Source organism: Tardiphaga sp. OK246 (genome assembly GCF_900188215.1).
Classification (GTDB): Bacteria; Pseudomonadota; Alphaproteobacteria; order Rhizobiales; family Xanthobacteraceae; genus Tardiphaga; species Tardiphaga robiniae.
This window is the reverse complement of sequence record NZ_FZOX01000004.1, coordinates 7,501-122,100: the sequence shown is the minus strand read 5'-3', so window position 1 is coordinate 122,100 and position 114,600 is coordinate 7,501. Positions and strand designations below refer to the sequence as shown.

Annotated in this window: 103 protein-coding genes and 2 tRNA genes; 46 read left to right on the top strand and 59 right to left on the bottom strand. The window is 61.7% G+C overall.

Annotated elements, in window-relative coordinates:
* Positions 1–184: 184 nt before the first annotated feature.
* From CHC01_RS18960 to CHC01_RS18945, 4 genes are all read right to left on the bottom strand, one after another.
* Positions 185–916 carry an amino acid ABC transporter ATP-binding protein gene (locus CHC01_RS18960; RefSeq protein ID WP_089265828.1) on the bottom strand — a complete coding sequence of 244 codons (732 nt, stop codon included), beginning with the start codon at positions 914–916 and terminating at the stop codon, positions 185–187.
* Positions 917–967: 51 nt separating this feature from the next.
* Positions 968–1,660 (bottom strand): amino acid ABC transporter permease, encoded by a 693-nt coding sequence (locus CHC01_RS18955; protein ID WP_068728918.1) that lies wholly within the window; start codon positions 1,658–1,660, stop codon positions 968–970.
* Between the two features lie 3 nt (positions 1,661–1,663).
* On the bottom strand, positions 1,664–2,395 hold the full coding sequence (locus CHC01_RS18950) for an amino acid ABC transporter permease (RefSeq protein WP_089265827.1): 732 nt from the start codon (positions 2,393–2,395) through the stop codon (positions 1,664–1,666).
* Between the two features lie 248 nt (positions 2,396–2,643).
* Positions 2,644–3,561, bottom strand: coding sequence for an amino acid ABC transporter substrate-binding protein (locus CHC01_RS18945; RefSeq protein WP_089265826.1), 918 nt, complete (start codon positions 3,559–3,561; stop codon positions 2,644–2,646).
* A 161-nt stretch (positions 3,562–3,722) separates the two neighbouring features.
* Here CHC01_RS18945 and CHC01_RS18940 point away from each other — a divergent pair, with 161 nt between their 5' ends.
* Positions 3,723–5,141, top strand: coding sequence for an MFS transporter (locus tag CHC01_RS18940; RefSeq protein WP_089265825.1), 1,419 nt, complete (start codon positions 3,723–3,725; stop codon positions 5,139–5,141).
* Here the strand turns inward: CHC01_RS18940 and CHC01_RS18935 are convergent.
* Entirely contained in the window at positions 5,101–5,922 is an 822-nt protein-coding gene (locus CHC01_RS18935) for a gamma-glutamyl-gamma-aminobutyrate hydrolase family protein (protein ID WP_089265824.1), read from the bottom strand. The two genes, CHC01_RS18940 and CHC01_RS18935, sit on opposite strands and share 41 nt — an antisense overlap.
* 403 nt (positions 5,923–6,325) lie before the next feature.
* On the opposite strand from CHC01_RS18935, the gene CHC01_RS18930 reads away from it, so the two are divergent.
* From CHC01_RS18930 to CHC01_RS18895, 8 genes are all read left to right on the top strand, one after another.
* Complete coding sequence (locus CHC01_RS18930; protein WP_089265823.1) at positions 6,326–7,588, top strand: tyrosine-type recombinase/integrase; 1,263 nt, start codon at positions 6,326–6,328, stop codon at positions 7,586–7,588.
* A 341-nt stretch (positions 7,589–7,929) separates the two neighbouring features.
* Positions 7,930–8,145, top strand: coding sequence for a helix-turn-helix domain-containing protein (locus tag CHC01_RS33520; RefSeq protein ID WP_141137128.1), 216 nt, complete (start codon positions 7,930–7,932; stop codon positions 8,143–8,145).
* A 2-nt stretch (positions 8,146–8,147) separates the two neighbouring features.
* The gene (locus CHC01_RS18920) at positions 8,148–8,627 is read left to right on the top strand and encodes a hypothetical protein (RefSeq protein ID WP_089265821.1); all 480 of its coding nucleotides are present in this window, start codon (positions 8,148–8,150) and stop codon (positions 8,625–8,627) included.
* The gene (locus CHC01_RS18915; protein ID WP_089265820.1) at positions 8,620–9,048 is read left to right on the top strand and encodes a hypothetical protein; all 429 of its coding nucleotides are present in this window, start codon (positions 8,620–8,622) and stop codon (positions 9,046–9,048) included. The genes CHC01_RS18920 and CHC01_RS18915 overlap by 8 nt, the downstream gene beginning before the upstream one ends.
* A gap of 129 nt (positions 9,049–9,177) precedes the next feature.
* A complete protein-coding gene (locus tag CHC01_RS18910) occupies positions 9,178–10,221 on the top strand; it encodes a hypothetical protein (RefSeq protein WP_141137127.1) in 1,044 nt (347 codons plus the stop codon).
* 196 nt (positions 10,222–10,417) lie between these two features.
* On the top strand, positions 10,418–10,675 hold the full coding sequence (locus CHC01_RS18905) for a hypothetical protein (RefSeq protein WP_141137126.1): 258 nt from the start codon (positions 10,418–10,420) through the stop codon (positions 10,673–10,675).
* Between the two features lie 118 nt (positions 10,676–10,793).
* Positions 10,794–13,343, top strand: coding sequence for a bifunctional DNA primase/polymerase (locus CHC01_RS18900; protein ID WP_176454639.1), 2,550 nt, complete (start codon positions 10,794–10,796; stop codon positions 13,341–13,343).
* Positions 13,344–14,183: 840 nt separating this feature from the next.
* Entirely contained in the window at positions 14,184–14,918 is a 735-nt protein-coding gene (locus tag CHC01_RS18895) for a collagen-like domain-containing protein (RefSeq protein ID WP_244558425.1), read from the top strand.
* Between the two features lie 8 nt (positions 14,919–14,926).
* Here CHC01_RS18895 and CHC01_RS18890 read toward each other — a convergent pair whose 3' ends face one another.
* The 3 genes from CHC01_RS18890 to CHC01_RS18880 all read right to left on the bottom strand — a co-directional run bounded on the left by CHC01_RS18890 (position 14,927) and on the right by CHC01_RS18880 (position 17,520).
* A complete protein-coding gene (locus CHC01_RS18890) occupies positions 14,927–15,466 on the bottom strand; it encodes a hypothetical protein (RefSeq protein ID WP_089265815.1) in 540 nt (179 codons plus the stop codon).
* 38 nt (positions 15,467–15,504) lie between these two features.
* Positions 15,505–16,941, bottom strand: coding sequence for a DUF4062 domain-containing protein (locus tag CHC01_RS18885; protein ID WP_089265814.1), 1,437 nt, complete (start codon positions 16,939–16,941; stop codon positions 15,505–15,507).
* An 84-nt stretch (positions 16,942–17,025) separates the two neighbouring features.
* Complete coding sequence (locus CHC01_RS18880) at positions 17,026–17,520, bottom strand: hypothetical protein (protein ID WP_244558424.1); 495 nt, start codon at positions 17,518–17,520, stop codon at positions 17,026–17,028.
* A 123-nt stretch (positions 17,521–17,643) separates the two neighbouring features.
* On the opposite strand from CHC01_RS18880, the gene CHC01_RS18875 reads away from it, so the two are divergent.
* Both CHC01_RS18875 and CHC01_RS18870 read left to right on the top strand, forming a co-directional pair.
* Positions 17,644–17,859, top strand: coding sequence for a hypothetical protein (locus CHC01_RS18875; protein WP_089265812.1), 216 nt, complete (start codon positions 17,644–17,646; stop codon positions 17,857–17,859).
* A 66-nt stretch (positions 17,860–17,925) separates the two neighbouring features.
* Positions 17,926–18,825 carry a S1 family peptidase gene (locus tag CHC01_RS18870; RefSeq protein WP_089265811.1) on the top strand — a complete coding sequence of 300 codons (900 nt, stop codon included), beginning with the start codon at positions 17,926–17,928 and terminating at the stop codon, positions 18,823–18,825.
* 28 nt (positions 18,826–18,853) lie between these two features.
* Here CHC01_RS18870 and CHC01_RS18865 read toward each other — a convergent pair whose 3' ends face one another.
* The 4 genes from CHC01_RS18865 to cpdR form a co-directional block, all read right to left on the bottom strand.
* A complete protein-coding gene (locus CHC01_RS18865) occupies positions 18,854–19,732 on the bottom strand; it encodes a macro domain-containing protein (protein WP_089265810.1) in 879 nt (292 codons plus the stop codon).
* Entirely contained in the window at positions 19,729–20,229 is a 501-nt protein-coding gene (locus CHC01_RS18860; RefSeq protein ID WP_089265809.1) for a TIR domain-containing protein, read from the bottom strand. Before CHC01_RS18860 ends, CHC01_RS18865 begins: the two co-directional genes overlap by 4 nt.
* 344 nt (positions 20,230–20,573) lie before the next feature.
* Positions 20,574–20,648, bottom strand: a tRNA-Val gene (locus tag CHC01_RS18855).
* 128 nt (positions 20,649–20,776) lie between these two features.
* A complete protein-coding gene (cpdR, locus tag CHC01_RS18850; protein ID WP_015669438.1) occupies positions 20,777–21,136 on the bottom strand; it encodes a cell cycle two-component system response regulator CpdR in 360 nt (119 codons plus the stop codon).
* Positions 21,137–21,428: 292 nt separating this feature from the next.
* Here cpdR and CHC01_RS18845 point away from each other — a divergent pair, with 292 nt between their 5' ends.
* From CHC01_RS18845 to hisN, 3 genes are all read left to right on the top strand, one after another.
* Entirely contained in the window at positions 21,429–22,316 is an 888-nt protein-coding gene (locus CHC01_RS18845; RefSeq protein WP_089265808.1) for an N-formylglutamate amidohydrolase, read from the top strand.
* A 227-nt stretch (positions 22,317–22,543) separates the two neighbouring features.
* Positions 22,544–22,708, top strand: a complete 165-nt coding sequence (locus CHC01_RS18840; protein WP_175367776.1) for a Flp family type IVb pilin — start codon at positions 22,544–22,546, stop codon at positions 22,706–22,708.
* Between the two features lie 619 nt (positions 22,709–23,327).
* A complete protein-coding gene (gene hisN, locus CHC01_RS18835) occupies positions 23,328–24,110 on the top strand; it encodes a histidinol-phosphatase (RefSeq protein WP_089265807.1) in 783 nt (260 codons plus the stop codon).
* A gap of 10 nt (positions 24,111–24,120) precedes the next feature.
* Here the strand turns inward: hisN and CHC01_RS18830 are convergent, their stop codons facing one another.
* Positions 24,121–25,014: a LysR substrate-binding domain-containing protein gene (locus CHC01_RS18830; RefSeq protein ID WP_089265806.1), complete on the bottom strand. Its 894-nt coding sequence runs from the start codon at positions 25,012–25,014 to the stop codon at positions 24,121–24,123.
* 93 nt (positions 25,015–25,107) lie between these two features.
* On the opposite strand from CHC01_RS18830, the gene CHC01_RS18825 reads away from it, so the two are divergent.
* The gene (locus CHC01_RS18825) at positions 25,108–25,860 is read left to right on the top strand and encodes a sulfite exporter TauE/SafE family protein (RefSeq protein ID WP_176454638.1); all 753 of its coding nucleotides are present in this window, start codon (positions 25,108–25,110) and stop codon (positions 25,858–25,860) included.
* Between the two features lie 3 nt (positions 25,861–25,863).
* On the opposite strand, the gene CHC01_RS18820 is transcribed toward CHC01_RS18825, so the two are convergent.
* Together CHC01_RS18820 and CHC01_RS18815 are read right to left on the bottom strand one after the other, a co-directional pair.
* Positions 25,864–26,502: a LysE family translocator gene (locus CHC01_RS18820; protein WP_089265805.1), complete on the bottom strand. Its 639-nt coding sequence runs from the start codon at positions 26,500–26,502 to the stop codon at positions 25,864–25,866.
* Between the two features lie 12 nt (positions 26,503–26,514).
* Complete coding sequence (locus CHC01_RS18815) at positions 26,515–27,462, bottom strand: alpha/beta fold hydrolase (protein WP_089265804.1); 948 nt, start codon at positions 27,460–27,462, stop codon at positions 26,515–26,517.
* Positions 27,463–27,660: 198 nt separating this feature from the next.
* On the opposite strand from CHC01_RS18815, the gene CHC01_RS18810 reads away from it, so the two are divergent.
* Positions 27,661–28,137 (top strand): Hsp20 family protein, encoded by a 477-nt coding sequence (locus tag CHC01_RS18810; RefSeq protein WP_176454637.1) that lies wholly within the window; start codon positions 27,661–27,663, stop codon positions 28,135–28,137.
* A gap of 99 nt (positions 28,138–28,236) precedes the next feature.
* On the opposite strand, the gene CHC01_RS18805 is transcribed toward CHC01_RS18810, so the two are convergent.
* Positions 28,237–29,082, bottom strand: a complete 846-nt coding sequence (locus tag CHC01_RS18805; protein WP_089265802.1) for a hypothetical protein — start codon at positions 29,080–29,082, stop codon at positions 28,237–28,239.
* 546 nt (positions 29,083–29,628) lie between these two features.
* Here CHC01_RS18805 and gltB point away from each other — a divergent pair.
* Both gltB and CHC01_RS18795 read left to right on the top strand, forming a co-directional pair.
* The gene (gltB, locus tag CHC01_RS18800; RefSeq protein ID WP_089265801.1) at positions 29,629–34,386 is read left to right on the top strand and encodes a glutamate synthase large subunit; all 4,758 of its coding nucleotides are present in this window, start codon (positions 29,629–29,631) and stop codon (positions 34,384–34,386) included.
* Positions 34,387–34,532: 146 nt separating this feature from the next.
* On the top strand, positions 34,533–35,990 hold the full coding sequence (locus CHC01_RS18795) for a glutamate synthase subunit beta (protein ID WP_089265800.1): 1,458 nt from the start codon (positions 34,533–34,535) through the stop codon (positions 35,988–35,990).
* 62 nt (positions 35,991–36,052) lie between these two features.
* Here CHC01_RS18795 and CHC01_RS18790 read toward each other — a convergent pair whose 3' ends face one another.
* Positions 36,053–36,376, bottom strand: a complete 324-nt coding sequence (locus CHC01_RS18790; protein WP_244558423.1) for an endonuclease domain-containing protein — start codon at positions 36,374–36,376, stop codon at positions 36,053–36,055.
* A 269-nt stretch (positions 36,377–36,645) separates the two neighbouring features.
* On the opposite strand from CHC01_RS18790, the gene CHC01_RS18785 reads away from it, so the two are divergent.
* Complete coding sequence (locus CHC01_RS18785; protein ID WP_089265798.1) at positions 36,646–37,026, top strand: DUF930 domain-containing protein; 381 nt, start codon at positions 36,646–36,648, stop codon at positions 37,024–37,026.
* A 187-nt stretch (positions 37,027–37,213) separates the two neighbouring features.
* A complete protein-coding gene (locus CHC01_RS18780) occupies positions 37,214–38,902 on the top strand; it encodes an SGNH/GDSL hydrolase family protein (RefSeq protein ID WP_244558422.1) in 1,689 nt (562 codons plus the stop codon).
* Positions 38,903–39,047: 145 nt separating this feature from the next.
* Here CHC01_RS18780 and CHC01_RS18775 read toward each other — a convergent pair whose 3' ends face one another.
* Positions 39,048–39,410 carry a CsbD family protein gene (locus tag CHC01_RS18775; protein ID WP_089266232.1) on the bottom strand — a complete coding sequence of 121 codons (363 nt, stop codon included), beginning with the start codon at positions 39,408–39,410 and terminating at the stop codon, positions 39,048–39,050.
* An 82-nt stretch (positions 39,411–39,492) separates the two neighbouring features.
* A complete protein-coding gene (locus tag CHC01_RS18770; protein WP_089265796.1) occupies positions 39,493–40,227 on the bottom strand; it encodes an SDR family NAD(P)-dependent oxidoreductase in 735 nt (244 codons plus the stop codon).
* 107 nt (positions 40,228–40,334) lie between these two features.
* Between CHC01_RS18770 and CHC01_RS18765 the strand changes: the two genes are divergently transcribed.
* Together CHC01_RS18765 and CHC01_RS18760 are read left to right on the top strand one after the other, a co-directional pair.
* Positions 40,335–41,114 (top strand): SDR family NAD(P)-dependent oxidoreductase, encoded by a 780-nt coding sequence (locus tag CHC01_RS18765; protein WP_176454636.1) that lies wholly within the window; start codon positions 40,335–40,337, stop codon positions 41,112–41,114.
* Between the two features lie 117 nt (positions 41,115–41,231).
* Complete coding sequence (locus CHC01_RS18760) at positions 41,232–42,119, top strand: TauD/TfdA dioxygenase family protein (RefSeq protein WP_089265795.1); 888 nt, start codon at positions 41,232–41,234, stop codon at positions 42,117–42,119.
* A 52-nt stretch (positions 42,120–42,171) separates the two neighbouring features.
* On the opposite strand, the gene CHC01_RS18755 is transcribed toward CHC01_RS18760, so the two are convergent.
* Positions 42,172–43,137: a Bug family tripartite tricarboxylate transporter substrate binding protein gene (locus CHC01_RS18755; protein WP_089265794.1), complete on the bottom strand. Its 966-nt coding sequence runs from the start codon at positions 43,135–43,137 to the stop codon at positions 42,172–42,174.
* Positions 43,138–43,233: 96 nt separating this feature from the next.
* Positions 43,234–44,631: a lytic murein transglycosylase gene (locus tag CHC01_RS18750; protein WP_089265793.1), complete on the bottom strand. Its 1,398-nt coding sequence runs from the start codon at positions 44,629–44,631 to the stop codon at positions 43,234–43,236.
* A 262-nt stretch (positions 44,632–44,893) separates the two neighbouring features.
* On the opposite strand from CHC01_RS18750, the gene CHC01_RS18745 reads away from it, so the two are divergent.
* Positions 44,894–45,778, top strand: a complete 885-nt coding sequence (locus CHC01_RS18745; protein WP_068728967.1) for a UTP--glucose-1-phosphate uridylyltransferase — start codon at positions 44,894–44,896, stop codon at positions 45,776–45,778.
* A gap of 3 nt (positions 45,779–45,781) precedes the next feature.
* On the opposite strand, the gene CHC01_RS18740 is transcribed toward CHC01_RS18745, so the two are convergent.
* Entirely contained in the window at positions 45,782–47,278 is a 1,497-nt protein-coding gene (locus CHC01_RS18740; RefSeq protein WP_170849588.1) for a sensor domain-containing diguanylate cyclase, read from the bottom strand.
* A 199-nt stretch (positions 47,279–47,477) separates the two neighbouring features.
* Between CHC01_RS18740 and CHC01_RS18735 the strand changes: the two genes are divergently transcribed.
* Positions 47,478–47,750 (top strand): hypothetical protein, encoded by a 273-nt coding sequence (locus CHC01_RS18735; RefSeq protein ID WP_089266229.1) that lies wholly within the window; start codon positions 47,478–47,480, stop codon positions 47,748–47,750.
* Between the two features lie 34 nt (positions 47,751–47,784).
* On the opposite strand, the gene CHC01_RS18730 is transcribed toward CHC01_RS18735, so the two are convergent.
* Positions 47,785–49,389 carry an outer membrane beta-barrel protein gene (locus CHC01_RS18730; RefSeq protein WP_244558421.1) on the bottom strand — a complete coding sequence of 535 codons (1,605 nt, stop codon included), beginning with the start codon at positions 49,387–49,389 and terminating at the stop codon, positions 47,785–47,787.
* Between the two features lie 342 nt (positions 49,390–49,731).
* Between CHC01_RS18730 and CHC01_RS18725 the strand changes: the two genes are divergently transcribed.
* Positions 49,732–50,709, top strand: a complete 978-nt coding sequence (locus CHC01_RS18725) for a KpsF/GutQ family sugar-phosphate isomerase (RefSeq protein WP_410001886.1) — start codon at positions 49,732–49,734, stop codon at positions 50,707–50,709.
* 6 nt (positions 50,710–50,715) lie between these two features.
* Here the strand turns inward: CHC01_RS18725 and CHC01_RS18720 are convergent, their stop codons facing one another.
* Complete coding sequence (locus tag CHC01_RS18720; protein WP_089265790.1) at positions 50,716–51,264, bottom strand: carboxymuconolactone decarboxylase family protein; 549 nt, start codon at positions 51,262–51,264, stop codon at positions 50,716–50,718.
* A 73-nt stretch (positions 51,265–51,337) separates the two neighbouring features.
* Here CHC01_RS18720 and CHC01_RS18715 point away from each other — a divergent pair, with 73 nt between their 5' ends.
* Entirely contained in the window at positions 51,338–51,679 is a 342-nt protein-coding gene (locus tag CHC01_RS18715) for a winged helix-turn-helix transcriptional regulator (RefSeq protein WP_089265789.1), read from the top strand.
* Here the strand turns inward: CHC01_RS18715 and CHC01_RS18710 are convergent, their stop codons facing one another.
* From CHC01_RS18710 to CHC01_RS18685, 6 genes are all read right to left on the bottom strand, one after another.
* Positions 51,680–52,123, bottom strand: coding sequence for an NfeD family protein (locus CHC01_RS18710; RefSeq protein WP_089265788.1), 444 nt, complete (start codon positions 52,121–52,123; stop codon positions 51,680–51,682).
* A gap of 10 nt (positions 52,124–52,133) precedes the next feature.
* The gene (locus CHC01_RS18705; RefSeq protein ID WP_089265787.1) at positions 52,134–53,123 is read right to left on the bottom strand and encodes an SPFH domain-containing protein; all 990 of its coding nucleotides are present in this window, start codon (positions 53,121–53,123) and stop codon (positions 52,134–52,136) included.
* A gap of 232 nt (positions 53,124–53,355) precedes the next feature.
* On the bottom strand, positions 53,356–54,393 hold the full coding sequence (gene hemH, locus CHC01_RS18700) for a ferrochelatase (RefSeq protein WP_089265786.1): 1,038 nt from the start codon (positions 54,391–54,393) through the stop codon (positions 53,356–53,358).
* A gap of 71 nt (positions 54,394–54,464) precedes the next feature.
* Complete coding sequence (locus CHC01_RS18695) at positions 54,465–55,556, bottom strand: nickel/cobalt transporter (RefSeq protein ID WP_089266228.1); 1,092 nt, start codon at positions 55,554–55,556, stop codon at positions 54,465–54,467.
* Positions 55,557–55,723: 167 nt separating this feature from the next.
* Complete coding sequence (locus tag CHC01_RS18690) at positions 55,724–56,359, bottom strand: DUF1007 family protein (protein WP_244558420.1); 636 nt, start codon at positions 56,357–56,359, stop codon at positions 55,724–55,726.
* Positions 56,360–56,372: 13 nt separating this feature from the next.
* Positions 56,373–58,463, bottom strand: coding sequence for a M3 family metallopeptidase (locus CHC01_RS18685; RefSeq protein WP_089266226.1), 2,091 nt, complete (start codon positions 58,461–58,463; stop codon positions 56,373–56,375).
* 131 nt (positions 58,464–58,594) lie between these two features.
* On the opposite strand from CHC01_RS18685, the gene CHC01_RS18680 reads away from it, so the two are divergent.
* From CHC01_RS18680 to CHC01_RS18645, 7 genes are all read left to right on the top strand, one after another.
* Positions 58,595–58,846 carry a hypothetical protein gene (locus tag CHC01_RS18680; protein ID WP_068728984.1) on the top strand — a complete coding sequence of 84 codons (252 nt, stop codon included), beginning with the start codon at positions 58,595–58,597 and terminating at the stop codon, positions 58,844–58,846.
* 874 nt (positions 58,847–59,720) lie between these two features.
* Entirely contained in the window at positions 59,721–60,863 is a 1,143-nt protein-coding gene (locus tag CHC01_RS18670; protein ID WP_068728986.1) for a type III PLP-dependent enzyme, read from the top strand.
* A 148-nt stretch (positions 60,864–61,011) separates the two neighbouring features.
* On the top strand, positions 61,012–61,608 hold the full coding sequence (locus CHC01_RS18665; protein ID WP_089265785.1) for a GNAT family N-acetyltransferase: 597 nt from the start codon (positions 61,012–61,014) through the stop codon (positions 61,606–61,608).
* 54 nt (positions 61,609–61,662) lie between these two features.
* Positions 61,663–62,049 (top strand): RidA family protein, encoded by a 387-nt coding sequence (locus CHC01_RS18660; RefSeq protein WP_089265784.1) that lies wholly within the window; start codon positions 61,663–61,665, stop codon positions 62,047–62,049.
* A 271-nt stretch (positions 62,050–62,320) separates the two neighbouring features.
* Positions 62,321–62,725, top strand: a complete 405-nt coding sequence (rnk, locus tag CHC01_RS18655; RefSeq protein ID WP_089265783.1) for a nucleoside diphosphate kinase regulator — start codon at positions 62,321–62,323, stop codon at positions 62,723–62,725.
* A 128-nt stretch (positions 62,726–62,853) separates the two neighbouring features.
* Positions 62,854–64,299 (top strand): homospermidine synthase, encoded by a 1,446-nt coding sequence (locus CHC01_RS18650; RefSeq protein WP_089265782.1) that lies wholly within the window; start codon positions 62,854–62,856, stop codon positions 64,297–64,299.
* Positions 64,300–64,531: 232 nt separating this feature from the next.
* Positions 64,532–64,861 (top strand): GIY-YIG nuclease family protein, encoded by a 330-nt coding sequence (locus CHC01_RS18645; protein WP_068728996.1) that lies wholly within the window; start codon positions 64,532–64,534, stop codon positions 64,859–64,861.
* A gap of 121 nt (positions 64,862–64,982) precedes the next feature.
* Here the strand turns inward: CHC01_RS18645 and CHC01_RS18640 are convergent, their stop codons facing one another.
* The 12 genes from CHC01_RS18640 to CHC01_RS18585 form a co-directional block, all read right to left on the bottom strand.
* Positions 64,983–65,723, bottom strand: coding sequence for an acetoacetate decarboxylase (locus CHC01_RS18640; protein ID WP_176454635.1), 741 nt, complete (start codon positions 65,721–65,723; stop codon positions 64,983–64,985).
* A gap of 228 nt (positions 65,724–65,951) precedes the next feature.
* The gene (locus CHC01_RS31965; RefSeq protein ID WP_141137125.1) at positions 65,952–66,290 is read right to left on the bottom strand and encodes a superantigen-like protein SSL4; all 339 of its coding nucleotides are present in this window, start codon (positions 66,288–66,290) and stop codon (positions 65,952–65,954) included.
* A gap of 105 nt (positions 66,291–66,395) precedes the next feature.
* The gene (locus CHC01_RS18630) at positions 66,396–67,112 is read right to left on the bottom strand and encodes an MgtC/SapB family protein (RefSeq protein ID WP_089265780.1); all 717 of its coding nucleotides are present in this window, start codon (positions 67,110–67,112) and stop codon (positions 66,396–66,398) included.
* Between the two features lie 96 nt (positions 67,113–67,208).
* Positions 67,209–68,231: a WD40 repeat domain-containing protein gene (locus CHC01_RS18625; protein WP_089265779.1), complete on the bottom strand. Its 1,023-nt coding sequence runs from the start codon at positions 68,229–68,231 to the stop codon at positions 67,209–67,211.
* Positions 68,231–69,274, bottom strand: a complete 1,044-nt coding sequence (locus CHC01_RS18620; RefSeq protein WP_068729004.1) for a CobW family GTP-binding protein — start codon at positions 69,272–69,274, stop codon at positions 68,231–68,233. Before CHC01_RS18620 ends, CHC01_RS18625 begins: the two co-directional genes overlap by 1 nt.
* A gap of 56 nt (positions 69,275–69,330) precedes the next feature.
* On the bottom strand, positions 69,331–70,224 hold the full coding sequence (locus CHC01_RS18615) for a metal ABC transporter substrate-binding protein (protein WP_089265778.1): 894 nt from the start codon (positions 70,222–70,224) through the stop codon (positions 69,331–69,333).
* A gap of 11 nt (positions 70,225–70,235) precedes the next feature.
* Complete coding sequence (locus CHC01_RS18610) at positions 70,236–71,105, bottom strand: metal ABC transporter permease (protein WP_089265777.1); 870 nt, start codon at positions 71,103–71,105, stop codon at positions 70,236–70,238.
* Between the two features lie 5 nt (positions 71,106–71,110).
* Entirely contained in the window at positions 71,111–71,869 is a 759-nt protein-coding gene (locus CHC01_RS18605; protein WP_089265776.1) for a metal ABC transporter ATP-binding protein, read from the bottom strand.
* Positions 71,866–72,078 carry a hypothetical protein gene (locus CHC01_RS33120; RefSeq protein ID WP_089265775.1) on the bottom strand — a complete coding sequence of 71 codons (213 nt, stop codon included), beginning with the start codon at positions 72,076–72,078 and terminating at the stop codon, positions 71,866–71,868. Before CHC01_RS33120 ends, CHC01_RS18605 begins: the two co-directional genes overlap by 4 nt.
* 89 nt (positions 72,079–72,167) lie before the next feature.
* Positions 72,168–72,542, bottom strand: a complete 375-nt coding sequence (crcB, locus tag CHC01_RS18595; RefSeq protein WP_089265774.1) for a fluoride efflux transporter CrcB — start codon at positions 72,540–72,542, stop codon at positions 72,168–72,170.
* Positions 72,543–72,712: 170 nt separating this feature from the next.
* On the bottom strand, positions 72,713–73,312 hold the full coding sequence (locus tag CHC01_RS18590) for a superoxide dismutase (protein WP_089265773.1): 600 nt from the start codon (positions 73,310–73,312) through the stop codon (positions 72,713–72,715).
* Positions 73,313–73,418: 106 nt separating this feature from the next.
* Complete coding sequence (locus CHC01_RS18585) at positions 73,419–74,660, bottom strand: MFS transporter (RefSeq protein ID WP_089265772.1); 1,242 nt, start codon at positions 74,658–74,660, stop codon at positions 73,419–73,421.
* Between the two features lie 116 nt (positions 74,661–74,776).
* Here CHC01_RS18585 and CHC01_RS18580 point away from each other — a divergent pair, with 116 nt between their 5' ends.
* Complete coding sequence (locus CHC01_RS18580) at positions 74,777–75,301, top strand: GNAT family N-acetyltransferase (protein WP_089266224.1); 525 nt, start codon at positions 74,777–74,779, stop codon at positions 75,299–75,301.
* Between the two features lie 144 nt (positions 75,302–75,445).
* A complete protein-coding gene (locus CHC01_RS18575; protein WP_089265771.1) occupies positions 75,446–75,889 on the top strand; it encodes a DUF2147 domain-containing protein in 444 nt (147 codons plus the stop codon).
* A 14-nt stretch (positions 75,890–75,903) separates the two neighbouring features.
* Here the strand turns inward: CHC01_RS18575 and CHC01_RS18570 are convergent, their stop codons facing one another.
* The 5 genes from CHC01_RS18570 to CHC01_RS18550 form a co-directional block, all read right to left on the bottom strand.
* Complete coding sequence (locus CHC01_RS18570) at positions 75,904–77,055, bottom strand: DUF3095 domain-containing protein (RefSeq protein WP_089265770.1); 1,152 nt, start codon at positions 77,053–77,055, stop codon at positions 75,904–75,906.
* A 91-nt stretch (positions 77,056–77,146) separates the two neighbouring features.
* The gene (gene glnT / locus CHC01_RS18565; protein ID WP_089265769.1) at positions 77,147–78,451 is read right to left on the bottom strand and encodes a type III glutamate--ammonia ligase; all 1,305 of its coding nucleotides are present in this window, start codon (positions 78,449–78,451) and stop codon (positions 77,147–77,149) included.
* A gap of 39 nt (positions 78,452–78,490) precedes the next feature.
* On the bottom strand, positions 78,491–79,822 hold the full coding sequence (locus CHC01_RS18560; RefSeq protein WP_089265768.1) for an FMN-binding glutamate synthase family protein: 1,332 nt from the start codon (positions 79,820–79,822) through the stop codon (positions 78,491–78,493).
* Positions 79,822–80,508: a GltB/FmdC/FwdC-like GXGXG domain-containing protein gene (locus tag CHC01_RS18555; protein ID WP_089265767.1), complete on the bottom strand. Its 687-nt coding sequence runs from the start codon at positions 80,506–80,508 to the stop codon at positions 79,822–79,824. The genes CHC01_RS18560 and CHC01_RS18555 overlap by 1 nt, the downstream gene beginning before the upstream one ends.
* Positions 80,508–81,401 carry a class II glutamine amidotransferase gene (locus tag CHC01_RS18550; RefSeq protein WP_089265766.1) on the bottom strand — a complete coding sequence of 298 codons (894 nt, stop codon included), beginning with the start codon at positions 81,399–81,401 and terminating at the stop codon, positions 80,508–80,510. The genes CHC01_RS18555 and CHC01_RS18550 overlap by 1 nt, the downstream gene beginning before the upstream one ends.
* A 140-nt stretch (positions 81,402–81,541) precedes the next feature.
* On the opposite strand from CHC01_RS18550, the gene CHC01_RS18545 reads away from it, so the two are divergent.
* Entirely contained in the window at positions 81,542–82,198 is a 657-nt protein-coding gene (locus tag CHC01_RS18545) for a helix-turn-helix domain-containing protein (protein WP_176454660.1), read from the top strand.
* Between the two features lie 3 nt (positions 82,199–82,201).
* On the opposite strand, the gene CHC01_RS18540 is transcribed toward CHC01_RS18545, so the two are convergent.
* From CHC01_RS18540 to CHC01_RS18530, 3 genes are all read right to left on the bottom strand, one after another.
* A complete protein-coding gene (locus tag CHC01_RS18540) occupies positions 82,202–83,164 on the bottom strand; it encodes a GlxA family transcriptional regulator (RefSeq protein ID WP_089265764.1) in 963 nt (320 codons plus the stop codon).
* 48 nt (positions 83,165–83,212) lie between these two features.
* A complete protein-coding gene (locus tag CHC01_RS18535) occupies positions 83,213–84,469 on the bottom strand; it encodes an aminopeptidase (protein WP_089265763.1) in 1,257 nt (418 codons plus the stop codon).
* 94 nt (positions 84,470–84,563) lie between these two features.
* Entirely contained in the window at positions 84,564–84,800 is a 237-nt protein-coding gene (locus CHC01_RS18530; protein WP_089265762.1) for a ribbon-helix-helix domain-containing protein, read from the bottom strand.
* 234 nt (positions 84,801–85,034) lie between these two features.
* On the opposite strand from CHC01_RS18530, the gene CHC01_RS18525 reads away from it, so the two are divergent.
* The 5 genes from CHC01_RS18525 to CHC01_RS18505 all read left to right on the top strand — a co-directional run bounded on the left by CHC01_RS18525 (position 85,035) and on the right by CHC01_RS18505 (position 92,477).
* Positions 85,035–86,585, top strand: a complete 1,551-nt coding sequence (locus tag CHC01_RS18525; protein ID WP_089265761.1) for a methyltransferase domain-containing protein — start codon at positions 85,035–85,037, stop codon at positions 86,583–86,585.
* A gap of 411 nt (positions 86,586–86,996) precedes the next feature.
* A complete protein-coding gene (nirB, locus tag CHC01_RS18520; RefSeq protein WP_089265760.1) occupies positions 86,997–89,474 on the top strand; it encodes a nitrite reductase large subunit NirB in 2,478 nt (825 codons plus the stop codon).
* A 2-nt stretch (positions 89,475–89,476) separates the two neighbouring features.
* On the top strand, positions 89,477–89,821 hold the full coding sequence (nirD, locus tag CHC01_RS18515; protein WP_374725601.1) for a nitrite reductase small subunit NirD: 345 nt from the start codon (positions 89,477–89,479) through the stop codon (positions 89,819–89,821).
* A gap of 47 nt (positions 89,822–89,868) precedes the next feature.
* The gene (locus CHC01_RS18510; protein WP_089265759.1) at positions 89,869–90,690 is read left to right on the top strand and encodes a formate/nitrite transporter family protein; all 822 of its coding nucleotides are present in this window, start codon (positions 89,869–89,871) and stop codon (positions 90,688–90,690) included.
* 68 nt (positions 90,691–90,758) lie between these two features.
* On the top strand, positions 90,759–92,477 hold the full coding sequence (locus tag CHC01_RS18505; RefSeq protein WP_089265758.1) for a bifunctional protein-serine/threonine kinase/phosphatase: 1,719 nt from the start codon (positions 90,759–90,761) through the stop codon (positions 92,475–92,477).
* 5 nt (positions 92,478–92,482) lie between these two features.
* Here CHC01_RS18505 and CHC01_RS18500 read toward each other — a convergent pair whose 3' ends face one another.
* From CHC01_RS18500 to CHC01_RS18475, 6 genes are all read right to left on the bottom strand, one after another.
* Positions 92,483–104,842, bottom strand: coding sequence for a filamentous hemagglutinin family protein (locus CHC01_RS18500; RefSeq protein ID WP_089266223.1), 12,360 nt, complete (start codon positions 104,840–104,842; stop codon positions 92,483–92,485).
* A gap of 205 nt (positions 104,843–105,047) precedes the next feature.
* Positions 105,048–106,004 carry a FecR family protein gene (locus tag CHC01_RS33330; RefSeq protein WP_283805461.1) on the bottom strand — a complete coding sequence of 319 codons (957 nt, stop codon included), beginning with the start codon at positions 106,002–106,004 and terminating at the stop codon, positions 105,048–105,050.
* Between the two features lie 75 nt (positions 106,005–106,079).
* Positions 106,080–106,631: an RNA polymerase sigma factor gene (locus tag CHC01_RS18490; protein ID WP_089265757.1), complete on the bottom strand. Its 552-nt coding sequence runs from the start codon at positions 106,629–106,631 to the stop codon at positions 106,080–106,082.
* Positions 106,632–106,755: 124 nt separating this feature from the next.
* Positions 106,756–107,457, bottom strand: coding sequence for an STN domain-containing protein (locus CHC01_RS18485; RefSeq protein ID WP_089265756.1), 702 nt, complete (start codon positions 107,455–107,457; stop codon positions 106,756–106,758).
* A gap of 421 nt (positions 107,458–107,878) precedes the next feature.
* Positions 107,879–107,955, bottom strand: a tRNA-Met gene (locus CHC01_RS18480).
* 283 nt (positions 107,956–108,238) lie between these two features.
* Positions 108,239–109,000 (bottom strand): SDR family oxidoreductase, encoded by a 762-nt coding sequence (locus tag CHC01_RS18475; protein WP_089265755.1) that lies wholly within the window; start codon positions 108,998–109,000, stop codon positions 108,239–108,241.
* Between the two features lie 111 nt (positions 109,001–109,111).
* On the opposite strand from CHC01_RS18475, the gene CHC01_RS18470 reads away from it, so the two are divergent.
* Both CHC01_RS18470 and CHC01_RS18465 read left to right on the top strand, forming a co-directional pair.
* Positions 109,112–109,627, top strand: a complete 516-nt coding sequence (locus tag CHC01_RS18470; RefSeq protein ID WP_089265754.1) for a CvpA family protein — start codon at positions 109,112–109,114, stop codon at positions 109,625–109,627.
* An 86-nt stretch (positions 109,628–109,713) separates the two neighbouring features.
* Positions 109,714–110,496: an SDR family oxidoreductase gene (locus CHC01_RS18465; protein ID WP_089265753.1), complete on the top strand. Its 783-nt coding sequence runs from the start codon at positions 109,714–109,716 to the stop codon at positions 110,494–110,496.
* A 72-nt stretch (positions 110,497–110,568) separates the two neighbouring features.
* On the opposite strand, the gene CHC01_RS18460 is transcribed toward CHC01_RS18465, so the two are convergent.
* Complete coding sequence (locus tag CHC01_RS18460; protein ID WP_089266221.1) at positions 110,569–110,982, bottom strand: DUF3775 domain-containing protein; 414 nt, start codon at positions 110,980–110,982, stop codon at positions 110,569–110,571.
* Positions 110,983–111,111: 129 nt separating this feature from the next.
* On the opposite strand from CHC01_RS18460, the gene CHC01_RS18455 reads away from it, so the two are divergent.
* The 3 genes from CHC01_RS18455 to CHC01_RS18445 all read left to right on the top strand — a co-directional run bounded on the left by CHC01_RS18455 (position 111,112) and on the right by CHC01_RS18445 (position 113,642).
* Entirely contained in the window at positions 111,112–111,963 is an 852-nt protein-coding gene (locus CHC01_RS18455; protein WP_089265752.1) for an MBL fold metallo-hydrolase, read from the top strand.
* Positions 111,964–112,052: 89 nt separating this feature from the next.
* Positions 112,053–112,895 carry a fumarylacetoacetate hydrolase family protein gene (locus CHC01_RS18450; protein ID WP_089265751.1) on the top strand — a complete coding sequence of 281 codons (843 nt, stop codon included), beginning with the start codon at positions 112,053–112,055 and terminating at the stop codon, positions 112,893–112,895.
* Positions 112,896–113,024: 129 nt separating this feature from the next.
* Positions 113,025–113,642 (top strand): glutathione S-transferase family protein, encoded by a 618-nt coding sequence (locus CHC01_RS18445; protein ID WP_089265750.1) that lies wholly within the window; start codon positions 113,025–113,027, stop codon positions 113,640–113,642.
* A 79-nt stretch (positions 113,643–113,721) separates the two neighbouring features.
* On the opposite strand, the gene CHC01_RS18440 is transcribed toward CHC01_RS18445, so the two are convergent.
* A complete protein-coding gene (locus CHC01_RS18440) occupies positions 113,722–114,264 on the bottom strand; it encodes a methylated-DNA--[protein]-cysteine S-methyltransferase (protein ID WP_089266220.1) in 543 nt (180 codons plus the stop codon).
* 105 nt (positions 114,265–114,369) lie between these two features.
* Positions 114,370–114,573: a hypothetical protein gene (locus CHC01_RS18435; protein WP_068729147.1), complete on the bottom strand. Its 204-nt coding sequence runs from the start codon at positions 114,571–114,573 to the stop codon at positions 114,370–114,372.
* Positions 114,574–114,600 lie beyond the last annotated feature (27 nt).

The following is a 114,600-nucleotide window of genomic DNA, read 5'->3' as shown; positions in this document are numbered from 1 at the left end:
CCGTGAGGACAAAGACCCGATCGCTCCGGTGGAGTTCAATCAGCGGACCAACAGGCCCTCGCCCTCACGGTTGAAGGATACCACTCCATTTCTGACACATTCGTTAATTGCCCCGTCATGCAGCATTCAAGAATCTGCATAAACTTGAGGCACTTGCGCGATGCTGTATGCGCCCGCTCTTGCGTCAGTGCGCGAGGATCTTCGACAGGAAGTGCTGCGCGCGATCGCTGCGCGGATGACCGAAAAAGTCATCCTTCTGCGCGTCTTCGACGATCTCACCGGCATCCATGAAGATGACGCGGTTGGCGACCTTCTTGGCGAAGCCCATTTCGTGGGTCACCACCATCATGGTCATGCCTTCCTTGGCGAGTTCGACCATGACATCGAGCACTTCGTTGATCATTTCGGGATCGAGCGCCGAGGTCGGTTCGTCGAACAGCATGCAGATCGGATCCATCACCAGCGCGCGCGCGATGGCGACACGCTGTTGCTGACCGCCGGAGAGCTGGCCGGGATATTTCTGCGCATGCGCCGTGAGGCCGACGCGCTCCAGCATCTTCATGGCCTTGGCCTTCGCCGCATCTTCGGAGCGGCCGAGCACGATGGTCTGGCCGAGACACAGGTTCTCGACGATCTTCAGATGCGGAAACAGTTCGAAGTGCTGAAACACCATGCCGACGCGTGAGCGTAGCTTCGGCAGGTCCTTCTTCATCGTCGTCACATTCAGTCCATCGACCATGATGGTGCCCTGCTGCACGGGCTCCAGCGCATTCACGGTCTTGATCAGCGTCGACTTGCCAGATCCCGAGGGACCGCAGACGACGACCACCTCGCCTTTCTCAACGGCCGTCGTGCAGTTCTTCAGCACCTGGAACTGCGGGTTGTACCACTTGCTGACTTTTTCGATGGTGATCATGGGCATGATGAGCGACCGATAGTTGGAGGCAAAGACTGAAAGCGAAAGTGGCTAACGAATGATACTGATGCGCTTCTGCAAGCGCTTCACAAAGAACGAGGCGGTGAAGCAGATCAGGAAGTAGACCAGCGCCGCGAACAGATACATTTCGGTGAGACGACCGTCGCGCTGTGCGACCTTGGACGCGGCACCCAGAAAATCCGTGATCGACAGCACGTAGACCAGCGATGTGTCCTGGAACAGCACGATGGTCTGGGTGAAGATCACCGGCAGCATGTTGCGGAACGCCTGCGGCAGCACGACATGGCGCATCACCTCGCGATAGTTGAGGCCGATGGCATAACCGGCCATCACCTGCCCCCGCGGCACCGACTGGATGCCGGCACGCATGATCTCGGAGAAATAGGCAGCCTCGAACAGCGTGAAGGTCACGATAGTCGAGGCGTAGGCGCCGACCTGTACCGGCTGATCGGAGCGGATGATCCACTGTCCGACATAGGGCATCAGGAAGTAGAACAGGAAGATCACCAGCACGAGCGGCAGCGAGCGCATCAGATTGACGTAGCTTACGGCGAAGCCCGACAGCACGGCACTGGACGACAGCCGCATCATCGCGATCAAGGTGCCGAGGATGAGACCGAAGACCGTCGCAATAGCCGTCAGCGTGAGGGTGAACGCCATGCCCTGCTGAAACAGATAGGGCAGGCTGCGCCAGATGACGTCGTAATCGAAATTGCTGAACATCGCTTATTTCCCCTCGTTGAAGCCGGGGATCGCCAGGCGCTTTTCGAGGATGCGCATTCCGATCGTCACGACGGCGCTGAGGACGAGGTAGATGGCGGCTGCGGCCGAGAAGGCCTCGAACACCTGGAACGAGAATTCCTGCATGGACCGCGCCCGTGCCGTCAGTTCAAGCACACCGATGGTGAGTGCGGGCGCCGTGTTCTTGATGGTGTTGAGAAATTCGGAGGTCAGCGGCGGAAAGATGATGCGATAGGCCAGCGGAAGCAGGATGTAGCGATAGGTCTGCCAGGTGGTGAGGCCGATTGCCGTGCCGGCCATGCGCTGGCCCTTGGGCAGTGCATTGATGCCGGCGGTGATCTGTGCAGCGACGCGCGACGACATATAGAAGCCAAGCCCGAGCATCGCCGCAATGAACGGCCCATTGCGCAGTTGCTTGATCCAGATGCCGAGATCGCCGGGCAAAAGTTCGGGAATGACGAAGAACCAGATGAACAGCTGCACCAGCAGCGGAATGTTGCGGAACATCTCGATATAGGCATTGCCGACAAACACCGCCCAGCGCGCAGGCAGGGTCCGCATGATGCCGATCAGAGAGCCCATCACGAACGCGATGAACCAGGCGCAGAGTGCGAGCAGGATCGTGACCTGAAGGCCGCTCATCAGCGAGCCAAAATAGGTCCCCGTCGCATCAGGCGTCTGATCCCAGAAGATTCCCCAATTCCAGTTATAGTTCACGCATTCACCCCCACGCGCCGTCCACGCGAAAACCTGGCAACCTCAGGCAGAAACCCATGCAATGGCCGGGCCATTGCTTCTTCCCTCGCCCCGCCTGCGGGGAGAGGGTGGATCGAACGACCGAGTGTCGTTCGAGACGGGTGAGGGGGAGCCAGTGTTTTACTCGCTGCCTCCCCCTCACCCATCTTACACGCGCTACGCGGATGTAAGACGACCTCTCCCCGCAAGCGGGGAGAGGTAAGCAATAGTTAGTTGGCTGCGTAGGCGTCGGGATCAGGCGAATCCGACGGGCTGGCGAACGCCTTCTTCTGCTCGGCTCCCATCGGAACGTTCAGATTGAGGCCCTTGGGCGGAATCTTCTGCGTGAACCACTTGTCATAGATCTTGGCGCCTTCCGGGCTCTTGTAGAGCTCGGCAGTGGCCGCATCGACAACCTTCTTGAACGGCGCGTCGTCCTTGCGGAGCATGATGCCGTAGGGCTCAGCTTTCGAGAACGCGTCCTTGGAAATCACATAGGCGCTCGGATCGCGCGCACCGGCAGCAAGGCTGGCAAGCAGGATGTCATCCATCACGAAGGCCACAGCACGGTCGGTCTCGACCATCAGGAATGCTTCGGCGTGATCCTTGGCGGGAATGACGTTGATGCCGAGATTACGCGCGGCATTGGCTTCGGTAAGCTGCTTGATGTTGGTGGTGCCGGAGGTCGAGACCACCGACTTGCCCTTCAGATCGTCGATCTTGTCGAGCTTGGCGGCCTTCTTCGAGACGAAGCGGCTGGCCGTCAGGAAGTGCGTATTGGTGAACGCGACCTGCTTCTGGCGATCGGCATTGTTGGTAGTCGAGCCGCATTCGAGGTCAACGGTGCCGTTGGCAATCAGCGGAATACGTGTCGCCGAGGTGACCGGATTGAGCTTCACCTCGATCTTGTCGTTCTTCAGCTCTTTCTTCACCGCATCGACGATCTTGTAGCAGATGTCCATGGCGAAACCGACAGGCTTCTGATTGTCATCCAGATAAGAGAACGGCACCGAGGAATCGCGGAAGCCGATGGTGATGGCGCCGGTGTCCTTGATCTTCTTGAGCGTGCCGGTGAGCTCCTGAGCGCCCGCCTGCGTCGTGCAGACCGCCGCGGCGATCATGGTCCCCAACAGAAAAAATCGTTTCATAGTCCCTCTCCTCAACACAGTCCGATCTCACGCCGACGACTCTCTTACCGAGCGCCCCGGCACGACCGCCCGGGATGCTTGCACAATCGGGGCCAAAACGGAATTGCCCGATCGGAGGACAATGGTTTGTTCTGAGCTCCCGTTCCCCCTACAACCCGGTCATGAGTAATGCCTTGCATGCGCTTTGTGACGCAGGCGCCGCCGGCGCCACGGAAAAGATCGATGATATCAGCCATCCCGGCCTGGTGATCACCACCACGATTCTGGCCTCCAGCCTGGCCTTCATCGACGGATCGGTGGTGAATGTCGGACTTCCGGCCATTGCTGCGAGTTTTCAGGCCGATGCCGTCGACCTGCAATGGGTGATCAATGCCTATCTGCTGCCGCTCAGTGCACTTCTTTTGCTCGGCGGTGCAGCAGGCGACCGCTTCGGCCGCCGCAGGCTTCTGATCTGCGGAGTCGGCCTGTTCGCGCTGGCCTCGCTGGCCTGCGCTGTGGCGCCAAGCCTGCCTCTGCTGCTGGCCGCGCGTTTCCTTCAGGGCGTCAGCGCGGCGATGCTGATGCCGAACAGCCTGGCGATCCTCGGCCAGACGTTTTCCGGCGAAGCCAAGGGCCGCGCTATCGGCATCTGGGCTGCCAGCGGCGCTGCCGCCGGCGCGCTCGGCCCGGTGCTGGGCGGATGGCTGATCGACATCGGCAGCTGGCATCTCATCTTTCTCATCAATGTGCCGATCGCATTGGCGGCAATGGCGCTTGCCTGGCTAGGCATCCCCCGCGATCGACACGACAGCGACGAGCCGCTCGATAGTCTCGGCGCCATCCTCGCGACTGCGGGACTTGGCCTGACGACCTGGAGTCTGACCGAAGCTACGTCACATGATTGGACGGGTTTCACGCTTGGCGCGCTCGTCGCAGGACTCCTGCTCTTGCTTGTGTTCGTGTGGATCGAAGGCCGTAAGGGCGAACGCGCGATGATGCCGCTCGCACTGTTCGGGTCGGCGAGCTTCGTCGGCCTGACGCTGCTGACATTCTTGTTGTACGGCGCACTCGGTGGGCTGTTCGTCCTGATGCCTTTTCTCCTGATCGAAGCCGCCGGCTACACGGCGACACAGGCCGGTGCCGCGCTGCTGCCCTTGCCGCTTGTCATCTCTTTGACATCACCGCTCGCTGGCTCACTCGCAGCCAGAACCGGCCCGAGGATCATGCTGACGCTGGGACCGGTGATTGTGGCGATGGGTTTTCTGCTGGCGCTCCGAATCGGTCCCGACACCAGCTACTGGACCAGCGTCTTCCCCGCCATGGTCGTCATCGCCATCGGCATGGCCGGCGCTGTCGCACCTCTGACGACGGCCGTGCTGATGTCCGTCGATGCGCGTCACACCGGGTCAGCATCGGGCTTCAACAGCGCGGTCGCACGCACAGGCGGCCTTGTGGTCACGGCGCTGATCGGATCGGTCATGGCGGCAAAGGGGCCGGCGCTGATCACCGCATTTGCCGCAGCGACGGTCGCGGGTGCTGTGCTTTGTGTCGCAGCCGCGCTCAGCGCATTCCTGCTGATAGCGGCGCGGCCGCAGCCGTGAAGGCCCCACGCTGCCTGCGAGCGGCCACCGCCTCGCCGAACGCCTGAAACAGCGTGCGGTTGATCGGATTGATCTGCGGATCATATTCGGCGTGCCATTGCACACCGAGCGCGAAGCTCGGCGCATCGGCAATGCGGATAGCCTCGATGGTGCCGTCCTCGGCAATACCCTCGATCACCACTCGCTCGCCAGGGATATCGATGCCCTGACCATGCAGGGAATTGACCGTGATGGTCTCGCGCCCCAGCAGGCTGGCGAAGGTGCCGTTGCTGGTCAGATGCACGTCGTGGCGATCGGCAAATACGACCGCCGGATCGGGATGGATCTCGCCGCTCTCGAGCCGCGGCATGCGATGATTGATGCGGCCAGGAATCTCGCGGATCTCGGGATGCAGCGAACCGCCGAACGCAACGTTCATCTCTTGCAATCCGCGACAGATGCCGAAGATCGGGACCCCGCGCGCGACACAAGCTTCGATCATGGCCAGAGCCACCGCATCGCGGCCATTGTCATAGGGCTCGTGACGGGCATGGGCTTCCATGCCGAACCGGGTCGGGTGGACATTGGCCCGAGCGCCGGTGAGCAGGATGCCATCGACCAGATCGAGCACCTGGCCGATATCGGTGATGTCGGGGGTGCCGGCAAACATCATCGGCAGGGCATTGGCCACTTCAGCAACCGCACGAAGGTTGTTTTCTCCGACCGCCTGGACGGAGAACCTGTTCTCAATGCGATACGCGTTGCCGATCACGCCGATTACCGGCCGGGTCTTCGTTGGCATCAGCTTCCGGTCGAAAAGTGCTGGACCATTGAGCTATAGCCGAGTCACGGCATGAACACGACTGGTTCCGAAATAAAACTGTCACTAATCGGAGCATTAGGGAAAGAAACGTCTCCCGACGCCTGAAAAGGCGCCAATCCGGCAGTCTTCGAAAGTGTGAGGTGCGTGGTGGGCGCGACAGGGATCGAAGCGTTTTCTGAGGTGAATACCGATTCAGAGCCACGCGCTCGAACAGCTTGGAATCGTTTAGAGATTTTCGATCATCCGTCTGATTTGCCACGACTTTCTGTCGTACGACATACCGTTAACCCCTTTGCTGAACTCCGTCGCACTCCGCCTTGCTCCGCCCCGATCCAGCGCGCAAGTATGGGTAAAAGTGTGGGCGCGACAGGAGATCAGGACTATGGCCTTAATTGACGAGGGTGAGAGGACCGCCAAGCCCCGGAAGGCGGCGAGTCGCCTTACTGTTCTGTTCGTCAACTCCGCCAAGACCCCGCCCGGCATGCACAGCGACGGCGGTAACGGCCTCTATTTGGCCGTCCGTGCGTCGGGCTCGCGGTCGTGGATTTTCCGATATCGCCAGCGCGGAACCGGCAAGCTACGGGAGATGGGCTTGGGCAGCGCCGGGCCGCATGGGGTGCCCCTACAGGACGCCCGCGACCGCGCAGCGGCGTTGAAAGCGGACCTCCGGGCCGACGTCGATCCCCTTGAAGCAAAGCGCGCTCTGCCCATTTTGGAGGCAGAGGCCCCAAAAAAGACGTTCGGCGTGTTCGCCCTCACGGACTGGCTTCCCGCATATGCGAAAGGATTCAAAAATCCGCGCAGCGAGAAGGAATTGCGGCGGCTCTTAGAACTGCATGCCACCACTCTGTTTCCTATGGCTCTGGACGCAATCACCAAAACTGAGGTGCTGGCGGTGCTGGCGCCTATTTGGGCCACCAAACCAAAATCGGCGCGGGAGCTTCGAGCCAAGATCGAAACCATTTTGCAGGCCGCGACGCCCGACCATCGGCAGGGGGAAAATCCCGCCCGCTGGCGAGGCAATCTTGAAGCCAACTTCGGCCGCGACACCAAGGCCAAGCGGAAGCTCCGGATCAGGAAGCATCCGGCCGTGCCCTATGCGGAGCTTCCGACCGTGGTGCAGGCCTTGCGGGCTCGCCACATCGACGCCGATACCAGCGTCAACCTAGCGTTGGAATTCTTGATTCTCACGGCCGGGCGAACCAATGAGATTCGTTCGATGGTCCCAACAGAAGTGAATCTTGATGCGAAAATCTGGGTTGTCCCGGCGGCTAGAATGAAATCGAGCGAGCCGCACACGGTCCCGCTCTCGCCACGGGCAATCGAGATATTAAAAGCAGTGCTGAAGCCTAACCGCCCGTTCGTCTTCGAGGGCTTACAGAAAGAAGGCGATGAGGAAATCAAGCCGCTTGGGCACAATGCCATGGCCCACGCGCTGAAGGCCGTTGCACCGGGCTACACCCCGCACGGCCTGCGGTCTTCGTTCCGAGATTGGGCGGGAGACGAAACGGAATTTCCCCGTGAGATCGTCGAGCATGCCTTAGCGCATACGCTTGGTGACGAGAGCGAGAAAGCCTATCGGCGCGGCCGAGCGGTTGAACGTCGTCGACCGCTCATGGAGGCTTGGGCCGACTTCCTTCGGTGAGTGGCTACTATCAAATCTTGTCGTACGACGCATTAAGCATGGCTATTACGCGCACATTGACGAATTCGCTGATCGATGTACAAGTCGCATTTAGCGCCGGTTAGTGCGCAACGGATATGGGCGTTTCGACTGCCAAATACTGTCAGCCCATGGCAGGCGGCTGGGTGCCTCCCACTCGCATTTTCAAACGGCACGCTATCTTGGCGTGGAAGCTACGGGATCATCCCGTAAGGTCCGACCTTCGAGACTGCTAAATCTGGTCTGCCCCCCGGCACGGGTCAACCATTCAGAAATCTAAGCCACGCGCTAAGTCCGTGGCTTGTACTGAATTGGTTACGCCCATGTCGCAGCCCCATGCGGATTCGACCTCCGATTCTCTCTACGCAATCCCATTCGCGAAGCGCTCTTTCTCCGTAGCCCAGACAGCCGCGATCCTCAGTGTCTCTGAGTCGACCGTCTTCGAATTGTTGAAGAATGGGCGGCTCAAGAGCTTCAAGGCAGGCCGTGCGCGGCGGCTTACGGGTGAACAAATCGACTCCTTTCGCGAGGGGTGCTGACGATGGCTTCATTCTCAGACTCACTACAGGCCACCGAGTGCGAAAATCGCGAAGCCGAGCAAGCAGTCCAAAGCCAGACGCGACGCCTGCTTGCTGCCGACGCTGCACCGACCGATTCTGACATTTCCGGCCTAGCTGATCGTCAGGCAGTCGCAGTGGCAACGGCATTGCTGTTGGGCATCATCCAACCATTTGCGCGCGGTGGTGCCCCCGATCTGATTTCGCTTTTTCTGCCGGGACAGAAGCCCGATCTTCTCGCTTATACTTGCGGCGCTTATCTAAAAGTCTTTCCGTATACAGGAAGCTTCGTTTCCGACCCCTTGGAGAAACTCCGAACGCGTTCGGACAGCAAGGCGACACTGGCCCTTTATGCGTGCGGGGGCCTTGTTGACTGGAATCAAGCGAACACCGCAGCTCGCGCGGCAATGGTTCTCCGACGGTTAGTCCCCGCCTCAATCGCAGCGAGGCGACGCCATGGTTAGGCCGCACCTCGTCGCTGAATTGATCGCACTTCCGGCTGACAAGCTGGCGGCGTTACTACAATCCGTACTGGTCGCAATGCCCGCTGATGAACGAGTGGCGCTACTGCAATCCGTGAAAGAGAAAACTCGCAAACCTCCGGGACGGCCAGTAGGTTTTGTGCCATTGCAAAAGGCTATCAATTTCGCCCACCACCTCTTTTTTCGACGAATGATCAGCAACGAGAGTAAAGACGTTTCAGTCAAAATAATTGCAAGGTATCTGGGCTTCGATACCTCGGACGTCGGCGTGATGGGGCGCTTGAATAGTATAGCAGCGTTCCAAGACAAGCGGGTGAGTGAACACGCGCGGGCAATTCGGGACAATATGACGGAGATCGAAAAGGCCGAAATCGTGAGCGCGGTATCTGCGCTCCGAGAATAGAACAGCCTAATAATCTCTCACCTATTATTAGGCTCAAAAATAATAACTCAGACCAATTCTTCTGGACTTTCACTTTCAGCGCACCGGCGTAATTAACAGCCAACCCACTGAGTGATGAAAGGCAACACTATGCGAAGTATCAAACAGTCCGCACGCGGCAAAGTCCTTCGCGACCTGCCCATCGCCGTCAGGCAGTCGTACGACAAACTGCCCGAACAGGTGCAGGCGAAAGTTTGCATGCTCCATGCTGATGGCGAGAGGTTCAGAAGCGAGCAGCTTTCCCGTTCTGACCAACGCATGGCAACCATTGAAGCTCGCCGCGAGATTCAAACGTCCATCGCTCGTTTCAACCTTGACCGGGAGCGTGGTTGGGCGCCGACGCGCGCCGACCTTGAAGAGCATCAGAAGGACGTCGCTGATCAGAACGAACTGCTTGAAGAGATCAAGAAGCTCAACGAGCAACCGGAGCCGGTACTATCGGCCGAACCCGTATGGGAGCTGCTACAAGGCCATGCAACTACAATCTGGAAGCACAAGGCCGCGAAATACGACGGCCCTGCCACCATCGAAGCGCTGACCGAACAGCGCGAGGCAATCGACAGGAAGAAAGCAGAGAGACGCGCGGTGCTCGGCAAACCCCTCACAGATGAGGAAGGTGTGGCCAAACTATCCGCGAGCGTAAAGCGTATCGCTGCGCGACATTCACCTCAGATAGAACGCGTGCTGCAATATCGGCGGGGGGCTCGCGGCTATGAGCAGCAGTCGCCAATCTGGACACGTAGCAGAGACGGCCAGGTTACGGCTTCCGAAGTCCTGTCCATAATGTTCGAGCTATTCGGCGATGCCATCGTCACCAAGTATCAATCTCGCCTAAGGCATCAGACACGCGGCGGAAAGGCTCTGTCGATCCCAGCGCGAGAGAAGCGGCTCGCGGTGATTGATGCCCAGCTACTCGAACTCCATCGAGTTGAGGAAGCAATCTATCTCACGTGCCTTCGCGCTGGCCTGCCTGTCACTCGGCGGTTGAATGCCAAGCTCTTAGCTGTGCTTGAAATCGAGGAAGACACAGAGGCGAAAAAGCGCACGGTACCGAGCGCTGGCGAATCCCGTGGCTCTTTGGTGGTCCTCACAGCAGATGACGCAGAACCTGAAGCCAACGACGACTTCGGTTGATTTCCGATTGGCGCACAGCACGCGGTCCCCTGTCCCGTGCGGTGTCGCCGATGCTCCGACCGTTTCCTTTGTTGGTGGTCGGAGTCGAGCCCCAAGGTGTTGTCCTGCGCCTTGGGGCTCATTCTCTCAACTGGTCCAGATCGCTTGCCACGCTTTGGATCGTTTTATCAAACGGCAGATATCGGAGGGGTTAGATATGACAGACGCGACAATGACGACGGCGTTGGTGCGATTCAAAGCCGAGCACGGCCATATTTCCATGCGTGAGTTGCTTGAACGGGTATCGGGCGCGCGCACGGCTTCCGACGTCCCGGCCGACCGGGTAATGGCCGTTATCAAAGCATGCAACGAAGGCTGCAGCGGTGGCGACAACCGCCGCAAGGCCAAAGCGCCTCTCGATTTTCGGGATGAAAGTTTTGTCGCGGGAATCTATTCCCGATGGAATGGAGTCTAGCCAATAGATGCGAAATGAATCACGCCCGACGTTGGAGCGCCGGGCGTGAGCAGATACTTACGTTAGTGGAGCATGGATTATGTCTACATCAAACTGTGCTCCGGCACAACGAACACTTATGAGCCCGTTCGAGGCCGCGCTGCGAAAGCTCCCGCTCGACCAGTACACCTTAATCCCCCTTCACAGGCCCTTCGATACCAAGACCAAGAACGGAGTCACACGCTCCATAGGCAAAGCCCCCATTGATAAAAACTGGACTAAGGCGACCTATGACAATGAGAAAGTCATAGAGCGATGCGTCCGCGAAAAGCGCAATATCGGAGTCCGTCTGCGCAAGACTCAGATCGTAATAGACATAGACCCAAGGAACGGGGGCGACGTCGCCTATGCAACGCTGTTCGCAGAGTATGGGATTGACGAGTCGATATTCCCTCGCGTCGTCACGGGTAGCGGCGGCCTGCATCTGTACTGCCTCAACTCAACCGGCGCCGCAGTGCTCGACTCCCTTGGCGAAGAATATCAAGGCGTTGAATTCAAGAGCAAAGGGCGACAGGTCGTTGCGCCCGGCTCGATACACCCAGACACGATGAAACCCTACGTCTGGGACAGGAACTATCCACCTATCGAGGACGCGCCCGAAATCCCAACGCGCCTGCTCAAGCTCATCCGCAAGCCGAAGGTCACCAGCCAGACGCGAGGCGGCGGGGAATACGATCAACAGCAAATCGCCGCTATGCTTGACCATCTCGACGCGCGCCAATTTTCTGAACAGAAGCGCTGGCTTAATATAATGATGGCGAGTCATCATGCCTCTAAGGGCGACGCGCGCTCTGAATTCATTGAGTGGTCGATTACAGACCCTCAGTACAAGAACGACGCTGCTATCATCGGCCGCCGCTGGGACTCGCTACACCGCTCCAAGTTGAACGGCATCAAGGCCGGTACGCTTGAGATGTACATGCGCGAAGCGGGCGCAACCAACGCCATCCCATACAAGGGCGTCAAGGCCATCCCCAACGATGAATGGGCAGATGGTGACGCATCGCTTGCCGAACATATCGAGAGCGGCGACGAGTTCGAGGTCGATGCCGCGATAGAAGGCGACTTCGAAGATGACGGCGAGTTCGATGCGGCGAAGCCGATGAAGTATGACATGGTCGAACTTGAGGCGATGCTCGACTACGCCGAAGAGGCGATGCTGTGCGGAGGCGCGCCGCTTTATCAAACCGCCAAGCGCCTTGTGCATCCCGTTCGCATGGAGCGAGCATCGGGCGATGATGACTCTATTCGCCGGGCCGCTGGCGCGTTGACGATTCAGGATGTGACGGCGTTGCGCCTCAACCAATACATGATCGAACACGCGAAGTTCTTCTTGGTCAAGAAAGCTCCCAACGGCGCGGCGGCCGTCAAGAAAAAACACGCCGCTCCATTGCGCCTTGCCGAGCATATGATTGCCCGGCCGGACAAATGGAAGATTCCGGCACTGACTGGAATCATCGAAACGCCCACGTTGCGCCGCGAGGGTTCTTTGCTTGCCGACGAGGGATATGACGACGCGTCCGGCCTTTTGCTGGATATGGGCGGAGTGACGTTCCCGGCCATCCCTGACAAGCCCTCACGCGACGAGGCGCTATCGGCGCTGAAACTGCTCAAGCGCCCCTTGGCGGGCTTCCCGTTCGTTGCAGACGGCCCCAAGGGCAAGAGCGCGTCGCGGTCCGTGATGCTGTCCGCAATGTTGACTGCCCTTGTCCGCCGCTCGCTGCCTTCGGCGCCCATGCACGGGTTTAGTGCCCCGACCCCCGGCACAGGCAAAACCTTGGCCGTGCAGGTTGCTGCCGTTATCGCAACGGGCCATGAGGTCACGGCCATGAGCCAAGGCGCAAACTCCGAGGAGGACGAAAAACGAATTTTCAGTGTGCTGATGCAGGGCGACCAAGTTGTCTTGATTGATAACGTCACGCGCCCCATCGGCGGCAACGCCTTATGCACCATCCTTACCGAACAGTTTTGGCAATCGCGGATGCTTGGGTTTTCCCGCAATGCGACCGTTGCCACGAATGTCTTGATGACCGCGAGCGGCAACAATCTGGTGTTTGAAGGCGACATGACGCGCCGCGCGCTCTTGTGTCGGATGGACGCCGGAATCGAGAACCCGGAGGGTCGCTCCTTCGATATGGACTTGAAACAATGGGTTCCGGCAAACCGCGTCAAGTTAGTGGCGGCGGGACTCACTGTACTGCGTGCGTTCGTCGCAGCCGGAAGGCCAGGACTCGACAAGCTATCCCCCTTCGGCAGTTTCGAAGATTGGTCGCGGCTAGTTCGCGGCGCGATCTGTTGGCTCAATGAGCCGGACCCGTGTTTGACGCGGTCGCATATCGCCGCCGAAGACCCGGTCAAGGCGGAGCTGACCGAACTTCTAGCCGCCATTCAGGCCGTGAAGGGCAGCGAGTGGTTTAGCGCTGGTGAGCTTCTAGCGATCACCGAAACGGACGATGCGCCGGGCGCCTCGATTATGGAAGTCATCGACTCCGCTATTCCGCGCGTCAACAAAAAGAGCCTTGGTCTGTATCTAAAGAACCATGAGAGACAGATTGTCGGCGGACTCCGTCTTGAAACCTCAAAGGATACGACCCGTAAAATCAATCTGTATCGCGTGGCCGCGCCTTAGTGTTTACGGGTGATAACGGGTAGTACGGGGTAGGTTTGCCCTACACACTGCGGTCTCGTTCAAAACCATTATTCTTTACCTCGTTCTCGTTAGATAAGTATGGAATCGAGAAGGGGGAACGAGACGAGAGTCTATAGGGCAAACCTACCCCGTACTACCCGTTATCACCCGTAGAGGGATTTCGCGGCCTGCTTTTGCAACTGCGAATCGGGACCGGTCTCTAATAAAAGATAATGCGAAGTATGCTGCACATTCAACATGCTTACGCGATTTCAATTGGACTCCGAAAGAGAAGATTTTTCTTTCGAGGACCATACCCCTCAGATCGCGGGTCCCTCTGGCCGTTGAAGAGCTACACGGGCAAGTTCAGGGGCCAATGTGATTCTATGAATCTTGATTAGAAAATCGCCGCACCTGTCACCAAAGGGGCCGGGCGCTGTAGCGGCAAAAGGAAAATTCTTCTCTCAACTTTTGCGGCTAGTCGGGCCGTCACCTTGGATTATCGGACTCCATTCGCCGCCGTTGAATGCCGACCTAAACCCCAAGCCTCATTCAGCGATGGGAGCTTGTGTAGCTCGCTGCTGCTTCGTGAGCCCCGGCTGCGTCATCTCCCTCTCTCGTTTCTCGGCGGGCATTCCCAAATCCAGATGGGCAAACGCATCGTCTGCTTTACGTCGTACGACGTTGCTCTTGGCTGCAATGGCGAAAGCGAGATGTAGTTTGTTGGTTGACCGAATTTTGAATCCCGACTTTCTGGTGGCTCACGACTAGTGCTGTAAATCTGGAGATCTTCACATGCGGTCCACAAATCAGATAATGCCCGGAACTGGTATAGCGGGAATGACATTCGCCCGCCCCATGACGAAGGCAGAGGCGCGCGCGGAAGGTGTGCGTTTCCCTGTGAAGAAAAAGGCCGCCCCTGCCTCCCTTGTTCCCGGTCCGGCCGGACGCATGGGTGTCGACGGGCCGCGCGGCCCCCGTGGAAAGGCTGGCGCTGACGGCGAGAAAGGTCCGAAGGGTGACCCCGGCAAGCAGGGTGAGCGCGGGCCTAGGGGCGTCGATGGCAAAGACGGCAAGAATGGATCAACGTGGCTTCAAGGCGACCGGGCGCCGACGAGCAAAGATGGCAGCGACGGCGACCAATGGTTCAACACCTCGACTAGGGACGTCTCGATCAAGACCAAGGGTAAGTGGAAGGTTACAACAACCCTGCGCGGCCCGCGCGGTCCGAGTGGCCCGACCGGCCCGCGCGGCTCGTCGGGGCGTGACGGCAACCGATTCGACTTCGGCTTCGGCGCGCCGCCAGCCGCGAAAGGCCAAGGCGGCGACGTCTGGTTTGATCTCGAAATCGGCGACTTATACAAGAAGCAGCGCGGCGGCTGGGTTCTGTTCCACAACCTCGGCGCTCGCGCGTACGCGGGCAACGGCGCGCCGACAGAGAGTCCACACGACGCGGACGATATCCTAGAAGGTGACGAGCCGTCGAGCGAATCGGAGAGCGAGAGCGAACCGTCGTCGAGCGATTTCGATTCAGAGAGCGAATCGGAGTCCGAATTTGTTTCTGAATTCGGCTAGGGGCTTTCTTATGGGGCGTCGTCGTCGTCGATCGACCGAATTAATTTTCCGATTCGTTCATGCAACACTTCGCCGACGTCCATCAGCTGAACAATATGTTGATGGGCGACGGCACTACTCGACGAGTGAACCACGGAAACCGATTCAGTCTTATAGTCTGCAATGAGCTTTCGTACTTGCTCGTCACTCACGCGCGCAGACAGCAATGCGACCTGCGTTTGCGCTTCGAAATATTGAGTATCTAGCTCGTCAGGCAACCTATTCTTTCGCCATGGCGTCCCTTCGCTGGCAGCCACCTCGTCATGGTAGTTCGTCTGACCAGTCGCCCTCCCTAGTTTTTGTGCCGCCTCTTGCAGCGCGAGCAACGTCTCACGCTGGAACGCGCTTCGCCGCTCATAGCGCTTTTCAGCGCGGGCCGCTTCGCGAGACTCACGCTCTTTAGCTAAGCTCCACCGATTTTGAACAAGATCGGAGACAAACTTCAGTGCGTATCCAGCGACGAGAGTCGCAACTGGAAACCAACCCGAGATCAATGACGTGTCGGCCATAGCCCCTCAATGTCCAACGCGAAAGAAAAACACTCACTCTAAGATGTGCCGTCGTTACTCGTATCAATGTCGTCTGACTTCGGCCAAAGGTATTCGACCATCTGCCAACTCGTCATGAGAGACTCCCATTCGTCGTTCCGTTTATGATCTGCGGCCCGTTGCACTCTAATCTTAGCGGGGTGGTCTTCTATGATCGACATGTAGTTGACTTGGTTGTCTTTCCAAAACTCGCGGTCAATTGGCTCCCAAAGGTCGGAGTTGTGACGCTTGCCCCAGACCGGCAACTTTCCATCGTATGCTAGTTGCCTGATATCGTTCGTAACAAGATCATAGAGACGCTGCGATTCACCGACCCCGATTCCCGGCCCGGTCAAGTCGACATTGACCCGCTTCCACTCCCCACGAAACGCTCTGGCAATCGCGTCTGCTAGCCAAACGTCACGCTCGACGAGGCGGCCAACCGATTCTTTTGGAGGGGCGCTTTCTGCAATACGCAAGTGCCCTCGCTGGTCTACCCATACATAAACATCTAAATCAACATAGGCGGCATCAAGCGCAGTAGCGCGGATCGAAATTCGGGTTGCTTGATCGATTTGTAGCGCCGCTTGCCGATCCGCGCCTTCAAGTGCGATCACCGAGTCTGCACAATTGAATTTTGCGGGCTCTCGCGCTTCCCCGTAGCTCACTATCGGGATGCTGACGTGATCTCCCGCAGCTAAGGTGAAGTCCGTTTTGAGTATACGTGGGTATTGATGTCCGCTATCGGGCGTCACCGCTAAGATTTGCACTCGGCATTGAGAAAGTGACTTCGACGGGTTTGTGTTCTCGACGCGCAGGCTAAAGCGTCGAGTCATGGCGTACAGACTATGTTTCGGCACATCGAAGAATGAGCGGCCTTCGCCGACAATCAAGCGAATGTCTGACTTCGAAACAATGTTTGGAGCTTCCGAGCGGAGCGGCTTTTGCAATTGCATCTGCCGAACATGTGTCAATAAATCCCGAGAGGCCTTAGTCTTAAGTTCGTCCGGTGAAACAAACGAACCGACCAACGCGGTTGTGTAGGTCGCGGCCTGAAATGCTTTCAATCGCCTGTGTTGCTTCAGATCGATTTTATTTGGATCGATTGGTCTATTCGAAAAATACAAAAGAGCGGGCTTCCCGTCGGCAACGAATTTGCCAATCTCTTCGACGGTACCTGACTCGGCAGCGCCCGTGGTTGTTCCGAGCTTTGTCCAAAACATTCCGAGCAGAATATCTGACGAGTGAACGAGCTGTTCATTGATTGCCTGCTGCGGACGAACGCCCGTCGCTGGCATCGCATGAGTCTCCCAAGCAACAGGCAGCAATACGGTCGACTCGGCGAAAGCGTGTTGAGCGTTCCACTCATAGACAGCTTCAATCGCTGCCTTCCGTTCTTCTGCTAAATCGGATGGTGATGCGATTAAAACGCGAAGAACGTTCGCCGTAAAAGACATATGCTCGTTTCCTGCCCTTCTAGAGTGTAGAATACAGGATGCGTCATTAATAGAGAAATGCCGATGGAGAACACGTACTGTCCACTACAGCGCGCCTTTGCGGTTGACCGACTTCATGGCTGGAAAGTTTTCGGGTCGCGCTGGATATACAAATTGCATTCCCAGCATCCAGCTGCCGTTGAATTTATCCCAGAAGCGAATGGCGTCGAACTGTCTCGCAAAGCAATAGGTCCGCCACCTGACGCCGCCGCGATCTAGGATTTCACCTGTAGCGTCAAGGGGCACGCGATTGAACTGGCAACACTCGACAATGTCGTCATAGTTCTCTTGGACATAAGCGTCCTGTAAGGCGACGTGATACGGATGTGAGCGCCGCCAATGGGTCGACGGCCCTTCTGCATTGCGCCGCTCGGGGAATCGAGGCTCATGATTCATAAACGTCGGAATGCGCGAGATTGCCAACGCTATGCGGCGCGCTTCGTCGGAAGACAGATTCGAAGTGTAGTTATCCCATTTCATCTTTATCAGGTCGTCGCGGCTATAGACGTTGGCGAGCACGACGCCATTTGCGTCTTTCACGCGGAACGTGTCACCGGTGCACTCGACGGTCCACGGCGGCGGAAAGCGCCTCTTTTCTCCGGTTGACTCCATGAGAACAAAATAAGAACATGCCCGGCATAGAGTCAACACGGAACAGCGGTCATGGCGGAAGCGGCGCCCATCGATTCCCTTTCGGAATCCGAACGTCTCGACATGGCGACAGATGAAGCTATCGCCGCGTGCGGCGGTGACATGCGCAGCACCATCCGCATTTTGATACTTGCCAATGAGTTTCTGGAATTCGAGTTACAGACGCAGGTTTCTCGCGGCTTTACGCGTGGCGTGAGACAAGGTCGAACTAAAGCTTACTCTGGATAAATCGCGACGGGCGCTTATAGCTTTCACATTAGCTGAAATAAGTGGGCTCATCAGACGGGCAATCAAATGCAGATGGTTCTTCCCGACTACGCGACACGTTTCGATTCACTGTCTCTGTCGACTTGTTTCTTAGATTTGAAAGGCGTTGGCGACGTGCCTCGCCAAGCTACCGGATTTTTCTGGCGCCACGCAGGAAAAGTTTTTCTGATTACTAACTGGCACGTAGTAACGGGCCGCAATATGATGGACGGGAGCGCCATCGGCGGAGGGTGGGCGCCCGAACGTTTCGAGGTGCAATATTTTACGAAAGCGATTGTAGCCGACGGCGCTGCTATGGGCCTTGGCGCCGATGCGCGGGTGATGGACGCGCCAAAATTCGAAATCTCATTGTATCAGGATTTTCACGTCCCGTTTTGGATACAACATCCGACGGCGTTCGAGTGGAATGTCGATATCGTCGCTCTCGAATTGAGCGAGACGTTATTGCCGGACAAATCTCGTGTGATGTGCGTCAACGATCGCGCATACCCGAGGCTATACCATTTCTCAGGAAGTGAAATTTTTGTTCTGGGATATCCGCTACCACAAAAGGAAAATAGGTATCCTGCGCACTTTCCCGTTTGGAAAAGAGGAAGCATCGCAAGCGAGATCATTGTCCCTTGGAATATGCGACCGGCCTTCCTAATCGATAGCAGAACGTCCAAAGGAATGTCGGGCTCCCCTGTCTTCGCAAAAGTATTTGGCCCCGCAGCTCACGGGGACGGGACGATGCACGTTGATTCCATTATGACGTCGGAGTTTATGGGTGTTTATTCTGGACGGCTGTTTGACGATGAAAACAACGCCAGCATCGGATTAGTCTGGCATCGGAATCTGATTGACCAAATGCTTGCCGCGCCTACCGCAGGATCGCGGGATTGGGTCGCTAGCAAGTCAATTGAACTGTTCTCGACTGCCGCGAGCTAATGACTCAAGCCGCACTTTGTTGGCTATGTTAAATACTTAGGCTTTGAACAAGGTAATCTTTGACTTGGAAAAGGTTCAAAGAGAACTTAGCCGCATCTTCAGGCCGCACCATAATCGTGAGTTTGTTCGAGAATACCCGCTCCCCCGATGCATCCGCAAATGATTGAGCGATCCGCTCGATTACCTTCTTCCGAGGCATAGGAACGCGCCCGCGTCCGGTGCCCATCAACGGAATCACGATGTCGGCCATCTCTGCCTTGTCCGCCATATTCTGCCAAAGCCTCTCAAGAGCCTCATCGAGGATACGCGGACTGGAATAGGCCGTGCCGTTTTCATTCATATGGGACATGGCAACTAAGTAGAAATTCTTCCCATGGGCATTCACACGAGCTACCGTGCCGATGGGATACTCGTTTTTCTTTCCCGGCCTTGTGTCGTTGACAGTGAACTTCTCGTTTCGCAGTGACTGCTCAATTTGACGATCAATTTCGGTTGTCTGACCATCAAAACACTGGATCGCAAGCTGACCCTGCAAACTATTTCTCGCAATAAGGCCGTTGCTCATATCGGTGTCGAATGTTGAATTTGAGCTAATGATCGTTTCGCCCGTCGCTTTGAAGATATCGCCAATCTTGACCTCAACCGTTAGGTCCTTCTTTGGCACCTTGTATGCGACCCGCGAGACAGGTCTTCTGGTTGCAAGAACAAATGCGAGACCCAGAAAAATAAAAATGATGAAACCGTACTGGCTATACTGATCTTTCTTATAGATGTTGAAAAGGTCCGCAATGTTCACGCAAAGGTACAGCAGACCTATTACGCTAAAGAACTTTGCGACAGCTTCTCCAGAGAAAAGCGCGTACTTCCAGTATGAAAACGTTCGAACGGATTCAAAGAAGTACTTCATAGGCCGAGGTTCTTATAAACTGCGTCAGTGTAGTGGAATGCCCCGGTCTTTCCCGCTCCTTTGTGCAGCTTATGTTCGTTTGGCCAATGGTCCATCGCATATTCGATTATGTCGTGCTTGAAGGGCACAAATATAACTAGCTCGTCGCGGATTGTCGGCGGGCAGAGGTTATCTTTCGACCGGCTTCCGTTTAAATTGACGGCGATGATTGGCAAGCCGAGACTCAATGCAACTTCCATTTCCCACTGGACGAATTTAGTGAGGAATCTGGTTTTCTCGCCGATCAAGACGATGAGAAGCTTAGAATTGGCGAAACGCACGCGGAGCTGTCGCTTAATGCTTTCAGCCTGACTTGAGTCCCGTGCGGTGTTCAGATCATGCGCGTTGTTGAACTCTAGCGAAAAACCGTCATGCGCCTTCCAAGCGGTCATGAGCCGATAGTAGTCCATGTCTTCATCGCCATCGAAGGCAATGTAGGTCTTATTTCTGTAGGCCATGATTCCCCCTCCCGCTTGGAATCAGCCTTACTATCTTTCGTTGATCGAATCTAACAGTTGCAGCCTCTCCGCGAAATTATCACCTGATATGCGTTGGTGTCCCGGAGCGGCGCCCGCGACAGCAGTTCGCGCCTCGTTCTCTAAAGCTGGTTGATAGAGGCCCAGCCGCCTAGGGCGCTTCATTTCGCCTTGCCCTTGCCGATGGACCGCAGAGAACAAAGGCGCCCGTAGAGCTTCCTACGGCTTGGGCTCAGAGGTCAGTCAGGAAGCGCCGCGCAAGTATGGGTAAATGTGTGGGTAGACTTCGACCGGATTTGAAAACTTCAATCAAATCAAGGGCTTGATGGTGGGCGCGACAGGGATCGAACCTGTGACCCCTTCCATGTCAAGGAAGTGCTCTCCCGCTGAGCTACGCGCCCTAAGAACCGGTCGTTACGGGTGTGGGGTCTATAACGGGTCAAACCCGGACAAGCAAGGACGGCGGAGTACCAATCCTTGCCTCATTTGCAGGAAATCCAAGAAAGAAATCCAGGAAAGCGGGCTGCCCTCAGGCCGCCAGCATCTTGTTCACTTCGCTGACCAATTCGCGCAGGTGGACCGGCTTGGACAGCACCTTGGCGTTTTTCGGCGCTTCCGAGTCGGAATTCAGCGCCACGGCGGCGAAACCGGTGATGAACATGATCTTGATGTCGGGGTCGAGTTCGCTGGCGCGGCGCGCCAGTTCGATCCCGTCCATCTCCGGCATCACGATGTCCGTTAGAAGCATTTCAAAGGGTTCCTCGCGGAGTCTCTGATAGGCTGACATCCCGTTATCGTGGTGCGACACCTGAAAACCGGCGTTTTCCAACGCCTTCACCAGGAAGCGGCGCATGTCGTTGTCGTCTTCTGCGAGAAGGATTTTGTGCATGGCGGTTGGACGTCGAACCCGAATGAGAGGACCTGTTCGCCCACTAAGCCCGAGGTCTGGTAAATTTCGGGTGAAGGTGATCAGCGCAGACTGTGCATAAGCGTCTCAAGATGGTGCGCCAGAACGTCGTGAAACACAACAAATGAGCGCGTTTCTCGTGATCGCCGCGCCTGCGGAAGGTTTTTAACTTGGCAGACTTGTTTCGGTTATCGACAATGCAGCCTCACAAAGCGCCGGTTTTCTGCCAGACTGCGCAAACCGAAGAACGCGGCTGCAGGGACGATGCGCGACGATGACCCAGTTTGACGGTGAGCTGTCGCCTCCCTTCGAGATCGTCGAGCCGGCCAACTGGCGCGCCCCGATCATTTTCAATTCCCCGCATTCCGGCTCGGTCTATCCAGCGGAGTTTCTCAGTGCGTCCCGCATCGACGTGACGGCACTGCGCCGCTCGGAAGATTCGTTCATGGACGAATTGATCGCGGGATTGAGCGATCACGGCTTCCCGGTGGTCCGGGTGCACTTCCCGCGCTCCTATGTGGACGTCAACCGCGAGCCTTATGAGCTCGATCCGCGGATGTTCAACGGCCGGCTGCCCAGTTTTGCCAATACCCGCTCGATGCGGGTCGCCGGCGGCCTTGGCACGATTCCCCGGGTGGTCGGCGACGGCCAGGAGATTTACCGCGAGCGGCTCGACGTCGATGACGCCCTCACCCGGATCGAGGCGCTGTACAAGCCGTACCATCGCGCCCTGCGCCGCCTGATCAATAAGGCGCACCAGACATTCGGCACGGTGATCCTGGTGGATTGCCACTCGATGCCCTCGATCGGAATTTCCCGTGAGGAGCCGCGCCGCCCGGACGTGGTCGTCGGTGACCGCTATGGCACTAGCTGCGCCACTATCCTGGCCGAGGTGGTCGAAGGCACATTCGGCGGCCTCGGCTATTCGCTGGGCCGTAACAAGCCCTATGCCGGCGGCTTCATTACCGAGCATTACGGCAACCCGGCCAGCGGGCTGCACGCCATCCAGATCGAGCTGAACCGGGCGATCTATATGGACGAACGCCGCCGTGAGCGAACCGCGCGCTTCGATCAGATTGCTGCCGATTTTACCGTCCTGGCCGATGCGCTGGCGAAGATCCCGCTGGACAGCCTGGGCCCATTCCAGGCCGCCGCCGAATAGGCCGGGGCCGAACGTCTCGCCGGGGTTCGGACCGTCACTCAATCAGGCGGGGTATTTGGAACCGTGACCGCCGGGTCACGGAAGCGCTTATTTCGTGCGACAAATTGTCAATTTTCGCTGGATTTAGAGATGGGGCAGAGTTTTACCACCGGGATTAATGCAACTTTAGGTTATCCCCACCAGCGTGGTTCCGCGGATTGGAACCGCGTAAAATGGCAGGAGAGAACATGAAGAACATGATCAAGAAATTCTGGTCGGACGAATCGGGAGCGACTGCGATCGAATACGGGCTGATCGCCGCCGGCATCTCGCTGGCCATCATCGCCGTCGTCAACGGCCTCGGCACCAACCTCAACGGCAAGTTCACCGAGATCAACGGGTCGCTGAAGTAACCGCCACGACGTGGACACCGGCTTGAGGTTCTCAGCCGAATAAGTCTTGCTTGATGACTGACGTCGCAATGGGCCCGAGGCTGTCGGGGTGCCAGGCGACGAACAGGCCAGGCGACATAAAGACAATCGCCGGCAGCCACGTCGGCACGCCGTGATGCAAAACTCCTCCGACAAGAAAAAAGGACCGCTTGCGATAGCAAGCGGTCCAAGTCTAGGGAGGAAACGCCCAAGGAGGGCAGCGATAGCGCAAGCGCTACCGCACCGCAACAATATGCAGCCGCGACGCACCAAGTGCAAGAGTTTTCGGGCAAATTTCCATGCAAATTTCGCATGGTGATCGCACCATTCAGGCATAGGCGTCATAATTTCTACAAGCGAAATCAACGCGATATAGAAATGACAGTAGCTTTGACCTATTTAAGAAATGATCATATATTCATTTCATTGACCAATTTCTGATGCCGGACATCAGGAATCTTAGGGAAATCGCAATCCGATTCAGTGCTGTGGCTTAGGGGAATCGCAGAGAGATTTCGATCACCGCAGATGCGAGTCGTTGCCCTGCGCTGTATAGGAAGCGACACGTCCCCATCCAGCAGCCGCAACAAAGGACCTCTCCGTGACGGTCATCGACTTCAACGCCTTCATTGGTCGTCTTGCGACCTCGTCGGGCGAGACCATCCTGCCGTTCTTTCGCACCTCGCTGAGTATCGACAACAAGAACAGCACCGATTTCGACCCGGTCACGGAAGCCGACCGCGCTGCCGAAGCGGTGATGCGCCGGCTGATCAAGGCCAACTTCCCCCAGCACGGCATTGTTGGCGAGGAATTCGGTACCGAACGCGAAGACGCCGAATATGTCTGGGTGCTCGACCCGATCGACGGCACCAAATCCTTCATCTCCGGCTTCCCGATCTGGGGCACGCTGATCGCGCTGCTGCATCGGGGCACACCGGTCTATGGCATGATGCACCAGCCCTATATCGGCGAGCGCTTCAGCGGCGACAGCGGCTCGGCGCGCTACCAGGGTGCCAACAACACCACCCGCAAGCTTGCCGTGCGCCGTTGCGCATCGCTGAAAGACGCGACTTTGTTCACGACCAGCCCGCGGCTGATGAACAACGCCGATCGCGCGAAATTTCAGGACGTCGAAAAAGGTGTGCGGCTGACGCGCTACGGCGGCGATTGCTATTCCTATTGCATGCTCGCCGCTGGCCATCTCGACCTCGTCATCGAGACCGAGCTGAAGCCCTACGATATCGCAGCCCTGATCCCGATCATTACCGGCGCCGGCGGCGTGGTGACAACGTGGGAAGGCAAGCCCGCGCAGAACGGTGGCCGCATCGTCGCCGCCGGCGACCCGCGCGTGCATGAGGCCGCGCTGAAGATCCTCAACGCCTGATTTGGCATTGCTACGCCCGCGCTGCGGCCCGCAAATGCTCGATCATCTGCTGCGCAGGACGGGATAACGTCTTCAGGCTGCGAAAGCAGATCGCCAGCTTTCGATTGGCCCAGGGATCGCGAATCCGGATCAACGCCAACGCCGTCGACCGTGCGCAGCGCCGTGCCGCAACTTCCGGCACAATCGCAATCCCAACCCCCGCCGCAGCCATCTGGCACATCGCATCGAAATCCCGCATCTGCGCCCGGTAGCGCAGTCGCGCACCCAGCTTCGCCGCATATTTGCCGATGTGGTTCTGCAGCGCGGTCGCATTGGTGAGGCCGATAAAGTCGCGGTCGATGATCTCATGGAAATCGATATGTCGGCGGCCAGCGAGATCGCTGCGCGGCGCCGTCACCAGCATCAGCCGGTCTTCGTTGAAGGTGAAACGTTCGAGGCTGTCCGGCAGCGTATGCTCGGCCGCGAAACCGAAATCGGCGATGCCGGCAGCGATTGCCTGGGCGATATCGGCGCTTTCGCGCTCCTCGACCTCGAGGCTGACATTGGGGTGCTCGCGCAGGAAACTCGCTAGCGCCTTCGGCAGATGTTCGGACAGGCCCACCGTATTGGCCAGCATCGATACACTGGCTTTCATTCCATTGGCATAGGCCGCCATGTCGCCGCGCATGGTCTCGACATTCTGCATGACGATGCGGGCATGGCCGAGCAGGCTCTCGCCGGCCGCCGTCAGTGTGACGCCACGCCGCCCGCGTTTGAGCAATGGCACGCCGATCGTCGCCTCCAGCCCCTTGACTCTCGCACTCGCCGAAGCCAGCGCCAGATTGGCAGCGGCAGCACCCGCGGTGATGCTGCGTGCCTCGGCCACCGCGACGAACAGCCTGAGATCGACAAGGTCGGCATGCATGACACTCTCCGTATCTGCCTTCGCTCTAAACGAAGGCAATCTCCGTAACCTCCAGATTGTGCCGGCCGGGCCGATCGGTCAATGTGTCGCACCATGATCGATTCCATGCTCATTCTGATTGCTGCTGTTTTCGCGCTCGCCGGCTTCGTCAAAGGCGTCATCGGCCTCGGCCTGCCCACCGTCTCGATGGGCCTGCTGGCGGTGACCATGACTCCGGTGCAGGCGCTGACCATCGTCATCGTGCCCGCCATCGTCACCAATATCTGGCAGACCTTCGCCGGCCCCTATCTGCGCGACATCATTCGCCGGCTGTGGCCGCTGCTGATCGGCACTGCGGTGGCCATCTGGCTCTGCGGCAGCCTGATGACCGGGCCTTATGCAAAATACGGTTCGATCGTGCTCGGCGTGTTGCTGGTGATCTATGCCATCGTCACGCTGGTGAAATTCCAGTTCAAGACGGCGCCGCAAAACGAGAAATGGGTCGGCGGCATCGCTGGCGTGCTGACCGGTGTGGTCTCCGCCGCCACCGGGGTGCAGGTCATTCCCTCGATGCCGTTCATGCAGTCAATCGGCATGGAGAAAAACGAACTGGTGCAGGCGCTCGGCCTCTATTTCACGGTCGCCACGATGGCACAGGCGTTCAACCTCACCAGCGCCGGTCTGCTCACGGCCGCGACGGCGGTGCCCGGCATCGTGGCAATGATCACCGCCTTTGCCGGCATGTTCATCGGCCAGGCGGTCCGCGACCGCATGGAGCCCGAGCAGTTCCGCCGCTGGTTCCTGATCGCGATGCTGCTGCTCGGGATCTATCTCTCCGTCACCGCCACTTTCGCGGTGCTGAAGTAAACACTAACGTGTTTCGAGCATCGCCACGCGGATGCCGAGATAGATGAACACGCCGCCGAGGGCGCGGTTGATCCAGACCATTGCCTGACCGGATCGCCGGACGCGGCTGGCGGCTTTCGCAGCGACAATAGCCGTGCCGAGTCCCCAGATCGTGCCCGTGCTGATGAAGATCAGCCCAAGCACGATGAAGGCGAGCGCCTTGCTGGGCGCATCCACGTCGACGAATTGCGGCAGGAAGGCGAGAAAGAACAGCGCCACTTTCGGGTTCAGCGCGTTGGTGAAGGCGCCCTGCCAGAACACCTGCCGAAGCGACAGCAGCGGCTTTTCCGCGGCGCCGTTCGTTGCAACTGTCGATGCCCGCGCACGCAGCATCTGCACGCCGGTGTAAAGCAGATAGGCCGCACCGATCCATTTCACTACGGTGAAAGCATAAGATGACGCCGCCAGCAGCGCCGACAATCCGACCGCCGCGGCGAAGACATGGACCAGACATCCTGCACTGATCCCCAGCGCTGCCGCGACGCCGCCGCGCCAACCCATCTGCACGCTGCGCCCGACGATATAGGCCGTGTCCGGCCCCGGCGTGATGTTGAGCAGGATGCCGGAGAGGATGAAGAGCCAGAGGCCGTGAATACCGAGCATGAGTGGCTTTCGTTACTTGAACAGAGGCGTGCCCGGCACGAACGCATCGAACGCCGCCCAGAACTGCTGCCGGTAGCGATCCTGCTCCTGCAGGATCTCGTGACGGGAGCCGGCGATCACCAGATGCGAGCCGGCACGCAGGTGATAGGCAAATTCCTCGATGGCCGGCGTCGACACCACCTGGTCGTTGCTGGCCGCCAGCATCAGGATCGGCTGACGGATCTTCACGGGATAGCTGGCCTCGCGAAAGCCGTGCATCCCACGGATCGCCGTATCGGCCCAGGCCACCGTCGGCGAGCCGATGCCGAGCGTCGGATCCTCTTCGAGGATCGCCGCGTTGCGCGCATAGCGCACCGGATCGCTGGTCAGCTTGTTATTGGGGAATGACGAGGTCCCGACCAGTTCGCCATTGCCGCCGGGAATGTAGTTGCCGCCCTGCCCGGTCCAGCGCATGACACGCAACAACAACCGCGCCGGCAGCGAGGTCGAACGGCCCGGCAGATCGATCATCGGCGCCGACAGCACCATGCGATCGAACCAGCGCTTGCCGGAATGCGCCACGCGCAGCATCACCGCGCCGCCCATTGAATGCGCCAGCGCGAAGTAAGGCGGCGGGCAATCCGGCATCACCACCTGCTGCACGAAAGTTTCGACGTCGATCTCAAAATCCGAGAAGCTGCGCACGTAACCCTTTCGGCCATCGCGCAACTGCCGCGACGAATGCCCCTGCCCGCGCCAGTCGATCATGGCCACTGCAAAGCCGCGGTCGCGCAGGTCGCGCACGGTCTCGAAATACTTCTCGATATATTCGCCGCGCCCGCTGAACACGCAGACCGTGCCCTTGCGCCCGCCCGTCGGCGCCCAGCGCGCAAAACGTAGCTCAGCGCCGTCCGGCGTCTTGATGGTGCCGCACACGGCACCCTCGGGAACGGGATTGGCGGGAATGGAGACGAGCGTCATGGCGGGGGACCGGTAGGCGAAAAACGCGGGATTTCAAGGGCGGGAGACAGGTCGGCGCGAATCTTTCGGCCCCCCTTGCGAGCCGCCAGACCCCTCCCATATCAGCTTCGTGCAGGCCTCTCTAGGCTGCATGACACGAAAGCCCGGCCCTTATGGCGGGCGGGTTATTGCAACAGTCGCTCAATGGAGGACTATCCAATGCGTAGCTATGATCTCACCCCGTTTTATCGTTCCACCGTCGGTTTCGACCGCCTGTTCAATCTGCTCGATCAGAGCACAGGTGACGCAGCGCCGGGCTATCCGCCCTACAATATCGAGCGCACCGGCGAGAACGAATACCGTATCAGCGTCGCCGTTTCCGGGTTTGCGCAGAACGAGCTCTCCATCGTCGCGAAGGAAAACACGCTGACGATCAAGGGCGAGAAGGCTGCCAACGAGAATGGCAGCAAGGCCGAAGTGCTCTATCGTGGCATCGCCGCCCGCGCCTTCGAACGCGCCTTCCAGCTTGCCGATTTCGTACAGGTGAAGAACGCCTCACTCGAGAACGGCCTGCTTCATGTGGACCTCGTCCGTGAGATCCCGGAAGCCAAGAAACCGCGCAGCATTCCGATTTCCACCGGCGCCGTGAGCGCGCCGCAGGTGGTCGACGGCTCGGCCGAGAAAGTCGCCGCGTAACCGCGACTTTGTACTTGAAGCATGTGAACTGAAGTAAGTGTAGTTGTTGAACGAACGCCCCGGAGCAATCCGGGGCGTTTTTTCTTGATCAGGCCCGGACTATTCCAGCCCCTGGGCAGGCGGCGGCGTTTCCGCAGCCGGCGGTGTCGCAGGCTTTGCTTCTGTCGCCGGCGCAGCGATTGTCGGAGCAACAGCGTCCTTCTTCTCGGGCGCGGCCGGTGTTGCCGGAGCAGCACCCGTCGTTTCCGGCGGTTTCGTCTCGGCCGGTTTCTGCTCAGTTACGGCCGATTGCTGCACGGGCGCAGCGGCCGGCGGCGTTTCAGGTGGTTTGACTGCGACCGGCTTGGTCTCGGCTGGCGTAACAGGCTTAGCCGGTGCCGCAACCGCGCGCGCCGGTGGCCGCTTCGGCAGCGGCACCGTCGTTGCACGGCTTGCGACTTTCGGTGCAGGCGTTGCCGTCCCGGCCGTAAACGGCGGGCGGCGATATTGCGGCAGGGTCGGCACTGCGCCCTGCGGGCCGTAGCGCGTGTCGATTTCCTCGCTCATCCGGTCGCCCATGCGGTAGGCCGGAATGAAGCGCAGGATCCGCCCGCTGCGCGCATCGATCACCAACCGGCCGTCCTCGCCGTCGAGGTCGATCGCCGAGACCGTGTAGATGAGGCCGCGCTGCTGCGGCATGCCGAGGGCCGAGAAGCCGGCCTCACGCAGGATCGAATAGACCTCGCGCAGCGGCAGCACCGCCAGATCATAACCGCGGCGCAACACGCCATAGGGGCGCGGCTCCGCATATTCCACGGGCGGCATAGCCGCATAGGGACCGCCGACATCGGATACCTGCGCCACAACGGCAACGTCGCCGCGCATCGGCGGCAGCGCCTGCGCCTGTGCAGCGCCGCTCGCCAGCAACAGACCGGCCGAGGCCAGACATCCCACAAGTACCTTCATTGCATGCTCCTTCGACGCCCCCGCGCCCGGAGAGTATTCAACTTCCTGAACCTCACGCTTCGCTCGCCTGCCAGCACCGCTGCCACAGGCGTTAACGAGCACTGCGCAACCTCACTGCTGAATCCGGCAGCCCTTGGGCCAGCCTTTGACCGGAACGCGGCACCTCCGGGCTGAATGTGTCTTCGAGGCATGGACAATTTGGCATGCGTTGTTGCTATGCGACGACGGACTCAAGCGCGCTTGTGTGCTACATAAAAATTTGGCAAAGTCCTGGTTAGGACAGCATCACTGTCGCAATTTTTGGTGGCAAATCCGGCACGGGGTTTGCAACATAAGCAGGCGTCGCGACTAAAAAACACGCCTGCTGAGACGAAATGCCTTTAAGGCGAGATATGGGGTGGCCGCCGGGGACGATGGGCACCACCAGTCTGAATTCTGAAAACGAGGCTCGCAAGACGCGCGAGCGGTAGCCCGAACGGGTTCCGCGAGCGTCAAAGGTGCGCCGACAAGGGTGGCAGAACCCCGACGGGGGTTGAGAGGACGAAGATGAGCGGATCAGAGCACGAGCGCCAATTGATCGAAACCGGCACGCATTCGGCGGCCCCGGCTATCAAATCGGCTAACGTGAAAGACACCGCCATCAAACCGGAACTCCATACCTACCGTCCGCCGGCGCTGGGCCTCTATGACCCGTCGCAGGAAAAGGACGCCTGTGGCGTCGGCTTCATTGCCAACATCAAGGGCCGCAAGTCGCATCAGATTGTGTCTGACGCGATCAGCATCCTGTGCAACCTCGAGCACCGCGGCGCCACCGGTGCAGATCCGCGCTTTGGCGACGGCGCCGGTATCCTGGTGCAGATCCCGCATAAGTTCTTCGTCCGCAAGACTGCGGAACTCGGCTTCAGCCTGCCGGAGCCTGGCCAATACGCCATCGGCGCGCTGTTCATGCCGCGTGATACCGCGTGGCGGAAAGTCATTCAGGGCATCATCGGCGACCAGATCAAGGCCGAAGGCCTGAAGCTGCTCGGCTGGCGCGACGTCCCGACCGACAACGCATCGCTCGGCGAAAGCGTGAAGCCGACCGAGCCTGCCAACATGCAAGTCTTCATCGGCATCGGCAAAGCCAAGATCGCCGACGAGGACGAATTCGAACGCCGTCTGTACATTCTCCGCAAGTCGATCTCGCAGGCGATCTATCAGCGCCGCGAGCGCGGTCTCGCCGGCTACTATCCGTGTTCGATGTCGTGTCGCACGATCATCTACAAGGGCATGTTCCTCGCCGACCAGCTCGGCAGCTACTATGCCGACCTGCACGAAGAGGATTTCGAAAGCGCGCTGGCACTGGTGCATCAGCGCTTCTCGACCAACACCTTCCCGACCTGGTCGCTGGCGCATCCGTACCGCATGGTCGCGCATAACGGCGAAATCAACACGCTGCGCGGCAACGTCAACTGGATGGCCGCGCGTCAGGCGTCGATCGAGTCCGAACTTTATGGCAAGGACATCAGCCGTCTGTGGCCGATCTCCTATGAAGGCCAGTCGGACACGGCCTGCTTCGACAACGCGCTCGAATTCCTGGTGCAGGGCGGCTACTCGCTACCCCACGCCGTGATGATGATGATTCCGGAAGCCTGGGCCGGCAATCCCTTGATGGATGAGCAGCGCCGCGCCTTCTACGAATATCACGCCGCAATGATGGAGCCGTGGGACGGCCCTGCTGCGCTGGCTTTCACCGACGGTCGCCAGATCGGCGCGACGCTGGACCGTAACGGTCTGCGCCCCGCACGTTATCTCGTCACCAAGGACGACCGCATCGTGATGGCGTCCGAAATGGGCGTGCTGGCGATTCCGGAAGAAGACATCATCACCAAGTGGCGCCTGCAGCCCGGCAAGATGCTGCTGGTCGACCTCGTCCAGGGCCGTCTGATCCCTGACGACGAGATCAAGGCGACGCTGGCTGCAAGTCATCCCTATAGCGAGTGGCTTGAACACACCCAGATCGTTCTGGAAGAGCTCCCGGACGCGGCGGCCAAGGGCCAGCGCTCCAACCTGCCGCTGCTCGATCGCCAGCAGGCCTTCGGCTACACCCAGGAAGACGTCACCATCCTGCTGACGCCGATGGCATCGCAGGGCGAGGAAGCCTCGGGCTCCATGGGCACCGACACGCCGATCTCGGCGCTGTCGAGCAAGCCGAAGCCGCTGTTCACCTACTTCAAGCAGAACTTCGCGCAGGTCACCAACCCGCCGATCGATCCGATCCGTGAAGAGCTCGTCATGAGCCTCGTCTCGATCATCGGACCGCGGCCGAACTTGTTCGACCTGCAGGGCGTCGCCACCACCAAGCGCCTTGAAGTCCGTCAGCCGATCCTCACCGACCAGGATCTCGAAAAGATCCGCTCGATCACCGACGTTGCCGAGTCGCATTTCGTCTCGCGCACCCTCGACACCACCTTCCATGCCGGCTTCGGCGCGGCAGGCATGGAGCAGGTGCTCGATGAACTCTGCGCCCGCGCCGAAGCCGCGGTGCGCGAAGGCGTCAACATCATCATCCTGTCCGACCGCATGGCCGGCTCGGATCGCATTCCGATCCCGTCTCTGCTGGCCTGCGCCTCCGTGCATCACCACCTGATCCGCACCGGCCTGCGCACCTCGGTGGGCCTGGTCGTCGAGTCCGGCGAACCGCGCGAAGTGCATCACTTCGCCTGCCTCGCCGGCTATGGCGCCGAAGCGATCAACCCGTATCTGGCCTTCGAATCCATCATCGCCATGAAGGACCGGCTGCCGGTGCAGCTCGACGACTACGAAATCGTCAAGCGCTTCATCAAGTCGATCGGCAAGGGCCTGCTCAAGGTCATGTCGAAGATGGGCATCTCGACCTACCAGTCCTATTGCGGCGCGCAGATCTTCGACGCCGTCGGCCTGCGTCAGGAATTCGTGACGAAGTACTTCACGGGCACCCACACCAAGATCGAAGGCGTCGGCCTCGCCGAAATCGCCGAGGAGACCGTGCGTCGCCACAACGAGGCGTTCGGCGAGATCCAGATCTACAAGACCGCCCTCGATGTCGGCGGTGAATACGCCTATCGAAGCCGTGGTGAGGATCACGCCTGGAACGCCGAGTCGGTGTCGCTGCTGCAGCATGCCGTGCGCGGCAACTCGCAGGACCGCTACAGGGCCTTCGCCAAGATCCTCAACGAACAGTCCGAGCGTCTGCTGACGCTGCGCGGCCTGTTCAAGATCAAGACGGCTGAAGACGAGAAGCGCAAGCCTGTGCCGCTCGAGGAAGTCGAATCCGCCGCGGACATCGTCAAGCGCTTCGCCACCGGCGCCATGTCCTACGGCTCGATATCGCGCGAGGCGCATACCACGCTGGCCATCGCCATGAACCGGATCGGCGGCAAGTCGAACACCGGCGAAGGCGGCGAGGAGTCGGATCGCTACAAGCCGATGCCGAATGGCGACAGCATGCGTTCGGCGATCAAGCAGGTCGCGTCGGGACGTTTCGGCGTCACCACGGAATATCTCGTCAATTCCGACATGATGCAGATCAAGATGGCGCAGGGTGCTAAGCCCGGCGAAGGCGGTCAGTTGCCCGGCCACAAGGTCGACGCGACGATTGCCGCCGTCCGCCACTCGACCCCGGGCGTCGGTCTCATCTCGCCGCCGCCGCATCACGACATCTATTCGATCGAAGACATCGCGCAGCTGATCTACGACCTCAAGAACGTCAATCCGACAGGCCAGGTCTCGGTCAAGCTGGTGTCGGAAATCGGCGTCGGCACGGTCGCCGCGGGCGTCGCCAAGGCGCGCGCGGACCACGTGACCATCGCCGGCTTCGAAGGCGGCACCGGCGCCTCGCCGCTGACCTCGATCAAGCACGCCGGCTCGCCGTGGGAAATCGGTCTTGCCGAAACCCATCAGACCCTGGTTCGTGAACGGCTGCGCAGCCGCATCATCGTCCAGGTCGACGGCGGCTTCCGCACCGGCCGCGACGTCGTCATCGGCGCGCTCCTCGGCGCCGACGAATTCGGCTTCGCCACCGCGCCCTTGATTGCTGCCGGCTGCATCATGATGCGCAAGTGCCATCTCAATACCTGCCCGGTTGGCGTCGCCACCCAGGATCCGGTGCTGCGCAAGCGCTTCACCGGCCAGCCCGAGCACGTGATCAACTACTTCTTCTTCGTCGCTGAGGAAGTCCGCGAGATCATGGCCCAGCTCGGCTATCGCAACTTCGACGAGATGGTCGGCCAGGTGCAGATGCTCGACCAGTCGGCCCTCGTGTCGCACTGGAAGGCCAAGGGTCTCGACTTCTCCAAGCTGTTCGTGCGCCAGCCCGAACTGCCCGGCCAGAAAATCTATCACACCGAGGATCAGGACCATCACCTCGAAGCCGTGCTCGATCGCGAGTTGATCAAGCAGGCGCAGCCCGCGCTCGACCGCGGCGCGCCGGTAAAGATCGACACCAAGATCAACAGCACCAACCGTTCGGCCGGCGCCATGCTGGCGGGCTCGGTGGCCAAGATCTATGGCCATGCCGGCCTGCCCGACGACACCATCAAGGTGTCGCTGAAGGGCACCGCCGGTCAGGCCTTCGGCGCCTGGCTGTGCAAGGGCATCACCTTCGATCTCGAAGGCGAAGGCAACGACTATGTCGGCAAGGGTCTCTCGGGCGGCAAGATCATCGTGCGTCCGCCGGCGCATTCCGCCATCGTGCCGGAAGAGTCCATCATCGTCGGCAACACCGTGATGTATGGCGCGATCGAGGGCGAGTGCTACTTCCGCGGCGTCGCCGGCGAGCGTTTCGCCGTGCGTAACTCCGGTGCGGTGGCCGTCGTCGAAGGCGCCGGCGATCACTGCTGCGAATACATGACCGGCGGCATCGTCGTGGTGCTGGGCAAGACTGGCCGTAACTTCGCGGCCGGCATGTCCGGCGGCGTGGCTTATGTGCTCGACGAAACCGGCGACTTCCCGAAGCTGTGCAACATGGCGATGGTCGAACTCGAACCGGTCCTCTCGGAAGAGATGATCGCCGAGAACACCTATCACCACTCCGGCGATCTCGAAGCCCATGGCAAGGTGGACGTATTCGCCAACTTGCTCGATAGCGACATCGAGCGCCTGCATGTGCTGATCACACGTCACGCGAAATATGCCGGCTCGGCCAAGGCTGCGATGATCCTCGCGGACTGGAAAACCTGGCTGCCGAAATTCCGCAAGGTGATGCCGGTCGAGTACCGCCGCGCGCTGCGCGAGTTGAAAGCGAAAAGCGCCGAGGCCGAACCGCAGATCGCGATCGGCGCGTAAGGAAAAGGCCCTCATGGTGAGGAGGCGCGCAGCGCCGTCTCGAACCATGAGGGACAAATCACGCATCCTTCGAGACGCGGCCAAGTGGCCGCTTCTCAGGATGAGGACGGAATTTGGAACTTAAGAGTTCAGAGGCGTCAGTTGTAATGGGCAAGATCACGGGTTTTCTGGAAATCGATCGTCACGACCGCAAGTATGCGCCGGTTGCCGAGCGCCTGAAGGGCTATAACGAGTTCGTCATTCCGCTCAGCGAGAAAGACACCCGCGATCAGGCCGCGCGCTGCATGAATTGCGGCATTCCCTATTGCCACGGCACCGGCTCGGTTCAGCCCGGCACGCCCGGCTGCCCGGTCAACAACCAGATCCCGGACTGGAACGACCTCGTCTATACCGGCAACTGGGAAGAAGCCTCGCGCAACCTGCACTCGACCAACAACTTCCCGGAATTCACCGGCCGCATCTGCCCGGCGCCGTGCGAAGCCTCGTGCACGCTGAACATCGATGACAACCCGGTCACCATCAAGACCATCGAATGCGCCATCGTCGACAAGGCATGGGACAATGGCTGGCTGAAGCCGCAGGTCTCCGCCGTGAAGACCGGCCGCAAGGTCGCCGTGATCGGCGCCGGTCCCGCCGGCATGGCCTGCGCGCAGCAGCTCGCGCGCGCCGGACACGACGTCCATGTCTATGAGAAACTCGCCAAGGCCGGCGGCTTGATGCGTTACGGCATTCCCGACTTCAAGATGGAAAAGCACATCATCGACCGGCGTGTGGTCCAGATGGAAGGCGAAGGCGTCACCTTCCATTACGGCAAGGCTGTCGGCGGCACCTCGCCCGGCGCCATCGACCCCGCCGAACTGCTCAAGGAATATGAAGCCATCGCGCTGACCGGCGGCGCCGAGCACGGCCGCGACCTGCCGATCCCGGGCCGCGAATTCGACGGCATCCATTTCGCGATGGACTTCCTGCCGCAACAGAACCGCCGCGTCGGCAACGAGCCGCTCGGCGACGTCAAGGAGATCCTGGCCGGTGGCAAACATGTCGTCGTCATCGGCGGCGGCGACACCGGCTCCGACTGCATCGGCACCAGCCTGCGTCAGGGCGCATTGTCCGTGACCCAGCTCGAAATCATGCCGGCTCCGCCCGAGCAGGAGAACAAGGGCCTGACCTGGCCGAACTGGCCGCTGAAGATGCGGACCTCGTCGAGCCAGGCCGAAGGCGCCAAGCGCGAATTCGCCGTGCTGACCCAGAGCTTCGAAGGCGCCGACGGCAAGGTCACCAAGCTGAACTGCGTGCAGGTCGACGACAAGTTCAAGCCGATCCCCGGCTCGGAGTTTTCGTTGCAGGCCGATCTCGTGCTGCTGGCCATGGGCTTCGTCCATCCCGTCCACGAAGGCATGCTGAAGACCCTCGGCGTCGATCTCGACCAGCGCGGCAACGTCCGCGCCCCGACGACCGATTTCGCGACCTCCCTGCCCAAGGTGTTCTCCGCCGGCGACATGCGCCGCGGCCAGTCACTGGTGGTCTGGGCGATCCGCGAAGGCCGGTTGTGCGCCCGTGCCATCGATCAGGCGCTGATGGGGACGACGACGCTGCCGAGGTAAGGGCCGCAGTTTCAAACACCACGCTTCAAGAGCCGCGCAACTCAGTTGCCGCGGCTCTTTTCTTATCCCTCCCCCTTGTGGGGAGGGTGGACGGCCGTAAGGCCGGCCGGGTGGGGGGAGCCCAGAGCTCCGATTATCGACTCCATCACGCCATCCAGATTCCGATCCACCTCGAAATTCCAGAACCGCATCACGCGAAATCCCTCGCCGCGCAAGAACGCATCCCGCGCTTCATCCCGACGCGCCGCCTCATCGAAATTATGCTGTCCGCCATCGACTTCGATGACGAGACACTCACGAAACGACACGAAGTCCACGACGACGTGCTTGATCGGCGCCTGCCGCCGAAAGTGAAAGCCGAGCGGCTTCAGCTCACGCAGCTTCACCCACAGCTTCGCCTCCTGCGGCGTCACTACAAAGTTGCGCCTTTCGGCGCTCTATCCCCCTCACATCAAAGGGGACCACCGGAAGGCCAACTTGCGCGGCGGCGCGGGACAGACGGCGCGTGCGCGCGTCGACCCCATTCATGACCGGGACTCGCACAGCGCGACCGGGCGCGCAGCGCATCCCAGAGTGGGTAGTCAGCAACCTCCGGACACGCTAAGCGGATGTCATCCCGTCGGTTCATCCTTCCAAACGTGTTGTCCCTTCCCGCATGAAATTCCTGCTTATTCCGCTCGGCCTCGTGGCGCTCGTCCCCCAGGCCCATGCCAGCGATGCCCGCTTCATGGCGGCCCTCGGCAAGCTCGATCCCAAGACCCGGCTGGAGCAGGTCTGCGACTTCGAGGCGATGCGCCGGATCAGCAAGGGCGGCCCGCGCGTCGAGCGCGCCAAATCCGACGCGCTGATGCCGCCGCAGCATCTCGGCAATACGCTGATCGCCAAGGGCGGCGCCTATCGCGCGGGCGGCAAATGGATGCAGGTCGCCTTTACCTGCAAGGCGACGCCGGACCACAAGACGGTGCTGGATTTCACCTACAAGACGGGAACGGTCATTCCGCCGGCGAAATGGCAGGCTTTGGGGCTCTGGAAGTAATACGGGCCTGACGGCGTTCACCCTGCCGCTAAAAGTTTCGGGATTTGCTTGACGTTAACGCCGGGCGGCGCTTGATGGCGGGATCGCGGCTGCCCGCTTGCGGCCCGAATCCGGTAGTATGCCGAGCGGGAACCCGGGTCTGCGGACCCCGCGATTGCGGTCGAGGCGCATGTCACAGAAGCCCAATATGCCGAGATGGCGGATCGATCACTGGCGTGCCGAAAAGGGCACGCTGATGGTGCTTGCCGTGGCATTGGGCCTGCTGATCGGCATCGTGGCTCCCGCATCGGCGCAGTTTTTCGGTTTCGGCGGTCCGCAGCAACCTCCTCCGCGTCCGCAGCGCAATGTGCCGCAAGGCGGCGGTGGCGGCTTCGGCTGGTTCGGCGGCGGCAATGACAGCCCGTTTTTCGCGCCGTTCCAGCAGCAACAGGCGCCGAAGCGGGCCGCTCCACGCGAGGACTATTCGCGCGCACCCTCGCCGGAAAAACGCGATGCCCCGGCCGAGCGTAACGTGCTGGTGCTCGGCGACAGCATGGCCGACTGGCTCGCTTACGGCCTCGAAGACGCCTATGCCGAACAGCCCGACATGGGCGTGATCCGCAAGCACAAGACCGTCTCCGGCCTGCTGCGCTATCAGCCGAAAGGCGATCCCGCCGATTGGGCGGCAGCGGCCAAGGGCATTCTCGCCACCGAGAAGCCCGATGCCATTGTCGTCATGCTCGGCCTCAATGACCGCGTCGCAATCCGCGAGCCCGACAAGGCCGCCGAGAAGAAGGGCGCCAAGAAGGACGAGAAGAAAGACAGCGCCGCGGAAGTGAAGCCCGGCGACAAGCCGGCCGAGCCCGAAGCCGACGATGCGGATATTCCCGATCCCGGTTCGATCGTCACCGAGCGCGGCGCGCGTACCGGCGGCATGGTCGATTTCCGCGACGAGCGCTGGGGCGAGCTCTACTCGAAGAAGATCGAGGAGATGATCAATGTCGTGAAGGCGAAGGGCGTCCCCGTGCTGTGGGTCGGCCTGCCGGCGGTGCGCGGCACCAAGGCGACCGCCGACATGCTCTATCTCGACAATCTTTATCGCGACGCCGCGACCAAGGCCGGCATCACCTATGTTGATGTCTGGGACGGCTTCGTCGACGAGGCCGGCCGCTTCCTGCAGCAGGGCCCGGATTTCGAAGGCCAGATCCGCCGGCTGCGTTCGGCCGACGGCGTCTATTTCACCAAGGCCGGCGCCCGCAAGATGGCGCATTACGTCGAGCGCGAGATTACCCGTTTGCTCTCCGGCCGCTCCGCGCCGATCGCGCTGCCGAGCGAGCCTGCGACGCCAGACCTCAATGCCGTGCCTGGCGCGCCAGCGCCGCGTCCGCTGGCCGGCCCCATCGTGCCATTGGTCGCCTCCTCGGTCGGCACCGATCAACTGCTCGGCGGCCCCGGCGTGAAGCCGGTGAGTGTCGATGCACTGGTGGCGCGCGTGCTGGTGAAGGGCGAGCCGCTCGCCGCGCCTGCCGGCCGCGCCGACGACTTCGCCTGGCCGCGCCGCGAGATCGGCCGCGAACAGGCCAAGGGCGATGTGCCTGTGGCCGCAGTCACCCCGACCACATCAGGCACGAGCGGCACGACCGCTGCGGCGACCGGGCCGGACGGCATCGTTCCGGTGATGGCGCCGCCGGCCGCGCCGAAGAAAAAGCCGAAACCCGTCATCGCCACCGAAGCGCCGTCATCCTTCGGTAGTTTCTTTGGCTTCGACGATGCGCCGCGCCGCGCGCCCGTCCAGCAGGCGCCGCAGCGCCCCCGCCCGGCCCAGGCGCCCGGACCGCGGCCGCCCGCCAATGTCGGCCCCGCCGCCTCCGCCCCCTCAGGTTTCTTCACGCGCTAGAGCGCGAAGAATTCCGACGCGAAATTTCAGAGTCAAAAAAATCCCTCAGCCTTTGCGGGCTGAGGGATTTTCGCTTCTTGAACGTTTTCTCAGATGCGACTGCTGACGCTTCTGCGGCGTCCGTTATGTCAGCCGCGATCTGCTATCAATAACCGAAACGGTTCGGACGACGGCGCGGCGGACGCGTCATCAGCATCGCCAGCGCAAAGCCGATACCGCCTGCGATGAGTAGCGAGCCCAGCGGATTGTCGCGCACCTTGTCGGTGATCGCCTGCGTCCCGTCGCGATAGACGTCGCTGTCGAGCGCATCCTTGGCATAGCTGGTGGCGGCGTCCGATGCGTCGCGCACGGCATCCTTGGCTTGGCCGTACAGGTTCTGCACGGTGCCCGTCGCTTCGCGCGCGCGGCCCGAGGCTTCAGTCCGCTCATCGCCCGTGGCTCGGCCGATCACACCTTCAACCTTGCCAGCTGCATCCTTGGCTGCGCCCGCAATACGGTCCTTGTCCATGTCCATTACTCCGTGAGGAAATTCTCGCCGGTGTAATGCCTGAAGCCAGTACTGGTTCCGCCGCGATGCAGGCGCCGTGAATTTAAAGGATCAAACCGCCATCGACGACCAGTGTATGACCGCAGACATAGGATGACAGCGGCGACGCCAGGAACAATGCAGCGCCAGCCATGTCGGCAGGCGTGCCGAGACGCTGCAGCGGGATCCTGGCAATCGCGCCTTCCAGCCGCTTCGGATTCGCTGTCGTGACCTTTGTCATCTTGGTGTCAACGAGCCCCGGCGCGATACCGTTGACGCGAATGCCGTCTTCCGACCACGCCTGCGCCAATGTGCGCGTGAGCCCGACTGCGCCGGTCTTCGACGCATTGTAGGAGGGGTTTCCCTTGGTCGCGTGATAGGCCGCGGTCGAGCTGACAATGATCAATCGCCCGTTGCTTGCCTTGAGCTGCGCATGAAACTTCGTCGCGCAGCCCATCAGGCTGATCAGATTGACTTCCATCACCTTGCGGAAGCCATCCATCTCGAACTCGCCGCGGCGATAGATCACAGCACCCTGCGCAAGGATCAGCACATCGACCCGATCGAGCTTCGGATCGAACGCCTCGATGGCCGACGCGCTGCCAACATCGAGCTGGCTGTAGCCGAGGCCGTCGAGATCGGAACCTTCATCGATCGTGTAGTCGCTGGCCTTGGCGCGCGTACCGCACACATGCACGCGTGCACCGCGCGCGCGAAATGCCTGCGCTATGCCGTTGCCGATTCCGCTGGATCCTCCGACGATAAGCACCTGCTGGCCGCTGAAATCGAGTTCGTTCATCCCTGATCGTCCTTCTTGATTTTATCGGCACATGTTTGACCGCGCCGGCGATCGGTGCAAGCCTTCAATCAAGCCTCATCATGAAGGCGCAAAATTCGGAGGATGCCTTGTCGGATTACAAACAACTCAGCCGCTCGGTGCGCGGCCTCACAGTTCTCGTCACCGGCGCTGCAAGCGGCATGGGCCGCGCGACGGCGCGCGTGTTCGGCGACGAAGGCGCCAATGTTGCCGTCACGGATATTTCGGCGGGCGGGATTGCCGCAGTGTCGGATGCGATCACATCAGGCGGCGGCAGCGCACACGCATGGACCCTCGATGTCGCCGATCCCGATCGGATTCGCACAGTGGTCAGTGACGTCGCCGCGCATTTCGGCAGCCTCGATATCATCGTCAACAATGCGGGCATCTCGGTATCGACCGCCATCGATCAAGACGGCTATGACGCCGCGTGGGATCGCGCCATCGCGGTGATGCTGACCTCGCACCAGCGCATCATCCGCGCCGCGCTGCCTCACTTGCGCAAATCGCCCTCGCCGCGGATCGTCAACATCGCGTCCACCGAAGCGCTCGGCGCCACTGCACTGCACAGTCCGTATTCCGCAGCGAAGGCCGGCGTCACAGGTCTCACGCGCTCGCTCGCGGTGGAACTCGGTCGCGACGGCATCACGGTAAACTGCATCTGTCCCGGCCCGATCACGACGGGGATCACCGAACGCATCAGCGACGAGCACAAGGTGATCTTCGCCAAGCGCCGCACGGTGCTGCGCCGCTACGGCGATCCGGAAGAAGTCGCGCATATGACGCTAAGCCTGTGCCTGCCGGCCGCGTCCTATATCACAGGCGCGGTGATCCCGGTCGACGGCGGCCTCATGGCACGCAATGCGTGACGGCATTCACACCGGTTGACTTCGCACTTTGGGGGCGTAGCATTTTTCTCAAGCGGCACGGCATCGCTGGAAGCCGCAATCGAATGGGTCAACCATTCCACACGGAGGAAATCTGCAATGCCCGTGACGATCCGCAAACTGCATCCCTTGTTCGTCGGCGAAGTGACCGGCGTCGACCTGACGAGGCCCATCAGCCCCGATGACGCCGCTGCCATCGAGCGCGGCATGGATGACTACGCTGTTCTGATATTCCCCAAGCAGGATATCACCGACGAACAGCAACTCGCTTTCGCGCAGAATTTCGGCGAGCGAGAGAACCGAAAAGGCGGCTCCGTCACCAAGAAGGAAGACTACCGGCTCACATCGGGGCTCGCCGACGTATCCAATCTCGGCAAGGACGGCAAGCCGCTGCCGAAAGACAGCCGCACTCATCTCTTCAATCTGGGCAACTGCCTGTGGCACTCGGACAGCTCCTTCCGGCCCATCCCGGCGAAATTCTCGCTGCTCTCGGCACGCGTGGTCAATCCGAAGGGCGGCAACACCGAATTCGCCGACATGCGCGCGGCCTATGATGCGCTCGACAGCGACACCAAGGCCGAGATCGAGGACATGATCTGCGAACATTCGCTGATGACCTCGCGCGGCGCGCTCGGCTTTCTCGACTACACTGACGAAGAGAAAGAGATGTTCAAGCCGGTGCTGCAGCGGCTGGTGCGCACGCATCCGGTGCATGGCCGGAAGTCGCTGTATCTGTCGTCGCATGCCGGCGCGATCCAGGGCATGTCGGTGCCCCAAGCCCGCGTGTTGCTGCGCGATCTCAACGAGCACGCCACGCAGCCGCAATTCGTCTATGTCCACAAATGGACGCTGCATGACCTCGTGATGTGGGATAATCGCCAGACCATGCATCGAGTCCGCGGCTACGACCAGTCGCAGCCGCGCGACATGCGCCGGGCCACAGTCGCCGGCAATGCGCCGACGGTGGCGCAGCAGGCGGCGGAATAACCTGCCGTTCAAACACAGGCGCGCCGCACAATGCAGCGCGCCTGTGTGCGTTCTAGATCCGCTCGATCTTTGCCTTCTCCAGCACTTCGCCCCAGCGCTTCACGTCGGAGGCAAGGAGATCGATCACCTCCTTCGGCTGCGAGGCCTTAGCCTGGCTACCGAGCGACAGCAGCCGCTCCTTCACGCTCTCATCCTTGAGCAGTGTGACCGTCGCAGCGTTCAACTTTGCCACGACGTCGTCGGGAAGGCCGACCGGGCCAACGAGGCTGTACCAGCCCGGCGCGGCGTAGCCGGGAAAGCCCGCTTCGGCCACGGTGGGAATATCGGGGAAAGACGGGAAGCGTTCAGCCGTCGTCACCGCGAGTGCGCGGAACTTGCCGGCCTTGATCTGCTCGATCATCGAGATCGGCGGATCGACCATGAAGTCGATGCGCCCCGCGAGGACTTCGACAACGGCCTGAGCGCCGCCGCGAAACGGAATGTGCTGAAACTTCACGCCGGCCAACTGCCCGATCTGCTCGACGATCAGATGCGGGCCCGAGCCGACACCGGGCGTGCCGTAAGTAAGCGGCTTGTCCGGCTGCTTCTTTGCAGAAGCGATCAACTCGGCGAGATTCTTGAAGGGCGCGTCCGCATTACACGAGAACATGTAGGGCGCTTCGGAGACCTGGCAGATACCCTTGAGGTCATCGACCGGCTTGTAAGGCAGGCTCTTGTAGAAGGCCGACGACGCGCCATAGGTCGCGGTGATCAGCGAGATCGTGTAGCCGTCAGGCGCCGAGCGGGCGAGCTGCGCACCGGCAAGCGTCGTGCCGGCGCCCGGCTTGGTCTCGACCACCACGGTCTGGCCGAGGATTTTCGAAAGACCTTCGGCGAGCACGCGCGAGGTTGCGTCGGTGCCGCCGCCCGGTGCGAAACCGTGCAGCAGGGTGATGGACCGTTCCGGCCACGCCGCTTTGGCCTGAAATGGAAGAAGGCTTGCCGACAATCCGGCCAGCAGCGTGCGCCTGTTCAACATCGATAGTCCCCAAAGAATGCATCCAAGGGGACCAGCGTAGCATGCATGCTGCACTGCGGTATAATGTTATGCGCTATGGCCCTCTGCGCAGGGCGCTTATCTCACCCGGAGCCGATCCAGCATCTCCGACGATGCAAACCCGTCAGCGGGCGCGCCGACGGAGGCCTGGAAGTTGCGCAAGGCTTCGCGGGTCTGGCCGCCGAACTGGCCGTCCGGCGTGCCCTTGTAGAAGCCGCGCTGCGCCAGCAGCTGCTGCAGCTCAAGCCGTTCTGCGCGGGATAGCACGCGCTCCTGACGCGGCCATGGCTGCACGAAAGGCGGACCGCCGCGCAACCGGTCGGCGAAATGGCCGATGGCCATCGCATAGGCCTCGGCCGGATTGTATTTCATGATGACGCGGAAATTCGTCAGCATCAGGAAGCCCGGCCCCTGCGAACCGGCGGGCGCGAGCAGATAGGCCTTTTCCGTCATGCGCGGGAACGGCTGGTTGTTGGCACGCTTGAGGCCAAGCTGCTCCCATTGCGGCAGGGTCATTGCCTTGGCCTTGTCGGCCAGCATGTAGTTGAAGCCCTGTGGAACCACGACTTCGTAGCCCCAGGTCTGACCGCTCTGCCAGCCATCCTTTTTCAGGTTGTTGGCGGTCGAGAAAATCAGATCGGTCGGGTTGTCCACCACGTCGCGGCGGCCATCGCCGTCGCCGTCCACCGCAAAGCGTTTGAACGCGGTCGGCATGAACTGGGTCGGGCCGAATGCGCCGGCCCAGGAGCCGCGCATCTGTTCAGGCCTCAGATCGCCGCGATGCAGAATTTCCAGAGCAACCAGAAATTCGTCCTTGAAATACGCCTGGCGGCGGCCGACGCAGGCCAGCGTCGCCGTCGAGCGCAGAACGCTGCGATCGCCGATCATCGTCGAGTAGTTCGACTCGATGCCCCAGATCGACGCGATGATGTAGCGATCGACACCATAGGCCTTCTCGGCCGCATCGAAGATCGTCTTGTACTGCGCCAGCACCTCGCGGCCCTTGGCCATGCGGTTGTCGTTCACCAGGATATCGAGATAGTCCCAGATCGCCTTGGTGAATTCCGGCTGCGAATCCATCAGGTCCATGATTCGCAGATCCGGCGTCAGCCCGGCGGTGAAACGCTGATAGCTGTCCTGCGAGATGCCGCGGCGTGCGGCATCAGGCCACAGTCCGGCAATGCAGTTGTCGAAATTACCAGCGGCCTCGCGGATTGCCTGTGCAGTCATCAGCGGATGGCCGGATGCGCCGTCCTCGCCGCTCCAGGGCTGCGCTCCGGGCGCGCCGGGCAGTGCCGCCTGTGGCGGCGGGTCCTGGGTCTGCGACGATCCGCTAAAGATATTGTCGAACAGGCTGAAAGGGCCGCTCTTGCTCTGCGCCTGCGCCGCCACGGGCGGGGCTGCCGTAAGCAAAACTGCGCCGAGCGCAGCTATACCGCATGTCAGGCTACGCGCCATCTTCGTCGCAGATTTCATCACTATCCATCTCGGGAATCTGACCGGAATTTGGTCATGACTGTGGCATGACAGGAGGCCCGGTGAGGGTTTCCATCAGCTTAACACTATTCCAGTTTTGCCTGGCTGGGCGGACGTGCCGCGCGGCAGAAAGGATAATTGCAGACATGTAGCCCGGCACCACACATCCGCCTTTGTTCCCGGTTGCAAACGGAACCAGCAGGCGCAATCTTCGTTGGCCTGCCTGCGTCGTTCCCCTCCAAGGTCATTGCAAAGTCCCCTGATGAAAATTCGCAAAGCCGTTTTCCCGGTCGCCGGCCTCGGCACCCGCGTCCTTCCCGCCACCAAGGCGATGCCGAAGGAAATGCTGACTATCGTCGATCGGCCGTTGATCCAATATGTGGTCGACGAAGCCCGCGAGGCCGGCATCGAACATTTCATCTTCGTTACCGGCCGCAACAAGGGCATCATCGAAGATCACTTCGACCGCATGTTCGAGCTCGACGAGACACTCAAGAGCCGCAACAAGTCTGCCGAGATCGAACAGCTGGCGCTGTCCCAGCCTGCCGCCGGCGCCATGAGCTTCACGCGCCAGCAGGCGCCGCTCGGGCTTGGCCATGCCGTCTGGTGTGCCCGCGATATCGTCGGCAATGAGCCCTTCGCCGTGGTGCTGCCGGACGAACTGGTGCTGAATTCACCGGGCTGCCTGAAGCAGATGGTCGATATCGCGGGAGCGCTTGGCGAAAAGTCCAACCTCGTTGCCGTCGAGGAAGTCCCGATGGACATGACGCATCAATACGGCATCTGCGGTGTCGGCGAGCGCCACCCAACTCACGAAGCCGCTTTCACCATCGACGGCATGGTCGAGAAACCCCCGAAGGGCACCGCGCCGTCCAACCTTTCGATTACCGGCCGCTACATCCTGCAGCCGGAGATATTCAAGATTTTGGAGACCCAGGAGCGCGGCGCGGGTGGCGAAATCCAGCTCACCGATGCGATGATCGGCCTCGCCAAGAGCCAGTCGTTCTACGGCGTGGAATTCGAAGGCGAGCGTCACGATTGCGGTTCGAAGTCGGGCTTCCTGCGCGCCAATATCGCGTTCGGCCTGCAACGCCCTGATCTGCGCGAAGGTCTGCGCGCCGAAATGCTGCGTTACCTCGGAGAGTAAGCGCTAGGCTGCAATCGCCTGATGCGCATCGCCTGCGATGACACACTGGTTGCGGCCTGCGGCCTTCGCCGCATAGAGCGCCTTATCAGCAGCTTCGACCAGTCCCGTCCACTCCATCGTCACCAGCGGCTTCACGCTGGCGACGCCGATGCTGACCGTGAGCATCGCAGGATCGGCCGGCACCTGCTCGACGCGGCGCCGAATGGTTTCGGCAACCTCATAGGCATCCTGCACGGTCGCACCGGGCAGCAGCACGGCGAACTCTTCCCCGCCATAGCGCGCGGCACAGTCGCCGGCGCGCTTCGCCGCTCCTGCGATGCAATTCGCGATCGCGATCAGGGCGGTGTCTCCGGATTGATGACCGAAGCTGTCGTTGAAAACCTTGAAATGGTCGGCGTCGATCAACAGCAGTGCCATCGGCCGTGAATGCCTGATGGCGCGACGCCATTCCAGCTCCATCGCCGCATCGAATTTGCGGCGATTGCGCAGTCCAGTGAGACCATCGGTCGTGGCCAGTTCTTCGAGCTTGTGCTCTGCATGTGCGCGGCGGCCTATTTCGCGCGCCAGGAACAGTGTCACCGCGGTGATGAAGATAATCAGCGCCAGCATGATGCCGCCGATCTTGATCGCCTGCTGATACCACAGACTGTAGATGCCGGCCCACGGCCGGCCGACGATCACGAGCAACGGCCGACCGCTGTCGCGCCACACATAGAGGCGCTCGATCTGGTCAACGACACCGACGCCCGAATACGACCCGTTGGACCGGCTCAGCGCCCGCATCACGCCGGGGGTCTTGCTCAGATCCCTGCCGACCACGTCGAGATCGAACGGCGTACGCATGATGACAACGCCGTCGCGGCGGATGACTGTGATGTTGTCGTCCTTGTTCAGCCGCAAGCGGCCGAACAGATCATGAAAGTAGGCGAACCGGATGGCACCCGCGACGACGCCGGCAAAATTGCCATCGACGTCGGTGATGCGGCGGCTCAGCACGACGGAATACGCGCCCCGGTGCAGCATCGGTTTGCTGACATAGAGCCCGCGCTCGCCGTCGAACTTGTGTACCTTGAAGAACTCTTCGTCGGCACTGCTCTGCTTGGCAGGATCGAGGGATGCCGCATCGATGATAAGATCGCCATGCGCATCGAACACCTGAATGGATGCAAACTGGCGCGCTGATGCCGCATTGTCGAACAGGATCAGCTGGCGCATTTCCTTGCTGAGCTTGTCGATCTCGGGCGTATTGATGCCGGAGATGACAGCGCGCAACGACAGATCGTATTGTTCAACGGTTCGACCTATATCAGAATCGATGGAGGTGGCGAGGTTCTCGGCAGTCTGTCGCGCGAGCGCTTCCTCGCCGCGGCGCATATCGAGCATCACAGTGCCGCAAACGGCCGAAAAGCCAATGATCGTAACCAGCGACGACAGAATCAACAGCTTGGCCGATAACGGCCAGCGTCGAATTCCCGTGCTTGCATTCCCCGACTTCATCATGTGCTCCGTACCCCACGGATCGCACGCGAATGCTTGCCGAGCGCTTAAGTACCGGCTTTGGGTTCCACACGGCGTTAACGAACGGTTGCGGAAAATGCTCGGATGACGCACTTCCGATGTCGATTTACCGAAATCGCGCTGTAGCGCCTGATCGCGCGGGCGCGTATGACGTTTGCGAGATTATACCGAGGACAATTCCGTGCCTGACTACGACCTGCTCCGCGCCTACCTGGCCAGCCAGACCAAGGACGAATTCGTGCTGAGCATGGATGCGATCGAGGAGATCATCGACGACGCGCTGCCGCGCGCGTCGCACCGGGCCTCGTGGTGGGAGACCGAGCGCGCGCCCGATGAGCACATGCCGCAGCGCGAGGCCTGTATCGCAGCCGGCTTCATCGCCATCCGATTGCCCGATGGCTCCGGTGTGAAATTTCGCCGGAAGACGGCCAAGTTCATGCGGAAGTGGAATTAGGACGAGCGACGTGGCGCCCAGCGATTTTTGACCGCTATCGCTGCAGTCTCACACCCAGCATCACCACCGTCGAGGCCGTGCTCGCGCCAAGGATGTTTGAATCCAGGATATCGCGGCGCACCTGCGCCTTGAGCTGGATTTCACGGTTCAGCTTGTAAACGAGATCGCCCTGCAGCGAGTAGATCTTATCGAAGCGGAAGTTTTCCTGATAATCCTGCGTCACGTAAGTGAACTTGCCCGTGGCCGTCAGCCAGCGCCGGAAGTCGTGATTGACCTCGACCGTATAGGTGCGCGTGAGAATGCCGGGAACGCCGGGAACGGTCGTCTCGTCGATCGACGTGGTCGAGACGAATTTCGCGGTCGTCAGCGGTGTGGCCGTCCAGATCAGCGACGCTGACGTCAGCAGGCCCTTGAGAACCTCCAGCCGCGTATCCGTATAGCTGCGCGCTGCATATCCGATCGACGCTTCGCCCGTCAGCAGACGCGTGAATTCGAACGTCGTACCGGCCTTGATATAGCCGCCGCTGGAATCGCGGAGATAGCCAAAGCGATCCGCCCGATCGTCGTGCACACGGACATCGCCCTGGACTTCGGCGAATGGCTTCAGACCCGGCAGCACTTCATAGGTGGCGCGGCCGACGCCGCCATACTGATTGAAATTACGGTCATTGTTGTTGGTCTGGGTGCCGTCGGTCAGTTTCGAATCCTGATAGACAGTGCGATCGACGAGACCATCGACCTTGATCTGAAGGCGGTTGAAGTCCTTCTCGACCCCGAGCGACCCACCAGTCGTCGTGAACAGCGGGAACTCCTTCAAGCCGGCCTGAATGTTCGGGCTGCCCGGATTATCCGCGCCGACCCGCATACGCATTTCGCTGTTAACGCGCAGGTCGCGGGCGACATCGAGACGACCGGAGATCTTGCCGTTGAATTCGGCGCGATCGACATTTTCGGGTGCCGGCGAAGTCTGGAATGGCGCTGCGGGAAACTGCTTCTCATAGCCGGTGAAGGATCCGCGCAGATCCACGATGATCGAGTGCCGCGTCCAGTCGGTTGCGGCCAGCAGCTCCGGCGCGACCTTGTAGAACGACGACCCCTTCGGCTGCACGAAACGCGCCGGATTGTTGTCGAAACCGCCATAGATTTCCACGGCTGACTTCACGAGAAAGCTGCCGACGCGCACGCCGGTCGGGGCATAAGGATCGGGATCAATCGGCAATCGCCGGCGCGGCGGCTGACCCACCACGGTGCCGGCAACCGACGGCGCAACGGGGGGCTTGGCGGCCTTGGCCGATGGCGGTGACGGCCGCGTCTCGGGCACCAGCGGCGGCGGCGGGCTGCCAGGCCCCACTGGCGGCTTCGGCTTCTTCGCGCCCGGATAATATTTGGTCTGCTTGCGCTTGCGGTTGAGCGCATCGAACCCGGTGCCGGCGGCGCCCGATGCAGCGGGCACCGGCGGCGTGATGATCGACTGTGGCAGGCGATCCGGCGATAGCTGGCTGGTCTGCAGCGTTCCATTTGGCTGGAGCGGCGCATCCGTCGTCCGGCGCGTCGGCAGGTTCTGCGGCGACACGAAGCCGCCCGGGACCGGCGCCAGCAGGTCTGACGTCAATGCTTGCGAGAATGCCGGAGATGGCATCAGGAGGCTCAGACACAGACATGCCGAAACCGCGCCGTTGGCCCAGGCGCGGTTGCGGCGGTCGCGTACTCGACCCATCCTCACGATCAGAAAAACTCCAACACCATCAAAAGCTTACAAAATCCACCAAGAGCGACGCCGGAGGCGCGCGCGACAACTCATGGTTAAGGGAGTTAAAACGCTTATGGTTAATGGCCCGTTGAGATCGCATCGGCGGGGTTTCGCCAGGCAGGCCCAGCCGTGCTAAGAGGACGGCGACACAGCCGGACAATTTACGGCCCCAGGATGCGATTGATGCCCCTCTCCAAGACACCCGGCCTTCCGACGAAAACGACGGCAGCGATGAGCGATCAGGCCATTGAAGCGATTGCCTCGGCGCTGCGTACGCTGGAGGCCGAAGCCAGCGGCGTCACTGCGCTGGCCACCGCGCTGCAATCCGACCTTGGCCCGGCCTTCGTCGCCGCCGCCGACCTGATCCTCAAGGCGAAGGGCCGCCTGATCATCACCGGCCTCGGCAAGTCCGGCCATATTGGCCGCAAGATCGCCGCGACCTTCGCCTCGACCGGAACACCTGCCTTCTTCGTCCATGCCGCCGAAGCCAGCCATGGCGATCTCGGCATGATCACGCCCGACGACGTCATCATGGCGCTGTCCTGGTCCGGCGAGCAGCCGGAAATGAAGAACCTCATCACCTATGCCAAGCGTTTCAGGATCGGCGTGGTCGCGATCACCTCCGAAGCCACCTCGACGCTGGCCGAGGCCGCGGATGTCGCGCTGACGCTGCCGAAGGCGCGCGAGGCCTGCCCGCATAATCTCGCGCCCACGACGTCGTCGCTGATGATGCTGGCGATGGGCGATGCGCTGGCGATCGCGCTGCTGGAAGGCCGTGGCTTTACGTCGGTGGATTTCAGCGTGCTGCATCCCGGCGGCAAGCTCGGCGCAATGCTGAAATACACCCGCGACCTCATGCATTCAGGCGACGCCGTGCCGCTCAAGCCGCTCGGCACCAAGATGTCCGATGCGCTGGTGGAAATGTCCTCGAAGGGCTTTGGCTGCGTCGGCATCACCGATGGCAACGGCCATGTGGTCGGCATCGTCACCGACGGCGATCTCCGCCGTCACATGCGCGCCGACCTGATGACGGTCTCGGTCGATGAAGTCATGACCAAGAATCCCAAGACCATCAGCCGCGACCTGCTCGCCGGCGAGGCGCTGGAAATCCTAAACTCGTCGAAGATCACCGCACTGCTGGTGACGGACGCCAGAAAGCCCGTCGGCATCGTGCATCTGCATGATCTGCTGCGGGCAGGCGTGGCGTAAGCCACGTTAGCTGGCAGTTCGCAGGAACCTTGCCGCATTCGCTTCGAGTGGCAATGCCAAGCCGTTCGCGATGTACGACACCGTACGATAGAATCCACACAGCAGGATGATCTCGAAGATTTTCGCGTCATCGTAGTGAGCGGCCAGCGTCTTGAACTCCTCATCGCTGAGCGTGGCGCGGTGATGCAGCGCATCGACTGCTGCGATCAGAGCTTGTTCCGCTGACGACCAGCATGTCGCCTGTGAGTCACCGTCAACGGTCGCCCTCACCTCCGCTTCCGTCAGCTTCGCCGCGTCTGCAAAGGTTGCGACATGGACGCCCCATTCATATTCGCATCCGGTCAGTGCGCAGGTGCGATCTATGACAATCTCGCGCTCCCGCAGCGACAGCGGTCCGCGATCAAGCAGGCCAGCTGCGCGAAATTTGCTCCATGCCCTCGGATGACCGGCGATCACGCGAAACAGCATCAGCGGCGGCGCCCCGCGCATGATCGCATCGAATTGCGTCTGAATGTCGGAAGCATAAGGCGGCTGCAGCGGCGCGATGCGTGACATGCCCAACTCCTGCGCTACAATAATCGTAGCGACATGCTACATATTTTGTAGCGCCCTGCAAGAGAGTAATGTGATGGCAAAGTCCGTTTCCAAGCCGCCCAGACGCGGTGTGCGCGGCTCAACGACCGGCCGACCGATCATGGCGCTGCTCGACCTGCTGGGCCGGCGCTGGACGCTGCGCATTCTCTGGGAGTTGCGTGAGCGCTCCCTGACCTCGCGGGCGCTGCGCAAGGCTTGCGACGACGCCTCCCCTACCGTTCTCCAGGCACGCCTGAGCGATCTCAGAGACGCGGGTCTGATCGCGCTGCAGCCGGACGGCTATGGGCTGACGGATACAGGCCGGGAATTGCAGGACACCTTCCTGCCACTGCATCACTTTGCGGAGCGGTGGAGCAAATCGCTGGCGGCTGACTGATCAGGCCACGTCCACCGTCAGACTGGCCCCATCCGCCTTCACGATCTTCACCTTGGTGCCTGCCGGCGTATCCGGGCCACTGACGCGCCACACCGTATCGTCGATGCGCACGATGCCCTCGCCGTCGATGATCGGCCGATCCAGCGTGCAGATACGGCCGACCAGCGCGTCGCTGCGCTTGTTGAGGAACGGGTTCGGATTGGCGCCGGGCTTCTGGCGCGCAATCCGCCGCCACAGCGGGACGGCTGCCAGCGCGAACAATCCGAACAGCAGGATCTGCACTTGCCAGGACGGCGTGACGATGAAGGAGAGCACGCCGACGAGAAACGCTGACAGCCCGAGCCAGAACATGAAGACGCCTGGCGCCAGCAGCTCCAGCGCCATCAGCAGCACGCCGAAGATCAGCCAGTTCCAACTACCCAAAGTGACGAACATTTCGGCCATTGCGAAGTCCCTAGCTGCGCGGCGGCGTTGTACCAGCCGGCGGCACTGATCCGCTGCGGCGCGCGGCAGCCTGGGCCGAGGTCGAGTTCTCGCCGAAGGTCGCCTTCGCGATCTCGCCGATACCGGCCAGCGAGCCCAGCATGCTCATGGCTTCCACCGGCAGCATGATAACCTTCTGGTTTGGCGATTCCGCAAGCTGGCCGAACGCCTTGATGTATTTGTCGGCGATGAAGTAATTCAGCGCCGCAACGTCACCCTTCGAAATCGCCTCCGACACCACCCGCGTTGCGTTGGCTTCGGCCTCTGCGGAACGCTCGCGTGCCTCGGCGTCACGGAACGCAGCCTCGCGGCGACCTTCGGCCTGCAGGATCTGGCCCTGCTTGGCACCTTCGGCACGGAGAATTTCCGACTGGCGCTGACCCTCAGCCTGCAGAATGTCGGCGCGCTTGACACGCTCGGCCTTCATCTGCCGGCCCATAGCCTCGACCAGATCCGCCGGCGGCACGATGTCCTTGATCTCGATACGGTTGACCTTGAGGCCCCATGGCGACACCGCGGCATCGACGACGCGCAGCAGCCGCTCATTGATCTCGTCACGATGCGACAGCACCTGATCGAGATCCATCGAGCCCATTACCGAACGGATGTTGGTCATGGTCAGCACGATGATCGCCTGATTGAGGTCGGACACTTCGTAGCTTGCCTTGGCCGCGTCGAACACCTGGAAGAACGCGACGCCGTCCACGGTGACGGTGGCGTTGTCCTTGGTGATCACTTCCTGCTCGGGGATGCTAATCACCTGCTCCATCATGTTCATCTTGCGACCGACGCGGTCGAAATACGGAATGATGAGGTTGAGGCCTGGCGACAGCGTACGGGTGAATTTGCCGAAGCGCTCGATGGTCCAGTCATAGCCCTGCGGCACGGTCTTCACGCCGGCAAACAGCGTGAAGATGATCAGCAGTACAACGGCGATGGCGAAAATGTCGTAACCGGACATCAAAGTCTCCCTGCGGCAAAATGGACGCGCAACATATGGCGCCTCGTTGTTTTGTCGGCGTGGAGGATTTTAAGGTTCGAAATCGGGAAAAGCGAGCGCCGACGTGATCGCGAGCCACGGACCTCTCAGCCGTCATTGCAAGGAGCCCTTGCGACGAAGCAATCCAGTCTTCGCCTGTGGCTTCTGGATTGCTTCGCTGCGCTCGCAATGAAGTGGATGGGTTGGAGCGCCCTTAGATCCAGCCCTGCAGCTCGCGCAGCACAAGCTGGCGGATCGTGTCCATGCCCTCGTCGCTGTCGTTGAGGCAGGGGATCGCAGAGAATTGCTCGCCGCCATTATGCATGAAGATCTCGCAATTCTCCTGCGCGATTTCTTCCAGCGTCTCCAGGCAGTCGGCCGAGAAGCCAGGCATTACGACGGCAATGCGACGCACGCCGTCCTTGGCGAGTTGCTCGATGGTCTTGTCCGTATAGGGCTGAAGCCAGGCATCGAAGCCGAAACGGGACTGGAAAGTCAGCAGCAGCTTCGGCGCGTCCGGTCCGAGCCGCTTGCGCAGCGCCTCGGTCGTAGCGACGCACTGCGCCTGATAGGGGTCGCCCTTGTCGATATATTTCTGCGGCATGCCGTGGAACGACGCCACGATCATTTCCGGCACAAATGACAGCGTCGCCAGATGCTTTTCGATCGAGGTCGCCAACGCGTTGATATAGTCCGGCTCATCATAATAAGGCGGCGTGACCCGCAGCGTCGGCTGCGCACGCATGGTACCGAGTACGCGGAACACTTCGTCACAGACGGTCGCAGAGGTCGCCGCCGAATACTGCGGATAGAGCGGCACCACCAGAATGCGGTCGCAGCCTTTTGCGGTGAGTTCAGCGATGCGGGAACGGATCGACGGATTGCCGTAGCGCATCGCCCAGTCCACCACGAGATGGGTATGGCTATCGAGCGACGCAGCCAGCTTGTCCGACTGCGCACGGGTTATCGTCTTCAGCGGAGACTCGTTCTTCTCCGTGTTCCAGATCTTCAGATAATCCTTGGCCTTACGGCGCGGCCGTGTGGTCAGGATGATGCCATTGAGGATCAGCTTCCACAGCAGGCCCTGGTTCTCGATCACGCGCGGATCGGACAGGAACTCTCTGAGATAGACGCGCACGCCGCGAGTATCCGCGGTGTCGGGAGTTCCGAGATTGACCAGCAAGACGCCGACGCGTTCCGGTATCTCCAGGGTGGAGGCCGGTGGTTGCTCAAGGGAAACGACATTTGTCATGATGCCGGTGGCTTCGCGCTTTGGCTGGACCTTGTCAAGACGACGGACTGTCCATCAGGGCAGGACAGTGATCAGAAACAGGTGACGCGTTCGGCCGCGACATAGCCCAGCAGCAGGCCAACGCCGAACAGCATCACCAGCGCCGCCGCGCCGAACTCAATCCCCCGCATCACCAGCGCGCCACTGCCATCGCGGCCACCGGCCAGACGGCCGGCGAGACCCTTGGCGGAGACGGCGAGGACGGCAATGGTCGCCACGGTGATCGCGGTTCCCAGGCCCATCACGAAAGTCGCAGCGATGCCTGCCCAGAACATGCCCTGCGCCAGCGCGAAGACCAGCACGAGGATCGCGCCGGAACACGGCCGGATGCCTACCGTGAACACCGCCGACAGTCCGCGCGCCCAGCCGCCGGGGCCGGCGAGCTGATCCGGCGTCGGGCCGTGGGAATGGCCGCAATGCTCATCATGAACGTGATCGTGATGACTGTGCTCATGGTGCGCATGTGCTGAAGCCGTCGCCTCGGCATGCGCCGTATGGGCGTGCGCATGAGCATGCGCGTGGCCATGATGATGCTCGTGGTGATGGTGGTCATGGCCATGATCGTGGGAATGCGCGGACGCACTAGCATGCGCCATCGCGAGCTGCGGGCCGGCGGCCGGCAGCGACGGTCGCAAGGCGCGGATAAAACCGCGCCCCTTGCTCCAGACCAGCCGCGCGCCGAACGCCGCGATCAGCCCGTAGCTCGCAATTTCCACCCAGCGCTCGGTGCTGCACATGGTCTTCGCCGTGACATTCAGCAGCCATGCGCCAATGCCCACGATCAACACCGCCACCAGCGCCTGCATCAGCGCCGAGACGAAGGACAGCGCAATGCCGCGCTTGGCCGTCTCTTCATTGGCGACCAGATAGGACGAGATCACCGCCTTGCCGTGCCCGGGTCCGGCGGCGTGGAAGATGCCGTAAGCAAAGGAAATCGCCAGCAGCGTCCACACCGCGCTGCCGTCGGACTTGGCGGCACGGATGGTCGCCGACATCGCGCGATAGAATTCGGACTGCTTCGTCAGGAGCCAGCCAATGATGCCGCCAACTTGTGAGTCCGGCACACCCTTCGGCGCACCGAACGGATTCTGCGCGAGAGCGTGATGCAGCGAAGCGTCGGTCATGGCGGCGACGACCAGCACTGCCGCACAAACAAGAACGACACTCCATCCGCTCGTCATGGCCGGGCTTGTTCCGGCCATCCACGTCTTCCGGATGCCGGTGTCTAGGCGTGGATGCCCGGGACAAGCCCGGGCATGACGCGGGGAGAAACCTGTCGATGAAGTTACACTCATGGGCAATCGACCGTGATCTTGTTAGCGAACATGGCGCCGTAATTGCTGTTCTCGCCATTCATGAAAGTGTCTTCATTCATGGTCTGCGCCTTGGCGGCGCCGTCCGACGGGCGCTGGATCGCCATCGTGCAGGTGGCCGGCGCGCCCGCCAGCTTGATGGGATCTTTCTTCTCGAGGCCGAAATCGACGAAGAAGCTCGGATCGAAGATTTCGAGCTCCATCTTCTTGGCCTTGAACGGCGTCTTGAATGGCAGCGTGAAATGCAGCACCAGAGCCGCGTCGCGCTTCTCCAGATAATAGTCGACGGGATCGTTGAAGCGCTGCTTCTTGCCCTCGACCTTGGCGAAGGTGAAGAAGGCGAATTCCTTCAGCGACTCCACATTGGTCTGTGCCAGCGGCGCCAGTTCCTCGCGGGTATAGACACCCTTGGTCTTGCTCTCGATGCCCTGCAGCGCATAGGTCGAGAACATGTCGTCGAATACCCAGGCATGGCGCACGCCGGTGATGGTGCCGTCCGGCGCGTAGATCAGTTCGCTCGATGCCGTGACGAAGACATGTGGGTGGGCGGAGGCAGCGGTGATGCCGCCGGCCAGCGCAGTCATGATCGCGATCAAACCCAAAAAGCGGTTCATCAGAAGCATCACCTCACGCCGCCTCAGGCTCTTCCAGCAACCCACGCCGCCGCAGCAGCGCATCTGGCGCCGGCGCACGACCACGGAAAGCGATGTAAGCCGCTTCCGGATCGACCGAACCGCCCGACGAATAGATGTCGTCATGCAGCCGCTTGGCCACTGCGGGATCGAAGATGTTGCCGGCTTCCTCGAAGGCGCCGAAGGCGTCCGCATCCATCACTTCGGACCACATGTAGCTGTAGTAGCCAGACGCATAGTGATCGCCGGAGAAGATGTGCCCGAATTGCGTCGGCCGGTGTCGCAGCGCGATTTCCTCGGGCATGCCGATCTTCTCCAGCTCCTTCTTCTCGAAGGCCGCGACATCGGCGGAGGCCGAGGCCGGCTGGGTATGGAATTCAAGATCGATCAGCGCCGACGACACAAACTCCACCGTGGCAAAGCCCTGGTTGAACTTGCGGGCAGCGATGAACCGCTTCAGCAGATCGTCGGGCAGCGGCTCGCCGGTCTGGTAGTGCTTGGCGAAGGTCTGCAGCACCTGCGGCTGCTCCTGCCAGTGTTCATAGAGTTGCGACGGCAGTTCGACGAAGTCGGTGAACACCGACGTCCCCGACAGCGAGGGATAGGTGACGTTGGAGAGCATGCCGTGCAGGCCATGGCCGAATTCATGGAACAGCGTGCGCGCATCGTCCGGCGACAGCAGCGATGGCTGGCCGTCGGTGCCTTTGGCGAAGTTGCAGATGTTCAGCACCAGCGGCGCCACGTCGCCGTCAAGCTTCTGCTGGTCGCGCAGCGAGGTCATCCAGGCGCCGGAGCGCTTCGACGGCCGGGCGAAGTAGTCGCCATAGAAGATGGCTTTGAGCGCCCCCTTGGCATCCTTGACCTCCCAGACGCGGACGTCCGGATGCCATACCGGCACGTCCTTGCGCTCCGCGAAGGTGATGCCGAACAAGCGCGTCGCGGTGTCGAATTGCGCCGCGATCATGTTGTCGAGCGTCAGATACGGCTTGATCGCCGCATCATCGAAATTGGCGCGGCGCTGGCGCAGCTTTTCGGCATAATAGCGCCAGTCCCAGGCGGCGAGCTTGAAGTTGCCGCCCTCCTCCGCGATCAGCTCCTGCAGCGCATCGCGGTCGGCGAGCGCGCGTGCGCGTGCCGGCTTCCAGACCCGCTCCAGCAGCCCGCGCACGGCCTCCGGCGTCTTTGCCATGGAGTCTTCCAGGCGATAGGCCGCGAAGGTCGGGAAGCCCAGGATCTTCGCGGTCTCCTCGCGCAGCTTCAGGATTTCGACGATGGTCTCGTTGTTGTCATTGGCATTGCCGTTGTTGCCGCGCTGGATGAAGGCCTTGTAGGCCCTCTCGCGCAGGTCGCGCCGCGCCGCGCTTTTCAAGAACGGCTCCATCGAGGACCGCGACGTGGTGATGATCGCCTTGCCAGTCATGCCGCGCTCGTCAGCCGAGGCCCTGGCCGAGGCGACGAAGCTCTCGGCGAGCCCATCGAGATCGCCTTCGCCCAGCTCCATGAACCACTCCTGCTCGTCGCCGAGCAGATGATGGCTGAAACTGGTGCCGAGATGCGCGAGACGCTCGTTGATCTCAGCCATCCGCGCCTTGGCGGTCTCGTCGAGGCCGGCGCCGGAGCGGTGGAAGCGGGTATAGGTCCGCTCCAGGAGACGCATCTGTTCGGTGGTGAGGCCGAGCTCGGCGCGTTTGTCGTGCAGCGCCACGATGCGGCCGAACAATACGGCATTCATCATGATCGGATTCCAGTGCCGCGCCATCCGCGACGACACGTCCTTGTCGATCTCCAGGATCGCCGGATTGGAGTGCGCCGACACCAGATCGTAGAACACCGATGCCACACGGCTGAGCAACTTGCCGGAGCGCTCCAGCGCCGTGATCGTATTGGCGAAGTCAGGCGCGGCCGGATCGTTCACGATCGCGGCAATCTCGGCCGAATGGTCGAAAAACGCCTGTTCGAAGGCCGGCATGAAGTGCTCGGGCTTGATCTCGTCGAACGGCGGGGTCTCGAACGGGGTCTGCCAGGCTTTCAGAAGCGGATTTTCGAGACCTTTCGACGCAACCGGCGAGACCGACGTTTCTGACATAAGAAATCCTGCTTTGAAGCCCATAGAATGCGTCGATCTATACCACGCGATGGGGCTTTTTTGGGCCCTTTAGTGCTTGCCGCAGCAGGCTTTTTCGGAGAGATTGCGGCCCGAAACAGGACCTTGAGATTATGACCACCTCCACCGCCCCTCGCCGTATCTACTGGCCCAGCGTCATCACCGTCATCTCGGCGGCGATCCTGATCGGCGCGGAAGTGTTCGGCGCCGCCTTCGCGGGCGGCTGGGCGCTGTCGATCCTGTTCGGCCTCTCCACCACCGGCGAGCACATCCTGCAGGTTTGCCTGTTCCTGTGCGGCGTCGCCATCATGGTCGCCTTCCTGCGCACCGCCGCACGGATCGAGCCGTTCACCCGCCGCGGCTGAGAACTGCGCGCCCGCGCAGCTCCACTCTCCGGCTTCTTCACACTCGACTGTCATCGCCCGGCCAGGCGCGCAATTGCGTGCTTGAGTCGAGCGCCAGTCACCCGGGCTGCTCGTGATTCGTCGCTAGCTGTAGCGTTTACGGGATCCTTCCTCTCGCGGAAGAAGACACCGAGAGCGAGATGACAGCCGCACGAGAGGACGACTACAGGACCATGACGCTGGTGTAGTTCAGCACTCCACGCCAGCCCCAGACTACGCCAATTCCTTAACCGAACTTAACATCCGTTCATGTTGAGCGCGCTGAGTGCGTCTCGTTTGCAACGCTGCGCGATGGCGTTGAATAAAATGCCCCGCAGCCCAAAAAAATTGTTGCGTACCAGGGTCAAAGAACCTATTTCCGGTCTTGCCCAATTTCGCACGTGCCTGTGGTCGTGTGTCAGTCGGTAGGTATCCGGACAAGAGGCCGGACAGCCGCCAAGGGATGAAGAAGCCGAGGGTCGTTCGCGGAGTTTTGCGAAAGGCCAGCATCTCTCTCCAGAGATGCCGTTGAAGGTGACTTTGTTCTTTGCAACCGTGACTGGCAGCCGGAGGCGAACCGGCGCACCTCGTTCTCAACGGGGGACGCGACTTAAAGCAACGACGGAGCGGGCTTTTTTGGTCTCTGCTGGCTTTCCAACAGCCAGCGCGAATACCGAAGAGGCTTGTCCTTCATTGCCAGGTGTGCGGTAGGGTCACCCCCAACCAATCCACGGCAGCACTTACGGTCTGTACTTTTGGCTTTGTCACGCCTCCATCGCGTGCCTGGGTCCGAAAGCGCTGAACCGTCATCATTTTTTGAACGTGACCCTTTCGCGGGGCCGTTTGGGAGAGTGCTATGACCGAACGTATTCAGGAATTCCTCCGCGCCCGCCGCAACGAGGGCACCGATGTCGAGCCGTGCCTCGTCGTCGACCTCGAAGTCGTGCGCGACAACTTCCAGAGCTTTGCGAAGGCTTTGCCTGATAGCCGCGTGTTCTACGCGGTGAAGGCAAACCCGGCGCCGGAAGTGCTGTCGCTGCTGGCCTCGATGGGCTCGTGCTTCGACTGCGCGTCGGTGCAGGAAATCCAGATGGCGCTCGACGCTGGCGCCACGCCGGACCGCATCTCCTTTGGCAACACCATCAAGAAGGAACGCGATATCGCGCGCGCCCACGCGCTCGGCATCGGCCTGTTCTCGGTCGACTGCGCCGCCGAGGTCGAGAAGATCGCGCGCGCTGCTCCCGGCGCCCGCGTGTTCTGCCGCATCCTCTACGATTGCGCCGGCGCCGAGTGGCCGCTGTCGCGCAAGTTCGGCTGCGATCCGGAAATGGCTGTCGACGTGCTGGACCTTGCCAAGCGTCTTGGCCTGGAGCCCTATGGCATTTCGTTCCATGTCGGCTCGCAGCAGCGCAAGGTGAAGGCATGGGACCGTGCGCTGGCAATGGCCTCGTCGGTGTTCCGTGACTGCGCCGAGCGCGGGATCAACCTGTCCATGGTCAATATGGGCGGCGGCTTCCCGACCAAGTACCTCAAGGAAGTCCCGGCGGTCGTGCAGTACGGCCGTTCGATCTTCCGCGCGCTGCGCAAGCATTTCGGCAACGCGATCCCGGAGACCATCATCGAGCCGGGTCGCGGCATGGTCGGCAATGCCGGTATCATCGAAGCCGAAGTCGTCCTGATCTCGAAGAAGAGCGACGAGGACGACGTGCGCTGGGTTTACCTGGACATTGGCAAGTTCGGCGGTCTCGCCGAGACCATGGACGAGTCGATCCGCTACGCCATCAAGACGCCGCATGACGGCGCCGAGATGACGCCCTGCGTGCTCGCCGGCCCGACCTGCGATTCGGCCGACGTGATGTATGAGAAGCTGCCGTATCCGCTGCCCGTGACTCTCGAGATCGGCGACAAGCTGCTGATCGAAGGCACCGGCGCCTATACGTCGACCTACTCGGCAGTGGCGTTCAACGGCTTCCCGCCGCTGCGCACCTTCCATATCTGAGCGTTGCAAATTTAAGTTCGCTCACTATATCCGGCATCCACCCCGGATATGACTAATCGGAGAGCCGGTCCGCCGGCTCTCATCCCGTCACCTTCCAATTCTGGATGACAACACTCCGTGTGAAAAACGGAGTGGGGACCGACATGCCATGACCGATCTGCACGAGACCGCCACCAACAACACTGTTGCTTTGCCCATCGCAGCCCCTTCGTACGAGATCCGTGCGGAACGTGGCTCCGACGTCGCCGCCCGTGAATCTCTGCTGGATGTGTGCTTCGGCGCTTCGCGCCATGCCCGCACCTGCCAGCGACTGCGTGACGGACGACTGCCCGCCGAAGGCCTGGCCTTCTCGGCGGTGGTGCAAGGCAGGCTGGTCGGCACGATCAGGCTTTGGCATGTCGATGCCGGGGGCCGAGCTGCACTGATGCTCGGCCCCCTGGCGGTCGATCCGGGTGCCCGCGACCTTGGCCTTGGCGCCGCGTTGATGAATCACGCGATCGCCGAGGCCTCGGCGCGCGGCCATGGCGCCATCGTGCTGCTCGGCGATGCGCCTTATTACGCCCGCTTCGGCTTCATGCCCCGGAAAATGACCGATCTGGCGCTGCCGGGGCCGTTCGAGCGCGATCGCCTGCTCGGCCTCGAGCTGAAGCCCGGAGCGCTGGATGGCGCCCGCGGCATCATCTTCGGAAGCGGTAAATGGGTCCGCAATGCTGCTGAGCCTGCCGATCTGGCCCACGCAGCTTGATTTGACCACCAAGACACGGCATTTCGGGGCTCACCTCTGCAGGAGAGCCCGGTAATGACACGCAAACTGATTTCCACCGGATCGCCATTCGAAAAGACCGCTGGCTACAGCCGCGCCGTGGTCGATGGCGATTTCTGCTTCGTGTCCGGAACCACCGGCTACGATTACACCACCATGATCTTGCCGGCCGACGTCACGGCACAGACACAGAACTGCTTCAAGACCATCGAAGCCGCGCTGAAAGAGGCCGGCTTTGCCATGGCCGATATCGTGCGCGCGATCTACTACATCACCGACGCCAGCGACGCCGACAAGGTGTTCGCGGTGACCGGTGCCCATCTCGGCGAGATCAGGCCCGCCGCCACGCTCCTCGTGGTCTCCGGGCTCTACAAGCCCGAGATGAAAGTCGAAATCGAAGTCACCGCCAAGCGGCGCAGCTGATCGTCAACCGCGCGTCAGACACACCCGTTTGACGTCGCTGCTCGCAACGGCGCCATCGCCGGTTGACTTTCACTGCAGGATACATAGGTTTCGGCCATCATGACGAACCTGCCCCGCAACCGCTTACTGCTCCGCGCCGGTCACCTTCAAGCAGGAATGTGACCCGGGCGCACGCGCGCGTGCCGTCCGGGCTTGTTCGATTTCAACATCCTCATCATTCTTGGCATGCTCGGCCGCTTTGCGCGCCGGGCGTCATTTGGCTGTGAAACCCATGATCCATTCCCTTCGCACTGAGCTGCCGCCCATCACACTCCGCCGCAGCGACGGTGAGCGTCTCGGCGTACTGGCCGAGGCCGCTGCAGAGAAGTCCCCCGTGACCGCCGACTTTCTGGCCGGCGAAGTTGAGCGCGCGACGATCGTGCCCGATACTCATCCATTGCCCGGAATCGTCGGCATGGAGTCCGATGTGACGTTCCGCGACGATATCAGCGGGCAGGAAAAGCACGTCACACTGGTCTATCCGACCTCCGCCGACGTGGACGCCGGGCGAATTTCGGTATTGACCCCGATCGGAGCCGCGCTTATCGGCCTTTCTGCGGGGCAGTCCATTACATTCGAGACGCCCTCGGGGGAACCACGTTCGCTGACCGTTCTCTCAGTCGGCATACGGCGCTGAGCTGCATTTAATACCGGCATCGAGATTTCATTCCCGAAATTTCATTCTGATGTCACATCGTCACTGTCCTTTCCCAACCGCGCACGACGCAGCGCGTTCATCTTGATCCTGTCTGGAGTTAGAAGCTGATGTCCTCATCCCCCGCCTCGCCGATCTACGCGAAGATCACTGGCCCCATCGTGATCGTCGGCTTCGGCTCGATCGGCAAAGGCATGGTGCCGATGATTGAGCGGCATCTCGACTACGACAAGTCGCGCATCACCGTGCTCGACCCCAAGGATGAGGGCCGCAAGGCGCTGTGCGACAAGCATGGCCTGCGCTTCATCCAGCAGGGGCTGACCAGGGAGAATTATCGCGAACTACTGACGCCGCTCCTCACTGAGGGCGGCGGCCAGGGTTTTTGCGTCAACCTGTCGGTCGATACCGGCTCGGTCGATATCATGGAGCTCTGCAACGAGCTCGGCGCGCTCTACATCGACACGGTCAACGAGCCTTGGCTCGGCTTCTATTTCGACGCCTCGAAGGGCGCCGAAGCGCGCTCCAACTACGCTTTGCGCGAAACGACGCTGGCCGCCAAGAAGGCACGCAAGCCCGGCTCGACCACGGCGGTCTCCTGCTGCGGCGCCAATCCCGGCATGGTCTCCTTTTTCGTCAAGCAGGCGCTGCTGAATGTTGCCTCCGACCTGAAGCTCAACGCCCCGCAGCCGAAGACCAAGGCCGAATGGGCGGACCTGATGCGGCAGGCCGGCATCAAGGGCGTCCACATCGCTGAGCGCGACACGCAACGCTCCAAGTCGCCGAAGCCGCCGGAGGTCTTCGTCAACACCTGGTCGGTCGAAGGCTTTCTCTCGGAAGGCGTGCAGCCGTCCGAACTCGGCTGGGGCACCCATGAAAAGTGGATGCCGGAGAATGCACACACCCATGAGGCCGGCTGCGGCGCTGCGATCTACCTGATGCAGCCCGGCGCCAACACCCGCGTACGCACTTGGTGCCCGACCCGCGGCGCGCAATACGGCTTCCTCGTCACCCACAACGAGTCGATTTCGATCTCCGATTATTTCACGGTGCGTGACGCGTCGGGCGCCGCGGTGTTCCGGCCGACCTGCCACTATGCCTATCACCCGGCGGACGATGCGGTGCTGTCGCTGCACGAGATGTTCGGCTCCGGCAAGATGCAGACGAAGCACCACATCCTCGACGAAAACGAAATCGTCGACGGTATCGACGAACTCGGTGTGCTGCTCTACGGCCACGACAACAATGCCTACTGGTTCGGCTCACAGCTCTCCATCGAGGAGACGCGTGAACTCGCGCCCTATCAGAACGCCACCGGCCTGCAGGTGACCTCGGCCGTGCTCGGCGGCATGGTGTGGGCGCTGGAGCATCCGACGGAAGGTATCGTCGAGGCCGACGAGATCGACTTCGAGCGTCTGCTGGAGATCCAGACACCCTATCTCGGCCCGGTGAAAGGCTACTACACCGACTGGACGCCGCTCGAAGGCCGTCCGGGCCTGTTCCCGGAAGATATCGACACGAGCGACCCGTGGCAGTTCAAGAACGTGCTGGTGCGGTAGCGAACACTCCGCCCTCATCCTGAGGAGCAAATGGCGGCTGCATCTCACAGCCGCCATTTGCGTCTCGAAGGATGGCCGCGGGCTCCGGCTCCGTGCCCTCATGGTTCGAGACGGCGCTGAAGAAGCGCCTCCTCACCATGAGGGGTTGGGCTGCAGAGCAACTTGACAGTGCGAACGACTGCTCCATTCTCGAGATTGGAACTTTCAATTTCTCAGAAAATGGAGCCGATCCATGCTGGACGGTGCGTTTCTCTATATCGTGAGGTGTGCCGACGGGAGTTATTATATCGGCATCACACGCACCTCGCTCGACATCAGAATAGCCCAGCACAACGCCGGCACCTTTCCCGGCTATACGTCTACACGCAGACCTGTCGAACTGTTGTATTCGCAATGGTTTGAGCGCATCACCGACGCGATCGAGAATGAGCGTAAACTCAAGCGCTGGAGCAGGGCGAAGAAAGAAGCGCTGATCCGTGGCGACTTCGCGATATTGAAGCAACTTGCTCGACGCAAGTTACCTCACTTACGGAAACCACCACATGCTCAGCCCTCATCCTGAGGAGGCGCTTCTTCGGCGCCGTCTCGAAGGATGGCCGCACACTTCGACACCTCGGCCTCATGGTTCGAGACGGCGCAAGAACGCCTCCTCACCATGAGGGTCGGGCAGAGGCGCCCGCTTCCTATTTCGCCAGATAATCAAACGCCACTTCGCCCAATCCCAGCGTCAGGTCGCACTTGAAGTGCAGCGCCGACACAACTTCCTTCACCGGCAACCGCGCCACATCCGCGAGCGCATGTGGAAACAGGCCGAGCGCCGCAGGCCCGGTCCAGGCTTCCTTGAGATTGATCTCTTCCAGATGATAGCGCACCAGCTCGCAGATGCGCGGCGTGCCATCGACATGCGGGATGATCTTCAGAATAAAGTTCGGCACCGTCAGCGCATGCATCACCGTGTCATGATCCACCGGCCGGTGCTTGTAGCCCATGGTGCCTGACGCGCAGAGCACCGAGCCGTAATGCAACGTGCCGACCAGCACATCGCTCTCCACGGCGATCTTCGGGGTCGCGCGCTTCTTCGGAAAGCCCCACAATTCGCGACCGCCGGCAATCGGCGCATCGTCGTCGAGATACATCGAGTGGATATAGACGCCCTCGACGCCGTTGAGGCGGACCGGAATCGCCTGCCCGGTTTCGGTGTAGTCGCCGAAGCCGGTGGAATCCGGCATGCGGATAAATTCGTATTTGACGATGTTATCGACGATCTCCAGCGGCTCCGGCACCACGGCCTGCAGCGCGTCCATGTCGGTGCGATAGCTGATGATGAAATATTCGCGGTCGTAGAATTTGTAGGGCCCGCGCGGAAATGACGGATTGGTCAGCGGCATCGAATAGGCGTTACGCCTGATATCTTCGATCTTCATGGTGCCCCCTATGAAACTGTTGGCAGGGAGTATGAAGGCGGTCGATGAAACTGGCGAGACTATTGTGCGGGCAGCGTCAACAAACACCGTCCTCATCCTGAGGAGCGCGCTCTTCGCGCGCGTCTCGAAGGATGGCGGCACACTGAGAGAACCCGGCCTCATGGTTCGAGACGGCGCAAACGCGCCTCCTCACCATAAGGGACTTTGACAGCGACCTGGAAAGCTCCGCTATTTCGTGGTGATCGGCGGCGCCGTTTTCTCCGCCGGCGCCGGCGGCAGTGCCGGCTTGGCGCCGGCATCGCGTGCTTCTGCATCCGGACGCGCCGGCTGCGGCGGCGTTTCCTGCGGGCGCTGGCCGGTGGTCGCGGGTTCTGCAGGGGCCGACGGCTTGCTTTCGGCACCCGGCGTTGACTGCAGTGGCGGCGTCGCCTGGGCAAATCGAGCGGATGGTGGCGTCAGCGTGAGCCGCGCCATTGCCGACGTCGATGCGCCCAATCCTGCTGCGGTCGCCAAGATCGCGATCGTGAAATAGGTCCGGAACACGCGCGTCTGGGTCGTCGGGATCATGGCATCCACCGCAGTTAATGTGCGGTGACAACGGGAGCCGGCCGCCAAAGTTCCCGAGCCGGAAGTCGCAGATCGCCGATGGCGCCCTGGACTTCCTTTGGACGACTAGTCCTTGGTGCTGACGTCCCATGTGGCGTTGCGCACGCCGGCATACGCCTCGAGCCGGGCGGCCACGGCATCCAGCTCCTTGGGATCGACGGCCGTCGAGACCAGCGTGGCCACGATCTCCTGCTGGGTGTCGCTCTGCTCGATCACATCGACATCGCCGACCGGATATTTTGCGGCTTCCAGCGCCTCCTGCAGGCGCTCGCGCATCTCGGGTACCACCTCGGGCGAGACCGTGAGCCGCACGTAATAGGTCACTTCCGACGACTTCGCGTCCAGCGGCGCCCGGTTGATCGCATTGACCAGCGGCCGCAGTAGCGTATTGCCGGCCAGCACGAAAAACGTAAGCGCGATAGCCTGTGCGATCATGTCCGCGCCGGCGCAGGAGCCCACCGCGGCCGAACTCCACAGCGTCGCCGCCGTATTGAGGCCGCGCACATTGGTGCCTTCCTTCATGATGACGCCCGCGCCGAGAAAGCCGATGCCGGAGACGACATAGGCGATCACGCGCACCGCGCCATCGGCACCGTGCAGCTGCATTGCGAGATCGACGAAAGCGGCCGCCCCGAGCGCCACCAGCACATTGGTGCGCAGGCCCGCGGTGCGTTGGCGATATTGTCGCTCAGCACCGATCAGCGTGCCCAGCACAAAGGCCGTGGCCAGGCTGAGCAGCGTGTCGAGGAAGTCGTAGGTCTGGAATGTTGCCAAAAATCGCATGATGTCTGCATGCGTACAGGAAGTGACGGGCGGATGACAATGCCGCCTCGCACCGACCGTCGTGAACTCCCTCTCCCCACAGGGGAGGTGAAAGAACTACAGCTCCAGCAATCCCGCGTCGCCGTCCTGATCGGCGAAGGCCAGCAGCGTACCCTTGGCATTCCAGGCCAGCGCGCTGACGGGCTGCCCCTTGTTGGGCCGCACCAGAATTTCCGCGCCGTCGGTCATGCGGACCATCAGGATGGTGCCGTCACTGTAACCGGCGGCCAGGATGTCCTGCTTGGGATGACAGGCCACCATGGTGACCTTGGCCTTGAGCGGCGCCAGCATCGCCGGCTCCTTGCCCATCGGGCCGTCCTTGCTGGCAAACGGCCAGATGATGACCGTATCGGCGCCCGAGGTCGCGAGACCCTTGCCGCCGGCGCTCCAGGAAATCGAGCGCACGCGTGCCGGATAGCCGGTCATGCGCATGTGCTTGCCGTCCACGAGACGCCAGCCATGCAGCGCCGGCTCATGCATCGCGGTGACCAGAAACTTGTTGTCCGGGCTGAAGGTCACGCCGAGATGCGAACCGGCCCATTCCAGCACTTCGGCATTGCCGGCCATGTTGGGAAACCACAGCGTCACGCCGTTGTAGTGGGCTATCGCGAGCCGCAGCCCTTTGGGCGCGAATGCAAGGCCGCCAACGGTCGATGGCACCTCGAAGAATTTCACCTCGCCCTTCGGCGCCTGCACGAAGGCCGTCTTGCCCGCCGACCACGCAACAGCGCCGTCGGGATGCAAAGCTACACTGTCGATCCAGCGCCTCTTGGCGTCGGTCGCAAAGGTCGAGACTGTGCCGTCGCGGTCGAGCACGACGACCTTGCCGTCGTCGCAGCCCATCACGATGCGCTTGCCGTCGGAGGTCGAGCACAGGATGCCACCGAACGCGACCTCGACCGGCGACATCGCGCCTGCCGGATCGACCAGCGTCACCTTCTCCTCGGCGCCGACAAAGGCTGCCTTGTCGCCGAGAAAATGCACCGATGTGACCGACGCACCGATAGCCACCGGCAACACACGGTCGGTGACCGAAACGATGGATTCCTGCTCCTGCAGCGGATTGAAATCGGACATCATCAGGCGGGGATGCAGCGTTCGAAGCCGTCGCGGATCAGCTGCTCGGGCAGATCGCGACCGATAAAGACAAGACGGCTTTCGCGCTTCTCGCCGTCCTTCCACGGCCGCTGATGATCGCCTTCGAGCATCATGTGCACGCCCTGAAACACGTAGCGGTCGTCGTCGCCGGAGAACGACAGGATACCTTTGGAGCGCAAAATCTTGCCGCCCTCCTTGGCCATCAGATCCTGCAGCCACGGCATGAAGGTCGATGCATCGAGCGCCTTGTCGGTACGCAGCGACATCGAGTGCATATCCTCGTCGTGATAGTGCTTCAGACCACCGTGGCCGTGATCATGATGGTGATGATGGCCGTGATCGTGGTCATGATGATCGTGACCGTCGTCCGCGTTGAGGAACTCCGGTTCGATCTCCAGAATGCGATCGAGATCGAAGGCGCCACGCTCCAGGACGTCGGACAGCTTCACCTGCGCGCGTTCCGTCTTGTGCAGCTTCGCATAGGGGTTGATGGCGCGAATGCGCGCCTCGACTTCGGCGAGCTCAGCCTTCGACACAAGATCGATCTTGTTCAGCACGATGACGTCGGCGAAGGCGATCTGGTTCTTGGCTTCCGGCGCATCCTTAAGGCGGTCGCTCAGCCATTTGGCATCGGCCACGGTCACCACCGCGTCGAGCCGCGCATGGGCCTGCACGTCTTCGTCGACGAAGAAGGTCTGCGCCACCGGGGCCGGATCCGCGAGACCCGTGGTCTCCACGATGATGGCGTCGAACTTGCCTTTGCGCTTCATGAGACCGTCGAGAATGCGCACGAGGTCGCCGCGGACAGTGCAGCAGACGCAGCCGTTGTTCATCTCGAACACTTCTTCATCCGCGCCGATGATGAGATCGTTGTCGATGCCGATCTCGCCGAATTCGTTGACGATCACGGCGTATTTCTTGCCGTGATTTTCCGACAGGATGCGGTTCAGCAGCGTGGTCTTGCCGGCGCCGAGATAGCCGGTCAGCACGGTCACGGGAATTTTGTTGGCGGTCGCTTCAGACATGATCACTCCGGCGGGGTCTTTTCAGGGGCAGCGCCGGCAGCAGGGGTGCCCCTGCGCTAACTGGTCAGCGCGCTCGTCAGCGCCTTTATATTGTGCCTGACCATATCAATGTAAGTGGGTGCATCGCCGTTTTCGGGCGTCAGGCTGTCGGAATACAGCGTTCCGCCGATTTTTGCCCCGGTCTCGGCGGCAATCCGGCGCATCAGCCGGGGATCGGCGATATTTTCCAGAAAAACCGCCGGAATTTTCGAGATCTTGAGCTGGGTGATGATGACCGCGATATCCTTCGCGCTGGGCTCCGAATCCGTCGAAACGCCCTGCGGCGCAATGAATTCGATGCCATAGGCCGCCGCGAAATAGCCGAAGGCGTCATGGGTCGAGATCACCTTGCGGTGCACCGAGGGGATGGAAGCCACGGCCGCCTTCACGTCACTGTCGAGGGTAGTCAGCTTCGCGAGATAGGCCTCGGCGTTCGCCTTGTAGATGTCGGCACGGGCCGGATCGGCCTTGGCCAGCGCATCGCGAATGTTTGCGACATAGATCCTGGCATTGGCCACCGATTGCCAGGCGTGCGGATCCTCGTGCGAGTCGAGCTTGCGCGGTGCGATGCCCTGGGTTGCGGTGACGATGACAGCCTTGCCGCCGGATGATTTCACCAGCCGCGGCAACCAGCCCTCGAAGCCGAGGCCGTTGACCACCACGAGCTTCGCATCGGCGATCTTTTTCGCGTCACGCGGCGTCGGTGTGTAGACATGCGCATCCCCATTCGGGCCGACCAGGGTCGTGACAGCGACTCGCTCACCGCCGACATTGCGCACGAAGTCACCCAGGATGGAAAAACTGGCGACGACATCGATCTTGTTCTGGGTCTTGTCCTGCGCACGCGCCGGGACGATCGCATTGACGAGCGACAGGACGGCACAAAGGACAAATACGCTGGATTTCCGCATGACTGACACACCTACGCCTCAAGATGCCGGCCGGGGAACAACTGCCTCACCAAGCCACTGACATTGCCGAACAAAACCGAAAATACGTAGAGCACCGCGGCGACCAGAATGATCGCGGGACCGGACGGCACCTTGGTCTGGAACGACAGCACCAGACCGAAGTAACCGGAGACCATCGCGCTCGCGACGGAGATCATCATCATCCCCGTGATATCGCGCGACCAGAACCGCGCGATGCCCGCCGGAAGGATCATCAGTCCCACCGCGAGCAGCGTACCGAGCGCGTGAAAGCCGTTGACGAGATTGACGACGACCAGCGCGAGAAACGCCAGATGCGCGGGTGCACCGGCGCGCGAGACCGTGCGCAGAAACACCGGATCGACGCATTCGATCACCAGCGGTCGATAGATCACCGCCATCACCACCAGCGTGATGGTCGCGTTGAACGCGATCACCAGTAGCGTCTGATCGTCGAGCGCGAGAATGTTGCCGAACAGCACATGCAGCAGATCGATATTGGTGCCGCGCATCGAGACGATGGTGACGCCCACCGCCAGCGAAACGAGATAGAACGCCGCAAGCGATGCGTCTTCTTTGATCACGGTGACGCGCGACACGAGACCAGCGAGCAGCGCGACGGAAAAGCCTGCAATCAGGCCGCCGAACGTCATCGCGAACAGATTGAGCCCGGAGAACAGGAAGCCGATCGCCGCCCCCGGCAGGATGGCATGCGCCATCGCGTCGCCCACAAGGCTCATCCGCCGCAGCATCAGGAAGACGCCGATCGGCGCGCCGCCTAGCGCCAGCGCAACCACGCCGGCCAATGCGCGGCGCATAAATTCAAATTCGAGGAAAGGCGCGATCAGCGCATCGTAGAGCATGTCGATCAGGCCGCCCGCGAGTGTGCGGCATCGACAACACAGGTGCCGGCGCCATCGTCGAAGGCTTCGCACATGCGCCGCGCCTCCAGCAGGTTATCCGCCGTCAGCACCTGCTGGGTCGATCCCCAGGCCACGGAGCCGCGCGCCAGCAGCAGCGTCTCCGGGAAATGCGCGCGTACCATCTCCATATCGTGCAGCGCCGCCAGCACTGTACGCTTTTCTGCGTGCCAGTGACGCACCAGCGCAATCAGATCCGCCGACGTCTTGGTATCGATCGCATTGAACGGCTCGTCGAGCACGATCACCCGCGCATCCTGCAGCAATACACGCGCGAACAGCATGCGCTGCATCTGGCCGCCGGACAGCGTGCCGATATTGCGGTTCTCGAATCCGTTGAGGCCAACAGCGGCGAGCGCCCGTCCAATTTGCCCGCGCGCGGTCTTGCCAAGGCCGCCGAATATCCCGGTCGTGCGCCAAAGCCCTGTGCCGACGAAGTCGAACACCGAAATAGGGAATGTGCGGTCGATATCGACGCTCTGCGGCAGGTAAGCGATGTCGCGCGCCTTCAGGCCGCCAAGTGTGATCGCGCCCGTCAGCGGCTTCAGGATGCCGACGATGCCGCGAAACAGCGTGGATTTGCCGGCGCCGTTCGGCCCAACCACCGCGAGCAAACTGCCAGCGGCGATCTCGCCATTGAGGTGATGCACCGCCGGATGCCGGTCATAGCCCAGCGTGACGTTCTGGAAAGCGAGCTGTGCTGTCATGACGGCCTCATCGCTAGCAGAACCACCGCCCAGAGCGCTGCGGAGACCGCCAGCGCAGCCCCAAGCCGTGCGGGCAACGTCATGCGCAGGATCGACCAGGGCGCAGGCTGGGCTGGATGCGGGCTTGCCGGGCCATGGCTGTGGGTATGACCGTGGCCGTGCGCGTGACCATCGGAATGGTCAAAACCGTGGGAATGGGAATGCGCCATGAAATCGGGCCTGGCCAATGAATATCCGGCGCCGAGGCGCCTGACTGTCATTTATGTTATATTATAACATACCGCAAGCCCAGGAGGGTTCAGGCGAAGTGGCGGACCAGCGCCAGGCCAGCAAAAAGCCCGGCAATCGACAGCACCACCGACCCCAGCACATAGGCCAGGGCGAGGCCCAATTCGCCGCGCTCATAGAGCACTGCCGTATCCAGTGAAAAGGCCGAAAAGGTCGTGTAGCCGCCGAGGATGCCGGTCATCAGGAACAGGCGCCAGGGCTGCGAGGCCTCGCCCTTGTAAGCCAGATAGCCGGCGATCAGGCCCATCACCGTGGAGCCAGTGATGTTGATGATGAAGGTGCCCCACGGGAACGCCGCTCCCATGCAGCGAGCGCAGGTCATGTTGATGACATGGCGCAAGGTGGCGCCAAGGCCGCCGCCGACAAAAACCAAAACATAATTCATCGAACACCCGCTGCGCTTGGTGGCTCACGTCATTCCGTTCTGCCGCAGCGTGTCTGCGGCGGCAAGTCGCAGCAGGCCGAGCAAGACACGAAAACGTCACGACAACGAAAAAAGGCGGCAGCTTGCGCCACCGCCCTTCCCGCGCGTCATTAAACGCAAATCGAAAGCGATCAGACCACCTTGCCGAACTGCTCGTCGACATATTCCCAGTTCACAAGGTGATCGACGAACGCCTTGAGATAGTCGGGACGCCGGTTGCGGTAGTCGATGTAGTAGGAGTGCTCCCAGACGTCGACGCCGAGGATCGGGGTCGCGCCATGGACCAACGGGCTTTCGCCGTTCGCGGTCTTGGAGATTTCCAGCTTGCCGTTCTTGACCGAGAGCCAGGCCCAGCCGGAGCCGAACTGGCCAACGCCTGCAGCGGCGAAGTCGGTCTTGAACTTCTCGAGACCGCCGAGATCCTCGGTGATCTTCTTCTCCAGACGGCCGGGCAGCTTGTCGCCACCGCCGTTCGGCTTCATCCAGTTCCAGAAGTGGAGATGGTTGTAGTGCTGGCCGGCATTGTTGAAGAGCGCGGCATTCTTGCCGAACGAGCCCTTCACGATTTCTTCAAGCGATTTGCCTTCGAATTCGGTGCCCTTCAGCAGGTTATTGCCGTTGGTCACGTAAGCCTGATGGTGCTTATCGTGATGGAATTCCAGCGTTTCCTTCGACATATGCGGCGCGAGCGCGTCATAGGCGTAAGGCAGATTGGGAAGCGTGAAGGTCATGGGTCAAGATCCGCAATAATGGGAGAGGTGGCTTAACGGGAACCCTTATAGAAGGTTCCGCCCGGCTCCGACACTCCCATCTTTGCGATCCCCGATCGCTTCGCGATCAGGCCACGCTCGGCATTGCGGCGGAGACGGCATCGCGCCGCACTGGCGGCTTCACATTCATCAGCATCTGGAAGCATCCGGCGATCAATCCGATGATCACGGCGAATTGCCAGGCGCGATCATAATTGCCGAGATGCGAGAAGATCATGCCACCGCCCCAGGCGCCGAGGAAAGATCCTGCCTGATGGCTGAGGAAGGCGATGCCGGTGAGTGTCGCCATGAAGCGCAACCCGAACAGCTGCGCGACGAGGCCGTTCACCAGCGGGACCACGCCGAGCCACAGCGATCCCAGCACGGCTGCGAAAATCATGGTCGTGGTAGGAGTTGCGGGAAAATAGAAGTAGGTGGCGAGCGCCAGCGAGCGGGCGATGTAAATTCCGCCGAGCAAAATCTGCTTCGGATAAAGGCCGCCAAGCCAGCCAAAGGCATAGGAGCCAAACACATTGAAAAGACCGACTATTGCCAGCGCGGTGGCGCCAAGCGACGCGTCGAGGCCGCAGATCGCCAGATAATTCGGCAGATGCGTGGTGATGAATACTAGCTGCAGGCCGCAGACAAAGAACGACAACGCCAGCACGATATAACCGGAATGACCGAGTGCGGACTGCACCACTTCTCCCAAAGATTGCTGCAGCTCATCCGCCGGTGCGCGTTCGATCTTGTCGGACTGACCGGCAAACAGCGCAGCGGGGAGCATCACCGCTGCGAGGCCGAGAAAGCCGATCAGCGCCACTTGCCAGCCCGCCGTCGAGATCAGCGTCTGCGCCAGCGGCGACGCGATGACGAGACCGAGCGAACCGGCGGCCGACACAGCACCCATGGTGACGCTGCGCTTGGCGGCGGAGACGCTGCGCGAAGCTACCGTCATGGTCATGCTCGACGCCGTGCAGGACAGTGCGAGGCCGACGCAAAGGCCGGCGCCCAGCGTGAACACCAACGGCGTGGTCGCGACCATCATCAAGACGAGACCGGCGGCATAAATCAAAACGCCGGTGATCATGACGTGACGGGTGCCGAAACGATCGGCGATGGCGCCGATAAAGGGCTGCGAGATGCCCCAGATCACGTTCTGCAAAGCGGTGGCCAGGGAGAAATCAGCCGTGGTGATGGCGGTGTCGCGCAGAATCGAGGGTTGAAACAGGCCGAAGCTCTGGCGCATGCCCATGGCCAAGCTGAGCAGCGTCGCCGCGCCGGCCAAAATCGCCCAGCGCTGGTATTTGGAGAGCTCCGCCTCAGTCATTCCAACGTTTCCTTGATCCCTAGAATATTATTCTCAGATAAGCACTGGATTCGACAGGTTTACTACCCTCGGACCGACCTATAAGGGCTGCACAAAGCGCAGAGGTGGCGACCGAAATGAGCATCGAAATCGAGATTGTGACCGGCGATGCTTCATGGCCGAGCGTCAAACCGCTGTTCGACCTCGCATCGCCGCGGGAGGTAGTCGAAAAGCTGTCCTGGGGACACGTGGTCTTCGCCTATCCCGAATTGCGGGTCATCGTGGAGGACGACGGACAGCCGGTCTGCCATGTCGGCCTGTATCGGCGCGAAGGCATATGGAAGGATCGCAAGACGCGGATTGGCGGCATCGGCGGCGTTGTGACGCATCCCGACTATCGTCGTCGCGGTCTGGCCAGTCTGGCGCTCACCGCCGCACTCCATACGCTGAAAGACGAACGCGCCACCGATTTTGCGCTGCTATTCTGTGAACCGCACAATCTGGATTTCTACACGCGCCGCAACTGGAAGCCGTTCATCGGCGAGGTCTATGCCGAACAGCACGGCGAGCGGGTACGCTTCGATGTCATGACCCCGCTGGTGTCCTACCTGAAGCGAGCGCCGCATGAAGGCGAGATGGACCTGTGCGGGCTGCCGTGGTGACCGCCACCGGTTGACCTGAGCAAGCTGCGTCAAATTGAATCGATCATGATCATTTGAGACGCTGAGTAGTCTCAAACGCATCGCCGCGGCATTGCACAAATCCCATTTCTTGTTATGCAGACCGCCTGATCCGAGGAGACACGCATGGCCGCCAGATTCACTGTTATGATCGCATTGCTGGGTGCAGTGTCTGCAGGCTCCGCTGCGCAAGCCCAATCGGGCGGCGAAGCAACGGGTGTCTGGCAGACCCAGGCCGGCGATGCACAGGTGCGGGTCAGCAAATGCGGCACCATCCTGTGCGGCACGGTCGTTTCGCTGCGCGACAAGATCGATCCGCAGACCGGCAAACCGCCGATCGACGACAAGAATCCCGATCCCGCGCTGGCCAAGCGCTCGATGATTGGCATTCATCTCTTCTACGACATGCGCCCTACCGGAGCGAACACGTGGTCGGGCCGGATCTACAATGCCGATGACGGGAAGATCTATACCAGCAACGTCGCGCTGGTGGGGCCGAACACGCTGAAGGTCGAAGGCTGCGTCGGCGCATTCTGCGGTGGCGAAAACTGGACCCGCGTCGGCCGCTGATCAGGCGATCTCTTTCAAACCGACATAGCCTTCAACGCGGTGGCCGCCGAGGCATAGCCACCGCGCGCGCCGTCGATGAAATGTACGTGATCGCTGCGGATGGCTGACGGTGTGAAACACGTCATCATCGCAGCATCCTGCCGGTGCAGACCATAGCGCACCGTTCCTTCCGCGGCCGCCGCAACAAGACGCTGCTCCAGCGCGCGTTCGAGATCGGGTGTGCAATCCAGAATCATGCGGAGGCTATCGTCATATTTGCGGAAATCCGAGTTCTCGACCAACTGCTGCACATAGGTCTTCGGCACGAAGCCGCCGACGCTAATGCCAAAACGCATCAACACAAAAACGAACAGCGTTCGCGTCGTCACCCAGATACGAAAGCGCGACAGCGATTTCGCGCCGCGGCCAGCTCGGATTTCGTAGCCGAGACCCGCGGGCGGCCACGTCATCGCGGGACCGCCTGCGGGTACGGGACGGCCCGCATTTGGACTGCGTTCGACCAGCGCGATAATGTCTTCGATGACGCGGCGAAATGCGGATGGCTCGGCGCCCGCTGCGGCCGTCACCAGCACCGACAGGATCAAACCGTGCGCCGATGGAATTTCCTCGAAACGACATGAGAGCCCGGAGAGATCGGGATAGGTCCCGACAGGTGCCGGCGTCACCGCGAATTCGCCGCGCTTCATCGCTGCCTCTGCCCAGCCCAATCCGCCACCGGAAAACATCGCATAGGACACATTCTTCGATGGACCGAAGCGCGCCACGCGCACGTCCGGCCCCTGCGCACGGATGTCCTTGATCGGGACCAGGGCCACCCGCATCACGAGATCGAGATCGTGCTTCACCCAGGTCGCCGTCGCCGCCAATGCCCCGCGGGCGCGATCGAGATCGTCCGGTGAGACTGCGAAGCTCGCGCCATCGCCGCCGAACACGAACGGGAATTCGCGGCCGTCCAACGCGTTGGTCACGGCAGCAATGACGGCAGCGCCGGCCATGTTGACGGCCTTGTAGCGCTGTTCGGCGATGGCCTTGGTGGATTCCACGATATCGGCGACGCCGATGATCCAGTCATCCGGCAGCGGCATGTACAAAGCCGGGTCCATCACCCGGTCGAAACCGTAAAATATTGAAATGCCGTCGTAAAACGCGCTGACGCCGGTCGTCATGGTGCGAAATGATCCTGCGACAACGTTGCGTCAACCCAATGACGCTCCTGAGGCAGAACTCATAGCACGCAATTTCGACGAACGTGCGGTATCAGCAATCCAAAGTCGTCTGCCGCTCCCATTCGGTGAGCTGACGGCAGTGCTCATTCCAGTCGCTGTGTTTGAGCTTGAGATACGATCCGACCACGACCTCGCCGAGCTGCGCCTTCAACACGTCGGATGCTTCGAGCGCCCGCAATGCATCGAGCAGGTTCAGCGGCAGCTGCTTTGCCTTCGGTACCTTCGCGCCTTCCGTATACATATTGATGTCGAGGCGCGGGCCGGGATCGCGGCTGTTGGCCATGCCGTCGAGACCAGCGGCGAGCAAGGTCGCCGGCAGCAGATAGGGATTCACCGCACCATCGGGCAAACGGAATTCGAACCGGCCCGCATCGGGAATGCGGATCATATGCGTGCGATTGTTGCCGCCGTAGGTCACCGTGTTCGGCGACCATGTCGCGCCCGAGAGCGTGCGCGGCGCATTGATGCGCTTGTAGGAATTCACCGTGGGATTGGTGATAGCGCAAACCGCTTCGGCCGAATGAACGAGGCCGCCGATGAAGTGATAGGCCGTCTTCGAGAGACCCAACTCGCCGCTCTCGTCCTCGAACACGTTCGAGCCGTCCTTGGTCGACCATAGTGACGCATGGACGTGGCAGCCGTTGCCAGTGAGATTGGCAAACGGCTTCGGCATGAAGGTCGCCTTGTAGCCGTGCTTTTCGGCAATCGACTTGACCATAAACTTAAAGAACGCGTGGCGATCGGCGGTCTTCAGCGCGGTGTCGAACTCCCAGTTCATCTCGAACTGGCCGTTGGCGTCTTCATGATCGTTCTGATAGGGCTTCCAGCCGAGCGCAATCATCGCATCACAGATTTCGGCGACGATCTCGTAGCGCCGCATCAGCGCCTGCTGGTCGTAGCATGGTTTGCTCTGCTGATCTGCCGGATCGGAAATCGCGGTGCCATCTGGTGAGATCAGAAAATACTCGCATTCGACGCCGGTCTTGAGTTCGACGCCTTGCCCCGCCGCCTTAGCAATGAGGCCTTTCAGCACCTGACGCGGATTCTGCGCCACGGGCTTGCCGCCCATATAAAGATCCCCGGTGACCCAGGCGACGCCGGGCTTCCATGGCAGCAGCGTCAGCGTATCCATGTCCGGCATCACGAGGACATCGGGGTCGGCTGGAGTCATGTCGAACCATGCCGCGAAACCGGCAAAGCCCGCTCCGGACTTGGCGACGCCGTCCATCGCGGTCGCCGGCACCAGCTTGGCGCGCATGCCGCCGAACAGATCGACGAAGGCGATGAGGAAATATTTGAGATCGTGTTGCTTGGCTAGTTCGGTCCAGGTCGTCATTGACACGCGCTCCGAAGATCATCCAGCCATAATGGCTCGTTAGATATTGCTGCCGGGAATCCAGTTCGTTCCCGCGAGAGGGACCCTCGCCATGGCCGCCGACTCCATTGTCAGCGCCACCAGATCTTCCGGTTCGAGATTGTGGACGTGGCTCTTGCCGCAAGCGCGTGCGATGGTCTGCGCTTCCAGCGTCATCACAGAGAGATAGTTTGCGAGCTTGCGGCCGGCGATCACGGGATCGAGCCGCGCGGCCAGCAAAGGATCCTGCGTGGTGATGCCAGCGGGATCGCGGCCTTCATGCCAGTCATCATAGGCGCCGGCGGTGGTGCCGAGCTTCTGGTACTCGGCTTCCAGCGCCGGATCATTATCGCCGAGCGCGATCAGCGCGGCCGTGCCGATCGCCACCGCATCCGCGCCAAGCGCAAGACACTTGGCCACATCAGCGCCATTACGGATGCCGCCGGAGACGATGAGCTGCACCTTGCGATGCATGCCGAGATCCTGCAGCGCCTTCACCGCAGGCGGGATCGCGCACATGGTGGGCAGGCCGACATTCTCGATGAACACATCCTGCGTCGCAGCCGTCCCGCCCTGCATGCCGTCGAGCACGATGGCATCGGCGCCGGATTTCACCGCGAGCGCGATATCGTAATACGGGCGTGAGGCACCGACCTTCACGTAAATGGGGATATTCCAGTCGGTGATCTCGCGCAGTTCCTGGATCTTGATTTCGAGATCGTCGGGCCCGGTCCAGTCCGGATGCCGGCACGCCGAGCGCTGGTCGATGCCGACGGGCAGACGGCGCATGCCGGCGACGCGCTCGGTAATCTTCTGGCCGAGCAACATGCCGCCGCCACCGGGCTTGGCGCCCTGCCCGACCACGACTTCAATTGCATCGGCCTTACGCAGGTCGTCCGGATTCATGCCGTAACGCGACGGCAGCACCTGATAGACGAGCAGATCGGAATGACCACGCTCTTCCGGCGTCATGCCGCCGTCGCCTGTGGTGGTGGATGTGCCGACCGCCGATGCGCCGCGACCGAGCGCTTCCTTGGCGGGACCGGACAGCGCACCGAAGCTCATGCCAGCGATGGTGATTGGAATCTTCAGATGAATCGGCTTCTTGGCGAAACGCGCGCCGATGACGACATCGGTGGCGCATTTCTCCCGGTAACCTTCGAGGGGATAGCGGCTGATCGAGGCGCCAAGAAACAGCAGATCGTCGAAATGCGGCAGCTTGCGCTTGGCGCCGGCGCCGCGGATGTCATAGATGCCGGTCGCGGCCGCACGGCGAATTTCCGCAATGGCTGCATCATCGAAGGTCGCGGACTTGCGCGGCGGCGTATGGATCCAGCGGTCTTGCGCGCTCATCAGTATGATCCGACGTTATCGATGTGGAAGTGATAGAGCTTACGCGCCGAGCCGTAGCGCTTGAACTCGTCGGGGCTGACGCCTTCGACGCCGGCTTCATCGAGCAGCCGCCTCAACTCGGTCTTGTGTTCGTCCTTGAGCGGCTTCTCGATGCAATCCGCACCAAGGCTGGCGACGGAGCCGCGCACGAAGAGCTGCGCCTCATAGATGGAATCGCCGAGTGCCTCGCCGGCATCGCCGAGCACCACGAGCTTGCCGGCCTGCGCCATGAAGGCGGAGAGATGGCCGACCGAGCCCTTCACGACGATATCGATGCCCTTCATGGAGATGCCGCAACGCGCGGACGCATTGCCGTCGATCACCAGCAGGCCACCATTGCCGCTGGCGCCAGCAGCCTGCGAGGCATCGCCCGTGACATGGACGCGGCCCGACATCATGTTTTCGGCGACACCCTGCCCGGCATTGCCGCGCACGGTGACGCGCGCCTGCTTGTTCATACCGGCGCAGTAATAGCCGACGTGTCCGTCGATCTCGATCTCGACCGGAAAATCGAGACCGACCGCGATATTGTGCTGGCCGCGCGGATTGCTGACGGTCCAGTGCGTCGCGTTGGTGTTATCAGTCAGCGCATGCAGCGCGCTGTTGAGTTCGCGCAGCGGCGAGGACGCAAGATCAACCGAAGGCATCAGTGCCGCTCCCACAAATAAACTTTGGCGGGTTCGGGCTCCCAGACCTTGGCGACGTCGATTCCCGGCAGATCGACCAGCGCACGATATTCGGTGCCGAAGGCGACCCAGCGATCGGTCTCGGCCATCACGGCTGGCTTGCAGGCAATGGGATCGCGCAGCACACCGAATCCGGACTCGGTGCCGATCACGAATGTGTAGAAACCATCCAGCGCGGAGAGTGACGAGGTCATTGCATCCTGCAGCGATGCGCCTGCCGCCATCTGCGAGCTGATATAGCCGGCGGCCACTTCGGAATCGTTTTCGGTGCGGAACGTCATGCCCTGGCGGATCAACTCGCGGCGAACGTCATTGTGGTTCGACAACGAACCGTTATGCACGAGGCACTGGTCCGTGCCCGTGGTGAAGGGGTGCGCGCCATTGGTGGTCACTGCGGACTCAGTCGCCATGCGGGTGTGGCCGACGGCATGGGTGCCAGCCATCGCGTTCAGACCGAAGCGCTTGGCCACGTCAGCGGGCAGACCGACTTCCTTGAACACAGCCATGCGCTTGCCGCGCGCAACCATGTCGACGTCTTTCATGCCGAGGAGCACAGATGCGACAGCAGCCTCGCGATCGGTGGGAACGCTGATGACGGCGTGGGTATCGTGCACCTGATACGAAATCGGTGCGCCGGCGATTTTACCAAGCGATGCCATCAGTTCAGCAAAATCGAACGACGGCGCAGCGCGCAGCGTCAGCTTGATCTGTCCGGCATCGCCGTCGCCATAAACAGCAAAGCCTGCAGAGTCAGGGCCGCGATCGCTCAGCGCTTCCAGCATGCCGGAGAGCAACCCGCCTAATTCGGGGGCCAGCTTTTGATCTTTCAGAAACAGACCGGCAATGCCGCACATGGCTCGCGTCTCGCTCGTTGAATGCGCGTGGACCTTGCCCGAAACAAAACCGCCATGTCAACCACAGAGAAAATAGTTTTCCTGACAAGAAATATTGCTATTGTCGGGAAATCAACGCTGCAGGAAACGCCATCGTGAAAGTGAAACCGAAGAAAACGAAATCATCGCCCGCCCGCTCAAAGCTGGAGGAGCTGCGCACCGGTTCGAACGCGCCGCTGGAAGTCGGTGGCTCCCTGGAATCCAAGATCGGCAATGAAGTGCGGCAGCTCCGCAAGGAGCTGGAGCTGACAGTGGCCGAGCTCAGCACATCGGCGGGCATCTCGACCGGCATGTTGTCGAAGATCGAGACCGGCAGCATCTCCGCATCGCTGGGGACGTTGAATGCACTCTCGAAAGCGCTCAACGTGCCGATCTCCAGATTCTTTCGCGAGACCGAGGAAGAGCGCGATTGCTCTTTTGTGAAGGCCGGCACAGGCGTCAAGATCGAACGCCGCGGCACCAAGTCCGGTCATCACTATCAACTGCTCGGCCAGTCGATCCACGGCGAGCTCGGCGTCGAGCCCTATCTGATCACGCTGAACGAGGATGCCGAGGCCTATAGTAACTTCCGTCACGCCGGTGTCGAGATGATCTACATGCTGACAGGCAAGGTGCGCTATCGCCATGCCGACCAGACCTATCTGATGGAGCCCGGCGACACGCTGTTCTTCGACGCCGCCGCGCGGCACGGGCCTGAGGAACTCGTGAAAGCACCGATGACGTATCTGTCTGTGATTATTTATCCGCGGCGGAGCTAGGCCTCACTTCGCTTTGCTCTTCCCCGGCATCCGGTCCTGCGACGGTGGCACGTCGAAGGCCCGCCGATACATCCGTGCGAAATGGCTGGCGCTGGCGAAGCCGCATTCGGCCGAGATCTCGACCACCGGTATGCTGGTCTGCTGTAACAGCGCGCGGGCCTTGGCGAGACGCAGGCTCAGGTAATGCTGCTCGATGGTTACGCCGAGATGCGCGGTGAACAGCCGCTCAAGCTGTCGCACGGACACGCCGGCCATTTTTGCCAGCTCGTCGCGCGGCGCAGGGCTGGCCAGACGCCGTTCCATCACGGCGATCGCCGAGAGCACGGCGCGATTGCTGGTGCCGAGGCGCTCGCGCAATGAAATGCGCTGGCTGTCGTCGCCGAGACGCACGGCGGTTTGCAGAAACCAGTCACTGACTTTCGCTGCCAGTGCCTGGCCGTGATCGCGGCGGATGATGGCATGCATCATGTCGAGCGCGGCGACACCACCGGCACAGGTGAGCCGGTTGCTATCGATCTCGAACAGCGTACGCGTCGGCTCGATCTCGGGAAAGGCTTCGATGAACGCATCGAGATGCTCCCAATGGATCGTGCAGCGAACGCCATCGAGTATGCCGGCCTTGGCCAGAATGAACGGCCCACCGGAGACGCCGCCGATGGCGCAGCCCGAGCGCGCGAGGCGACGTAGCCACGCCAGCGTCTTGGCATCATCGAATCCAGCGGGATTGCCACCGGCGCAAACCAGCACCGTATCGTAGCGCACGCTGTCGGCAATGGTGTGATCGGACGCCACCGACAATCCGTTCGATGCCAGGATCGCGTCGGCGCCGGTCGAGATCTGCAGCCACTGATACAGCTTCTTGCCGGCCAGCACATTGGCGGCGCGCAGCGGTTCGATCGCCGAGGCAAAGGACATCAGCGCGAAGCCGTCGATCAGGAGAAAGCCGACGCGGTGGGGCTGGGCCATAGATTTGAAGACTCAGTTTCCGCGCCCGTTCAGATCATAGCTGCAGCGTTACGCCCACTCGCCCTTGCGGAACACCGGCACGCGACGGCCGTCGGTGTGGACACCATCGATGTCGATCTCGCCGGAACCAATCATCCAGTCGATATGGATGAAGCTCTTGTTGCCGCCCTGCGCCGCGATCTGCTCGGGCGTGAGATCGCCGCCATTGACGAAGCACTTCGAATAGCACTGGCCGAGCGCAATATGGCAGGCGGCATTCTCGTCGAACAGCGTGTTGTAGAACAAGAGGCCACTCGCCGAGATCGGCGACGAATGCGGCACCAGCGCCACTTCACCGAGCCGACGCGAGCCTTCGTCGGTGTCGAGCACCTTGTTGAGCACTTCCTCGCCGCGTGAGGCCTTCGCCTCGACGATCCTGCCGTCCTCGAAGCGCACCGCGATGTTGTCGATCAGTGTGCCCTGATAGGATAGCGGCTTGGTTGATCGGACATGGCCGTTGACACGCGCAGCATGCGGTGTGGTGAAGACTTCCTCGGTCGGGATATTGGCGTTGCAGATGATGCCGTTCTTGGCCGTCGACGCGCCGCCTTCCCATTCATGGCCGTCGGCAAGACCCACCACAAGATCGGTGTCCGGCCCGGTGAAATGCAGCGCATGGAAGCGCTGGCCGTTCAGCCATTCGGTGCGGCTACGCAACGCAGCATTGTGCTTCGCCCAGGCGGCGATGGGATCGGCATTGTCGACGCGCGATGCGGCGAAGATCGCGTCCGCAAGCTTCTGTACGGCGACGTCGTCCTCATCGCCGGGAAACACCTGCTTGGCCCAGGACAGCGTGGGATAAGCGATGATATTCCAGTTGATGTCGAAGCCAGCGATCTTCTGCAGCGCCGGCTGATAAGCGATGGAATTCGCCTTACTGGCGCGCGAGACCTTGGCGGGATCTTCGTTCGACAGCAGCATCGGATTGTCGCCGACGATGGCAAGGCGCGCGGTGTTGTTGCCGAGCGCTTTGGCCATGCCCTCATAAAGCCAGCCGGCGGCGCGATCGAACGACGCATCGTGGCCGTAGCGGTAGCGCGCCAACGTCATCTCTTCATCGGAGAAAAACGGCGTCACCAGGCCTGCGCCGGCCTTGTAGGCATGTTCAGCGATTTTGCGCACCAGCGGCAGCGCCGCGGCGGGGCCGGTCAGCAGCAGATCCTGCCCCGGCGCAAGTTGCAGCCCAACTTTCACGGCGACTTCGGCCAGACGGTCGAGCTTCACGGGATCCATGGGGGTGGACAAATTGCGCTGGTGAACGGTCATGCAGAGGCCCTGACTGATGTGGAAGTGGCTGGACCGAATGTAGGCGCAGATGCGCCTTGCCGCCAGCCGGTCCGCCGCAGGGCTTACCGGACGCCTACGACAGCCCGGACTGCGGGACGAGGGCCTGGTAATGGGCCAGCGCGTAAAGCCTGATCGCCGAGGACAGGTTGTTCTGCTGTCGGTTCTTGTCGATCTCGCCGACGAGCTGCGACATCGTGATCCGGCGCATGCCGGCGATCTCCTTCAGCGCCGTCCAGAACGCCTCTTCGAGGCTGACGCTTGTCTTGTGTCCGGCGACAACGATCGATCGCTTTACGACGGGTGATTTCACCGCGCCTCCTCCATTTCATTTCCGCCCAGTGGTCGTTTTTCTTTCAGGACAGCTTATACGGATTGGAACCCGCGGCAACAGATCAGATGATGCGACCTTAGACGACTACGCATCGCGCAACCTGATATCAGAAACACAACCTCTGCGGCACAATCGCTGCCTTGTTTTCGCGGCGCGCATTGAGCAGAAGCAGCATAGTGCACAACTTCGGATTCGACTTTCCTGACTGACTCGATGGATTCCACTACGCTCGCACTTCCGGACGCCCAGCACGCCGCCGATCAGATCGATCGCTGGATGAAGGAGCACGCCGTCTTCGCGCTACTGATGGAGCATTCCGACAATGCATGTTCTGTGCTGCGGCAGTTTGCAACGATCAACCGCAACCATGGCCAGCATGACGTCGCTATCGACGCGCTTCTTGCTGCACTTGCACTGATGTCGACGGATGTCACCGCCTGGCGTGAGCTCGCGACGGACTATCAATTGAGCGGTCGCGACGAACTGGCGGAAGCAAGTGCGTTGCGCGCGCTCGCCATCGATCCGGACCACGCGACGACATGGCTGCAATATGCGAGCCTCGCCTACCGGCTGCAGCGTATCGATGATGCTGAAGCGGCCTATCTGCGCGCTCTGTCGGGCGATGCCTCGCTTGGCGACGCTCATCTCGGCCTGGGCGTGCTGTATCTCGGCTCCCGCCGTCCCGAGCAGGCGATCATGCATCTGCAATATGCACTATCCTGGGGCGGCATCGACGCGGTCACGCATCTTTGCCTCGGACAAGCCTTCTACATGGCCGGCCGGTTTGGCGAGAGCGCCGATGCGTTGGCAACCGCAAACGGCTTTGTGCCGCTGGAAGGCGTAACACTGCGTCTCTACGCCCGCGCGCGTACCTTTGCTTCGATGCTGGACGGCGACATTCAGGGCGCCATCACCCGCTACCCGACGCTTGCCGGACAAGAGACCGAACCACTGGACGAGGTCTTGCGCACAGCATTCGCGTTGTTCAGCGCCTATGGCATGCATGAAGCCGCTGCCACGGTCGGACGCCTGCGACTGGAAGGCCGGCCGAACGATCCTGTCCAACGCTACTTGCTGGATGCCGTCGGTGGACAGACACATGACCGCGCACCGGCAGCCTATGTCGAAGCGCACTTCGACGAATTCGCCGCAGGCTTCGACAGCAAGCTTGTGGACATTCTTGGCTACAAGGTGCCGCAGCAACTCGCCGATATGGTTGCGTCGTGCCGACCGACACTCGCGACCATTCTGGATCTCGGCTGCGGAACGGGGTTGGCTGCAGAGCCACTCGGGCGGTTCGGCGCGCGACTGACCGGCATCGACCTGTCGGGGAAGATGCTCGCCATCGCAACACGGCGGAACGCCTATCACGACCTTATCAAGGCCGATGTCGTGAGCTATCTCGCGGACAGCCCGCGCAGCTTCGACCTCGTCTTCGCTGCCGATCTTCTGATCTATCTCGGCCAGCTGGAAGAACTCATCGGCCTGATTGCGCGCGTGCTCCCTGCGGGTGGCCTCTTCGCAGCAAGCATCGAGGACGCGGGTCACGGCGACTTCACGTTGCTCTCGTCAGGCAGGTTCGCCCATAGCGAGACATATTTCGAAACCTGCGCCGCGAAGGACTTCGAAATCGCATGCAAGGAGAATTCCGAGCTGCGCCTCGAAGCAGGGCGCCCTGCCCTCGGCACGCTTTACGTGCTGCGTCGCCGTGCCCGGCCGAGCACCGAGAACGGCCAGCTCACTACCGCAACAAACCACCAATAAATTGACGAGATCTTCGCCAGCGCGCGTCCGCCTTCGAACCTGTTGTCTGCACAGATCGGGAGCCACCTCGAACCTGAAGCGCACCGCACAAGATTTAATCACCTGCCTAGGAAATCAGTAATGCCGCTCGTTTTAATGGCACGACTGATCTGCGACAGCCGAGCTCATTTAGAAATAGTCGAAAAATCAGAATGTTAGACGACAGGTACGTTGGCACGCCATTTGCTAATAATATCTACGTCAATGATGACCGCCGTCCGCCGGATGCTGAAACCGCTGCTGGTTTCAAGCGCAGGGACACAGCTCGCTTCCTGATTGTCAGGTGCGAAGCGGTCATCGTGACTCCATCCCTACCGGGTTTGGTGTGCGAGTTCCTGTTTCCGATCGACAGCGGTCCAAACAGGTTTGCACATGCTCGATCAACCAAATGCAAAGAAGCTGAAGCTAGTCATCCTCGGCAACGGCATGGCCGCCGGCCGCGTCATGGACGAGCTGTTCGCACGCGCACCAGACCGCTACGACGTAGTGGTGTTCGGCGCGGAGCCGCGTGTTAATTACGACCGCATCATGCTGTCGCCGGTGCTCTCCGGCGAGAAGGCATATGACGACATTCTGATCCACACCGATGAGTGGTACGCGACCAACAAGGTTGATCTCAGGCGCGGCGAACTCGTCGTCGCGATCGATCGCGTTGCGAAAACCGTCACCACACAGTCCGGCGCGGTCGAAGCTTATGACACGCTGATTATCGCAACCGGCTCGAAGCCGATCCTCATTCCGGTACCGGGCGCGGAGCTGCCAGGCGTCGTCACCTATCGCGATCTCGACGACGTCAACTTGATGCTCGATGCAGCCGGCAAGGGCGGCCACGCTGTCGTCATCGGCGGCGGCTTGCTCGGCCTCGAGGCCGCAGCCGGCCTCGCCATGCGCGGCATGACAACGGCCGTTGTCCATCTGATGCCAACACTGATGGAGCGCCAACTCGATCCCAACGCCGCCTATCTGTTGCAAAAGGCAATCGAGGCGCGCGGCATCGAGGTGCTGACCGGAGCCAACACAGCAGCCATCCTCGGTGACACATGCGTCGAGTCAGTCCGGCTCGACGATGGTCGGACCCTGCCGGCCGATCTCGTCGTGATGGCGGTCGGCATCCGCCCGAACACCGCACTCGCCAAGCTCGCCGACCTCAACGTCAAGCGCGGCATCGTCGTGGACGATCATCTGCGGACCAGCGACAACAACATCTATGCGGTCGGCGAGTGCGTCGAGCATCGCGGCCAGTGCTACGGCCTTGTCGCGCCCCTGTATGACATGGCGAAGACCCTCGCGGCGACCCTCGCCGGCGAAACCGTGGACGGCTATATCGGCTCGACCACCTCGACCAAGCTGAAAGTCACCGGCGTAGATCTGTTCTCGGCCGGCGATTTCGCCGAAGGCGACGTCAAGGATGAGATCGTGCTACGCGATCCTGCCCGCGGCATCTACAAGCGTGTCGTCTTGCGCGACGACCGCATCATCGGCGCGGTGCTCTATGGCGATACGGCCGACGGCTCGTGGTATTTCGACCTGCTCAAAAAGAACGTCGATATCGGCGCCATGCGCAACGCGCTGATCCTCGGCCAGGCCTATCAGGGCGGCGTTGCACTCGATCCGGTCGCTGCTGTCGCGGCGCTGTCCGACGATGCCGAAATCTGCGGATGCAACGGCGTGTGCAAGGGCGCGATCACCCAGGCGATCGCCGCCCACGGCCTCACCACCCTCGACGATGTGCGCGCCCGCACCAAGGCATCAGCGTCCTGCGGCCAGTGCACGGCGAAGGTGGAATCGCTGCTCGCGGCCACGCTTGGCGACAACTACTCCGCCGCCGGCCGCAAGCCGATGTGCAAATGCACTGACCTCACCCATAGCGAAGTCCGTGGCTTCATCCTCTCGAAGGAGTTGAAGTCCGTTCCGGCCGTGATGCAGGAACTGGCGTGGAAAACCTCCTGCGGTTGTCCGTCCTGCCGCCCCGCGCTGAATTATTACCTGCTCTGCGCGTGGCCGGGCGAGTATGCCGACGATGCGCAGTCGCGCTACATCAACGAGCGCGTCCACGCCAACATCCAGAAGGACGGCACCTTCTCCGTTGTGCCGCGCATGTGGGGCGGCCTGACCACTCCTGACGAATTGCGCGCCATCGCCGACGTCGCCGACCGCTTCAAGATTCCGACGGTGAAAGTCACCGGCGGCCAGCGCATCGATCTGCTGGGCGTGCGGAAGGAAGACCTGCCCGCGGTGTGGGCGCAGCTCAACAGTGCGGGCCTCGTCTCCGGCGCAGCCTATGCCAAGGGCCTGCGCACGGTGAAGACCTGCGTCGGCTCCGAATGGTGCCGCTTCGGCACGCAGGATTCGACCGGTCTCGGCGTCAAGCTCGAACGTTTCATGTGCGGCTCATGGGCGCCTGCGAAGGTGAAGCTCGGCGTCTCCGGCTGCCCGCGCAACTGCGCGGAATCCACGGTGAAGGACATCGGCGTGATCTGCGTCGAATCCGGCTACGACATCCACATCGCCGGTGCGGCGGGGCTGCATGTCCGCCAGACCGATCTGCTTGGCCATGTCGATACGGAGGATGAGGCGATCGAATACATCGCCGCCTTCATGCAGATGTACCGCGAGGAAGCGGGCTATCTCGAACGCGTCTGGAAGTGGGTCGAAAACGCCGGCCTCGACAAGGTACGTGCGGCGATCATGGATGATGCCGACAACCGCCGCGCGCTGCTGACGCGCTTCGAAAAATCACAGCGCGCGGTCCGCAGGGATCCCTGGGCCGAGCGCGCCGCCGGCCGCGAACAGCATGAGTTTACGCCGCTCGCAACACTCAACTCGATTATAGCCGTCCCGGCAGAATGAACATGACAATGGTCCCATCCAACGACTTCTGGTTCGACGTCGGTCCACTGCGCGCGATCCCGCAACGCGGCGCGCGCACAGTGAAGACTCCACGGCGCGAGATCGCGGTATTCCGCACCGCCAGCGACGAGGTGTTTGCGCTGGAAAATCGCTGCCCGCACAAGGGCGGTCCACTTAGTGAAGGCATCGTGCACGGTCGCAAGGTCGCCTGCCCGCTGCATAACTGGATCATCAACCTCGATGATGGCGAAGCCTCGGGCGCTGACAAAGGCTGCGCGCGCAGCTTCCCGGTCAAGCTCGAGAACGGCCGCATCTACCTCAATATGAGCGTCGCCGCCGCCCCATAGGCGCACGCACGTCAACCGAACCCCGCTCCAAAGAAAGTTTTCAAGTAATGGCCTATCTCGTCCCTTCGGAATTCGTGACCAAGATGGTGGATGCCGGCGAGTCCAAGATCTTCATGTCCACGCGCGACACCATCATCCGCGCCTTCATGGCCGGCGCTATCCTGGCACTCGCCGCGGTGTTCGCTGTCACTGTCACGGTGCAAACAGGCTATCCGATCATCGGCGCGATCCTCTTCCCGGTCGGCTTCTGCATGCTCTATCTGCTGGGTTTCGACCTGCTCACCGGCGTCTTCGTGCTGACGCCCCTGGCATTGCTTGACAAGCGCCCCGGCGTCACTGTCGGCGGCGTGCTGCGCAATTGGGGGCTCGTCTTCGTTGGCAACTTCATGGGCGCGATCATCGTCGCCATCATGATGTCAATCGTGTTCACCTTCGGCTTCTCGACGCCCCCAGACAAGGTGGGTCAGGTGATCGGCCATATCGGCGAAGGCCGCACGCTCGGCTATGCGCAGTATGGCGCAGCCGGCATGCTGACGCTGTTCATCCGCGGCATGCTCTGCAACTGGATGGTCTCAACCGGCGTGGTCGGTGCGATGATCTCAACAACCGTCAGCGGCAAAGTCATCGCGATGTGGATGCCGGTCATGGTCTTCTTCGCGATGACTTTCGAGCATTCGATCGTCAACATGTTCCTGTTCCCTGCCGGCCTGATGCTCGGCGGCAAGTTCACGATCATGGATTACATCATCTGGAACGAGATTCCGACCGTGCTCGGCAACCTCATTGGCGGCCTTACCTTCACCGGCCTAACGCTGTATGCAACACACATCAAGACAGCTCCGAAGCGCGTTGCTAGTCTCGCCCGCTAGGCCCCGCAATCCTCGCAACACGACGCCCCGGCTTCTCCAGCTGGGGCGTCATTTTATTAGTGTGACCCATGCCGCGTGAATTGACGATTTCGATCGGCCAGCATTCGGACAGGGGCCGCAAAGACACCAATCAGGATTTCCACGGCGCCCTGATTCCGACCGAGCCGCCGTTGAGCCTCAAAGGCATTGCCGTCGTCATCGCCGACGGCATCAGCAGCAGCGCGGTCAGCGGCGAAGCCAGCGAATCTGCGGTCAAATCGTTTCTCACTGACTATTACTGCACATCCGAATCCTGGTCGGTGAAGACATCGGCGCAACGCGTCATCGCTGCGACCAATTCGTGGCTGCAATCCCAGACCCAGCGCGGCCGCTACCATTACGACAAGGATCGCGGCTATGTCTGTACGCTGAGTGCAATGGTGATACGCGCACGCGCAGCGCACCTCTTTCATGTCGGCGATTCCCGCATCTATCGCGTATCGGACCGCGCACTCGAGCAACTTACCACCGACCATCGCGTCGTAATCTCATCCGAGCAGAGCTACCTCGCCCGCGCGCTTGGCGTGAACCCGCAAATCGAGATCGACTATCAGGTGCTGCAGATCGACGACGGCGATGTCTTCATCCTCGCCACCGACGGCGTCTATGATTTCGTCAGCGCGCGCTTCATCACTTCGGCGATCGCCGATCACGCCGACGATCTCGACGCTGCCGCGAGGCTGATCGTCGACGAGGCCTATGCGCAGAACAGCCCGGACAACCTCACCGTGCAGATCGTACGGATCGATGCAGTGCCGGACGGCGAGGCCAGCGACATTCTGATGTCGCAATTGCCGCTGCCGCCCCTGCTCGAAGCTCGCGAGGTGTTCGACGGCTACAGGATCGTGCGCGAACTGCATGGCAGCAGCCGTAGCCACATCTATCTCGCGATCGATCTGGAGAGCGGCGAACAGGTTGTCATCAAGATTCCGTCGATCGATCTGCGCGACGACCCGGTCTATCTCAAGCGGTTCATGATCGAGGAATGGGTGGCGCGGCGCATCGACAGTCCGCATGTGCTGAAGCCGTGCCGACAGTCGCGCAAGCGCAACTACCTCTACATCGTCGCCGAATTCATCGAAGGCCAGACGCTGAAGCAGTGGATGCTCGACAATCCGAAGCCGGATTTGGAAACCGTGCGCGGCATCATCGAGCAGATAGCACGCGGCTTGCAGGCGTTCCATCGGATGGAGATGATCCATCAGGACATTCGGCCAGACAATATCATGATCGACAAGACGGGCACGGTGAAGATCATCGATTTCGGCTCCACCCGTGTCAACGGCGTTGTCGAAGCTGATTCACCCGGCAAGCACAGCGACATTCTCGGCACGCCGCAATACACCGCACCCGAGCTGTTTCTCGGCAAGCGCGCCACGTCGAGTTCCGACCTCTATGCGCTTGGAATTCTGACCTATCAGATGCTGTCCAGGACACTGCCTTACGGAGCGGAGGTCGCGAAGGCGACGACGGCCGCACAGCACCGCAAGCTGCGCTATCGATCTCTGCTCAACGATGCCAGCGATATCCCGGAATGGATCGACGGCGTGTTGCGCAAGGCGGTGCACCCCGACCCGGCGAAGCGCTACGACGAACTCTCCGAATATGTTTACGACCTGCGCAATCCGAAGGCGGAGTTTCTCAACCCTCCGATCGTGCCGCTACTTGAGCGCAATCCGAACATGATCTGGAAGGGCCTGTCCTTGCTGCTCACCATAGCTGTCGTGGTCTTGCTGGCGAGGCGCTAAAGGCATCATCGCCGCCGAAGCTTCTCACGCTCCTCTGTAGTCAAGATGCCCGCCTCTGCGTCGCTCAGTTCGCCATAGCCGGCGATCTGCACAGCGCTGCGATCGTTGTAGGCGTCACGCACCTGCGGCGGCTCCAGCATGCCCCGGCGGTCGTCACGCTTGCGCTGTTCGTCGTGCTCGGTGTCACCACCGCCACCATAGCCGAGCACCTCGACGATGATCACCGATGGACTGGTGTTGGCCGCCTGCTGCGGCGTCGCTGTCTGCTGCGTCGCCGCAGTGGCGTTGGAGGTCGATAGCGCTGCAGTGATGCTTGGCGCCTGCACCGTCGGAATGCCGGATGACGATCCCTGCACCTGGATGTTGGCGGCGTTGACGATCTGCAATGCCGCGAGGTTAATATTGCCCGAGACGCGGATGCCGGCTTCGCCTGCATCGATGGTGCCGAGCGGCGCGATCAGGTCGATATCGCCGGCCTTTACTTCCGGGATCGGGTTGAGCGTCGCGATGCCGGCGCCCGACGACGGCACCGTCGGTGACAGCGTGACATTCCCGTAGATGTCGTAGACCCGCTTCGGCGGCGTATAGACCACCGTGGTCTTGGCACCGCGGCCGGCATTGATGTCGCCATTCGCCGTCCATGCGATGATATTGCCGCCGAACGTCGTCATGATGCGCGACAGGCCGAGCAGCACGCTGCCCTGGCTGTAGATCTGGATGTTGCCTCTGCCCTGCGTCACCAGGCCGGCGGTCGCCGGCGGTGCGATGCTTTCGACGCCGACCACCAGCTTGCCTGATGGTGTCAACATCTGGATGTCGCCGCCGAACAAAGTCTGCACGCCGGAGCCGCCGAACATGGTGATATCGCCCGACGCGTCCGCAGCACCGGGGAACAGCGCTGCGATGGCGGCACGGCCACGCAGATAACTGCCGTAGCGCGTGCTGGTCGTGTCGTTGTATTCGCGGCCGCCGGCGGTGAGTTCGGCGAAATAGACCTGGCGCAGGAAGATCTGCTGCTGCTCCGGCGCCAGTGCAACGAACGCGGCGTGGGCCTCGGCATCAGTCCCCACAAAGCCATAGCGTTGCTGCAGCCACGCTGCGAGTTCTTTCTCGTAAGTCCTGGCGACCTTGCCCGAGCCTTCGAGCGGCGTGCCCGCCGGCACCAGATTAGCCGGATCGAGATAGCGCAGCAGTGCGTCATAATCCGGCCCCTTGGCGCCGATACCGGCCAGCATCGCGACGCTGGCGCCGGGACGGTTGTCGCCCGCAACCACGGGGCCTACGGAGACGACGCTGGCCTTGTCGTCCATCAGGATGTTGCGGCCGGCCGAAATCTGCAGCGTGCCGGGGCCGCCGATATTGAAGCTGCTATAGATGATGTCATGTCCGGCCTGCACCAGCGAGACGTCGGTCTCGGAATTGTGCACGAACAGGTTGCTGGTCGAGGAGAAATAGGTTTTGTAACCTGCCCCCAGCCCGTCCTCGGTGACGCCGAGCGCGGTACCACTGCCGACGATGTCGCGGTCGGCCATCATGCGCACCGGGCCTGCGCCCTGATACCAGACCTGCCCGGCCCGCGTCGGATCATTGGCCGCAAACGTCACGGTGCGGCCGCTGCTGACGCCGACCAGATCGCCGCTGACGGCGTAGAACCGCGCCGGATCGAGGTCGCCCCATTCGGCGGTGGCGGTGTTGGGCCCGAAGGCGAACAATGGAAGGATGCCCAGGCTCTCATAGGCCACGTTGCCGGTCGCCGACAGATTGCTGAACTTGGTCCCGCCAGTGACCGCTTCGACCACGGTGAAGGCCGGATGGAACGGCGTCGCCAGCGACGACGCCGATGCACTCGATCGGGCCACGGTGTAGCCGCCCGCATAGATCGATCCCGAGGCCAGGAATTCGAGCTTGCTGTTGGCCGAAGGCGCCAGCAGCAGCGGCGCGTAGACGGTCGTAACCGGGGCGGAGCGATCGGAGATCGCATTGCCGTAGTAGAAGCTGCCGCCGGCCGCGACCGCAGTGAGGATCGACGGATACATGATCGCCGAGTCGGTAGAAGGCAAGAAGGTGCCGAGGCTGACCGGCACCAGGTCGCCGCCCGCGGAGAACAGGTTGATGGCGCTGCGATCCGTCCATAGCGAGAACCAGCTGTTGCCGCCGGCGGCGCCGGTGCGGCCGTAGGGTGCGTCGATCATCGTGGTTACGCGGCCGGGATCGCTGGCGCCGGACAGCACCAGGTCGCTGCCGCTGCTCAACGTGAAGGTCGAATCGCCAGGCGCCAGAACCAACCCGCCGAAGGCCAACGCCCGCGACGGATTGAACACGTCAAAGGCCCTGCTTTCGCGCGGCGACTGGTCGATGGGCTGGACGCCATAGGTCGGGCTCACCATGCCCAGCGAACCTGTGGCGATCCTTGTATCGCCGCGCAGGTTAGTGACCGTGCCGTTGAGGCTGGCGTCCTTGTACAGCGAGGCCGGGTTCAGCTTGCCGCCGACCCGCAGGTCGAGGTCGCCGCCGCCGGTCAGCGTCAGGCTGCCATCGGCGCCGACCCGGCCAGTGCTGCCCACGGCGAGCACGAGACCCTGGGTGCGCTGGTTGGAGAACTGATCCTGGACGTCCACCCGGGTCGACGTGATGTTGTTGTTGCCCATCAGCGTGACGATGCCGGCATTGCCGACGACATCGACGCGGAGGTTGCCGCCGCCCAGGGTGCCGAAACCGGTGAAGCCGATCAAGGTGTCGGCCCTGACCTGGCTGAGGATCGATGGCGAGACGTAGCTGCCGAAATTGATCGACCAGGCGGTGGCCTGATCGGCGCCGCCGCCCAGCGTAGCGCCGGTGCCCTGCCGCCACAGCCAGTTGCCGATCGCCGCGCTGTTGTAGCCTATATCTTTCGCGTTCGGGCGACCGACCCCGTTCGTGTAGACCGGCAAGGTCATCAGATTGCCGGTGAGATCGCCGCCCGCCTTGATGGTCAGGTTGCCGCCGCCGGTCGGATACCAGGCGCGCGCCAGGCTGTCCGCCCCGCCATCGACGAATTTCTCGTAGCCCTTGTTGAGGTCGCCAAGCACCGTGCCCGAGGCGGTTCTGACCCGGGGCAGATTGTACGGATCGCTGGAGTTGTTGGTCGTGGTCGAGGACGTGCCGGCGGTGTAGACGCCGTACAGCGTGCCCATTTGCACATTGCCGGATGCGATGAGGTCAAGGTCGGCCGCACCTGTTCGAACGACGCTGAAACGCGTGCTCCCGGGCAGATAGTCGAAGGTGGGATTGGCGGACAATTCGCAGACCATCGGATCGTCCGAACAAATGGTGGTCCCGAAGAAATCATAGTCGACCGGTTTGCCGACATAATCCGCGGGGTCACCGTCGGCAATGTAGCTCTCCCAGCCGTAATAGGTCAGGAGGATGCTCTCGGGGGTCGGCTTACCATACAGTCCGTAGTGATTGTCGGCGAGCACCAGATTGCCATGCTCCGCGCTCGGATTGATCAGGCGGCTGTCGGCCGCGCCAGTATCAGCGCCGGCCACCAGCCGCACCGACCACGACTGCGAACCTTCCGGCAGCATCGCCGCCGCGCCGTATAATTTGCCGGCCGCACCGGGCCGCAAGTCGACCGACGTCAAGCCGCCGGGCAGCAGGACATTGGTGCCCGAGGGCAGCACCGCGCCAAGCGGCAGCGCGAGATCGCTGCTCAGCGTGCCCGCTACGAGCAGCGCGACACCCTTCGGCCAGATCATCGCCGCCAGCGACGCGGACCCCGGCAGCTTCATGCCGGCATCGAACTGCGTGCCGGCCGGAAGCGTGACGGGCGCAGTGACGATCGAACCCGCCGCGAACAGCAACGTGCCGAATTGATCGCGCACATTGGCGCTCAGCACGGTTCCTGCGGCGAGATCCATCGGCGTGCTCAATGAGCTGGCCGTCGGGATCACCGTGCCCGCAGCGTAAACCGCCGCCTGCATCGGCAGATCGAAATTCAACGCCTTGCCGCCGATGAATGTGGTGCCGGTCGCGAGCACCACGCCGGTGCGCGGAATGGTGATATCGGCGCCGGTGAATTCCACGCCGGGCAGCAGCAGCCACCCCTTGTCGTCCTGCGTCGCCGGCGGCGCTGTGAAGCCGTCATTGATGCTGCCGTAAATGGTGAGATCGCCGCCGGCGCGCAGCGTCAGCGCGCCCGCTTCGCCCGAGCCGTCTCCGGCGATGCCGGTGAGCTGTGAATACGGGTTAAGGCTGGCAAAGCGGTAACCGGACAGGTCGAGATCGCCCTGCACGACGAGATCGCCATCCGGCGTCTTGCTGACGACTTCGACGCCAGGCCGCAGATGGAAGGCATCGCGATAAGTTGCATTATTGAGACCCGCGAGCTTGCCGTTGACAAGCGCGGCGTTGAGGAGCGCCGCATTGATGAAATCGTTGCTTTCGGCATGTTTGCCGTCGAGCCACGTCTGATTGATGAACTGATAGAGCCGCCCGTTGGCGGCGGGATCCGCTGCGTAGGGTGCATCGTCGTAGCTGCGCATCGCATTGACGACGATCGAGCGCGCGCCCTGGATGATCGGCATGCCGCCGACATCGATATCGATATCGCCATAGGTCGCCGCGTCGGCATCGGTGACGTTGCCGCTGCTGCCGATCCGCGGCGCGTTCAGCTCCAGCGTACCGCGGGCGAGACCATCGTTCTGTCCCGCCGCCGAGCCCACCGCCGCATTGGTGCCGTGCCGCAGATCGATGCGTGCACCCTGCGCCAGCGTCAGCCGGCCGTTGCCCGAACTGAGTTCGACGATGGCGCGGTTCGGACTGTCGATGATCTTGCCGTAACTGTCGACCCGTAGCACCGTGCCGTGGGCATCGAGTACCGCCGATCCCGTCAGCGTCAGGCCGCGCTTCGCAGCGAGGCGAATAGTGCCGACGCTCTCGCCGCTGGCGTCGATGGTCCCAGCCACCGTGAGCACGCCGTTGTCGAGCGAGACGTTGACCTCATTGGCCTTCAACTCGTTGCCGATGGTGAGATCGCCCTGCTTGATCTGGAAGCTGCGTGCGCCATAGACGCCGCCGGCATTGAGACGCGTATTGAGCGCGGCGAAATCGCCGAGCGTCTGCGCGCGCACGGTGGCGCTGCCGGCGCGATACGGCACCAGCGTGCCGCCGGCATCGTAGCGGCCCTCGGTGGTGCCGAGGATCGCACCTTGCAGATCGACCGTGCCGGCCGCAGCATCGAGCGCGAGCGCGATCGCGGTCAGGCTCCCGGCATTGTTGAAGCGCGCCGAAAGATCGATCACCGAGCCCGATGCCTGACGGACATTGCCGGTGCTGCTGTCGAGCGTGACGTCGCCGCCCCAGCTATATTTGCTGACATCGTTGAACACGACCTCGCGGCCGGCAACGTCGATCCGCGACGCGCCGGTCAATGTGATGTCGCCAGTCGCCTTCAACGTCAGCTTGCCGCTCGGCAGCACGATCGCGGTATCGAGCGTGATGCTGGCGCCGCTCAGCGTCAGTTGCGCGCCGAGCGTGTCGGTGGCGACCGCGCCAGCGCCGACCAGCCGCAGGGCGCCGCCCGCCGTGATGCTGTTGACCGAGCCGCCCTCGCCGGTCACCAAAGGTGCGGCGATGGTGAGGTTGCCGCCGCTATAGCTGTAGCCCTGCCCGGCCACATAGGTGCCGCGCGATTGATAGGCCGACAGGGTGCCTTGCTGGTTGGCGCTGACGCGGTCGGTCGCCGACAGATTGACATTGGCGAAGCCGAGCGCCAGCCGGTTGTCGATATCGTTGCCGCTCGGGCGCGAATTGGGGCCGTAGCCGAACACGATGCGATCGGCCGCGATGTTCAGCGTACCGTTGCCGGTACCCGCACCATTGGCGACGAGTTCGCCCGGCGTCAGCGTCGATCCCCGCCAGATGAAGTTGCCGGTGCGGATGGTGGCGACATCGCCGGCGGCGCCGGCGCCGTAAATTGCCGGGGCGCTGAGTACCAGATTGGCCAGCGTTGATTTGCCGGTGGCGGGATCGACGGTGTCGAGCGTGACGGTGCCAAAAATGTTGACGGCATTGGACGTCGACAGCGTCAGCGTCTCGAGCCCCGGCGCGCCGTAGCGCGTATCGCCGCGCAGCAGGCGGTCGAGCAATGCCTGGTTCATCGACAGCCCGCTCGGCAGGATGTTACGCGCCGCGGCGTCGTTCAGCACGGCGCTGTCGCCGAGATTGATCCGGCTGACCGAGAGCGTGAGATTGCGGGTGCCGTAACGTACGGCGTCGTCGAGCTGGAACTGGTTCGGCGTCACCAGCGCAACGGTGCCTTCGGAGTAAATTTCGGTCTGACCGCTGCAATTGCCGCTGTCACAGACGCCGATGCGCACGCCACTGGCCGTGACAGCATTCGCCGCCGCCGTGTTCGGCACCAGATCGAGCAAGCCATTGGAGACCATCACCTGGTTGCCGGTCGCGGCGTAGACATAGCCATTTCGCGAGTCGTAGGCCGCCGCACCATTGCCGATAGTGTTGATATGGGCGCCCTGCTCGATGACGATCCCGGAGCCGGTCAAGTAATTCCCGCTGTTGGCCATCAAAAAGACTTCCGGCGCCGACAGCAATGAGCCCTGACGGAGATAGATATATTGCGTCGAGTCGTAACTATCGACCAGCCGGCCGCCCTGGCCGTACACGACGAATTGCACGCCGCCGATCACCAGCCGCGACGCGCCGAGTGCGTTCAGCATCGCCGAATCCAGCGACAGGCCCAGGAAGCCGGCCGAAGCCGCCGCGCCGGCAGCAAGAACCTCGATATCGTAGCCGCCGCCGGACGAGGTCGCGACCATCACGGCGCCGCCATAGCCGCCGCTCGCTGCATCGAACCGCGCCGTGCCGTCGAAGCGGAATGCATCGATGCCGGCGCCGGGGTTGAGATTAAGAACCAGGCTGCGCGCATCGACCGGCAGCATCGCCCGCGGCACGCCGCGCTTCACGGCATCGGCCACCACATAATCGGCATAGCTGGTCTCATTGTATTGCGAATAGTTGCGCACGACCGTGGAAGGCGTCAGCACGACCTGGCTGGCGAGGCTGTCCCTGATCGCCGTATTGGCAAAGCCGAGCTGGCCGGACGTGAGGTACGACCCATTGGCGACTGGAACAGCCCCGGCGAGGGCAGTGCGTGACTGCTGTGCGCCGATCTCGATGCGGAACGCGCCGGCCAACAACGCATAGGTCGAGGGCATCAGGGTATAGGTGCCGGCCGGCAGTCCGGGCGTGCTGCCATCCAAGGTGATCTGGCGTCCGACCAGCGGATTGCCGGTGCCGGCATCCGCGCCGACGGGGGCATAGTCGCCCTTGAAATTCGGGACGATCGCATAGACCGCATTGCCCGAGGCGCTGAAAACATTCGCGGGATTCGCGTTGCGGAATGACGTGCGCAGGATATCGACCGAACCGCCGCGACCGCTGATGAAGCCCGCACCGGTGAGATCGCCGCCACCGGAGAGGTCCAGCACCGCGCCGGAATCGACGATGGCGCTCTTGCCGCCCAAGGCGATGCCGATCAGCAAGGTCGTGGAGCCCGCCCCGCCCGCGCCGATCAGCGTCACGTCCTTGCCGTTATATTGGTAGCTCAACCCGTCGACCGTGCCGCCATAGGGCATCACGAGGCCACGCCCGCTCACCGAAGTCAGGCTGCCCGCCAGCAAACTGACGCGGGTGGAGTTCGACCCCTCGTACTGGCCGGTGCCGATCGTCAGCTTGCCGAGCGGCGCGCGAACGACGCCGGCCTGCTCGACAAAGGCGGCCGCCAGGATGAGGTCGCCGAACACCGAGTACGGCACCGTCGGGATCTCGGCCGAGGTCGCCTCGATGCGCAGAATTCGCGCGGGATCGTAGCCGATCACGCCATTCACGGTGTTTTGCCCGACCTGGACCTGCGCGACCGTGCCGGTCGCCGGATAGACCTGCGCCGCGCGCAGGGTGATGCTGCCGGGGCTGAGCAGCGACGTGGTGATCGCGCCAACGACCGGCACGCCGGGCACCGGCCGCACGCCCTGCAGGAAGCGCAGGTCGCCGGCGCTTGCGAGGCGCGTAATTCCGAAATTCAGATTGACGGTGTCGCGAATGTCGATCAGATCCGCCGCGACGTTGAGCTGAACGTCGTAGCGCGTCGGCGCTGCGGTGAAGACCGGGGTACGGGACTTCTGCGCATCCGGCTCCTTGTAGACATAGTTGATCTGCGCCAATCGCGCATAGGCGGCCGCCAGCGAGATCCGCGCATCCTGTGCACTCCCGGCGACCGGCATCACCATGTCGCTGTAGAGATTGAGGCTCTGCCCGACACGGAGGCTGACATCGCCGTCGAAACCGATGGCGCTGCTCATCACCGACAAATTGTCGAAGCCGCCATTCGCCACGGTGTCGGCGCCAAGTCGTCCGTAGCCATAGGCCAGGGCCGGATCGGCCGCACCGGCCTGCAGACCGGCGCTCAATACCGACTCGCCCTGCAGATCGGCGATCACGATCCGGCGCAATGCGCGGTAGGCCGGATCGGCAAGCGGAACATTCACCGGATCACCGCTGGCGATGCGGTATTCGAGCATCTGCAGCGAGATATTGAGACTGCCGCCGGCGGCACCGGCACCACCCGCGCGGGCGATCATGGTGCCGTCCAGGAACAAGCCGTTGTTTGATACCAGCGAAATGCTGCCGCCATTGCTGGCGACATCGACCGCGCCACGCCCGGAAATGTCGAGCGTTGCCGCGGCGCCCGATGCATCGAGCACGGCACCGGGCCGCACCACGATGAAGTTATTCGAGGACGTCGCCTGCCCGAGCGCGCCGTCGATCTCGCCGCCAATGACGATGCTGCCGCCATTGGCGACCACACCGTAGCGTCGACTGCGCGCATCGCGGGCAGTCACGGCCTGTGCCGCCACATCCAGCCGTGCGGCCTCTCCGATCCAGATCGAACGGCTATTGGTGGTGGCCGCAACTTTGTCGGCCTCGGTCGTGATCAAATCGATGGTCTTCAGCGCAATGCTGCCACCTGCCGCGTGCAGCGAACCGTCCACCGTCAACTGGCCGGCACTGCTCAGCGTAATGACGTTGCCGGGATCGACATTGATCGCCGCATTCTTGCCAATGCTCAGATCGACCGACGGCAGATCGCTCGCCAGCAACTGATTATTGCCGGCCTGCAGGGTCAGGCTGGCGCCGCCGCGCTGGGTCAGCACGCCGGTCGATGAATTCTCCGCATAGAGTGGCGGCGTCCAGACCTGAAGTCCGGATGGCGCGCCGAGCGCAAAGCGGTAGACCGGCATCGTGACATCGACGGCTGCACCTTCGGTCATAGCCAGGCTGCGGTTGCCGATGATCATATAGGCAGCGAAGCCTCTGGCGAAGAAATCCGTCGCCAGCACCAGCGTGCCTGTTTCCGGGACGGCGGGCGCATCCCCGATCACCACGCGACCGGCCTGCAGCGTCAGCGTGCCGCCACCACTCATGCCGTAACCGCGTACGTCGCCCGCCACAATGAGTTCGCCATCGCCACCGACGCCGTTGGCATTGGCCTTGAGCGTGACATTGCCGCCGCGGCCGCCCTGGACCTTGCCGTTGCGCAAGATGCCGCCCGACGACACGTCGATCAGGGCCTTGTCCTCGAGCACCACGTCCTGCGTGGATTGCAGCGACACCGCGCCGCCATTGAGATATGCGAGTGCGGTCGGGTCCGCGCCATCGGACGCGGCGCTGCGCAGTCCGCTGAGATCGAGCGTGGCGCCCGTGCGCACCGCGATCCTCGACGTACCGTTCAGCGTCAGCCCCTGGGTGCCGACCACCGACGAAGTGAACACATTAGTGGCATTGATCGCGCCGCCATGAGCAGTGACGTCAGCCTTGATGTCGATCACCGGCGCGATCAGATCAAGTATCCCGCCATCGGCCAGCGTCAAGTCGCCATCGATGACGATCTTGCCGCGGGTGCCGAGTTGCAGGCCGCCGAGCCGCTGATCGCTGAGGCGATCGGCGTCGAGCCACACCGTGTTCGTACGCTCTGCGGGAATCACGTCGCCTGCGGCGATGCCCTTACCCACATCGGCGATGTCGCCGATCCGGACATTGCTGGTGTAGAGATTGGTTCGACCAAGCGCGGTGTATTGCCCGATCCCCAACGTGCCGGCGACCGGTGCGGCGTTCTGCACCTGCTTGTAGCCGTCGGCGACGGCTGCCGCGCGTACGCTGTTCTGGCGCTCGCCCGCGATGACGTCGGCAATGATATCAGCCTCGAAGATCGCCGTCGGCGTCGACAGGTTGAGCCGGCCGGCATCGCGGCCCACAGTGTAGGCTTCCTCGTAACGCCAGCTCGACGACCGCGCCAGCGGTGATGTCCAGACCTCGGTGAGCTGATCCGACACCTTGCCCTGGATGTTATGCGTGCGCACGAAGCCGCCGGCGGCGGCGACGAACTTCATATCGGCGGGCGCATTGTCGAAACTGTAGATACGACCATCAATGCCGATCAGCCTGGTCGTATAGATCCGCCCGCCCTCATAGCTCACCGCGCCGCCGGAGATATCGAACTTTGCGCCCTGCTGCGCGACCACTTCCGGAGCCGACAGCGTGATGGTGCCGCCGAGCGCCGCCCATTCGCCGATGGTGTGGGCGGTGTTGGCGAGATAGCCGCCGAGTTCGAGCAGGCCGCCCTTGGTGTAGTAGCGATCACCGGCATAACCGCCGGTGCCCGCGGGCACCAGAACGAGATCTCGGATGTCGATCCAGACATTCTTGTTGATCAGCGCGCCGCTGTCGCGATTGACCGGCGAGTCCCTGAGTTCGTTGCCCTGGACGTTGACCAGCACCTGGTTGGCCGACATCGGCCGCACCGCGCCCCGCACGCCGGAGACGTCGATGCTGGCGCCGGTTTCGGCGAACACCCGCGTGCCGGCGCTGACGGCGACCTGGCCGCCCTGCGCCATGGTCTGCGACTGGTTGCGGAAATTGACCACGCCGCCGGTGACGATCTCGATACGGGACTGGTCCTGGCGGTCCGCCAGTATCGACAGGTTGTCGAACGCCCCCGTGGCGCTGCCGGCGCGCAGCAGATTGGCCGCCGACGACGATGCGATCAGTGCATCGCGCTGGCTGTCGAGTGCAGTCTCACTGCTGTCGAGTTCGGGCAGGATGGCGGTGACGCCGCCCGCGCCCAGCGTTACGCTGCCCTGGCGGTCCGCCGCCGAATTGAGCAGATGGATGGTGCCGCGGGTATTGACCGACGTGGTGACCAGCAGCACGCCGTCTTGCGCCAGCGTCCGGCCCGCCAGCGTGATATCGCCCTGCTGGGCGAAGATCAGACCGCTGTTGCCGACACGGCCGCTCTGGCTGCCGGTGCCGATGGCTGTCGATATCTCGATGCCGCGCGTCGTCGATGTCGCATTGCCCTCGGTGCCGAAGCCGCGCCGCAGGATGAAGTCGTCACCGGCCGCAAGCAAGGTCTGGCCCTTCGGCGTCGATATGCTGCCGGCGTTCTCGACCTGCGAGCCGATCAGCAGCACAGTGCCGCCGCCCGAGGTCACTGACGATGGTGCACGCGTGCTGATCGTGGCACCAGCCTCGACGACGACCTTGCCGCCCGCAGCGGTAAAGCTTGGCGCGTAGATGTTGCCGGTCTGGGTGCTGTAGATGCCGTTGGTGCGGAACTGGGTGTCGGCGATATCGGCGGTCGATGCGATCAACGACCCGACATTGACCTGGCTGTTGCCGCCGAAAATGATGCCGCTCTGATTGATCACATAGACATGACCGTCGGCCTTGATGGTGCCGAGGATCTGGCTCGGCGCTGTGGCGTTGTTGACGCGGTTGAGCGCCACCCAGTTGGCGTTACCCTGCTGGTCGAAGGTCAGCGTGGTGCGCGCGCCGACATTGAAGCTCTGCCAGTTCAGGATCGCCTGTGGCGTGGTCTGTCTGATGCCGACCTGAGTCTGGCCGCTCGCATCGACGCTCTGCGTCGGCGTATTGGCGCCGGACCATCCCGCCGGGATATTCGGCAGCAGACCACCGGCGCCGAGGCCGTTCGGCACATGGACCGGCGCCGTCAGCGAGGTCTGCCCTGCGGCGGCTGCGGCGCGTGCGGTCGCCTGTAGTGCCTGCATGTCCTGCAAGGCGCGCGCTGCAAGCGCCAGCGAACCCTGTGTCTGCCGTGCCACCGCTGCGGCCTGCTGCGCCGCCAGCGCGGCGGCATCAGAGGCGATGTTGGGCGCCGACACCACGCCGCCGCCGCTGCCGTTCAGAGAACGGGCGTAGACGAGATCCGGCGCGGCGAGAACCAGCGCCAGCGTACTCGCACCCGTCAGCACCAATCGCCGCGACAACTTCCGGCTCGCGAACGACATCGCCTCTGCTGATTGACCCGACAGCTCACCATACTCGCTGGACCGGAATTTCCTGGAACGAAAGCCGGCTTTTTCAAACACCATGAAAATAACTCGCGAGGTTGAACGTGAGATGTCAGCGGGTTTGCACCCCTTCACCTCTAAGACCGCCACCCTGCGATCGAGTCCGAACCACGCGCCGCAACTTTTCTGAAAAAATCTGAGATCAGCTGAGCAGAACCATTCCGCCCGGGAGGCGGCGCAGCCGTGCGCTGAAGGTCTGCGCGAGATTGACGACGGCTTCATCAATGCGGCTAAGTTGAAATGTCGCAACAACGTCACGTTCGCCGAGTCTATCGTTCAACAGTACGATCTTTCCTGGCCGATAGCGGTTGAGTTCCTGCACAACACGCGCAAACGGCTCGTGGCGGAAGATTAATTGTCCGCGCTCCCATGCCGAGGCGACGGCAACGTCGATCGGAGCCACCGGCCTGAATCCGTTGTCGTCGTAGACAACCTGTTGCCCGGTGAGCACCTCGACGAGTTGATCGTGGCGGTTGACCCTGACGGCTCCCTCCAAACATGTCACGCAGACCGAAGTCTGATCCCTGCGCATATTGAAGCGGGCGGAAGATGCCGTCACGCGACCGTTGGCAGCAAAGACCTCGAAAGAGGCTTTCGCCGTCACGGCTGCTTCGCCGTCGATCAACTCGAATGCGCGCGTGCCGGCTGCTCCGGAGCGGATGTCGATGCTCGTCTGGGTATTCATGACGATAGAGACGTCGTCCGCCAATGCGATCGTCTGACGCTCGCCTGTTCCCGTCCGATAGTCGGCCGTCAATTCGCCGGGTGACGGCCATAGGCGAAATGGCGGCCGTGACCCGACATAACCGACAGCTGCAACGGAAGCTGCCAGCGCCCCGCCAAGAAATGCGCGGCGGCCGAGCTTCACATTCCGACGGCTTACGATGACGCTTGTAGCGACCTGGGCTTGCACAGCAGAGATTTTCGCGCGCTCACGCACCATATCGCCCGCCGGACCCAGCACCTCCCACAGAAGCTTCGCTTCAGCAAAGGCCTGACGATGGGCGGAGCTTTGGCTACGCCATCGCTGCAGGGCAGCGGCGTCTTCGCTGGTCGCCTCTCCTGACGCCAATCGGACCAGCCATACGGTGGCCTCCACGGCGAGTGGGCCATCGCCGCTCGTCGCTGAAATGTCGCCCGATGGATTAGATGTCGCGTCGCGCACGATGTTCCCTCAATCCTTAGACGCCACAGGGTGGCCGGGACCGAACTTGTGCGACAGATTTATTTCGAGGTGTTCGCGGCAATGGTCGAGCGCCTGTTTGAGCTCTCGCTCGACCATCCGCGTCGAAATCCCGAACTGCGCCGCAATGTCGGAAATCGCCCGTCCCTCTGTGCGCGCAGCCAGAAAGATCGTGCGGCGGCGATCTGGCAGTTGCTCCAGCGCCTGGACAAGCTGACGCATTGACGACCGGCCGGCAGCGACGCGTTCGGGATCGAGTTCGTCATGCTCCAGTTTGAGCAGCAGCTCGACCTCCGATCGATCGAGCCGCCGGGCCTCCGAGCGGCGGCGATCGGCAGCGATATTGAGCGCAATCCTGAAAAGATAGCTCCTTGGATGCTGAATGGCGCCAGGCTCTTCTATCCGGCCAAGGCGCAAATACGCTTCCTGCAAGACATCGTCGGCAGCGTCAGGAGAGCCAAGGCGTCGCGCAAGTTTGCTTCGCAACGGACCGTAGTCGTCCAGCAATGTCTGCAACAACAGCGCCTGCCCGCTCACTCTCATACGATGGTCATTCCAACTCGAAACAGGCGCGAATGCGTGCGGCCCGCTCAAGCCTTCGGCCGAGCGAGGACACTTATGCGCCACGTCCCTTTATGGAAATATTGTGACAGGACGTTATCGCCTGTCACGGCTTCCGGCCGTCCAGTCCCGCCGGCACGGCTTGGTGCGGATTACAATCACCACTATCCTGTGAAGATCGCGGCAAGATCACCATGATCACCGGCTGCGGCAGCCCTTCTGGCGGCTTGCTCGCTGAAATGCCTTGCAGCACGTCGCGAATACGGAGGTCGCGGTCTCGATCGCCCGTCGAGCTGAGCAGGTCCACACGTTCGGGACGCCCCTGCTCCGTTATCCACATCCGCAAAGCGAGCCGATAGTTTCCGATGCCCGGGTCCGCTGCTGCACAGAGCGATTTCACGACCCTGCGCTGCAACTCAGTGGAATAGTGGCGACGAAGCTCCTCGCTTTTTGGCCCCGACAACGCTTCCGTCACCAATAGCGAGCCCATCCCCGTCGCGCGGACAACAAGTCCAGTCCCGGCCAGCACGGTTTTTAACGCATCTTCCGCCGTATACGCCCCCGAAATGCTCCTGGCGCGGCGGCCGGCCACGACCTGTCCGTCAGCAAAAATCTGGACGCCGGTCACGACGCCAAGCTGGTAGATGGCTTCATCCACTGATTGGGGCGGCATATCGATCTGCCATTGCGTGGCGGCCTGATGCGGCGCGGCGGCCGGATCACTGGCAGCAACGGCTGCGCTCGGGGCCGCCATCAACAATCCAAGGACGACTACAACGAAGGCGGCATTTTCCAGATGCGATGGCATCACGCTCCCTTGCCGAGCCCTCGATCAGACGGAGAAGTTCGTCCGCAGATGATCTCGCCGATGCGATGTCGTTAATGCAATCGCAAAAACATGCTGACAGGACGCTTACAGGTCACGGTCTCAGCCATCAAGCGCGGCACGCGCAACGCCGACATTGTCAAATCTTCCAATGCCATTCTTTGACGTTTTGCAGCTCAGATGCGTTTGTATCGACCGCCCCGATGCTTCCCTCAGAATCGCGTCCTCGACACGACGAAATGCGCAGTCGTTGTGGTTCGCTGCTGTGCCTACACCATCTACATACTTGGTTGCGGGGTGACCTGAGCCAACGGGCTAAATCATTGATGTTACTGGTGCCGATTCCAGCATCAAAAACAAAGCCCAACAATCCATTGAGATTGCTGGGCTTTGTTTAATGGTTTGGTTGCGGGGATAGGATTTGAACCTATGACCTTCAGGTTATGAGCCTGACGAGCTACCGGGCTGCTCCACCCCGCGCCAAACCTTTCGGAAAACCAGAGACGAAACGAAGTCGGCCAACGCCAAGGCGTCGATCGATCCCAGTCCGGAGGCTTCCTGAGAAGGCAACCGGGGCAAAGCCCTCGGTGCGAGGGGTATGTACCAATGCCTGCCTGCTTTGGAAAGGGGCAGCGGCGATCTTTTTGCGCTTTTATGACGGTCCGGGAAAACGACAATCTGCCCTGTTTCGGCACAACCCGGCACGACCCGGATGCAACCGCCGAAACCGGCGTTTCAGGCCCGCTGGACGGGCTCTGGCGGCCTAATTCAGCAAAAAGCCGCCATCCACGGTCACGGTACTGCCGGTCATGTAACGCGATGCCTGCGAGGCCAGCAGCAGAATGGCACCGTCGAGATCGCTCTCATGACCGACCCGGCGCTGCGCGATGCGCTTGACCAGCTTCTCGCCCACGGGCGTGTCCCACGCGGCGTGGTTGATGTCGGTATCGATATAGCCCGGCGCCAGCGCATTGACGCGAATGCGGTGCGCGGCGAGTTCCAGCGCCAGTGCCCTGGTCGCCTGCACGATGCCGGCTTTCGAGATCGCATAAGGCGACACCGCCTTGGTCAGCCCGAATCCGAGGACGGAAGCGATATTGACGATATTGCCCTCCACTTTATGCGCGATCATGCGGCGCGCGGCTTCGGTCGCCGCGAAATAGGCGCCCTTGAGATTGGCCCCGATGACCGCGTCCCAATCCGCCTCAGTCTGATCGATGGCCATCTTCTCCACCGCGATGCCGGCATTGTTGATCAACACGCTGACCGGCCCGAGCACAGCTTCAACGGCATCGAACGCGTTTGCGATCGAGGCATTGTCGGTGACGTCCATCGACACCGCGACAGCGCGCCCCCCCTTGTCCGTGATTTCCTTCTGAAGGCTCTCTAGCTTGCCCATCTGCCGCGCTGCGAGCACCACAGCTGCACCATGCGCGGACAGCACGCGCGCAAATTGTCGGCCGAGGCCCTGCGAGGCTCCGGTGATGAGGATGGTTTCTTTACTGACGTCAAATATCCCGGACATGGCATTTCCCTTTGATTTTGCCCTAGTGATACCCGGCCTTGCCGCGATCGCAAACCGCCGCGCTCCGCCGATTTCTTTGACGCGGAATTGCCGCATGGGGACGAAGCCGCGATGAACAGTTTCGATGTCGTCGTTTATGTCGGCCTGATCGTCGCCATGGTCATCGGCTTCCGCGCCGGCCTCTTGCGCAGCGCCGTGACCATCCTGGGCTATCTGCTGGCCATGCCGATCGCCGTCTGGATCACAGGGCTGATCGCGCCGCAACTATCCGGCAGCGCCGCCGCTTCGACCACGCAAAATTCATTGCTGTTCTTCGCGATCTTCCTGGTGTCAGGCATCGTGCTCGGTTCGCTGCTGCGCATGGCAATCAACGACGTGATCGGCCACGAGATCGGCATCGGCGACCGGCTCGGCGGCGCTTTGCTCGGCGCCATTCGCGTCGGCCTGATCGCGGTGACGCTGGTGCTGATCTTCGACCAGCTTGTGCCGGCCGACAGGCAGCCGGCCTATATGACCGGGTCGCAGCTGCGGCCCCTGCTCTCGCTGGCCGGGCAGAAGGGCGTCAAATCGCTGCCGCCGGACGTGACTGCCACCATCGAGCAATGGAAACGCGCGCACCGGCTCTGACGTCGGTGCCCTTATCAGGCCGCTTGCGACGAGCTAGACTGGCCCCCTCTTTTCTTCGCCAATTCGACAACTTCAGGAGTGATATCGTGGATCTTGGAATCAAAGGCCGCCGCGCGCTTGTCTGCGCATCCAGCAAGGGCCTCGGCCGTGGCTGCGCCGAAGCGCTGGCCGCAGAAGGCGTGCATGTCACGATGACTGCACGCGGCGGCGACGTGCTGGCGGCAGCCGCTGCCGATATCCGCAAGGCCCATCCGGGCGTCGAGGTCACCGAAGTCGTCGGTGACATCACCACGGTCGAAGGCCGCGAAGCTGCGCTGAAGGCAGCCGGCCAGATCGACATCCTCATCAACAATGCCGGCGGCCCGCCACCCGGCGATTTCCGCAACTGGACCCGCGACGACTGGCTCAAGGCCATCGATGCCAACATGCTGACCCCGATCGAGCTGATCAAGGCGACGGTGGACGGCATGATGGAGCGCAAGTTCGGCCGCATCGTCAACATCACCTCGGCCGCCGTGAAGGCGCCGATCGATGTGCTCGGCCTGTCGAACGGCGCGCGCAGCGGCCTGACCGGCTTCATCGCCGGCCTGTCGCGCAAGACCGTGCGTGCGAATGTCACCATCAACGGCCTGCTGCCCGGCCCATTCAACACCGACCGCCTGAAGGGCGTTGCCGCCGGCCAGGTCAAGGCGACAGGTCTTTCGGTCGATGAGATCCTGGCCAAGCGCGCGGCCGAAAATCCGTCGGGTCGCTTCGGTGAAGCCGATGAATTCGGGCAGGCATGTGCCTGGCTGTGCAGTTCGAAATCCGGCTTCATCACCGGCCAGAACATCGTGCTCGATGGCGGCGCTTTCCCCGGCACGATGTAAGCGGCGATATCTCAAGACGCGAAAAGGCGATCGGCTCGCATGCCGATCGCCTTTTGTTTTTGTGTTACGCGCTCAATGGACCGGCGTGGTGCGTTCGCTGGACCAATCGACGCCGAATTCTTCCAGGCCTTCGGCGAGGAGATCGCCGAGCAAAGGCTCGCCGAGCAGATAGCGCGCGGTGCGCCCGTTGCGGCCTTCTGCGGCTTCGCGGCGCAAGTCGCTCCATTCCTCGATAGTGGCGTCGCCGCGTCCCAGCCGCATCAGGGCGACGAGGTCGATCTGCTCGTCCTCGGTGAGCGCGCTGATGAAGCCCGCGATTTCCCGCGCCACGGGATCTTCGCCATTGTCCTCCAACACATCGATCATATCGTCGTCCGCGCCATTGGAGCCGGAATCGGGATCCGAGGCGATATCCTTGGCATCGAACTGCCGGGCCTTCTCGATCAGAAAGCCCACTTTCTCGGATGAAATCGCTAGTTCTGGCATCGCACGCTCCTCGCTGCAGGGCCCGGTGTTCCACTCTGACAACGCGCAGCCCCGCGAGATGATCCATTGCGCGCCACGCCGGAAACCCGCATCTTTCAGCCCTAAAAAGAACAATGGGGTGAACGCCTGATGCAATGGACGGTCGGCAAAGTCAGGATCACGCAGATCATCGAAGGCGAGACGATTGGCAGCACACGCTTCATTCTCCCGCAGGTCGGCCCCGATGAGGTCCATGCGCTGCCGTGGCTGATGCCGGAATTTGCAACTCCTGAAGGCCGGCTGAAAATGTCGATCCATGCGCTGGTGGTGGAAACGCCGACGCAAAGGATCATAGTCGATACGTGTCTCGGCAACGACAAGCAGGGCCGTTCGGTGCCGACCTGGAATAATCTGCACACGCCGTTCCTCGAAAACATGACGGCGGCGGGCCTCGCGCCGGACAGTATCGACACGGTGCTGTGCACCCATCTGCATGTCGATCATGTCGGCTGGAATACAAAACTGGTCGCCGGCCAATGGACGCCGACATTCCCGAATGCACGCTATGTGTTCGGGCAGCACGAATACAACTACTGGGCGGCGCATAGCGATACGGCGCCGCATCTCGCCGTGTTCAACGATTCCGTAAAGCCGATCGCCGATGCGGGGCTGATGGATCTCGTTGCCAGCGATGCGCAACTCTCGGACGAGGTTACGCTGATCCCGACACCGGGCCACAGCCCCGGCCATATGAGCGTGCATATCAAATCCGCAGGCGAGGAAGCGCTGCTGACCGGCGACGCCGCACATCATCCGGTGCAGATGGCGCATCTCGACTGGTCGTCCACGGCGGATGCCGATCCCCTGCAATCCGCCGTATCGCGGCGCGCATTGTTCTCGCGTTTTGCGGATACGCCGACACTGGTGATCGGCGGTCACTTCGGTGCCGGCCACATCATGCGCGAGGGCGATGCTTTCAGATTTGCCGCGCTGCAGCACTGATTTTTGCGGCTCTGACCTTTCTGTCGCGCGGTTGAATTTCCCCGCGCCCTGTTCCACAACCTTTCAGGCAAGCCCCAAGGGAGACGACAATGAAGCTCGTAAGATACGGCGCGTTCGGCAGCGAAAAGCCGGGACTGATCGACAAGGACGGCAAGCTGCGCGACCTCTCCGGCCAGGTGAAGGATCTGGCTGACGATGCATTTGCGCCCGCCAATCTTGCCAAGCTCGCTGCGCTCGACCCGGCATCGCTGCCTGCCGTGAGCGGTTCGCCGCGCATCGGTTCGCCCGTCGGCGGCAAGCCGAAATTCATCGCCATCGGCCTGAACTATGCGGATCATGCGGCGGAATCCGGCATGCCGATTCCGTCAGAGCCCATTGTCTTCATGAAGGCGCTCAACAGCCTGTGCGGCCCCAATGACGACGTGGAAAAGCCCCGCGGCTCGACCAAACTCGACTGGGAAGTCGAACTCGCCATCGTCATCGGCACCAAAGCCAAATATGTGACCGAAGCCGATGCGCTGAAATATGTCGCCGGCTACAGCGTCTGCAATGACGTTTCCGAGCGCTTCTTCCAGATCGAGCGCGGCGGCCAGTGGACCAAGGGCAAGTCGCACGACACGTTCGGCCCGCTCGGCCCGTGGCTGGTGACATCAGATGAAGTCGGCGACGTGCACAAGCTCAGCATGTATCTCGACGTCAATGGCAAGCGCTGCCAGACCGGCTCGACCGCGACCATGATCTTCAATGTGCCGCAGATCGTGTCGTATCTGTCCGGCATGATGACGCTGATGCCCGGTGACATCATCACCACGGGCACGCCGCCCGGCGTCGGCCTCGGCATGAAGCCGCCGAAATTCCTCGAAGTCGGCGACGTCATGACGCTCGGCATCGAGAAGCTCGGCGAGCAGAAACAGAAAGTGGTTGCGGCTTAAGGCGTATCACTGTCCTCGTCATTGCGAGGAGCGAAAGCGACGAAGCAATCCAGAAGGCCACAAAGCAAGGACTGGATTGCTTCGCTGCGCTCGCAATGACGACCAATAGAACTGAGGAAAGGACCAAAAATGAAGCTGACTTTTTCTCCGGGTTCGCCCTTCGCACGCAAGGTTCGCATTGCCGCGATCGAACTCGGACTGATCGACAAGATCGAACTCACGCCTGCCGCTGTCGCACCCACCCAGAAAAACGAAGCCTATTCGCATGACATCAGCCCGGTCAGGAAGTTGCCTGCGCTGATCCTCGACGATGGCAATGTCATCGTCGATTCCTATGTCATCACCGAATATCTCGACGAGCTCGCCGGCGGCGGCAAACTGATCCCGGCCTCGGGTCCGGCGCGCTGGAAGGTGAAGAGCGAGCATTCAATGCTGCAGGGCATGACGGATGCGATGCTGCTGTGCCGCTATGAGGTCGGCGTGCGCCCCAAAGAGTTTCTGTGGCAGGCTTGGTATGACGATCAGTGGGATCGCGCATGGCAAGGGCTCGCACGTTTCGAAAATCATCCGGACATCCTGACGCGTCCGATGGATGCGGCGCAGATCGCGCTCGTCTGTGTGCTCGGTTATGCCGACTTCCGCTTCCCGGATTGCGGATGGCGCAAGGCGTTTCCGAAACTCGACGCTTTCCACGACAAGATGCTGCAGCGGGAATCGGTCAAGATCTCCGTTCCGCCAAAGGGTTAGGATCGAAAAGCGGCCTGACGCAATTTCACGTCAGCTTGCGAAAATCCTGCGTCAGGCCTGCGGCAATCTTGCGGCAGGTCTAATCGAACAGCGAGGGCGTGTGATTCACATACGCGCCCTCGATGGCGAGCATCTTGAGCTTGGTCTCGACGCCGCCATTGGCCGAAAATCCGCCTGGCTTGCCGCCGGCAGCCAGCACCCGGTGACACGGCACGATCACCGGACACGGATTCTGCCCCATCGCCTGCCCGACATTGCGTGACAGTTCGACACCGCCGAGCTTCTTGGCGATATCGCCATAAGTCAGCGTTGCGCCCGGCGGGATCTGGCGGGCAATCGCATAGACGTTGCGATTGAATTCGGGGACGTCGCTGAGATCGAGATCGATATCGAGAAGATCGACCGGCTTGCCGCTCATCAGTTCGACGATACCGTCGATGGCGGCCTGTATCGCCGGCGGCGGTGCGGCTTCGACGATATCCGCATGGCGCTGCTTGATGCGCACGCGGGTCTGTTTTTCGTCCGGCTGCGGCAATTGCACGGCAACGATGCCGCGATCGGCCCATGCAATGCCGCAACGGCCGATGGCGGTGTCGAAGAGAGTGAACTGAACGTCGGTCATATGAGCCTCCATCGATCGCATCAGCATCCGATGTGGTGAGGTCCGGAGTTTGCGACGATCTTCAGCCATTCGCCACCCGATTCCGGAGTGGCAAACAGCTTTGTCTCAGCTCTGCTCGCGCGACGGCATGGAGGCGGCCTTGTGGATGAAAGCCTGGCCGAGCATGTCGAGGATTTCCTTGGTGGCCACGAACATGAACACACCCGCCTCGGTGTCGAAGGAGATTCCGACCACGGTCGGATCGGGCTGGAAGTCCAACAGGCTGTAGCCCTTCAGCGGGAGGGCGGGAACTTCTTTCGGATTCGACATGTCGGTCTCCCGCGTCAGTGAAAGGCT

What these genes read in the sequence shown, in the direction of transcription:
- CHC01_RS18960 (WP_089265828.1), bottom strand. Translation starts at nt 916, where the DNA reads ATGATCACCATCGAAAAAGTCAGCAAGTGGTACAACCCGCAGTTCCAG.
- CHC01_RS18955 (WP_068728918.1), bottom strand. Translation starts at nt 1,660, where the DNA reads ATGTTCAGCAATTTCGATTACGACGTCATCTGGCGCAGCCTGCCCTAT.
- CHC01_RS18945 (WP_089265826.1), bottom strand. Translation starts at nt 3,561, where the DNA reads ATGAAACGATTTTTTCTGTTGGGGACCATGATCGCCGCGGCGGTCTGC.
- CHC01_RS18940 (WP_089265825.1), top strand. Translation starts at nt 3,723, where the DNA reads ATGAGTAATGCCTTGCATGCGCTTTGTGACGCAGGCGCCGCCGGCGCC.
- CHC01_RS18935 (WP_089265824.1), bottom strand. Translation starts at nt 5,922, where the DNA reads ATGCCAACGAAGACCCGGCCGGTAATCGGCGTGATCGGCAACGCGTAT.
- CHC01_RS18930 (WP_089265823.1), top strand. Translation starts at nt 6,326, where the DNA reads ATGGCCTTAATTGACGAGGGTGAGAGGACCGCCAAGCCCCGGAAGGCG.
- CHC01_RS33520 (WP_141137128.1), top strand. Translation starts at nt 7,930, where the DNA reads ATGTCGCAGCCCCATGCGGATTCGACCTCCGATTCTCTCTACGCAATC.
- CHC01_RS18920 (WP_089265821.1), top strand. Translation starts at nt 8,148, where the DNA reads ATGGCTTCATTCTCAGACTCACTACAGGCCACCGAGTGCGAAAATCGC.
- CHC01_RS18915 (WP_089265820.1), top strand. Translation starts at nt 8,620, where the DNA reads ATGGTTAGGCCGCACCTCGTCGCTGAATTGATCGCACTTCCGGCTGAC.
- CHC01_RS18910 (WP_141137127.1), top strand. Translation starts at nt 9,178, where the DNA reads ATGCGAAGTATCAAACAGTCCGCACGCGGCAAAGTCCTTCGCGACCTG.
- CHC01_RS18905 (WP_141137126.1), top strand. Translation starts at nt 10,418, where the DNA reads ATGACAGACGCGACAATGACGACGGCGTTGGTGCGATTCAAAGCCGAG.
- CHC01_RS18900 (WP_176454639.1), top strand. Translation starts at nt 10,794, where the DNA reads ATGAGCCCGTTCGAGGCCGCGCTGCGAAAGCTCCCGCTCGACCAGTAC.
- CHC01_RS18895 (WP_244558425.1), top strand. Translation starts at nt 14,184, where the DNA reads ATGACATTCGCCCGCCCCATGACGAAGGCAGAGGCGCGCGCGGAAGGT.
- CHC01_RS18890 (WP_089265815.1), bottom strand. Translation starts at nt 15,466, where the DNA reads ATGGCCGACACGTCATTGATCTCGGGTTGGTTTCCAGTTGCGACTCTC.
- CHC01_RS18885 (WP_089265814.1), bottom strand. Translation starts at nt 16,941, where the DNA reads ATGTCTTTTACGGCGAACGTTCTTCGCGTTTTAATCGCATCACCATCC.
- CHC01_RS18875 (WP_089265812.1), top strand. Translation starts at nt 17,644, where the DNA reads ATGGCGGAAGCGGCGCCCATCGATTCCCTTTCGGAATCCGAACGTCTC.
- CHC01_RS18870 (WP_089265811.1), top strand. Translation starts at nt 17,926, where the DNA reads ATGCAGATGGTTCTTCCCGACTACGCGACACGTTTCGATTCACTGTCT.
- CHC01_RS18865 (WP_089265810.1), bottom strand. Translation starts at nt 19,732, where the DNA reads ATGAAGTACTTCTTTGAATCCGTTCGAACGTTTTCATACTGGAAGTAC.
- CHC01_RS18860 (WP_089265809.1), bottom strand. Translation starts at nt 20,229, where the DNA reads ATGGCCTACAGAAATAAGACCTACATTGCCTTCGATGGCGATGAAGAC.
- cpdR (WP_015669438.1), bottom strand. Translation starts at nt 21,136, where the DNA reads ATGCACAAAATCCTTCTCGCAGAAGACGACAACGACATGCGCCGCTTC.
- CHC01_RS18845 (WP_089265808.1), top strand. Translation starts at nt 21,429, where the DNA reads ATGACCCAGTTTGACGGTGAGCTGTCGCCTCCCTTCGAGATCGTCGAG.
- CHC01_RS18840 (WP_175367776.1), top strand. Translation starts at nt 22,544, where the DNA reads ATGAAGAACATGATCAAGAAATTCTGGTCGGACGAATCGGGAGCGACT.
- CHC01_RS18830 (WP_089265806.1), bottom strand. Translation starts at nt 25,014, where the DNA reads ATGCATGCCGACCTTGTCGATCTCAGGCTGTTCGTCGCGGTGGCCGAG.
- CHC01_RS18825 (WP_176454638.1), top strand. Translation starts at nt 25,108, where the DNA reads ATGATCGATTCCATGCTCATTCTGATTGCTGCTGTTTTCGCGCTCGCC.
- CHC01_RS18820 (WP_089265805.1), bottom strand. Translation starts at nt 26,502, where the DNA reads ATGCTCGGTATTCACGGCCTCTGGCTCTTCATCCTCTCCGGCATCCTG.
- CHC01_RS18815 (WP_089265804.1), bottom strand. Translation starts at nt 27,462, where the DNA reads ATGACGCTCGTCTCCATTCCCGCCAATCCCGTTCCCGAGGGTGCCGTG.
- CHC01_RS18810 (WP_176454637.1), top strand. Translation starts at nt 27,661, where the DNA reads ATGCGTAGCTATGATCTCACCCCGTTTTATCGTTCCACCGTCGGTTTC.
- CHC01_RS18805 (WP_089265802.1), bottom strand. Translation starts at nt 29,082, where the DNA reads ATGAAGGTACTTGTGGGATGTCTGGCCTCGGCCGGTCTGTTGCTGGCG.
- gltB (WP_089265801.1), top strand. Translation starts at nt 29,629, where the DNA reads ATGAGCGGATCAGAGCACGAGCGCCAATTGATCGAAACCGGCACGCAT.
- CHC01_RS18795 (WP_089265800.1), top strand. Translation starts at nt 34,533, where the DNA reads ATGGGCAAGATCACGGGTTTTCTGGAAATCGATCGTCACGACCGCAAG.
- CHC01_RS18785 (WP_089265798.1), top strand. Translation starts at nt 36,646, where the DNA reads ATGAAATTCCTGCTTATTCCGCTCGGCCTCGTGGCGCTCGTCCCCCAG.
- CHC01_RS18780 (WP_244558422.1), top strand. Translation starts at nt 37,214, where the DNA reads ATGCCGAGATGGCGGATCGATCACTGGCGTGCCGAAAAGGGCACGCTG.
- CHC01_RS18775 (WP_089266232.1), bottom strand. Translation starts at nt 39,410, where the DNA reads ATGGACAAGGACCGTATTGCGGGCGCAGCCAAGGATGCAGCTGGCAAG.
- CHC01_RS18770 (WP_089265796.1), bottom strand. Translation starts at nt 40,227, where the DNA reads ATGAACGAACTCGATTTCAGCGGCCAGCAGGTGCTTATCGTCGGAGGA.
- CHC01_RS18760 (WP_089265795.1), top strand. Translation starts at nt 41,232, where the DNA reads ATGCCCGTGACGATCCGCAAACTGCATCCCTTGTTCGTCGGCGAAGTG.
- CHC01_RS18755 (WP_089265794.1), bottom strand. Translation starts at nt 43,137, where the DNA reads ATGTTGAACAGGCGCACGCTGCTGGCCGGATTGTCGGCAAGCCTTCTT.
- CHC01_RS18750 (WP_089265793.1), bottom strand. Translation starts at nt 44,631, where the DNA reads ATGAAATCTGCGACGAAGATGGCGCGTAGCCTGACATGCGGTATAGCT.
- CHC01_RS18745 (WP_068728967.1), top strand. Translation starts at nt 44,894, where the DNA reads ATGAAAATTCGCAAAGCCGTTTTCCCGGTCGCCGGCCTCGGCACCCGC.
- CHC01_RS18740 (WP_170849588.1), bottom strand. Translation starts at nt 47,278, where the DNA reads ATGATGAAGTCGGGGAATGCAAGCACGGGAATTCGACGCTGGCCGTTA.
- CHC01_RS18730 (WP_244558421.1), bottom strand. Translation starts at nt 49,389, where the DNA reads ATGCCATCTCCGGCATTCTCGCAAGCATTGACGTCAGACCTGCTGGCG.
- CHC01_RS18725 (WP_410001886.1), top strand. Translation starts at nt 49,732, where the DNA reads ATGAGCGATCAGGCCATTGAAGCGATTGCCTCGGCGCTGCGTACGCTG.
- CHC01_RS18720 (WP_089265790.1), bottom strand. Translation starts at nt 51,264, where the DNA reads ATGTCACGCATCGCGCCGCTGCAGCCGCCTTATGCTTCCGACATTCAG.
- CHC01_RS18715 (WP_089265789.1), top strand. Translation starts at nt 51,338, where the DNA reads ATGGCAAAGTCCGTTTCCAAGCCGCCCAGACGCGGTGTGCGCGGCTCA.
- CHC01_RS18710 (WP_089265788.1), bottom strand. Translation starts at nt 52,123, where the DNA reads ATGGCCGAAATGTTCGTCACTTTGGGTAGTTGGAACTGGCTGATCTTC.
- CHC01_RS18705 (WP_089265787.1), bottom strand. Translation starts at nt 53,123, where the DNA reads ATGTCCGGTTACGACATTTTCGCCATCGCCGTTGTACTGCTGATCATC.
- hemH (WP_089265786.1), bottom strand. Translation starts at nt 54,393, where the DNA reads ATGACAAATGTCGTTTCCCTTGAGCAACCACCGGCCTCCACCCTGGAG.
- CHC01_RS18695 (WP_089266228.1), bottom strand. Translation starts at nt 55,556, where the DNA reads ATGACCGACGCTTCGCTGCATCACGCTCTCGCGCAGAATCCGTTCGGT.
- CHC01_RS18690 (WP_244558420.1), bottom strand. Translation starts at nt 56,359, where the DNA reads ATGAACCGCTTTTTGGGTTTGATCGCGATCATGACTGCGCTGGCCGGC.
- CHC01_RS18685 (WP_089266226.1), bottom strand. Translation starts at nt 58,463, where the DNA reads ATGTCAGAAACGTCGGTCTCGCCGGTTGCGTCGAAAGGTCTCGAAAAT.
- CHC01_RS18680 (WP_068728984.1), top strand. Translation starts at nt 58,595, where the DNA reads ATGACCACCTCCACCGCCCCTCGCCGTATCTACTGGCCCAGCGTCATC.
- CHC01_RS18670 (WP_068728986.1), top strand. Translation starts at nt 59,721, where the DNA reads ATGACCGAACGTATTCAGGAATTCCTCCGCGCCCGCCGCAACGAGGGC.
- CHC01_RS18665 (WP_089265785.1), top strand. Translation starts at nt 61,012, where the DNA reads ATGACCGATCTGCACGAGACCGCCACCAACAACACTGTTGCTTTGCCC.
- CHC01_RS18660 (WP_089265784.1), top strand. Translation starts at nt 61,663, where the DNA reads ATGACACGCAAACTGATTTCCACCGGATCGCCATTCGAAAAGACCGCT.
- rnk (WP_089265783.1), top strand. Translation starts at nt 62,321, where the DNA reads ATGATCCATTCCCTTCGCACTGAGCTGCCGCCCATCACACTCCGCCGC.
- CHC01_RS18650 (WP_089265782.1), top strand. Translation starts at nt 62,854, where the DNA reads ATGTCCTCATCCCCCGCCTCGCCGATCTACGCGAAGATCACTGGCCCC.
- CHC01_RS18645 (WP_068728996.1), top strand. Translation starts at nt 64,532, where the DNA reads ATGCTGGACGGTGCGTTTCTCTATATCGTGAGGTGTGCCGACGGGAGT.
- CHC01_RS18640 (WP_176454635.1), bottom strand. Translation starts at nt 65,723, where the DNA reads ATGAAGATCGAAGATATCAGGCGTAACGCCTATTCGATGCCGCTGACC.
- CHC01_RS31965 (WP_141137125.1), bottom strand. Translation starts at nt 66,290, where the DNA reads ATGATCCCGACGACCCAGACGCGCGTGTTCCGGACCTATTTCACGATC.
- CHC01_RS18630 (WP_089265780.1), bottom strand. Translation starts at nt 67,112, where the DNA reads ATGCGATTTTTGGCAACATTCCAGACCTACGACTTCCTCGACACGCTG.
- CHC01_RS18625 (WP_089265779.1), bottom strand. Translation starts at nt 68,231, where the DNA reads ATGATGTCCGATTTCAATCCGCTGCAGGAGCAGGAATCCATCGTTTCG.
- CHC01_RS18620 (WP_068729004.1), bottom strand. Translation starts at nt 69,274, where the DNA reads ATGTCTGAAGCGACCGCCAACAAAATTCCCGTGACCGTGCTGACCGGC.
- CHC01_RS18615 (WP_089265778.1), bottom strand. Translation starts at nt 70,224, where the DNA reads ATGCGGAAATCCAGCGTATTTGTCCTTTGTGCCGTCCTGTCGCTCGTC.
- CHC01_RS18610 (WP_089265777.1), bottom strand. Translation starts at nt 71,105, where the DNA reads ATGCTCTACGATGCGCTGATCGCGCCTTTCCTCGAATTTGAATTTATG.
- CHC01_RS18605 (WP_089265776.1), bottom strand. Translation starts at nt 71,869, where the DNA reads ATGACAGCACAGCTCGCTTTCCAGAACGTCACGCTGGGCTATGACCGG.
- CHC01_RS33120 (WP_089265775.1), bottom strand. Translation starts at nt 72,078, where the DNA reads ATGGCGCATTCCCATTCCCACGGTTTTGACCATTCCGATGGTCACGCG.
- crcB (WP_089265774.1), bottom strand. Translation starts at nt 72,542, where the DNA reads ATGAATTATGTTTTGGTTTTTGTCGGCGGCGGCCTTGGCGCCACCTTG.
- CHC01_RS18590 (WP_089265773.1), bottom strand. Translation starts at nt 73,312, where the DNA reads ATGACCTTCACGCTTCCCAATCTGCCTTACGCCTATGACGCGCTCGCG.
- CHC01_RS18585 (WP_089265772.1), bottom strand. Translation starts at nt 74,660, where the DNA reads ATGACTGAGGCGGAGCTCTCCAAATACCAGCGCTGGGCGATTTTGGCC.
- CHC01_RS18580 (WP_089266224.1), top strand. Translation starts at nt 74,777, where the DNA reads ATGAGCATCGAAATCGAGATTGTGACCGGCGATGCTTCATGGCCGAGC.
- CHC01_RS18575 (WP_089265771.1), top strand. Translation starts at nt 75,446, where the DNA reads ATGGCCGCCAGATTCACTGTTATGATCGCATTGCTGGGTGCAGTGTCT.
- CHC01_RS18570 (WP_089265770.1), bottom strand. Translation starts at nt 77,055, where the DNA reads ATGACGACCGGCGTCAGCGCGTTTTACGACGGCATTTCAATATTTTAC.
- glnT (WP_089265769.1), bottom strand. Translation starts at nt 78,451, where the DNA reads ATGACGACCTGGACCGAACTAGCCAAGCAACACGATCTCAAATATTTC.
- CHC01_RS18560 (WP_089265768.1), bottom strand. Translation starts at nt 79,822, where the DNA reads ATGAGCGCGCAAGACCGCTGGATCCATACGCCGCCGCGCAAGTCCGCG.
- CHC01_RS18555 (WP_089265767.1), bottom strand. Translation starts at nt 80,508, where the DNA reads ATGCCTTCGGTTGATCTTGCGTCCTCGCCGCTGCGCGAACTCAACAGC.
- CHC01_RS18550 (WP_089265766.1), bottom strand. Translation starts at nt 81,401, where the DNA reads ATGTGCGGCATTGCCGGTCTGTTTCTGAAAGATCAAAAGCTGGCCCCC.
- CHC01_RS18540 (WP_089265764.1), bottom strand. Translation starts at nt 83,164, where the DNA reads ATGGCCCAGCCCCACCGCGTCGGCTTTCTCCTGATCGACGGCTTCGCG.
- CHC01_RS18535 (WP_089265763.1), bottom strand. Translation starts at nt 84,469, where the DNA reads ATGACCGTTCACCAGCGCAATTTGTCCACCCCCATGGATCCCGTGAAG.
- CHC01_RS18525 (WP_089265761.1), top strand. Translation starts at nt 85,035, where the DNA reads ATGGATTCCACTACGCTCGCACTTCCGGACGCCCAGCACGCCGCCGAT.
- nirB (WP_089265760.1), top strand. Translation starts at nt 86,997, where the DNA reads ATGCTCGATCAACCAAATGCAAAGAAGCTGAAGCTAGTCATCCTCGGC.
- nirD (WP_374725601.1), top strand. Translation starts at nt 89,477, where the DNA reads ATGACAATGGTCCCATCCAACGACTTCTGGTTCGACGTCGGTCCACTG.
- CHC01_RS18510 (WP_089265759.1), top strand. Translation starts at nt 89,869, where the DNA reads ATGGCCTATCTCGTCCCTTCGGAATTCGTGACCAAGATGGTGGATGCC.
- CHC01_RS18505 (WP_089265758.1), top strand. Translation starts at nt 90,759, where the DNA reads ATGCCGCGTGAATTGACGATTTCGATCGGCCAGCATTCGGACAGGGGC.
- CHC01_RS18500 (WP_089266223.1), bottom strand. Translation starts at nt 104,842, where the DNA reads ATGTCGTTCGCGAGCCGGAAGTTGTCGCGGCGATTGGTGCTGACGGGT.
- CHC01_RS18490 (WP_089265757.1), bottom strand. Translation starts at nt 106,631, where the DNA reads ATGAGAGTGAGCGGGCAGGCGCTGTTGTTGCAGACATTGCTGGACGAC.
- CHC01_RS18485 (WP_089265756.1), bottom strand. Translation starts at nt 107,457, where the DNA reads ATGCCATCGCATCTGGAAAATGCCGCCTTCGTTGTAGTCGTCCTTGGA.
- CHC01_RS18475 (WP_089265755.1), bottom strand. Translation starts at nt 109,000, where the DNA reads ATGTCCGGGATATTTGACGTCAGTAAAGAAACCATCCTCATCACCGGA.
- CHC01_RS18470 (WP_089265754.1), top strand. Translation starts at nt 109,112, where the DNA reads ATGAACAGTTTCGATGTCGTCGTTTATGTCGGCCTGATCGTCGCCATG.
- CHC01_RS18460 (WP_089266221.1), bottom strand. Translation starts at nt 110,982, where the DNA reads ATGCCAGAACTAGCGATTTCATCCGAGAAAGTGGGCTTTCTGATCGAG.
- CHC01_RS18455 (WP_089265752.1), top strand. Translation starts at nt 111,112, where the DNA reads ATGCAATGGACGGTCGGCAAAGTCAGGATCACGCAGATCATCGAAGGC.
- CHC01_RS18450 (WP_089265751.1), top strand. Translation starts at nt 112,053, where the DNA reads ATGAAGCTCGTAAGATACGGCGCGTTCGGCAGCGAAAAGCCGGGACTG.
- CHC01_RS18445 (WP_089265750.1), top strand. Translation starts at nt 113,025, where the DNA reads ATGAAGCTGACTTTTTCTCCGGGTTCGCCCTTCGCACGCAAGGTTCGC.
- CHC01_RS18440 (WP_089266220.1), bottom strand. Translation starts at nt 114,264, where the DNA reads ATGACCGACGTTCAGTTCACTCTCTTCGACACCGCCATCGGCCGTTGC.
- CHC01_RS18435 (WP_068729147.1), bottom strand. Translation starts at nt 114,573, where the DNA reads ATGTCGAATCCGAAAGAAGTTCCCGCCCTCCCGCTGAAGGGCTACAGC.